Here is a 113014-nt window from a genome sequence, read left to right on the forward strand (position 1 = left end):
GCCACTGTGGTGACCGCCGCGGTTGGTTCCGGATGGCTCGCTCTGACCAGCCCTAACACCGTCGACGACATAACGGAAGTCTGGTCGTTACCGGGGAGTCGTGCCACGCTCGTTGCCATGCGTGACGCTGGCCTCGTGCTGCCCCGCAATGACCCGCGCCAGTACGACGACCTGGCGGACGAATGGTGGCGGCCGGATGGCGTGTTCGCCATGCTGCACTGGCTGGCCCGGGCGCGGGCCGCGCTGGTGCCTCCGGCGGCGCGACCCGGTGCGCTCCTGGTCGACCTGGGCTGCGGGGCCGGGCTGCTCGCCCCGCACCTGGCCGGTAAGGGTTACCGACACGTGGGGGTGGACCTCACCCGCTCGGCGCTGGCCCAGGCCGCGGCGCACGGCGTGACAGTTGTCAACGGCGACGCCACGGCGGTGCCGCTCGCGGCCGGCTGCGCCGATGTGGTCGCCGCCGGCGAGCTGCTGGAACACGTCCCGGACTGGCGTGCGGCGGTGGCCGAGGCGTGTCGCCTGCTGCGCCCCGGCGGCCTGCTGGTGCTGGACACCCTCAACGACACCGCGCTGGCCCGGCTGGTCGCTGTCCGGATCGCCGAACGACTGCCGACAGTGCCGCGCGGTATCCACGATCCTCGGTTGTTCGTGGACGATCGCGAGTTGGTCGCGGAGTGCGCCCGGCACGGCGTCGACCTGCGGGTGCGTGGTGTCCGGCCAGGCGTACCGGGGCTGCTGCGGTGGCTGCTGCGGCAGGCGAGGGGCGCCGCGACGCCTGCCGCTCAGGCGCCGCGCATCGTGCCGACCGGGTCGAGGGCGGTGCTCTACCAGGGCCACGGGGTACGCGACGGATAGCTGATCCAGGTGAGGGTATGGAAATGGCCGAAGAGGGGGTTCCATCCATGACCGAGCGCAGTGGAGCGCCGGCGGCGGCCCGGCGGCTGGCGCCCCGACTGGCGGCGCGGGCCGCCACGCACGACCGGGACGGCTCGTTTCCCGTCGACGACTTCTCCGACCTGCGCGAGGCGGGACTGTTCGGGCTGATGGTCCCGGCCGAGCTCGGTGGTGCCGGTGCCACCTTCGCGGGGTACGCGGCCGTCGCCACCGAGCTGGCCCGGGGCAACGGCGCCACCGCGTTGGTGTTCAACATGCACGCTTCGGTCACCGGGGCGCTCGGCGCGGTCACCGAGGAACTGGCCGAGGCGCTCGGCGTACCGGCGGAGGCGCTGGCCGCCCGCGACCGACTGTTGCGGGCGGCGGCCGAGGGGGCGTGGTACGCGGTCGCGATGAGCGAGCGGGGCGCGGGTGCCCGGCTGTCGCAGCTCGCGACGGTCTACGAGCCGGTCGACGGCGGCTGGCGGATCAAGGGCAGCAAGACCTTCTGCTCCGGTGCCGGTCACGCCGACGGCTACCTGGTGGCTGCGCGCAGCGCCGCCGACCCGTCGGTGGTCTCGCAGTTCCTGGTCCCGGCCGGCGAGGGTCTCACCGTCGAGCCGACCTGGGACGCCCTGGGCATGCGCGCCACCGCCTCGCACGACCTGCACCTCGACGTGACCGTCGGGACCGACCGGCTGCTCGGCGGGGTCGAAGGGCTGGCCCTGGTGGTGGCCCAGCTCATGCCGCACTGGCTGGTGGCGAGCTACGCGGCCGTCTACGTGGGGGTGGCCCGGGCGGCGATCGACGCCGCCGCGGAACACCTGAACGCCCGGAACCTCTCCGGGCTGCCGGCGGTACGCGCCCGGCTGGGTCGCGCCGACGCCGCGGTGGCGGCGGCGGAGCTGGTGGTCGCCGAGGCGGCCCGACGGGTGGACGAGGCACCGGGCGACGAGGAGACCAACAGGTGGGTGTGGCGGGCGAAGCTGCTGGCCGGCACCACGGCGGCGGACGTGGCCGCGTCCATGCTGGAGGCGGCCGGCACCTCCGCCACCCGACGGGGTCATCCGCTGGAGCGCCTGTACCGCGACGCGCGGTGCGGGTCGCTGCACCCGGCCACCTCAGATGTCTGTGCCGACTGGCTCGGCATCGCCACACTCGGCGGTGACCCGGACCGTGACGGATCGGCTCCTCGTTGGTGAGCGTGAGGGACGAGCAGGCGAGCCCGGGCGGCTGGTCAGCGTGAGATGTGAGCTTGCGAGAGGAAGGTGGGACCGTGTCCGTACCGGTGATCGCGGGCCTGGGCACGGCCCATCCGCCCTCGGCTGACCAGCAGGAGCTGTGGGAGAAGTTCTTCTCCCAGCATTTCTCCGGCTCCACCCGCGCGCTGGCCGAGCGGATCTTCGCGCACTCGGGGGTGACCCGGCGGCAGGCGGCGGTCAACCCGTTGCTTGAGGACGTCTCCGACTGGCCGACCGAGCGCCGGATGCTCCGCTACCAGGTCGAGGCGTTGCCGCTGGGTAAGGAGGCGGTCGGCCGGGCGTTGACCGCCGCCGGGCTGGACGCCCGCGACGTCGGCCTCTTCGTCGTCTGCTCCTGCACCGGGTACGCCACCCCGGGGCTGGACATCCTGCTCGCCCGGGACCTGGGCATGGCCGCGACGACCCAGCGGATGTTCGTCGGTCACATGGGTTGTTATGCGGCCCTGCCGGGGTTGGGTGCGGTGGGTGACTTCGTCACCGCGCGGGGCCGTCCCGCGCTGCTGCTCTGCGCCGAGCTGACCAGCCTGCACCTACAGCCCGCCTCGGCCCGGATGGACACCCAGCAGATCGTCTCCCACGCGCTCTTCTCCGACGCCGCGGTGGCCGCTGTGGTCGTGCCCGGCGGTCGGGGGTACGCCGTGCGTGAGGTCGCCTCGGTGACCGACACCTCCACCGCCGACCACATGACCTGGGAGGTGACCGACACCGGTTTCCGGATGGGGCTGTCACCGAAGGTGCCGCAGGTGCTGTCGAGGCACGTCCGGGGTCTGGTCGACGAGGTGCTGGCCCGGCACGGCACCCGCCGGTCGGAGGTGGACGGCTGGGCCGTGCACCCGGGCGGCCCACGCATCCTCAACGTGGTGGAACGTGAGCTGGAGCTGGCGCCCACGGCGTTGGCGGCCTCCCGGGAGACGCTCAACGAGCACGGGAACTGTTCCTCCCCGACGGTGCTGTTGATCCTCGACCGTCTGTTCCGGTCGGCACCGGCACCGCGCCGGGTGGTGATGTTGGCCTTCGGGCCTGGCCTGACTCTCTACGCCGCCCTGCTGGAACGCCACGACTGACCTCTCGGGCGGAGCTACTCTTCAGGTATGGACGTCGATGTCACCCATCGGCTGCGCGGAGCACTGCTGGCTGCCGTCGGTGTGGCGGCGCTGATCCTCGGTGGCTGGTGGTGGCGGGTACAGGCACCGGAGGTGCCCAGCGGAGGCGATGTCGCGCCGGGCGGGTCGTCGGCTGCCACGTACTGGCGCGAGAATCAGGTCACCGGCGAGATCGTGCGCGAGCATCCCGGCGCCACGGCCACCCTGCTTGTCGACGCGCACACCGGTGCGGTGGTGGGGGCCAGTGGCGGGCCCGTGGACCCTGTTGGCACCACCCGACCGGGCGGTACCCGCACCAGCGGGGCCGAGCTGGTGTGGACCGAGCAGGTGAGGCTGAGTTCCGGTGGGGCGGTCGTCCGGCAGACCCGGATGGGCTCCGGCGAGCGACACCTGTTGCGCCTCAGCTGTACCGGTCCCGGTGAGTTGCTGATCGCCGTCAGCGGGGCGCGGTCAGCGGCCCCGATGACAGTGGCCTGCGACGGTGGGCTGGTCATGATGGAGCTCACCGGCACCGGCGCTCCGGCGCGGTTGTCGTTCTCGCCCGCCGGGTCGCAGCCGGTCCAGGTCGAGGCCCGGTTGATCGCCCTGCGCTGAGCGACTGCCGGTCGTTTCCCACGGGGCGGTCAGTCGGCCAGCCGGGAGAGTTCGGCACGGTGGTCGGTGATCGAGGCGACCTCGGGCACCATCAGGGTGATCCGGCCGGTGCGGTCGGCGAGCAGGGCGGTCACGCCGTCCTGGCTGGCCGGTACGTGCAGGAAGGCACGCAGCCCGCCGGCCGGATCGGCCAGGGTCCGGACCTGGGCACCGGGCGGTGCCGCCCGTGGCCGGGTGCCCGCCACGGTGACCACTGTCACCCCCGGCGGCGCCGCGGTAGCCGCTTCGGCGACCTGTTCCGGGCAGGCGCAGCCGTCCACCAGCAGCACCACGACCGGCAGCAGTCCGCGTAGCGGTACCGGCGACTGCCCGGCGTCAACCAGGTCGAGCGCGGGCAGCGGGCGTCCGGTCAGCTGTGCTGGTGCCGGATCTGGCGTGCTGGTGCTCGGTCCGGTCCGACCGGCCCTGGACCAGGTGACGGCGGCCAGACCGGCGATGGTGGTCAGCACCGCGACGACCAGTACGATCACCGGTCCGGCGGGCGGGCGCCAGCGACGGTGGCCCGCCGTCCGCCGCAGCTCGCGACGGACCTGTTCGGCCTCGTCGGCCAGGGCCGCCAGGTCGTCCGGGATGACCACCCGGCCCCACTCCGGCGGCAGGTCGGGCAGCCCGGGACCATCGGCGTCAGCCTTGCCCATTACGACCCCCTGGAACCTCACGGGTGCGCGGACGCGGCACCCCTCCAGCGTCCCGCACCGGGCCGGGTACCGCTACCGCTGCCCGCGTCGCGCTGCGGCGGGATACCATGGAACGGGTGCGTAGCCCTTGATCTCCAGCGGGTGTGTTGCAGGGCCTCGGCGCTTGCTCTCCCGGATCTTCACGTCCACGGCGGTGATGTCCGGGGGGTCATCCCTAGGTTACTCAACGTGTTCGAATCATCGTCTGGATGGTCTGTCAAGCCGAAGAAATACCTCTCACAGGGCCCCTGAGCTGCGCCAACGGTCAGGACAGCGGTGAGACATCGGTGCCTGAGCGTGTTACCCTAGACACAGCGAAAGGGGTTTCGAACCTATGGTTTTCAGTGTCGGCGAGACCGTTGTTTACCCCCACCACGGGGCCGCACTCATCGAGGCAATCGAGACTCGGGTCATCAAGGGCGAGCCCAAGCAGTACCTCGTCCTGAGGGTCGCGCAGGGTGACCTGACGGTCCGGGTACCGGCCGAGAACGCCGAGATCGTGGGTGTGCGCGAGGTGGTGGGCGAAGAGGGCCTCGGTAAGGTCTTCGACGTTCTCCGGGCTCCGCACACCGAGGAGCCGACCAACTGGTCGCGGCGTTACAAGGCAAATCTGGAGAAGCTGGCTTCCGGCAACCCGCTGAAGGTGGCCGAGGTCGTCCGCGACCTGTGGCGTCGCGAGCGGGAGCGAGGGCTGTCCGCGGGCGAGAAGCGGATGCTCGCCAAGGCCCGTGACATTCTGGTCGGCGAGGTCGCGCTGGCCGAGAAGAGCACCAAGGACGAGGCGGAGACGCTGCTCGACAAGGTGCTGACCGAGGCCTAGTCCGCACAGCATCGTCGTACCCGATTCGTAGCGAACAAACCCGAGGACCGCGACGTGACCGCGCAGCTCAATCCGTGCGGTGACGTCGCGGTCCTCGTGCCTGCGGCCGGTGCCGGCGTACGCCTCGGGCCCGGTCGCCCGAAAGCGCTGCGGCTGCTGGCCGGTGAACCGCTGCTGGTGCACGCGGTACGCCGGTTGGCCGTGGCCGCCTCGGTGCACAGCATCGTGGTGGCCGCACCGTTCGCGGAGGTCGCGGCCGTGCGTGCCCTGCTCGCGCCGATCGCCCCGGTGACGGTGGTGCCCGGTGGTGCGCAACGGCAGGCCTCGGTGGCCGCCGCGCTGGCCGCGGTACCCGCCGGTCCCGAGATCGTGCTGGTGCACGACGCGGCCCGTGCGCTCACCCCGCCTGCACTTGTCGAGTCGGTGGCCGCCGCGGTCCGGGCGGGCCATGACGCGGTGATCCCGGTGCTGCCGGTCGTCGACACGATCAAGGAGGTCGACGCGGACGAGATGGTGCTCGGCACCGTCGACCGGGCCGCGTTGCGCGCCGTCCAGACGCCCCAGGGCTTCCGCCGGGCGGTGCTGACCGCCGCACACGCCGCTGCCGCCGACGCCCTCACCGACGACGCCGGCCTGGTGGAGAAGCAGGGCGTACCGGTGCACTGCGTGCCCGGTTCGGAGCACGCTCTGAAGATCACCAGGCCGTTCGACCTGGCGCTGGCCGAGCATCTGCTGGCGACCGGGCGCTAGCGCGTACCCTCGAATCATGATCGTTCCTCGGGTTGCCATCGGGACCGACGTGCACGCCTTCGAGGCGGGCCGGCCCTGCTGGGTGGCCGGGCTGCACTGGCCGGAGCAGGACGGGCTGGCCGGGCACTCGGACGCGGATGTGGCCGCCCACGCCGCCTGCAACGCGCTGCTCTCCGCCGCCGGCCTGGGCGATCTCGGGGCCAACTTCGGGGTGGGGCAGCCCGAATGGGCCGGGGCGAGCGGGGTGGCCCTGCTCACCGAGTCGGCCCGCCGGGTACGCTCCGCCGGTTTCGCCATCGGTAACGTGTCAGTGCAGGTGGTGGGGATCCGCCCGAAGATCGGCCCGCGTCGGGACGAGGCCCAGCGGGTGCTGTCGGAAGCCGTGGGCGCGCCGGTCACCGTCTCCGCCGCCACCACCGACGGCCTGGGCTTCACCGGGCGCGGGGAGGGGCTCGCCGGGATCGCGGTCGCCCTGGTGTACGAGCAGCCGAGCGCCTAGGCTCGCCGCGATGTCCCACGACGTCCCCACCGACCCGCCCGCCGCCGACGGCTACCTCGAACGCGCCACGCTCCTCGCCGAGCTGGGCCGTTACGACGAGGCAGTGGCCGAGCTGGGCTTCGCGTCGGCCCTCGACCCGGCCGACGCCACGGTGTCGACAATGCTGGCCCGGGTGCAGCTGGCCGCCGGCCGGCCGGTCGAGGCGCTCGCCGCCGCCGAGACGGCGGTGTCCGCCGCACCGGGGCAGGTGCCCCCGCTTGTCGCTCGTGGGCTGGCCCTCGGCGACCTCGAACGGTACGCCGAGGCCGCCCGTACCGCCGACGAGATCCTGGCCCTGGGGCCGGAGGACGCGTACGCCCAGCGCAGTGCGGCGGCGATCCTGGCCGGCTCCCGCAACGGCCAGCCGGCGTTGAACGCGGCCTGGCGCGGGGTGGAACTGGCCCCCGAAGAGCCGCAGGGCCACCTGGTGCTGGGTCTGGTCGCGGCCAACATGCGGATGTACGACCTGGCGGAGCGGGCCTACCGGGAGGCGCTGCGGCTGGACCCACGGCTCGCGGAGGCGGGCGACGACGTCGGGGTGCTGCGGCTGGAGCAGCGGCGGTGGAGCGCCGCGCTGGAGCGACTGGCCGAAGCGGCGGTGGCGAACCTGCCGCCGACCGACCCGCGCCGCACCGACGAGGTGCCCGATGAATCGAACCGGCTGGACGAGGTCAGCGACGATCCGAACCGCGCGGGAGCCGCTCCGGACCAGCCCGGCCGGCCGGGCGCGGGCAACCTCGACGCCGACCGTCGCGCCGCCGGGCCGGAGGAACGTCCGAGCTGGCCGGTTCAGGGCGGAGACATGCCCGCCGGCGGGCCGGCATCGGACCGTGCCGGAGACCCGGAGCAGGCCGGGCGGGGCGAAGCCTGGCCGGCCTGGCCGGAGCAGGTCGGTACCGGGCCGGTCGTCGCACGCCAGCCGGTGCCGGCGGCGCTGCGGCAGTTCGTGCTGTGGGGAGCCGGATGGTCGGTGGTCGCCGCCATCGTGGTCGCCTGTTCGACCGCGACCGGGTCCGGATTCTCCCGGCTGCTGGCGGTGGTGGCGGCTGTTGGCGGTGGCATCGTGCTCCGGCAGCACGCCTCCCGGCTGCCCGGGCTGACCAGGACCGTGCTGCCCGTGCTGCGGCGTACCGACCGTCCGCTCGCCCTGGCCGTGTACGCCGCTGCCGCCGCACCCGTGCTGATCCTGCTCTACGCCCTGCTCGGCAGCCCGTGGCCGCTGGTCCTGGCCATCGCGATCGCCACCGCCGCCCGGCTGGCGATCGTCGGTAGGCCGGTGGCCTGACCGACAACACCGTGGCTCGTCACGGTCGGCCGCCGGGCTGCGCCACCACGCGCCCTAGGGGCGGCGGGCCCAGGTCCAGGCGTACCCGTCGTCTTCGCACTCGGCAGCCGCGTCGCAGAGGTCGAGCGGGCGGAAGGTGTCGACCATGACCGCCAGTTCGTCGAAGAAGTCCACGCCGATGGAGCGTTCCGCCGCGCCTGGCTGCGGTCCGTGGGTGAAGCCGGACGGGTGCAGCGAGATGGAGCCCTGCTCGATGCCGGAGCCGCGCCGTGCCTCGTAGTTGCCCCCGGTGTAGAAGAGCATCTCGTCGGAGTCGACGTTGTGGTGGTGATAGGGCACCGGAATGGCGTCCGGGTGGTAGTCGACCTTGCGGGGGACGAACGAGCAGATCACGAAGTTCGGGCCGGCGAAGGTCTGGTGCGCAGGTGGCGGCTGGTGGATCCGGCCGGTGATCGGCTCGAAGTCGTGGATGGAGAAGGCCCAGGGGTAGAGGTGCCCGTCCCAGCCGACCACGTCGAACGGGTGGTTGGCGTAGACGTGCCGGGTCCAACCGCGCCGGTGGCGGACCAGCACCTCGACGTCGGTGCCGTCGACAAGCAGCGGGGCGTCCGGCCCCCGGACGTCGCGCTCGCAGTACGGCGAGTGTTCCAGGAACTGTCCGCGTACGGAGAGGTAGCGCTTGGGCGGCCCGATGTGCCCGGACGCCTCCACGGCGAGCAGTCGGGTCGGGGTGTCCCCGGTGGGTACCAGCCGGTGCACCGTCGAGGTCGGGATGATCACGTAGTCGCCGGGCACCGCGTCGAGTACGCCGAACGTCGATTCGACCCGCAGGGTGCCCGCCTCGACGTAGAGGCAGTGGTCACCGGTGGCGTCGCGGAACAGCGGGGAGGGGCGGTCGGCCAGCACGTAGGCGATCCGCACGTCGTCGTTGGCGAGCAGGTACCGGCGGCCGAGGACCGGGTCCGCGCCGGTCCCGTCGAGCTTGTGGGTGCGCAGATGCCGGGGCTTGAGCGGCAGGTTGGGCATCCGGGTCAGGGCCGGCGGGACGAACTCCTCGGCGGCGACGATCGCGGTCGGGGCGTACCGGTGGTAGAGCAGGGAGGAGTCCGACGAGAAGCCCTCCTGGCCCATCAGTTCCTCGGTGTAGAGGCTGCCGTCCGGCTGCCGGAACTGGGTGTGGCGCTTGCGTGGCAGCTCGCCGACGCTGCGGTAGTACGGCATCTCGCCTCCCGGTCCGCTCTGCGTCCGATAATCGGACGCTGTTGTCCGCTTCTTGAAGCGTCCCGTACATTCTTGTCTCGTGTCAACGCAGCTGCCCACTCTTGTCGCTGGCCTGGTCGACGACGCCGCAGTCTTTCCGCCGGGCAGCGCGTCGCTGCCCGACGCCGTCGGCGGCCACCGGCGGCACCGCACCGCGTGGTACGCGGACCTGGTCGGCCCGTTGCTGCTGCCCGCCTCGACGATCATGGCGGGTGGGCTGAGCGGCCTGGTCGACCCGGGAGAGAACCTCGCGATCGGGCTGATCGGTGACACCGGACTCGACCGGCTGCCCTTCGCGCTGTCGTTCCTGCCGCCGCTCGGGGTGACGGCACGGCAGATCGAGGCGTCGGTCGCCCGCCGGGGTGAGGATTCGCAACCTGGACTGGCCGAGCTGGTGAAGCTCGCCGAGCGGCTGGACGGCGTCCCCGTCTACGCGGAGATCCCGCTCACCTTCGGGCTGATGGGGGCACTGGACGCCCTCGCCGACGCACGCGCGGGCGGAGTCCCGGTCGCCGCCAAGTTCCGTACCGGCGGGCTGGCCGCCGAGCTCTTCCCCACACCTGCCGAGCTGGCCGCGGTGATCTGCGCCTGCCGGGACCGGGCACTGCCGTTCAAACTGACCGCCGGGCTGCACCACGCGGTGCGGCACGTGGACCCGGAGACCGGCTTCACCCACCACGGCTTCGGCAACGTGCTCGCCGCGACCCTGGCCGCCGCCGACGGGGCATCCGTCGGTGCCGTCGCCGAACTGCTCACCGTCCGCGACGAGCGGCCGCTGGTGCAGGCGGTCGACGGTCGGCACGACTCGGCGCGCCCGCTGTGGGTGGGGTTCGGGTCGTGCAGCATCGTGGAACCACTTACCGATCTGATCCGGCTCGGGCTGGTGAACGGAGGCTTCGAAGCATGAGCGAGCGTCAGCGCGGCGGCGCGGAGCGAAGCGGAGGGCCGGCATGAGCTGGGTTCCGGGTGTGGCGGGTTCCGGGTACGGCGTACACCATCTGCCGTACGGGGTGTTCCGGGTGGGCGACGGCGAGCCGCGCATCGGCGTACGCGTCGGAGACCTGGTGCTGGACCTGGCCGGGGCGGAGGCCGCCGAGCTGGTGCTGGCCGGCGGGGCGCTGCGCAGGCCGACGCTCAACGCGTTCCTGGCGCTGGGTCGGCCGCAGTGGACCGCGGTGCGGGATCGGATCACCGAGCTGCTCGCCGACCCGACGCATCGGGCGGCGGTGGAGCCGCTGCTGGTGCCGCTGGCGCAGGTGCGGATGGAACTGCCCTTCGAGGTCGCCGACTACGTCGACTTCTACTCCTCGGAACACCACGCGTCGAACGTCGGCCTGATCTTCCGTCCCGGCCAGCCGCCGCTGCTGCCGAACTGGAAACACCTGCCGATCGGCTACCACGGCCGGGCCGGCACGGTGGTGGTGTCCGGCACCCCGGTGGTCCGACCACAGGGGCAGCGGCCCAGCTCGGAGGGGCCGACCTTCGGCCCGTCGGCCCGCCTGGACATCGAGGCCGAGGTCGGGTTCGTGGTCGGCGTACCGAGCCCGCTCGGCCGCCGGGTGGCCGCCGCCGACTTCGCCGACCACGTCTTCGGCGTCGTGCTGGTGAACGACTGGTCGGCGCGGGACATCCAGGCCTGGGAGTACCAGCCGCTCGGGCCGTTCCTGGGCAAGTCGTTCGCCACCTCGGTCGCCGCCTGGGTCACCCCGCTGGACGCGTTGCGGCACGCGTTCGTGGCCGGCCCGGAGCAGGATCCGCCGGTGGCCGACTACCTGCGGGACGAGCCGCACCTGGGGCTGGACCTGCGGCTGACGGTGCTCTGGAACGGGGAGCCGGTAAGCGAGCCGCCCTTCGCCGGCATGTACTGGACACCGGCCCAGCAGTTGGCGCACCTCACCGTCAACGGCGCCTCGCTGCGCACCGGCGACCTCTACGCCTCCGGCACCGTCTCCGGCCCCCGACGCGACCAGGTCGGCTCGTTCCTGGAACTCAGCTGGGGCGGTACCGAGCCGGTCACCGTGGGCGGGACCGAACGCACCTTCCTCGCCGACGGTGACACGGTGACGATCACCGCCACCGCACCCGGTCCGGACGGCACCACCCTCACGTTTGGCGAGGTGACGGGCACCATCCTGCCGTCGTACTGACCTGAACCCGACACCTGTCCTTGATCGCACAGCGGGTGCGATCAAGGACCGTCACCGTCTTCGTTGATCGCCTCGGAATTCCGTCGCCACGCCGCGTCGGGCCGGCCGGTGCCCCCCTTTCCGGTCGGCCCGGCCTCGGCTGGCGGAACGTCGAAACTGAGGGAGATGACGACGATGCGCGATCTCGTGGACGCGGTCTGGCGCACCAGCAGCCGCTCCAACGACCAGGGTCTCTGCGTGGAGGTGGCCGACAATCTGGCCCGTGTCCACGGTGTGGTGGGCATCCGTGACTCGAAGGACCAGGCCGGACCGGTGCTTGTCGTGAGCCCGCCGGGCTGGACAGCATTCGTCGACGCGATCCGGGCCGGCCGGTTCGTCGGCTGATGCCCGCAGGGGTCTCCGGCGGGGGGATTCTCCGCTCGGGGACCCCGAGCCACGCTCACGCCGCGTACCGTCGGTGCCACGGGAGGTGGCATGTCGACTGTTGCGGTCACCGGATTGGTCGCGGCATCCGCGGCCGAGCTGTGGCGGGTGCTCACCGACCTGTCCCGGCCCAGGTCTGGCGGCCGGTCGCCGCAACTGCTGACTCCGGGAACGTTCGGTCCGGGTACGTCCTGGCGCGAGACCCGGACCCGACCGGACGGCGGCACGGTGGCCGAGGAGTTCGTCGTGCTGGCCGCCGAGCCGCCCCGGCGGCTGGTCCTCGGCTCGCCCGGCGCGGGTTTCGACTACCGGATCACCTGGACGCTACGCGACGTCCGTCGTCGCGGACGGCAACACGCCTCGGTGACGGTGACGGTGCGAGCCCAGCCGGCGGCACCCGCTGGTCGGGCTCTGGCGTTGGTGCTAGGTGGCCTGGCTGTGCGAGCGGCCGAGCAGGTGCTGCGGCAGGACCTCGCCGTGCTGGCTGCGGCAACCAGCGCCCGGCACGCCGAAGTCGTCTGAAGGGGGCGGGCCCACCTCACCCGGTGACGGGCGGGTGGCGGTTCCGGGGGCGGGGGCGGGCCCGGAGGCGGCTGGGTAGGGTGCCGTGCGGAGGTGCGGCATGGGGTGGGCAGGTCGGCGGCGGATCGTGGCTGCGGTGACGGCGGTGGCTGTCGCCGCGACGGTCGGGGTCATCGCGTACCGGGTCCTGGCGCCGGCCGAGGTGAGCACCCCCGCCCGGGACGACTACCCGGCGCGGAGCGTGCCGGCCGCCGGGGTGACAGGGCGCCTGCCGGTCGCTCCGCTGATCGTCGACGGGCGGCTGCGGGTGTACGCCGCGCCTCGGCAGGTGTACGCCGACCAGCCGGTAGACGGCCGCAGCCGGCGCACCCCGTACTGGTCCTTCCGGCGCTGGCCGGCGAGCCTGGACGCGGTGGTGGCCAGCGGGACGACAGTGGTGAGCCGCTGGTCGGACGGGCAGTTGGTGGCGCTCGACGCGCGTACCGGTCGGGTCACGTGGCGGGCGGACGGGCCGGAGCCGGCGTCCGAGCGTGCGGCGCGACGCACCGGCACGGCCGTGGTGTGGCGGCCGAGCGGGCTCTCGGTGAGCGGCACCGCCGACGGCCGTCCCGTGGTGGTCACCTCCGGCGACGGTGAGATCCGGGCGGTCGACCTTGCCGACGGTGGGCAACTGTGGCGGGCGGCCGTGGATTCCGACTGTCGTGAGCCGCTCGGCATCGGCCCCGGCGGGCGGCTGTTGACCGTGGACGGGTGCGACGGGCCGGCCGTTGTCGAGTTCCGGGACGTCGCGACAGGCGTGGTGACGACCAGGTGGCGACCGCCGGGTGCCGATGACGAGCTGACGGCCACGTTGATCGGCTGCGAGCCGGGCGGCGTCGGCTGCGCCGCGCTGCGGACCGCAGGGCCCGGGGACGGGTCCGCTCGGGGTTGGCTGCTCGGCCCGGACGAGCCGATCGAGACGCCGGCGCTGGACGGCCCGGGTACCGACCTTGTCGACGAGACGGCTGTGGGCATTGTCGGTGGAGTGCTCGTCGGCCGGGCCGTCCCCGACGGCGGGCAACGCTGGCGGGTCGAGGTCGGCCCGGGCCGGGTGATCGCCGTCCAACCCGGCCGGGTGCATGTGCTGACCGAGGCGAACGAACTGGTCACGCTGGACCCGGCCACCGGTGCGCGACTGTCCGGGTTCGTCCTCGACATCGGCTCCGACGGCACCGGATGGGCGCCGGGTGACGCGTACGCAGCCGACGGGTACGTGGTGGTGGAGCGGCTGCGCCGGCCTGTCGACCCCGACGGCGACGACCAGCGGTACTACCTCACCGCCGAATCATTGATCATTGCCGCGACTTGACGGCAGAGGCGCGTGGTCTACTCGACAAAACGGACATAAGTTACTTATAGTCCCACTGTGCGTCTCTTGGTAGCCCTGATGGGCGTGATCGTCGTCTTTGTCGCCGCCCCTCCGGCGGAGGCCGCCGGCCCGACCGGGCGGACCGTGCGGCTGGCCAAGACCGAGGGGGTCGACATCACCGTGCCGGCGACAGTCAACCTCGGCACCGCCTTCACCGGCGGCGTGCTTATCGGATCGCTGGGCCGGGTCGAGGTCACCGACGTTCGTGGCCCGGTCAACCCGAACCTCTGGGTGGCGACCGTCTCCGCCACCATCTTCACCACCGGCGCGGGTGGGCCGCAGCGGACCATCTCCAACGCCTCGGTCTTCTACTGGTCGGGGCCGGCCGTGCAGAGCACCGGCGGCGGCACGCTGGTGCCCGGCCAACCCACCCAGGCGCAGGCGGTGGCCCTGAACGTGACCCGGGAGGCGTTCCGGAAGACCTCCGGCAACGGCAACAACCGGGTCGCCTGGAACCCGAGCGTCCGAATCGTGGTGCCGAACGGGATCATCGGGGGCGTGTATCGCGGGACAATTACCCACTCTGTCGCCTAATGGAGTGTTTGTCCAAGAATATGCCACTGGTTCCGACTGTCCGCTTTAGCGTCGTCGGCATGAGGAAGCCACTTCTTACCCTGACCGCCGCCGCGGCCACCGTGGTGGCCCTGGCGGCCCCCGCCGCCGCCGCACCGTCCGGCGACACCATCGTGACCTTCACGGTCTCCACCGCCAACCTGGACATCACCGTCCCACCGTCGGTGAACCTCGGGGCCGTGTTCTCCGGCTCCACGATCACTGGCGAGATCGGCAACGTCACGGTCACCGACAGCCGGGCGGCGCTCAACGCCACCTGGACGACCACTGTGACAAGCACCGCCTTCACCACCGGCACTGGTACGCCGGAGGAGACGATCCTGCCGAACCTGGTCGAGTACTGGTCCGGCGGGGCGATCTCCACGACCGGTACCGGCACCTTCGTGCCCGGCCAGCCGACCCAGGCCGACGCGGTGACCCTGAACGTGCCGCGGGTCGCCTTCTCCAAGACCTCCGGTTCCGGCAACAACTCCGCGACCTGGGCCCCGGACATCCGGATCACCATTCCGGGCGGCGCGGTCGGCGGCACCTACACGGGGGTGATCACCCATTCGGTGGCATGACCGCGTCAGCGCCCTCGCCCTGGCCGTGACCGTCCTGGTCACCGCCGGGGCGCCGGCGTCGGCCGCACCTGGGGCGGTGCCGGTGCCCCAAGCGGTGGTACGCGCTGAACCGGCGCCGCCCGATGTCGTCGACCTACCGGCGGCGGACCGTAGGGACGGCCGATCCAGATCGCCGAAGCCGAGCGGCAGCGCGTCGCCGAGCCCCAGCGGCCCGGCCGTCTCGGTCGGGGTTCGCCTGCTCGACGCGCCGGTGAACCGCCGCGACGACACCCGGGCGCACAAGTACATCGTGGACCACGTCAAGCCCGGCACCACGATCAAGCGACGCATCGTGGTGGAGAACTCCTCGGAGGTCCAGCGCAAGCTCGCCCTCTACGCCGCGGCGGCAGCGGTGACGGAGAAGGGTTTCGTCATCGCGCCGGACCGGACCGAGAACGAGCTGAGCAGCTGGATCCGGGTGGAGCCCGGCGAGGAGGCGCTCGCCGCGGGTGAGGAGGCGGAGGCGCTTGTCACCATCCGGGTGCCGCGCGATGCCGAGGCCGGCGAGCGGTACGCCGTCGTATGGGCCGAGATCTCCGGCACGGACGGCCAGCAGATCCGCAACGTGGGTCGGGCGGGTATCCGGGTCTACCTGTCGGTGGGTCCGGGTGGTGAGCCGCCGTCCGGCTTCGAGATCGGGCCGCTGACCGGCCTCCGCGAGTCCGACGGCACGCCGGTGGTGACGACCGAGGTGCGCAACACCGGCCAACGGGCCCTCGACCTGGCCGGCGAACTCCGGCTCACCGACGGGCCGGGCGGTCTCTCCACCGATCCGGTCCGGGTCGAGGCGGCGACGCTGCCCCTGGGCGGCAGTACCACCGTCCGGGTCGTGCTGGATCGTCGCCTGCCGGACGGGCCCTGGTCGGCGAAGCTCGACCTGGCCAGCGGCTGGACCAAGCGCAGCGCCAGCGGCACGGTGAGCTTCGGCGGCGCGACAGTCCCGGCGTCAGCCAACGCCGACCGGTCGAGCGCGGTGTTGGCCGGCGGGCTGGTCGCCTCGGGGCTGGTGCTGGCGGTGCTGTTCGGCTTCGCGTACCGGCGGCGGGCACAGCAGCGGGAGCCGGTGCCGCAGGGGTAGGAGACTCCGGGCCGGTCCGCTGGGGGATGGTGGACCGGCCCGGTACGGCCCGGGCCTGGTTCAGCCCAGTGCTTCCTCGGCGGCCGCCAGGAACGCGTCGTTCTCGGCCGGCGTGCCGATGGTGATCCGTACCCCGTCGCCGGGGAACGGGCGGACGATCACGCCCCGCGACTCGCACGCCTTGCCGAACTCCACCGACCGGTCGCCCAGCGGCAGCCAGACGAAGTTCGACTGGCTGGCCGGGACGCCGGGAACGAGCTTGCTGACGGCCTCGCTGACACGTTCGCGTTCGGCCACCACGAGCGCACACCGCCGACGCACCTCGTCGGCCTGGGCGAGCGCGGCCAACGCGCCCGCCTGGGCGGCCATGCTCGTGGAGAACGGCGTGACGACCTTGCGTACCGCCGCTGCCACCTGCGGCTGCGCGACCAGGAAGCCGATCCGCAGGCCGGCCAGACCCCACGCCTTGGAAAGGGTGCGCAGCACCGCCACGTTCGGCCGGTCGGCGAAGCTCAACCCGTCCGGCACCTCCGGGTCGGTGACGAACTCGCGGTAGGCCTCGTCGATCACCACAAGCACGTCGTCCGGTACGGCGTCGAGGAAGCGCTCCAGCTCGGCGCGGCGTACCGCGGTGCCCGTCGGGTTGTTGGGGTTGCAGACCAGGATCATCCGGGTGCGGTCGGTCACCGCCGCGGCCATCGCCGTCAGGTCATGCCCGTGCCCGGCGTCGTTCGGCACCTTGATGCTTGTCGCGCCGCTGGTCGCCGCGATGATCGGGTACGCCTCGAACGAGCGCCATGAGTAGACGAGTTCGTCGCCGGGCAGGCAGGTGGCGCGCACCAGGTGCTCGGCCAGCGCCACCGAGCCGCAGCCGGTCGCCACCCGATCGGCGTCCACCCCGTACCGTTCGGCGAGCGCCTGGCGGAGCGCCACGACGCCCATGTCCGGGTAGCGGTGCACCCCGGCGACGGCCTCGGCGACCGCCTCCACCACACCGGGCAGCGGGCCGTACGGCACCTCGTTGCTGGCCAGCTTGATGGCCTCGGGCAGGCCCAGCTCACGGGCCAGGTCGGCCGGGCTGCGGCCGGGTACGTAGTTGGGCAGCGCGTCCAGGTCGGCGCGGGTCAGCCGTACCGCCGCCTGGTGTCGTCCGTCGTCGGTCATGGGGTCTCTCCCGGGGGGTTGGCGCGGTCGTCGGGGGTACGCGGAAGCTGAACCACCACGGTCTGCGCCCGCTTGTCGTGCAGCGCCTGCCGTAGCGGATGGTCGAAGAGCGGTGAGAGGGCGTCGATCAGCTGGAGCAGCAGGCCGAGCCCGCAGCAGTACCAGAGCAGCGTGGGCAGGCCGAGGGTGTTCCACCGGCGCAGTGCCCGACCGAAGCCCAGCGGCGTGTCCGCCTCGACCGGCACCGCCCTGACGCGCAGCAGCCGCTTGCCGAAGGTCTGCCCGCTGGCGGCCATCGACGGGACCTCGTACGCCAGCCAGAGCGAGGTGGCGATGAGCAGGATCGTCACGACCAACGCGCCGGCCTGGTCGCCGGCGGCGGGCAGCGGGTCGGTGGTGCGGTCCTGGTCCTGCACCCGACGCCAGAACTCGTCGAGTGGTGCGGAGAGTTCCTGGAGGTAGCGCCAGACGAACCAGCCGTTGACCAGGGCGTTGAGTGCGAAGACGACGCCGAAGTCGATGAGCCGGGCGCCCAGCCGGGCGCCGAACGAGGCCAGCGGCATCCCGTGCGGCCGGGGTGCCGGCGGGCGCCCGGGCCAGGTCGGGTACGGCCAACCGGGCGGCGGCCCCTGCTGCGGGTCACCTGCGGGCCAGGCCGGCGGTGCGCCCGGCGGCTGCTGACCGCCAGGCCAACCCGGTGGCGTTCCGCCGCCCGGCTGTCCGGTCGGCGGGCCTTGTGGCCAGGTGGCCGGCGGGGTGCCGCCGGAGGGCAGGTCGGCGGCGGGCGGTGCCCAGGCGGGCGCCGGTGAGGTGGGCTCCGGTGCCGGTTCGGGCTCGGGCTCGGGTGGGCCCTCGGGTGGGGTGACGTCAACCGGGATGGGCGCGCCGATCCAGCCCTCGCCATCCCAGTACCTGCGGGTTTCCGGGTCGGCGGGGTCGACGTACCAGCCGGGTGCCACGCTCACGTCACGGCCTCGCTGCGCTCGTTCACCTCGACACCTTAACGACGACGGTCCCGGCGAACTTGTCGTGGAGGCACTGCTGCCAGGGCTTGTCCCACAACTGCCAGAGGCCGTCGACGTAACTGCCACCGGGCACCAGAGACCCGCCGACGAACTGCACGAGGTACCGCTTACCGGCCATCCGGCGGTCCAGGGTGCGGGTCGGGTCGAGGGAGACCACGCGCAGATTCATAATTTTCTTGCCGAGGGTCTGCCCGGTCCGCTTCAGGTATTCGACGTGATAGAGCCAGTACAGCCCCAGCATCAGCACGATCAGCCCGGCCTGTAGCACGAGCATCGGCAACACCAGATCGCTGAACAGGGTGGCCAGGTCCGGCTCGGCGGGCGTGCCGTCCGGGTTGGTCCAGTTGAGCGTGGAGAGTATCCGCAACCAGAAGACCAGGAAGACCGGTAGGAAGAGCACCATCAGGACTCCGGTCGCGATCGCCGTGTCGATCAGGTACGCCAGCAGCCGGTCACCGAAGCTCGCCAGCGGCTGCCCGCCCGGCCCCAGCACCGGCGGTGGCGGCCCGGCAGCCCAACCGGGCGGAGGCGGTCCCACCGGCCAGGGCGGCTGGGACGCGTACCCCTGCGGACCCGGCTGTCCGGGCGGCGGCTGGACGGGTGGGGCCCACTGTGCCGGAACCTGGGGCGGGCCGGCGGGTGGCGCGGCACCGCCGGCCGGGGGCTCGCCGGCCGGCGGTGCCGGGTGCGCGGGTGGCTGGGTCACGCTCGACAGTGTTACAGGTTGCCGCGCTTTTCCTGCTCCCGCTCGATGGCCTCGAAGAGCGCCTTGAAGTTGCCCTTGCCGAAGCCGAGCGAGCCGTGCCGCTCGATCAGCTCGAAGAAGACGGTCGGGCGGTCCTGCACCGGCTTGGTGAAGATCTGCAGCAGGTAGCCGTCCTCGTCCCGGTCGACCAGGATCTTGCGGGACTTGAGTTCCTCGATCGGTACGCGTACCTCGCCGATCCGGGCGCGCAGCTCCGGGTCGTCGTAGTACGAGTCCGGGGTTTCGAGGAAGTCGACGCCGGCCGCCCGCATCGCGTCGACGCTGGCCAGGATGTCGTTCGTGGCCACGGCGATGTGCTGGGCACCCGGGCCCTGGTAGAACTCCAGGTACTCGTCGATCTGCGACTTCTTCTTGGCGATGGCCGGCTCGTTGAGCGGGAACTTCACCTTGCGGGTGCCGTTCGCGACGACCTTGCTCATCAGCGCCGAGTAGTCGGTGGCGATGTCGTCGCCGATGAACTCGGCCATGTTCGTGAAGCCCATGACCCGGCGGTAGAACTCGACCCACTCGTCCATCCGGCCCAGCTCGACATTGCCGACCACGTGGTCGACCGCCTGGAAGAAGCGCTTCGGCTGGATCCCGGCGTCGATCATCGGCTGCCGGTCCACGATCGGACCCCGGGCGGCGAAGCCGGGCAGGAACGGGCCCTGGTAGCGGGACCGGTCCACGAGCGTGTGCCGGGTGTCGCCGTAGGTGGCGATGGCGGCCAGCCGTACCGTGCCGTGCCCGTCGGTCACGTCGTGCGGCTCCACCAGGCCGGTCGCGCCCTGCGCGGTGGCGTGCGCGTACGCGGCGTCGACGTCGGGCACCTCCAGCGCGATGTCGCTGACGCCGTCGCTGTGCCGGGCGACGTGCTCGGCGCCGTCGGCGTCCGGGCGCACCGCGCCGGTGAGCACGAACCGCGCCGATCCGCTGGTCAGCACGTACTCGGCGTGGTCGCGGTAGCCCTGCTCCGGACCCCGGTACGCCACACACGTCATGCCGAAAGCGGTGGAGTAGTAGTGCGCGGCCTGCTTGGCGTTGCCCACCAGGAAACGCACGTGGTCGAGACCCTTGACCGGGAACGGGTCCTTGCTGGTGTCGTGGTCGACGGCGCCGACGAGGGCGTCGACGTCCACCTCCTCGGTCGACTGGGGTCGGTCGATCGCCTGGGTCATGGTGGCCTCCCTCGCGTACCGCCCGGCCTCGTGGGCCGACGGGATCGTGTGCTGCTGTGCCGAGCATCGCGGTGACCTGGCGCACTGGGCAACCCTCTCCGCCTACGCTGGTCAGGTTGCACAAACGGTATGGTGTTCACGCATGAACACTGGTCAGATTGCCCAGCTCGACGAGCTGGATGTGCGACTCATCGAGCTGCTCGCCGAGGAACCCCGGATCGGCGTGCTGGAGTGCTCGCGCCGGCTCCACGTCGCCCGGGGGACCGTCCAGGCGCGACTCGACAAGCTGGTGGGGCGGGGGGTCATCGCCGGATTCGGGCCGGATCTCGGCCCGGCAGCGCTCGGCTTCACGGTGACCAGCTTCGTCACCCTGGAGATCAGCCAGCGGCACGGGCACGACCCGGTCACCCGCCACCTGGCGGCGATCCCGGAGGTGCTGGAAGCGCACACCATCACCGGCTCGGGCGATCTGCTCTGCCGGATCGTGGCCCGCTCGAACACCGACCTCCAGCGGGTGATCGACCAGATCGTGGCGTACGAGGGGATCACCCGCGCCTCCACGATCATCGCGCTCGCCGAGCAGATCCCCTACCGGGTCCTGCCGCTGCTGCGCTCGGCGGTGCGGTGAGCCCGATCAGTTCTCCGCAAGCGCGTCGCCGAGCGGGGTACGGCGGTAGCGGACGGACCGGCCGGACCGGACCCGAGTGATCAGGCCCGCGTCGCGCAGCACGGACAGGTGGTCGCCGACGCCGCCCAGGCTCATCCCGAGCTGCACCACGAGTTGGCTGGTCGTGGCGGGCAGGGCGAGTGCCCGCAGCACCGCCGCACGGGACCGCCCGACCAGCCGGTCCAGCGCGTCCTCGGGCCGACCCGGGTCGGGCGGCCCGAGCAGTTCGGCCACTCCGGAGGCCCGGTAGACGATCGCGAACGGCCACGGCGGCTCGACGTAATTGATCATCATGCCGAAGACCGTGGGGATGAAGAGCAACCCTTGGCCGCCGAGCGAGTAGCTGCGGGGGTCGCGGTCGGCCACCTCGATCGCGCCGAGGCCGCCGCCGGAGACCCAGCGCAGCCTCGGGTCCAGGTCCGCCACGGCCGACCCCCAGCCGTACGCGAGCAGGCGGCCGGCGCGATGCACCAGGTCCCGTTCCAGCACCGCCCGCAGTCGCGGCCAGTCCGGCTGCACCAGGGTCACCCAGGACGCCTCGATCGCGTCGGCCAGCCGGTTGACGACGTCCGGCGAGTCGTAGATCCGGCGGGCGTACCCCGGCGGGGTGCGCAGTCCAACGAGGTTGCGGGCCAACTCGTCGCGGGCCTGCCCGAGCGGCGTGGCCCGGACCACGGCCAGCTCGTCGGCGAAGGTGCGGCCGATGCCGTCCGGCGGCGGCTGGATGAAGTCGGCGTTGTAGCCACCCCGGCGCAGCAGCGCCATCAGCGCACCCACCGCCGGCTGGTCCCGGCGCAGTCGCTCGAACACCGATCGGGTGCGGGTCACCCAGGGGGCCAGCCCCGGTACGGCGTGTTGGCCGGCGTGGACGCGGAGCGCCCAGACCGCCTCGCCCAGCGGCGAGATGGCGTACCGGCTGGCCGCCACGTCCGCCGGGGTGACCTCGATCCGCATCGCCCGACCTTTCGTTGACAAGCGAAAGGATAGAGCGGCCCGGGTCGGGCGACCAGGCTGGCCGGCGTGGACAACACCAGCATGAGCACGCCGAAGGTGGCCGACCGGCCGGCCACCTTCCGGGACGTCTTCGCCGTCGCCGAGTTCCGGGTGCTCTTCGCCAGCTACGGGATCTTCATGATCGGCGAGACGGTGAAGATGCTGGCCCTCTCCGTCCTCGTCTACGAGCGCACCGGCTCCGGCCTGCTTGCCGCACTCGCGTACGTGACCGGATTCCTGCCGCACGCGCTCGGTGGGCTGTTCCTGCTGGCCCTGGCCGACAGGTGGCCGGGCCGCGCCCTGATCGTCGGCTACGACCTGGTGCGCCTGGCCATGGTGGTGGTGCTCGCCACGGGCGCGTTGTCCCCGTCGGCGATGCTCGGCCTGGTCGCCGTGGTGGCCCTCTTCGGCCCGGTGAGCAGCGCCTCGCGGAGCGCCATGCTGCCCGAGATGCTGCGTGGCGACACGTACGTGCTGGGTCGTTCGCTGCTCACCGTGGCTGCCGGCGGCACGCAGGTGGCCGGGTTCGCCGTCGGTGGCCTGCTGCTCAGCCTGGTCGGGCCGTACGGCGCGCTCTGGCTGACCGCGGCGACCTGTGGCCTCTCCGCGTTGCTCGTGCGGTTCGGGCTCGCCCACCGCCCGGCTCGCGCTGGACGGGTGGTCGACGGCCCGAGGGCCGGCGCGTTCCGGGAGACCCTGCGGGTGAACCGGCAGCTGCTGGCCGATCGCCGGATCCGTGGGCTGTTGCTCGCCCAGTGGCTGCCCGGGTCGCTGCTTGTCGGCGCCGAGGGGGTGGCGGTGCCGTACGCGGCCGATCTGGGGCCGGGTGCCAGTGCCGGTGTCCTGCTGATGGCCGGTGCGGGCGGCATGCTGGTCGGCGACCTGTTGGTGGGGCGGTTCATGGCACCGGCCCGGCGGGAACGCTTGACGCCGTGGCTCGCGCTGCTGCTGGGCGTACCCATGCTGGCGTTCCTGGCCCGACCGGCGCTGCTGCCCGCAGCGGCCCTGTTCGCGGTGGCGGCCGGGGGTTTCGCCTACCAGCTCGGGCTGGCCCGACGGTTCCTCGACGCGGTCCCCGAGGCGCGTCGGGGACAGGCGTTCGGCCTGGTCAGCACCGGCATGATGGCGGCGCAGGGGCTGGCCGCAGCCGGGGCCGGCGCGCTGAGCGAGGTGCTCGCTCCGGGTGTGGTGATGGCAGGCGCCGGAGCCGCCTCGCTCATCGCGACGCTGGTCCTGTGGCCGGTCCTCGCCCCCGGTGGCCGGCGTTCCCCGGCTCTGCCGGCGGATCCCACCCCGGCCGCGCCGGGTCCGGCGGTGTCCGCTGACCGCTGAGTCAACCACCGGCCGCGCGGTGGCCGGTGAAGTCGCCCACGCGATCTTCCTGGCGCGACACGCGGGCCGGTGCGGGCGGTGGTCGGCGCGGATGGCTACCGTGTTCCGGTGGCGAAGGGGAGCGGCCTCGGCGTACGAAGCTGGCTGCTGCTCGGCCTGATCACGGTGGTGGTGCTGGCCGCTACCGGAGTCTGGAACCCGTTCCCCACCATGTGGGACTGGGTCAACCGGCCCCAGCCGATCTCCCAGCCGGACGTGGTCTGGCAGCAGCGCATCGGCGGCACCCCGCGCAGCGTCACCATCGCCGGGGAGAGCGTCGTGATCGAGCAGCGCACCCGGGTCGAGGCCCGCAGCCTGGCCACCGGCACGCAGCTCTGGGAACGCAAGGCCGACTGGAGCGCGGTGACGGGCGGCGGGCCGGAAGCCGTGGTCGTCGTGGGCAAGCTGCTGGTCAAGGGGTACGAGGTGCTCGACCCCACCACCGGGGTGACCCGACGCCGCGACGACGACGCGGTGGCCGTCTGGACGTACCGCAACCTGCTGCTGGACGCGCGCTGTGTGGAGGCCACCGACTGCACGCTGAGTGCCTGGGACCCGCGCGGCACCGCTCCGCTGTGGACCGCCTTCCTGCCCGGGGTCAGCACCGGCCTGCTCGCCGACAACCCGAATCTGCTCGACAGTCGGCGGCTCACCAGTACCCGGATCGACGGCGAGGTGGCCGGCCCGGAGGCGGTACCGCCGCTGCTCGGGTTCCCGGTCGACGGCCGGGTGCACGTGGTGGACACCGCTACCGGCCGGGTGCTCCAGAACGTCGAGCCCGGCCGGGAGGAGCGGCTCGCCGTGATCGGCGGGCGGCTGCTGCGTATCACCGCCCGTTCGCAGGACGGCAGCTGCTACTACGGCATCTCCGGTCGGGACTCGGTCACCGGTCAGGAGGCGTGGCAGCAGACGGGACTCAACCTCCGCACCGCCGACAGTGCCGGTTGTGTGCAGCGGGAGGACCCGTACGGTGCCCGGAACGTGTTGCTCGGCGTTTCGCCGGACGGCCGGGAGGCGGTCCTCGACGGGTACGACGGGCGGCTGCTGCTGGTCACCGCCGACGCGGAACGGGTGCTCGCGGTGGACGACAGGTACGCGCTGGTGCGCACCGCCGACGGCGCAGCCGTCTCGGCCCGCGAACTCGGTGCCGACCGCACCCGGTGGAACCGGCCGGCCGGGAAGAAGGCGGGTGCCGCCCTCACCCCGTACGCGGCGATCGTCACCGACGAGAAGCCCAACCGGCTGCTTGCCCTCGACAGGCGGACCGGGCGGGAACTGGCCGTGCTTCGTACCTCGGCGAACGCCCTCGCCGTCGGACCCGCCGGCATGGTGATCGGGGAGGGGCGGGAGATCGGGTACGTCCGCTTCGGCGCGACGGCCGGCGGAGCGCCGGGCGACGCCGACGGGGCCAACCCCGGGCCCGCCGGCAGCGGGGCGGTACCGCAGCCACAGGACAGTTGCGGTCCGAAGAACGAGCTCTGCGCCGCCCCTGACCCCGGTAAATGATCGCGCCCCCCGGCGGGTGGGACGGACCGAACCTTCTGCCCTAGGCTTTGCCGTCATGAGCGAGCGGCAGCGAGCGAATCATCGGCGCAGAGCGGTGGTGCCTCACGGCGGCACGGAGCGAAGCGGAGTGCCGTCGTGAGCAAGCGGCAGCGAGCGAATCATCAGCCCACTGCGGTGGTGCCTCATGGCGGCACGCGGCGGACCGGAGTGCCGTCATGAGCGGTGCCGACTTCGCGTACGCCCCGCTGCTGCCGACCGGTCCGGACCAGACGGAGTACCGCCTGGTCACCGACGAGGGCGTCGACGTGGTCAACGGTCCGGGCGGCCGCCGGTTCCTGACCGTCGAGCCGGCCGCGCTCACCGCGCTCACCGCCGAGGCGATGCACGACATCGCGCACTTCCTGCGTCCGGCGCACCTCGCCCAGCTACGGTCGATCATCGATGACCCGGCAGCCTCCCCGAACGACCGGTTCGTCGCGCTGGACCTGCTGCGCAACGCCAACATCGCCGCGGGCGGAGTGCTGCCGATGTGCCAGGACACCGGCACCGCGATCGTGATGGGCAAGCGGGGCCGGCACGTGCTCACCGACGGGTCCGACGCCGAAGCGATCTCGCGCGGCGTGTGGCAGGCGTACACCCGGTTGAACCTGCGCTACTCGCAACTCGCCCCGCTCACCATGTGGGAGGAACGCAACACCGGCAGCAACCTGCCCGCGCAGGTCGAGCTGTACGCCGAGGACCCGGACGGCCACCCGGACGCCTACAAGTTCCTCTTCATGGCCAAGGGCGGTGGCTCGGCCAACAAGTCGTACCTCTACCAGGAGACGAAGGCACTGCTGAACCCGACGCGGATGATGCAGTTCCTGGAGGAGAAGCTGCGGCTGATCGGCACCTCCGCCTGCCCGCCCTACCACCTGGCGGTGGTGATCGGCGGCACCAGCGCAGAGTACGCCCTCAAGACCGCCAAGTACGCCTCCGCCAAGTACCTCGACGCCCTGCCCACCTCCGGTTCGATGACCGCGCACGGCTTCCGGGACCTGGAGCTGGAGGCCGAGGTGCTGGAGCTGACCCGCAACTTCGGCATCGGCGCGCAGTTCGGCGGGCGCTACTTCTGCCACGACGTCCGGGTGGTGCGACTGCCCCGGCACGGCGCGTCCTGCCCGGTGGCGATCGCCGTCTCCTGCTCGGCCGACCGGCAGGCGGTTGCCAAGATCACCCCGTCGGGCGTATGGCTGGAGCGACTCGAAACCGACCCGGCCCGCTACCTGCCCGACATCACCGAGGCGCAGCTGGACGCCACCGAGGTGGTCCGCGTCGACCTCAACCGACCGATGGACGAGATCCGCGCCGAGTTGTCCAAGTACCCGGTCAAGACCCGGTTGTCGCTGAGCGGCCCGCTCGTGGTCGCCCGGGACATCGCCCACGCGAAGATCGCAGAGCGGCTGGACGCGGGCGAGCCGATGCCGCAGTACCTCCGCGACCACGCCGTCTACTACGCCGGCCCGGCGAAGACCCCGGAGGGCTACGCCTCGGGCTCGTTCGGCCCGACCACGGCCGGTCGGATGGACGCCTATGTGGAGAAGTTCCAGGCCGCCGGCGGGTCGATGGTGATGCTGGCCAAGGGCAACCGGTCGGCGCAGGTGACCCGCTCCTGCGAGCAGCACGGCGGCTTCTACCTCGGTTCGATCGGCGGTCCCGCCGCCCGCCTGGCCCAGGACTGCATCAAGCACGTCGAGGTTCTGGAGTACGCGGAGCTGGGCATGGAGGCGGTCTGGAAGATCGAGGTGGAGGACTTCCCGGCCTTCATCGTCGTCGACGACAAGGGCAACGACTTCTTCGCCGAGGTCACCAAGCCGGTCCTCACCATCGGCCGTTCCTGAGCGAACATCGGTGCGCCTGTCCGCATTCGTGGACAGGCGCACCGCCCCCGTCGGATGTCGAGACCGACAACCGACAGAAGTCTCCGCCCCGGCGCTGTCGAACCTCTCTCAGAGCGCTATCAAATTGATGGGCGTACTGTGACGGTCGGGCTACTCTGCTGGTCGTTGCGTCGTCCCGGTGGGAGAGCGAATGCGGTTTCGGATCCTGGGTCCGCTGCGGGTGGGAGACGGCGAAGCCACCGTCACCGCGGCTAGGGACCGGGCCGTACTCGCGGTTCTGCTACTCAGAGCCAATCGGGTTGTGCCGGCCGAGGAACTGATCGACGCGCTCTGGGAGGACGACCCGCCGGCCACCGCCCGCGCCCAGCTGCAGACCTGCGTCTCACGACTGCGGCAGCGATTCACTCAACTCGGCCTGTCACCGGAGCTCATCGTCACCGATCCCGTCGGGTACGCCGTGCGGACCGCTCCCGGTGAGCTGGACAGCGAGGTCTTCGCCCAAGGCATCGAGACCGCCCGGGGGATGCTCGCCCGTGGCCGGCTGGTCGACGCGCGTGGCCAGTTCCGCGCGGCGTTGCGGTTGTGGCGCGGCGCGGCCCTGAGCGGCATCCGGAACGCAAGCGTTCGGCGGCGTGCCGAGGCACTCGACGAGCAGCGTCTCACGGCGCTGGAGGAGTGTGTGGACGTCGAACTACGTCTCGGTCACGCGGCGGCGCTGCTCGACGAACTGGCCGAGAACCTGGATCGGCATCCGCTGCGGGAACGCCTCCGGGGGCAACTCATGCTGGCCCTGGCCGCGGTGGGTCGGCAGGCTGACGCCCTCAGGCTCTACCGGGAAGGGCGGGGCCTGTACGCGGAGGAACTCGGCATCGAGCCGGGCGCGGCACTACAGGAACTGCACCAGCGGGTGCTTGCCGGGGACCTCGCGATCGCCGGATCCGAGCGGCGGGCCACCGTCCCCGTCCGCGCCCTGCCCCGCGCGATCAGTGACTTCACCGGACGGGCGGAGACGATCGCCAGGTTGGTCAAGGAGATCGAGGAGGGCGAGACCCGGATCCAGCTGATCGACGGTATGGCGGGCAGCGGCAAGACCACCCTGGCGGTGCACGTGGCCAACCGGATCGCGGAACGGTACCCCGACGCGCATCTCTTCATCGACCTGCACGGGCACAGCGAGCGGACACCACTGAGTCCGTCGGCGGCACTGGCCACGTTGTTGCGGCAACTCGGGGTTCCGGCCGAGCGGATCCCGGTCCACGTGGATGACCGGTTGGCCATCTGGCGGACCGAACTGGCCGACCGGCGAGCCCTGGTCCTGCTGGACAACGCCGCCTCCGCCGCGCAGGTGGCGCCGCTGTTGCCCAGCGGTGCCGGCTGCATCACTCTGATCACCAGCCGACGTCGACTGGTCGGCCTCGACGAGGGACGACCCTCCTCGCTGCCGGTGCTCGATCCCGACGAGGCGATCGAGCTGCTCGGTCGGGTGGCTGGCGAGGAGCGGATCGCGGCGGAGCGTGCCGCGGCCGCCGAGGTGGTGCGCCGCTGCGGTTATCTGCCGCTGGCGATTCGCCTGGCCGGTGCGAGACTGGTGCACCGTCCGCGGTGGCGGGTCGTCGACCTGGCCGAACGGCTCGGCGGTGCCCGGGACACGCTGGCCGAGCTGGTCGCCGGGCAACGCTCGGTCGGTGACGCCTTCGCGTTGTCGTTCGCCCAGGTGTCGCCGCCGGCCCAGCGCGTCTTCCGACTGCTCGGGCTGCATCCGGGGATACGCCTGGACGCCACCACCGCCGCCGCCCTGGCCGACCTGCCACTGGCCGAGGCACAGGACGTGCTGGACGAGCTGGTCGACGCCCACCTGGTCGATGAGCCGGAGGCGGGCCGCTACCGACTGCACGACCTGGTCCGCGAGTACTCCCGCACGCTGCTGGCCGACCCCGCCCACGCGCCGGAGCGGCACGAGGCGCTCGGCCGGCTGCTGGAGCACCATCTGTACGTGGCGGCGGCGCTCGGCCGCGAGACCGAGTCACCCGGCACCCGGCGTACGCTCCGCCTGTCCGACCCGTCCCGCCCTGACCTGGTGAGGGTTGATGTGGCGCGTGGGCTGGCCTGGTTCGACGACAACCGGTCCGCGCTGGTCGCCATGCCCGCGCTGGCCGAGACGGAGTACCCGGAGCGCGCCTGGCAGCTCGCCCGGGCGAGTTGGCGGCTGCTCTACAACGGCGGGCACCTGGACGAGTTGATCGAGACACATCGGGTGGGCCTCCGGTCGGCGCAGGCGCTCGGTGACGAGTCCGCGCAGGCGCTGATGCTGAATTACCTGGCGTCGGCCCACTTCCGGCGTGCCCGCTTCGCGCACGCCATCGCCCTGCTGCAGCAGGCACTCGAGTTGTGCCGCAGCAGCGGTCCACCCGACCTGCTGAGAAGCGTGCTGTGGAACCTGGGGATCAACAACTACGCCGAGGGCGGCCCTCGCCGTGGCATCGGGTACTTCCAGGAGGCGGCGGTCCTAGGCAGTGGCAACCAGATGGCCGCACGCAGCGCTCTGCTCAACAACATGACCCACCTGATGTGCGCCTGGGGCCGCTACCACGAGGCGCTACGACTCGGCCGCCAGCACCTGCTGCTGGCCCGCGAGGTCGGTGACCGTCGGCAGTTGGCGAACGCTCTGGGGCACGTCGGCATCATCCGGCACCGGATGGGTGACATCGGGCCGGCCCGTCGACTGCTGCGAGCGGCGCTTCTCGCACACCGCGCGGGGAAGGACCGGTTCGACGAGGGCGAGATGCTCAACGAGCTGGGGGTGATGGAGCGCGAGGCCGGCCGTACGGAAGAGGCGGCGACGCTTCACCGACAGGCGTTCATTGCGATCAGCGAGGCCGGCGACCTGGTCGGCCAGTGCGGGTCCCGCAATTTGCTGGCCCTCGCCATCCTCGACCAGGGTGACGTACGCAGCGCTCAGGACCTCTTCGGTCGGGTGCTGCTCGACGCCGCCCGGATCAACCACCGCTACGAGCAGGCGCGAGCACTCGACGGCATCGCCCGCTGCCTGCGTTCCACCGATCCGGCAGCGGCCCGCTCGCACTGGGCTCGGGCACTGGCCCTGTTCCAGCAGCTCGACGTACCGGAACAGGAGACGGTGCGGCGGTTGCTCGCCGAGCTGGACGACTGACTCTCGCGATCATCTGCGAGTCGGTGCCGGGCGGGGCAGGATGGTACGCGTGACGACTCCAGAGGGTACGGGTTATCGGATCGAACGCGACTCGATGGGCGAGGTGGAGGTGCCCGCCGAGGCGCTGTGGCGGGCCCAGACGCAGCGGGCGGTGCAGAACTTCCCGATCTCCGGCCGGGGTATCGAGCCGGCCCAGATCCGGGCGCTGGCTCAGATCAAGGGTGCTGCGGCCGAGGTCAACGGCGACCTGGGAGTGATCGACGCGAACGTGGCGGCGGCGATCGCCGCCGCTGCCGCGCACGTGGCCGACGGCGGGTACGACGACCAGTTCCCGGTGGACGTGTTCCAGACCGGTTCCGGCACGTCGTCCAACATGAACACCAACGAGGTGATCGCCACCCTGGCCGGGCGGGAGCTGGGCAGCAGCGTTCATCCCAACGACGATGTCAACGCCTCGCAGTCGAGCAACGACGTCTTCCCCTCATCCATCCATCTGGCGGCCACCGAGGCCGTCGTACGGGATCTGCTGCCGGCGCTGGACCACCTGGCCGCCGCACTGGAGGGGAAGTCGTCGGAGTTCGAGACCGTGGTCAAGGCCGGGCGTACGCACCTGATGGACGCCACCCCGGTGACGCTCGGACAGGAGTTCGGCGGGTACGCCGCCCAGGTCCGCTACGGCATCGAACGGTTGGAAGCGGCGCTGCCCCGGTTGGCGGAGCTGCCGCTGGGCGGCACGGCGGTCGGCACCGGAATCAACACCCCGCTCGGTTTCGCCGCCCGGGTGATCGAGAAGCTGCGTGCCTCGACCGGGCTGCCGTTGACCGAGGCGCGCAACCATTTCGAGGCGCAGGGTGCCCGGGACGCCCTGGTCGAGACGTCGGGGCAGCTGCGTACCGTCGCGGTCGGGCTCTACAAGATCGCGAACGACATCCGCTGGATGGGTTCCGGCCCTCGCGCGGGCCTGCGTGAACTGCGCATCCCGGACCTCCAGCCGGGTTCGTCGATCATGCCCGGCAAGGTCAACCCGGTGGTCTGCGAGGCCGTCCGGCAGGTCTGCGCGCAGGTCGTCGGCAACGACGCGACGGTGGCCTTCGCCGGCTCACAGGGCGACTTCGAGCTGAACGTCATGCTGCCGGTGATGGGCCGCAACATCCTGGAGTCGATCCGGCTGATCGCCGCGTCGAGCCGCCTGCTCGCCGACCGGTGCGTGGTCGGCCTGGTCGCGGACGCCGAGGTCTGCCTGTCGTACGCCGAGGGCTCGCCGTCGATCGTCACCCCGTTGAACCGCCACCTCGGGTACGACGAGGCCGCCTCGATCGCCAAGGAGGCGTTGGCGAAGCAGATCTCCATCAAGGAGGTGGTGATCTCGCGGGGCCACATCGACTCCGGCAAACTCTCCGAGACCCAGTTGGAAGAGGCACTCGACCTGCTCCGCATGACCCACCCCTGACCCGGCCCGTGCCTGCCCGGTCCGGGTTCCCGGCTCCGGCTTGATCGACTCCGGTTGCGGCATCTTGTGGTCATCAGCAGCCCGGATAGGCCGAGATGCCGCAACGCGAGTCGATCAACCCGCCACGCTGATGCCGGGTGACCTGATCAGCCGGCGGCCGTTCGGGTGCCGGGTGCCGGGTGCCGGGTGCCGGGTGCCGGGTGCCGGGGGCGGCGGTGGTGGTGGGGGTGAAGGAGCGGGTCGGTCGGCTCGGCCCGCTGGGCTACTGGTCAGGAGCGGGCGGCGGCCTTGCGGGCGCGGTAGGCGCTGACCGCGGCCCGGTTGCCGCAGCCGGCCTCGCAGAACCGGCGGGAGCGGTTCTTGGACAGGTCGACAAGCACGTTGTCGCAGTCGGGGTGGTCGCAGGTGCGCAACCGGCGCAGCTCGCCACCGCGCACCACGTCGGCGATCGCCATCGCCGCCTCGACCGCCATCCGGGTCGCCAGCGGGGCGTCGCGGGGGACGGCGTGCAGGTGGTACGGCTCGGCGTCGTGCGTGATGAGCTGGGGCAGTGCACGGTGCTCGCGGAGCAGGGCGTTCACGATCGACACGATCTCGTCGACCTCGGCGTGCCAGATCCGGCGTAGCCGGGGGCGCAGCGCGCGTACCGCCCGTAGCTCCGCCTCGGTGTGCTCGTGCCGACCGCTGTAGGAGTGGACGGTGTAGAAGGCGTCCAGGGCGGCGACGTCCGGGAGCCCCTCCCCGTCGGAACCGGCGGTGTTCACCAGCGCGGCGGCGGCGATCAGCGAACACTCGGTGTCATGGGCGAAAAGCAACTTGACTCCTGTCATGGCCCCGTCTAGCGTCATCGGCGTAACCTATTTTGCCCATGGCGGGCCGTCGCGCCAAGGAGAGTTCATGCGTCAATCGCCCGCCGCGGGTGCCGGTCTCGCTCTGGCACTGCTCTCCGCGATCACCTTCGCCACCTCAGGCACCTTCGCTCGATCCCTGATCGACGAGGGCTGGTCGGCCGAGGCGGTGGTCATCGCCCGGGTCGGCATCGCCGCCCTCGTCCTGGCGGTGCCCGCCATGCTCGTCCTACGCGGACGGTGGCAGGTGCTGCGGCGGAACCTCGCGTCGATCGGCGTCTTCGGGCTGCTCGGCGTCGCGGTCGCTCAGGCGTGCTTCTTCAACGCGGTGCGCTACCTGCCGGTCGGCGTCGCGTTGCTGCTGGAGTACCTCGGCATCGTCCTCGTCGTCGGTTGGACCTGGCTGGTGCAGGGCCAGCGGCCCCGTCGGCTGACCGTCGCCGGCTCCGCGGCGGCCATGATCGGCCTGGTCTTCGTGCTCGACGTGACCGGGGCGGGCCGACTCGACCTGGTCGGCGTGCTCTGGGGGCTCGGTGCGGCGGTCGGGTTGGCCGGGTACTTCGTGCTCGCCGGCAGGGTCGACCCCGCTCTCCCGTCGATGGTCATGGCCAGCGGCGGGATGGCCGCCGGTGCCGGCGTGCTGCTGCTGCTCGGCCTGACCGGGGCACTGCCGTTGCGGGCCACCTTCGACACCGTGCAGTTCGCCGGCATGGAGACCAGTTGGCTGGTGCCGATCGCCGGCCTGACGTTGGTGGCCGCGGTGGTCGCCTACCTGGCCGGGATCGCCGCGGTACGGACGCTCGGTTCCCGGTTGGCCTCGTTCGTCGGCCTGACCGAGGTGATGTTCGCGGTGCTGATCGCCTGGCTGGTGCTGGGGGAGCTGCCGACGGTGGTGCAGCTGTTCGGCGGGTTGCTGATCGTCGCGGGTGTGGCGCTGGTCCGTCTCGATGAGCTGCGGACCCCCGTTCAGGTGGCCCAGACCCAGGCGACGGAGCCGGCCCTGCGGTGACAAGCTGGACGGCGTGCTGACCACTGTGGTGTTCGACGCCGACGAGACCCTGATCGATCTGCGTCCGGCCGTCACCGCCGGGCTGGAGGCCGTACTGGCGCGGATGCGGCGGCTGACCCCGGTCGCGGCCGGCGTCACCCTCGCGGACCTGGAGTCGGACTGGGGTGCGGTCTTCGGGGACCTGTCCGCCGCGCCGGTGGCCGAGATCCGGCGTGCCGCCCTGGCCCGGTCCCTGGACCGGGCCGGTCTCGGTGCCCACCTGGACGAGATCGCCGCGATTTTCTTCGCCCGCCGTTTCGCACTGACCCGGCCGTTCGCCGACACACTGCCGACGCTGGCCGCCCTGCGCCGACAGTGGACGCTTGGCTTCGCCACCAACGGCAACAGCTACGCCGAGCGCTGCGGCCTCGCCGGCGAGTTCGCCTTCGAGGTGTACGCGCACCGCGACGGGGTGCCGAAGAAACCGAACCCGGACTTCTACGCGGCGGTGTGTGCGGCCGCCGGAGTGAGCCCGGCTCAGTTGGTACACGTCGGCGACAACCTGGCTCATGACGTGATCGGCGCGCAGCGGGCCGGCCTACGGGCCGTCTGGCTCGACCGCCGGGGTGAGCGGCTGCCGGCAGGTGTGGTGCCGGACGCCGTGGTCTCGACGCTGTCCGAGTTGCCCACCGTGCTGGCCGATCTTTCCGACGAAGCGGATCTTCCGCCGCGAATCCGGCGCTGCTCTGGCGAAACCTCACGCGTTGATGTCTGATGACGCCAGCCCCTCAACGAGAGGATTCAATGTGGTGAGCAAGCGCTTCACCGTCGGCGTCGTCGCGACCGCGGCGGCACTGGCACTCACGGTGACAGGTCTGGGTGTGCCGGCCAGCGCCGGGCCGTCGGACCTGCGGACCTTCACCGTGGTCGCCGAAGACGGAGTCTCCGCCGACGCGGCTATCGCCGCGATCCGGGCGGCTGGCGGGACCGTGGTGTCCCGCAGCGACGAGGTCGGTGTGTACCAGGTGACGACCGACCGGGCTGACTTCGCGACGAAGGCGACTTCCGCCGCCGCCCTGATCGGTGCGGCCGAGGAGAAGGCGATTGGGCGCAAACCGCGCCTCGACCGGGTCGAGCAGGAGCACCTGCTGGCCGCGACGGCCGCCAAGGGCGCCGGTAAGCAGCGGGGCAAGAAGCTCGACCCGCTGGACGACAAGCTCTGGGGTCTGGAGATGATCCGGGCCGACAAGGCGCGCAAGGTGGAGCCCGGCGACCGCCGGGTCACCGTCGGCGTCCTTGACACCGGCGTCGACGCCAGCCACCCCGACATCGCACCGAACTTCAACTGGGCGCTGTCCCGCAACTTCGCGCCCGACATCCCGGAGATCGACGGTGAGTGCGAGGTGGCGAGCTGCCTCGACCCGGCCGGCACCGACGATGGCGGTCACGGCACTCACGTCGCCGGCACCATCGGCGCCGCCGCCAACGGGTTCGGCCTCTCCGGTGTCGCCCCCAAGGTGTCCCTGGTCAACCTCAAGGGCGGTCAGGACTCCGGCTACTTCTTCCTCAACCCGGTGGTCAACGCCCTGCTGCACGCGGGCCGGTCGGGTCTCGACGTGGTCAACATGTCGTTCTACGTCGACCCGTGGCTCTACAACTGCACCGCCAACCCGGCCGACTCGCCGGAGGCGCAGGCGGCGCAGCGGGCCACCATCAGGGCCATGAAGCGGGCGCTGACCTTCGCCCACAACCGGGGCGTCACCCTGGTCGGTGCGCTCGGCAACAACCACGAGGACCTGGGCGACCCGCGTACCGACGTCTCCAGCCCGAACTACGGTGACGTCGCGCCGTACCCCCGCGAGATCGACAACGACAGCTGCTGGGACCTGCCCACGGAGGGGCCGCACGTCATCAGCGTCTCCTCGGTCGGTCCGTCCGGCCAGAAGGCCGACTACTCGAACTACGGCACCGAGCAGACCGCTGTCGCCGCGCCGGGCGGCTGGTTCCGCGACGGCTTCGGCACCGACACGTTCCGTACCGACGCCAACATGATTCTCTCCACCTACCCGAAGAAGGTCCTCCAGGAGGAGGGCGCGGTCGACGAGGACGGCAACATCGTGGCCGGTGCCGAGACCTTCGTGTTCAAGGAGTGCAAGGCCAACGGGGAGTGCGGGTACTACACCTACCTCCAGGGCACCTCGATGGCGGCACCGCACGCCTCCGGGGTGGCCGCGCTCATCGTGAGCCGCTACGGCAAGCAGCAGGGCCGTGATGGTTACGGCATGGCGCCGGACCTGGTCGAGCAGCATCTCCGCCGGACGGCCGCCGAGCGGGCCTGCCCGGAGCCGCGGCTGGTGAGCTACGCCAACGAAGGCCGGCCGGCTGAGTTCGACGCCTACTGCGACGGCTCGCGCAGCTTCAACGGCTTCTACGGCCACGGCATCATCGACGCGTACGCGGCGGTTACCGCTCCGCTCAAGCCCGGCCGGTAACCGGGCCGGGACGCACGCGTCCTGATCAACAATGGGATGGCCGGGCTGGAACCTCTCAGCCCGGCCATCACGCATCCCGGTCGGCGGTGTGGTGGCCCGGGTCGGACCCTCCGTCATCGGCGCCATCCGCGCTCCAGCAGCGCACCGCGGGTCTCCCGGACGATTCCCGGGAAGTCCTGATGGAGACGGCGACTGGTCACATGCAGTACCAGCCATCCGGCACCGACGAGACGGTTGAGGCGCTGTCGGTCCCGGTGCAGTTGCTCGCGGTCCGAGTGCCGGTGCCCGTCGTACTCCACGGCCACCCGAAACGCCGGCCAGGCGAGGTCAGGGTGCAGGATCAGACCGCCGGAGACCCGCACCGGGTGCTGGACCACCGGTCGAGGCAGACCGGCCAACACCAACCGGATGCGCAGGTGTGACTCGGCCGGCGACTGAGCCGCCGGCTCAGCCAGATCGAACAGCCAACTCGCCCGGCGGAAACCGGGACGGCTGTCGTTAAGGGCCGCGATCTCGGCGAGCGCCGCTCGCGTGGTGAGTCCTCGGCCGAGCAAGGTGTCGACTATGCCGATCGCGCGGGCCGGCTCCAGCCAGACGGCGGTCTCCCACGCTGCCCGGGTCGGGTCGGTGCGGGGAAGCGTGCCCGGGCGGGTGCCCTGGTTCAACGGCTCGTGGGCCATCGTGTGCACCTGGAGGCCACGTTGGCTGCGCAGCCCTGACGGAGCCGGCACGAGCACGTGAACGTTGTCGGCGAAACTCGCGGCATGCTCCACCCCGTGCAGGTACGCCGCCGACGGTCCGGCGAACGACGCCTCGACCGGCAGTTGCAACGCCACGGCCCGGCAGGCCAAATCGTGATCGCGATCAAGTCGGGCGTCGGCGTAGATGTCCCGGCGCAACCGCACCCAGGCGGAACCACGGAGCTGGTGGGCGGTGAGCAAGCCTTGGCGTACGGCGTCGGAGCCACGGAAGACCTGCCACGCCAGGGCTCCCGGTCGGTATGCATGAGCTGGCATGAACGAGAGCCTGCGTGGCGCGGGGCGGCCTCGGCAGCCCCTGTGGACAACCGCAGGCAGGACACCGGCCGTCCCCTGTGGATAACCACTCTGACCCCCGCCGGATGTGCTATTGGCCATGCTCGGACCTCGGCGTACGAGCCTGGGCTGCGGTGCCGCTCGGCGAGCCCTGGCGTGGCGGGAGTCGCCTCGGTTTGCGGCAAGTTGGGCTTTCAGGCGGAAGTTTGGGCGCAACTTGCCGCAAGCCGCAGTGGGATGGGGCAGGCAGCGAAGGTTGTCCGGCCGCGATGGGCGGCACAGGCCGCAGCTGTCGGCTCAGCCGAGGTTGGGTGAGGCCCAGGGGCACGGCGTGGGTGGTGCCGGCGGGTCAGGTGAGGGCGGTGGCGATGGCGGTGGCGGCGGCCAGTACCTGGGCGCCGACAGCCTCGGAGTCCAGTGGGGCCAGAGCCACCACCCCGACGCTCGCCTCCAGGCCGGGCACCCCGAGCACCGGCGCGGCCACCCCGTACGCGCCGGATTGCAGCTCACCCGCGGTGCTCACCGGGCCGGCGTCGCCCGACCGGCCGGCCAGGATGGCCCGCCCGGCGGCACCGCGTTCCAGCGGGTGCCGGGCACCGGTTCGGTACGCGACGTGGAACGACGTCCAACTCGGCTCGACCACCGCCAGCGCGACCCCCTCACCACCCTCGACGACGGTGAGGTGGGCGGTGGCTCCGGCCTGTTCGGCGAGCCGCCGCAGCGCGGGCAGCGCACCCTCGGCGAGCAGCGGTTGGGCCCGCCGGGCCAGGTGCAGTACTCCGGCGCCGAGGCGCAACCGGCCGTCGGCGTCGCGGCGCAGCATTCCGTGCCTGGCCAGCGGGCCGACCAGGCGGTAGACGGCGGCTCGACCGATGCCCAACTCGTTCGCGGCCTCGGTGACGGTCAGACCTTCCGGGACGTCCGCCACCAGGTGTAGCAACCGTAGACCCCGGTCCAACGTCTGCGACGCCTCGCCGCCCGGCATCGGAGCGCTGGGCATCGAGGCGCCTGGCACCGGCGGATCCGGCGTCGAGGCGCCTGGTACCGACGGGTCCGGCTTCGAACCACCTGGCAGCGAGCCAGCTGGCGTCGTGCCGCCGGGCGCTGCCGGCGGTGGGGTGGCGCCGGGCGTCGCTGGAGTGCTCACGACCAGCAGCGTACGGCCAGCGGGGCGGCCACCGGCAGGAGCCGAGCGGCAGGGTGCTACCAGGCTCCGACCGACCAGGCAACAGCGGACGGCTACCCTTGTACGGTGACGCTACGCCTGTATGACACCGCCACCCGATCGGTGCGGGACTTCGTCCCGCGGGAAGCCGGCAAGGTGGGGGTCTACCTGTGTGGTCTCACCCTCCAGGCGCCGCCGCACATCGGTCATCTTCGCTCCGGCGTCAACTATGACGTGTTGCGTCGCTGGCTGTCGGCCGCCGGTTTCCAGGTCACCTTCATCCGCAATGTGACCGACATCGACGACAAGATCCTGGTCAAGGCGCAGGAGCAGCAGCGGCCCTTCTGGTCGATCGCGTACGCGAACGAGTTGAAGCTCGCCGAGGCGTACCGGGCGTTGAACGTGCTGCCGCCCACCTACGAACCGCGGGCCACCGGTCACATCCCCGAGATGCATGAACTGATCGCGCAGTTGATCGAGCGGGGGCACGCCTACCCGGCCACCGACGGCTCGGGCGACGTGTACTTCGACGTGGCTTCCTGGCCGGCGTACGGGGCGTTGTCCAACCAGTCGCCCGAGGACATGCAGTCCGCCTGTGAAGCTCCCGAGCGGGGTAAGCGCGACCTGCGCGACTTCGCCCTCTGGAAGGGGGCCAAGCCGGACGAGCCGGCGGACGCCTACTGGCCGTCGCCCTGGGGGCGGGGCCGGCCCGGCTGGCACATCGAGTGCTCGGCGATGTGCTGGCGCTATCTGGGCGCGGAGTTCGACATCCACGGCGGCGGGCTCGACCTGACCTTCCCGCACCACGAGAACGAGTTGGCCCAGTCCCAGGCCGCCGGCCTGCCCTTCGCCCGGTACTGGGTGCATCACGGGCTGCTCAGCATCGGCGGGGCGAAGATGGGCAAGTCGCTGGGCAACGCCCTCGACCTGACGTACGTCGCCTCCCTCGGCGTGCGCCCGGTCGAACTGCGCTACTACTACGTGGCCGCCCACTACCGTTCCCGGATCGACTACTCCGAGGAGGCGTTGCGCGAGGCGGCCGTCGCGTACCGGCGGATCGAGGGCTTCGTGACGCGGGCCGTGGAACGGGTCGGTGCGGGCGGCCTCGGTGAACTGCCCGCCGCGTTCGTCGCGGCGATGGACGACGACCTGAACACCTCGGCGGCGCTGGCGGCGTTGCACGAGGTGCTGCGGGACGGCAACAACGCGCTGGCCGGTGGGGACGATGTGACCGTCCGCACCACGCTCGCCAGTGTCCGCGCGATGCTGGATATCCTCGGAGTCGACCCTCTCGACCCGGCGTGGACCGGCGGAGCCCGGGCGAGCGACCTCCGTGGCGTGGTGGACTCCCTGATCGCCCTGGCACTGGAACAGCGCGCGCAGGCCCGGGTCCGCAAGGACTGGGCTGCCGCCGACGCGCTGCGGGATCAACTCAAGCGGGCCGGAGTGGTGGTCGAGGACACCCCACAGGGGCCGCGTTGGACTATTGGAGAGCAGGACTGATGGCCGGCAATTCTCAGCGCCGTGGCCGGCGGGTGACGTCGAAGGCTAGTGCCCAGAAGGGGTCCGGCGGAAAGAACCGGGACGCCCTCGCCGGGCGCGGCCGGACTTTGCCGGCCGACGAGCGACCCTGGCACAAGGCGTACTCGGGCACCGAGAAGCTGCCGCAGCGCACCGCCTGGAAGCAGGAGAAGGAGCGCCGGGCGGCCGCCGAGGAGGGGCGTGCCCCGAAGATCGGCCAGCCCGGCAGCAAGGACACCACCTGGGGCAAGGGTGGCGGCCGGGGCTCGGCCGTCGCGAAGCCGGTCCGGGGCAAGCAGCCTGCGGGGCGCAGCGGTCCCCGGGTCGCGCCGGGCCGCAAGTCCAACCCGGCGAAGGACACCCAGGAGCTGCTGGTCGGTCGCAACCCCGTGCTGGAGGCGCTGCGTACCCAGGTTCCGGCGACCGCGCTCTACACGGCGCAGGGCATGGACGTCGACGACCGGGTCAAGGAGATCATCCGTACCGCCGCTGACCGGGGCGTCGCGATCCTTGACGTCAGCCGCGCCGAGCTGGACCGGATGACCGGGGGCGTGCTGCACCAGGGCGTCGGTCTCCAGGTGCCGCCGTTCGCGTACGAGCCGTTCGAGGACCTGGTCGCCGCCGCGCTGGAACAGCCGGCGCCGCTGCTGGTGGCGTTGGACGGGGTCACCGATCCGCGTAACCTCGGCGCGGTGATCCGGTCCGCCGCCGCGTTCGGCGCGCAGGGAGTCTTCGTGCCCGAGCGGCGGGCGGCCGGGATCACCGCGACCGCCTGGCGGACCAGCGCGGGTGCGGCGGCCCGGGTGCCGGTGGCCCAGGTGACAAACCTGACCCGGTCGCTGAAGGCCTGCCGGGACGCCGGGTTCATGGTGGTCGGCCTGGACGCCGACGGGGAGACCGACCTGTACGACCTGGAGGCCGCCGTCGGTCCGCTGGTGGTGGTGGTCGGCTCGGAGGGACGGGGACTGTCCCGCCTGGTCGGGCAGACCTGCGACCTCACCGTGAGCATCCCGATGATCTCCGAGGTGGAGTCGCTGAACGCGAGCGTCGCCGCCGCCGTCACCCTGGCCGAGGTGGCCCGCCGCCGGGCCGTCGAGGGCTGAGAAACCGGAGAGCGCACGCGAAAAGGGGCGGCCCGCCATCGGCGGACCGCCCCTTCGCGGTTGCTACGTCAGATGCGCTGCCCGGTGGCGGCGTGGAAGACGTGGCTCTGGCCGGTACGCGGCTTCACGAAGATCGTGTCGCCCATGTTCGGCATGGTCCGACGGTCGGTACGGACCACGAACCGCTCGGAGGCGCCGTCGAGCGCCGCGTGACCGTAGACGTTGGCGTCGGAGCCCAGGTCCTCGACCAGCTCGACCACGACCGGCATGCCACCCTCGGTCGGGCTGACGATGTCGCAGTCCTCCGGGCGGAAGCCCACGGTCACCTTGCCGTTGCCGCCCTCGGAGTTGGCCGCCTCGGCCTGCTCGCGGGTCAGCGGCACGAGCATCTCGGCGAACGCCGCGCCCTGCTCGCTGAACGAGACGGTCTTGATGTTCATGGCGGGCGAGCCGATGAAGCCGGCGACGAAGACGTTGGCCGGGGTGTCGTAGAGCGTCCGCGGGGTGTCGACCTGCTGGAGCACACCGTCGAGCATGACCGCCACCCGGTGACCCATGGTCATGGCCTCGACCTGGTCGTGGGTGACGTAGACGGTGGTGATGCCGAGCTTGGCCTGAAGCGACGCGATCTGCGTACGGGTCTGCACCCGCAGCTTGGCGTCGAGGTTCGACAGCGGCTCGTCCATCAGGAAGACCTGCGGCTCCCGGACGATGGCCCGGCCCATCGCGACCCGCTGGCGCTGACCGCCGGAGAGTGCCTTGGGCTTACGGCTGAGGTACTCCTCCAGCTGGAGCAGCGCCGCCGCTTCCTTGACCCGCCTGTCGATCTCGGACTTGGAGGTCTTGCGCAGCTTGAGCGCGAACGCCATGTTCTCGTACACCGTCATGTGCGGGTAGAGGGCGTAGTTCTGGAAGACCATCGCGATGTCGCGGGCCTTCGGCGGCAGGTGGGTGACGTCCCGGTCGTCGATGTAGATCGCGCCGTCGTCGACATCCTCCAGGCCGGCGAGCATGCGCAGGCTGGTGGACTTACCACATCCGGAGGGGCCGACGAGGACGAGGAACTCGCCGTCGCCGATCTGGAGGTCGAGCTGGTTGACCGCGGGGCGTTCGGTGCCCGGATAGATCCGGGACGCCTTCGCGTAGGTGACCGTAGCCATGAGGGGGACGCTTCCTTTCACCGGCAGGAACGTGCCGGACGATCCGAGTGAAGGAGCGACCGGCACGGATGCCCGTACCGGCGCCACGGCCAGCGCGGGGCGAGCCCGTGTCGGCCGTGTCACTGCACGGTAAACGGCTTTCGCCGCATTGCCAAGGTCCACGGACGAGCGGTAGTTCCGAAGCATTCGCATTCCGGTCACTCGGGCACGGTCGGACACGAATCGACGCCCACACGTCGGGTTGTTGACGTTTCCCATGCTCGGGACCCCTGCCGAGCAGGAAAACCGGACGCCTGTCGCTATGCTGGCCTCGACACAACGCCCCTGTAGCTCAGCTGGCCAGAGCACCCGCCTTGTAAGCGGGATGTCGCCGGTTCGATCCCGGCCGGGGGCTCCATCTGTATCGCGCATGGCACACCGGGCGGACATCTCGGCGTGGCCGGGTGTTCAGACGGGCCCGTTAGGCTCCGCCTCCACCCGTCCCGCCGGGACCCGGCACCACGACCAGGGGCGTCCGCCACCGTGCATCACGCCAACCACTACTACGGGCACTCCCACGTGCTGGCCCGCTACTGCGGGCTCGACGACCAGGATCCGCCCCGCATCCACGGCTACCTCCAGCACGGCTGGAACATCGGCGACGGCATGGCCTACGACCACGAGTTCGTGCCGGGCGTACCGCTGTTCCTCTGGTCGGAGCGGACCCGGCGGCGGGCATGGTCCCTCGGCCGCCGACGGACGTACGTGGTCGGCTCCCCGTGGGCCTACCTGTTGGCGATGGAACCGGACGGCCCGCAACGGCGGGAGGGCACCATCTGGTACCCCTTCCACGGCTGGGAGGGGCAGCGGGTCGTCGGTGACCACGGTCGGTTGATCGACGAGATCCGGGCCGTCGAACCAGGGCCGGTGACCGTCTGCCTCTACTGGCAGGAGTACCGGTCGACCCGGGTACGCCAGCACTACGAGCGGGCCGGCTTCCGGGTCGTCTGCCACGGCTACCGGGGCGGCCGGTGGCGTGACCTGGACCCGGGTTTCCTTCACCGGCAACTGGCCGAGCTGCGCAGACACCGCCGGGTCGCCTCGAACCGGCTGTGCAGCGCGGTCTTCTACGGCATCCTGGCCGGCTGCGAACCGGCCGTCTACGGCGACCCGATGGAACTGGCCGGTGAGGCGCCGATCTGGGGCGGACAGCCACGGATCCGGCGGCAGTGGGCGGGCCTGCACGGCCCGCAGGTCGAGCCGGACAGCGCCCGGGCCCTGGCCGTCGCCGAGTTGGGTGCCGACCGGCTGCTGCCACCGGCCGAGCTGCGCCGACTGTTCCGCTGGCCCGAACCCGCCGACCGGCACCGGGTCACCACCGTCACGTCGAGCGCCAGGCACCAGGGCGGCGTGTCCGGCGACGGCCACCAAAGGGGCGTGCCCGGCCACGGCCACCAAGGGGGCGTGCCCGGCCACGGCCACCAAGGGGGCGTGCCCGGCCACGGCCACCGAAGAGGTGCGGCCGGCGACGGGCACCAAACCGGCGAGGAGGCGGCGCGGGCCGGTACGGCAGCTGAGCGGCACGGCGCGGAGGTTGACCGATGAGTGACACGGCGGCGGTGCACCTGCTCGGTGGCGAGATGCTCGCCTGGTCGGATCTTGACCGCGCACACGGCCCGGGTCCGGTACGCGGGCCAGGGCTGGCCGCCCTGCTGACAGTCGCGTCCGGCCGCACGCTTGTGGCCGGACCACACGATCCCCGACTGCTCGACGCGCTGCCCTCGGCCGACCTGACAGTGCTGGTGCGGGGACTGCCGGACGCCGAGGCCCTGGCCGCCCGCTACGCCGACCGTCCCGGGGTACGGGTGTGCTGCGGTGGCCCCGAGAAGCTCGCCGGTACTTCCCCGTACGACACAGTGGTCGCCCTGGACGGGCTGGATCGACTCGATTCGGTCGAGGGGACGCAGCTGTCCTGGGGGGCGGCGTTCGACCTGCTGGTGTCGGTGCTGCGGCCCGGTGGCCGGCTGCTGCTCGGGATCGAGAATCCGCTCGGGTTGCACCGGTTGCTGGCGTCGCCGCCCCAGCGCACCGACTCCGACTGGGCGGCACCCGGCGAGTACGACGACACCCGGCCGGCCGGTCCGGCCCGGCTGCGGGCCAGGTTGGCGGCGTCGGGCCTGCGGACCGGCGGCACCTGGGCGGCTTTCCCGTCCCCCCTCGCGCCCGCCGCCCTGGTCGGTACGGAGCTGCTGGCCGACCCGGACCTGACCGGCTTCCTCCAGGCCGTCCTCAGCGGCCGGGCCGTCCACAGCGACGGCGGGGGCGGGGTGCGCGCCTCGGCCATCGGACGCGACCCGGTGGCGGCCGCACCGCCGCTGGTCGACCCGGCTCGGCTGGCCGGATCCGCTGTCCGGAACGGGATCGCCGTCGAACTCGCGCCCGCCTGGGTGCTGCTCGGCGAACGCCTGCCGGATCCGCTGATCCCGGCGGATCAGCCTGCCCCGCGCGCCCGTTCTGAGGCCGACCAGGCCGGGGCCGCGCCGCCTGCGGCGCTACTGGTGCAGGACGGTCGGCTCCGGGAGGTGGGCCGGGATCCGGCGGGCGGCTGGCGGTTCGCCGACGGCGCCGCGGTTCCGTCGGGGCGTACCGTCGAGGATCTGGTGGTGGCCGCCACGTTGCGGCGCGACCTGCCGGCGGTGCGGGCGCTGCTCACCACCTGGCAGTCAGGTGCGCAGGCGGGCACGCCGGCGGACGGCGTCGTCGTCACACCGGCCGGCACCTGGCACGGTCTGGCCGAGGTCACCGAGCCTGCGCTGGCGCTGCGCCGGCTGGCGTCCCGATTGGTCCACGCCGGACTCGCCGACCTCTGGCCGGCCGGTGAGCTGGCGGCAACGCTGACCACGATGGCCGGTCGGGAGCCGGGGCCGTCGGTCGACATCGACGGCGCCGCTGCCGGCGGGTGGCGGGAACTGCTGGCGGACCGGGACCGGCTGGCCCGCGAGCTGTCCGAGGCGCGGGCGCTTCAGGGATGGTACGAACGGACCCTGACCGAGCGCGACGACGAGCTGAAACGGCTGCGGCGGATCGTCTCACTGCTGAACGGCACCCCCACCGCACGGGCCGGTCGGCTGCTGCTGGCCGGTGCCCGTACCGCCCGCCGTACCGCCCGTTCCGCCGTCCGCCGCCTCCGCCCCACCGACTGACCCGACCCGGTCAGGGAGCGGGGCGGAGGGAGTCGTAGCGGGATTCGAGGCGGCGGGTCTGGTGGTGCAGGTCGAAGTCGGTTTCGGCGCGGTGCCGGGCGGCCTTGCCGAGCTGGTCGCGCAGTCCACCGTCGGTGAGCAGGCGGCGGATGTTGGCTGCCAGGGCCGGCCGGTCGCCTTCCGCGCAGAGCAGACCGTTCGACTCGTGGGTGACCGCCTCCGGGATGCCACTGTGGTACGTCGAAACGACCGGCACGCCGAGACTGAACGCCTCCAGGATCGTGGTGGGCAGGCCTTCCGTGTCGCCGTCCGACGCGGTACGCGACGGTGCCGCGAGGATCCGGGCCTCGGCGATGTGCCGCATCACCTCGGGCGGCGTCAGCGCGCCGGGAAACGTGGCGTCCACGCCCAACTGTGCCGCGCGGAGGCGTACCTGGTCGTGCCGCGGCCCGGTGCCGACGAGCAGCACCCGGGGGCGCAGCTCCGGCAGCATGCCCAGCGCCTCGACGAGGTCGTCGACCCCCTTCTTCTCGACGAACCGACCCACGAACACGACGTCCCACCGCTTCGGCCCGGCCGCCGGCTCCGGCGGCACCGGCACTCCGGTGTGATGTACCTGGACCTTCGCCGGATCCGCGCCCAACTCCACCGCCCGGTCCCGGATCGCCCCGGAGACGGCCAGGATCAGTGCGGCCCGACCGAACACGGTCCGCAGGTTCCGCCGGTGCCGGGCGCCGCGTGGCCCGGGTGCCGCCGCCTGCCGGGTGACGTCGAGACCGTGCAGGGTGACGACAAGCGGGATGCCAAGTTGCGCGGCGGTACGGCTGACCAGCCAGCCGTCCCCGCCGAAGTGAGCGTGCACCACCCCGGGTCGCAGTCGGGCCAGCAGCCGACGCAGCCGGGGGGAGCCGCCGGTCAGTCGCAACCGCAGCCACTCGCGGCGGCCACGCGGCGTGTCCGGGCACAGCACCACGTCACTGTCCCGAGACAACGGTGAGGGCACCCGGACGGCACCCAGATAGACCGGGCGCCAGGTGGGCAGCGCGTCGCCCTGGTTGCGGATGAACGTCTCCGAGCCGGGTAACAGGCAGCTGCGCCAGATCACGACGACCTTATCGCCGGACATCGGCCCCGATCTCCGCCGTCCCGGCCCGCTCCTCGGCGTGGGTGCCGACCGGGAAGGTGACGTCGGCCCGGGACCCGTCGACGGCAACCGGGTCGTCCGAGGTGGCCTGGCCACCGCGCCGGCCACGGCCGAGGATCAGGTCGCGTACCCGGTGCCGCAGCTGCGGCGGGAGCAGCCAGATCTGGAGGAAGGTCAGGTAGTCGACGACACCTGGCCGGCCGTGCCGGCGGGCCTCGGCGAGCAGCAGCCGGAAGACGCGGAAACTGCGCGTGGGCGCGGCCATCGAGCTGATGATGCTCATCGTGATCGCCGCGTACGCCCGTGGGGTGATCAGTGGCCGGATCCCGCGCAGCCACTCCAACTGCGCCTCCCACGGCGAGCTGAGGCTGATCCGTGGCCGGTCCTCGTCCTGGTGCCAGAGCACCAGCGGTTCGGCGGCGATGAGCAGCTCGACGTCGGGCTGGCTGATCGCGCGTACGGTCCAGTCCAGTTCCTGCTGCCGGCGTAGCCCGACGGTGAACGGCACCCGGCGCAGCAGCTCGGTCGGTGCCATGATGGTCGAGGTCTGAATGAACCCGTCGCCGTGGAACAGCCCGCGCCGGAGCGTGAGGTACTCGCAGATCGGCTCGCCCGGCTCCGGCAGTCGCCGGGGCATCACGAACTGCGCCCGGGGCGTCTTGTTGATCAGCCGGCTGGCGATGATCGGGCTGCCCACCGTGGCACGGCGGGCCAGCTCCAGCTGGGCGGCGAGCTTTGTCGGCAGCCACTCGTCGTCGTCGTCGAGCAGGGCGGTCCAGGGGGCGAGCGCCGCGCGTACGCCGGTGTTGCGGGCGTTGGGCGCGCCACCCTTGCCGGGCAGCTCCACCACGCGCAGCCGGGGATCACCGATCTCGGCGAGCGCCTTGACGGTCTCCTCGTCCGGACCGTCGACCACGACGATCACCTCGATGTCGGTGACGGTCTGCGCGAGGGCGCTGCGGACCGCGCGGTTCACCAACGCCGGGCGGGCGAAGGTAGGGATGACCACGCTGACCTCGGGTGTGGATGGCATGACCACCTGCTCACTCGTGCCGGCTACGACGTGCGCGCACGGTGACGTTAGGGGGCGCGGGCGGCCCTGAGGTGAATGCCGGGCTGCGATCAGACGTACAGCGGCGGGCATCGCGTGGGGCTTGCCGGATCGGGCCCACCCGGCCGGCGCGGCGGGCGACGTCGTTAAGGTCGCCGCAGGTGACGTACGGCGTGGTGCGGCGGAGGGACGGTGGGCGATGGCGGACGCGGACCTGGTGGTCGAGGTCGCGGGTGCGGTGGCCACGGTGGTGATCCGCAACCCGGATCGGCGTAACGCGATGACCCCGGCCATGTGGCGGCAGCTACCGGTGCTGCTCGACGGTCTGGAGACCGACCCGGCGGTCCGCGTCGTGGTGCTGACCGGCGCCGACGGCACCTTCTGCGCCGGCGCCGATCTGGGTGATCTGGACGAGCTGCTGGCGGCCGGTGACGGCAGCATCGCCGTCGCGGCGGAGGAGCGGCTGGCCACCTTCGCCAAGCCGACGGTGGCCGCCGTCCGTGGTGCCTGCGTCGGTGGCGGCTGCCAGCTGGCGGTCGCCTGTGACCTGCGGATAGCCGCGACCGACGCGCGCTTCGGCGTACCGCCGGCCCGGCTGGGGTTGGTCTACCCGGCGCCCACCACGCACCGGTTGTCCCGGCTGATCGGACCGTCGGCGGCCAAGCACCTGCTCTTCACCGGCGAGTTGGTGGACGCCGACCGGGCACTGCGGATCGGCCTGGTCGACGAGGTGCTGCCCGGTGCCGATCTGGCCGCCCGGGTCGACGGGCTCACCGGTGTGATCGCCGAGCGTTCGCAGCTCAGTGTCGCCGCCGCCAAGGAGATCGTGGACGGTCGGGCGGACGAGGGCCGGATGGCCTGGTGGCACGGGCAGGTGCGGGCCAGCGGCGAGGCTCGGGAGGGCGTGGCGGCCTTCCACGAGCGTCGCGCACCACGCTTCGGTTGGACGCCACCCGCCGGACGCTGACCTGGGGGCCGGCGGGCGCGGCGCCGGGAGGTGTGTCCCCCGACGCCGCCCCCTGTGCCCGCCGGCCGGTCCGTCACCGCCCGGCCAGCGCCGCCCAGCTCGGTACGACCGGTACGCGCCGCAGCGGCATGCCCGCCTCCTCCGGCGTCCGATCCCCCTTGCGCTGGTTGCAGGCGTAGCAGGCGGCCGTCGTGTTCTTCCAGGTGTTCCGGCCGCCGCGCGAGCGGGGCAGGACATGGTCGATGGTGGCGGCCAGCCCGTCGCAGTACGCGCAGCACCTGCCGTCACGGCGTAACACCCCGGCCCGGGACCAGGCCGGGCCGGCGCGCATCCGCCAACGGGTCACCACGTAGCGCACCAGCCGGACCACCCGGGGCACCGGGAACACTCCGATGACCCGGTCCGGCACCGCCTCGTGGATCTCGGCGACCCGGCGGCAGAGCATCCGGATCGCGTGCTGGACGGTGACCCGGTGCAGCGGGCCGAGGTCGGCGTTGATGACGAGGACGGCGTCCACAGGTGTCTCCCTCCAGGACGGTGACGGACGTACGGACGGACGGCGACGAGCCGCCCGACCCCAGGTGCGGGTGGACGGCTCGGCGTGCGGCGGTACGCGTCAGCCGGGGCGGCCACCCTGGGGGCGTTCGGTGCGCCAACCGCCGAGCATCCGCGAACCCGGCCACCCCGCCGGCACGGCGGTGGTGACGTACGGCTTCGACATGACTGGCTCCCGGAACGGCGGTTGACCTTGCGCGATCACGGTAGGTGCGGCCGAGGTGAGGGGGCAACGCATTTCGATGGCCCGGTCGGTGGCGAGCACGGACCGGGTCGGGACCTGGATGTCAGCGCCGGGCGAGCAGACCACGCGGCCGGATCGAGTGGATCGGCTCGGCCGCACCGCCCTCGGCCCGCAGGATGTGGTTCGCCGCGAGGACACCTGTGGCCGCCGCGCGTTCCATCAGGGCGCTGGGGAAATCGGTGCTGATGCCGTCGCCGGCCAGATAGAGACCGACGGCGTCGGTGCGGACACCGGGCCGTCCGGCATGGCCGCCCGGCGTGAAGGCGGGCGCCTTCGCCTCGACCCGGGCGCGCAGCTCCCGTACCCGCAGCCGCGCCGTCTCCGGCCAGAGCACGGCCAGTTCGGCCCGCATCCGTTCGGCCAGCTCGGTGGCGGGCACGTCCGGCTCGCAGGCGTACGCGTGCAGCTCGATCACCGAGCCACCGGTCTGCTCGGCCCAGTGGCGGGACTCGCGTTCCAGCCGGTGGTACAGCGTCACCGAGTCCAGCGTGGCCTGTCGGGACACCCCACTGAAGATCGCCCGACCAGCGTCGACGTCGCCGTCGCACCAGTAGCGGGCGACCGCGTACGGGGGACCGGGCCGACCGTACGTGGGCATCGCCGCCGCCAGCGCCGGTGCCTGCTCGGCCAGCGACGGCGAGTCCGCGACCAGGGCGGCGAGTGCCGGCGGGTCGACGGCGAGCACCACGTGTCCGGCCCGGTACGTGCCCTCGGTGCTGCGCACCTGCCAGCCCTCGGCGTCGCGGTGCAGGCCGGTCGCCGGCTCGCCGGTGCGGATCCGGCCGCCGTGGCGCTCGACGTGCCGGGCCAGCGGCCCCCAGATCGCCGTGGCGTAGTCCTCGTCGGGGCAGTCGAAGGCCAGCCCTTCCGGATTGCCGAGCAGGTAGAAGTGGAACTGCGCGATCATCTCGGCGGCCGACATGTCCGCCTCGTGGTTGAAGAACGAGTGGGAGAAGACCTCGAAGAGCATCGCCCGGGCCCGGTCGGGCAGGCGCAACGAGTCGAGCAGCGCGTCGGCGGTGGTGTGGTCGAACTCGGCGTAGGTGCGTACCGGGTCGTACGTCAGCAGCGGCAGGGCCGCGTCCCGGTCCATTCCGCGCAGGTCCCGCAGGCGCAGGCTGGGGCTGCGGGCGAGCAGGGTGAGCAGGTTCGCCGGCGGCGCGGGTGGCAGTCGTCCGAACTCCTCGGTCGGCCACTGGGCGCTGAGCACCGGATAGCCGGGGACGGCCCGCAGGAAGCGCAGGGTCGGGTCGACCCGCCGCAGAATGTTCCGCCAGTTGTAGTACTGCCGGAAGAAGGCGTGGAAGCCGTGTTCGTTGACCTGGCAGGTGCCGTCGGCGAGGGTTTCCGGCCAGGCACCGAGCCGGCCGCCCAGGGTCGGTGCGGCCTCCAGCACTGTCACCTCGACACCGCGTTCGGCGAGCACCACCGCCGCCGACATGCCGGCGATGCCGCCGCCGACGACCACCGCGGTGACCGGATGCGGCACGCGGGACGCGCCACCCCCGCCGGGGTCGACCCGGTGCCGACGTACGCCGATGAACCGTCCGGCCAACTGCGACAGCGTCATGGGGAACCTCCCCGGTCAGTGTGCTCTCCCATTCATCGCAGGCAGCGGCGGGGGCGGTCGGAGGCCGGCCAGACGTAGTCCAGGTCGTCGGGGACCTCGTCGCCGAAGATGGGACGGTAGTGCGCCGGATCCTTGCGGAGCAGCGACGAACGGTGGCTCAGATGCACCTCGGTCCGGCCGAGCCATGGCGGCAGTTCCCCGGCGAGGGCGAGTTCCTGCTGGGTGCGGACCTGCTCGACGCCGCAGGCGGCGGCCAGGTCGACGGTCAACGTGGTGGCGCAGGTGTCGGCGCGGCCGGCCGCGCACCAGACCGCGCAGACGTCCAGCCCGTACCGGGTCAGGGCCTCCTCGTACCCGGCCCACATCTTCACCGCCGGGTGGTTGCGCCAGCCGTACGTGGGCCAGGTCAACCCGCGCAGCACCTGGATCGCCTCCACCCGCTGTTTGCCGAGCCGTCGCTGGTCCAGCGCCCGGGCGCTGGCCAGGAAGTCCGGGTACGGCAGGAAGGTCTGCATGCCGCTGCCCTACCCGTCGTCGGCCGGGACATGCCGGGTCGCGGCAGCCACGATCATGACGGGCTGCGCGGGCTGCGCGGGCTGCGACCGGCTGACTACCATGCGGGGCATGGCGGAGCCGCTGCTCGATCGGGCCCTGCGGGCCGGCCGCCGGTTGCGGGTCAACGGGGAGTCCCGGGCACACTACGTGATCTGCGGGCAGGATCCGCTCGCCTACTGGGTGGTGCGGACGATGCTCGCCGGCGAGACACAGGCCGGCCGGGTACGGATCACCCTGATCGTGCCGGACCGTCGGCGCTCTCCCGGGCCGGACGGCCGGGACCTGCCGGGCATCGAGGTGATCCGGGTCGACCGCCTGGACGAGGTCACCTTCCGGCGGGCGGGGCTCGTCGACGCCGCCGGGCTGGCCCTGCTGCACCAGGACGACGTGGGCAACATGCACGCCGCGCTCTGCGCACAGGAGGTGGAGCCTCGGCTGCGCCTGGTGGTGCGGATGTTCAACACCGGCCTGGCCAACGGCGTGCGGCAGATCTTCCCCGACTCGGCGGTGCTCTCGGACGCCTCAATGGCCGCGCCGGCCTTCGTGGCCGCCGCGCTCGGCGAGGTCGCGCCGACGCACTTCCGGCACGGCGGGCGCACCCTCTACGTGGCCCGCCGCGACGACGTACGCCCGAGCGAGATCGTCTGCGGGGTGGCCGACACCCACGACACCCAGCAGGATCTGGTGCTGCCGGCCGACGACCGGGACGCCGACGTGGTGCTCGCCGAGGCCGTCGGTCGTCCGGCCGGCACCGAGCTGGCGGCGCGGCGGCTACGCCGGGCCCGGCGGCGACGTCGGCCGGTGGCGATGGTGCTCCGCGCGGTCCGCAGCTTCGCCACCCGGAAGATCGGGATCGCGGTGCTCGTGCTGCTCGCCATGGTGGCCACCCTGGGCGGGCTGTACGCCAACGCGGCGCACGTCGGCTGGGGCGACGCGCTCTACCTGACCCTGGTCACCACCCTGACCGGGCAGGATCCGGACACCGCCAAGTCAGCCGCCGAGCAGGTCATGCAGGTGGTGCTCAACCTCGCCGGGCTGGCGCTGATTCCGCTGATCACGGCGGTGGTGGTCGACGGGGTGGTCAACGCCCGGCTGGCCCTGCACACCGGGCGGATCCTGCCCGAGCGTTCGGGGCACGTCGTGGTGGTCGGGCTCGGCAACATCGGTACCCGGGTGATGGCCCAGCTCAACGACTTCGGCGTCGAGGTGGTGGCGATCGACAAGAGTGCGGACGCGCGCGGTGCCGGGCTGGCCCGTCGGCTCGGCGTACCGCTCGTGGTGGGCGACGCGGCACAGGAGGAGACGCTGCGGGCCGCCTCGGTCGCGACCTGCCAGGCGCTCGTGGTGGTCTCCACCGACGACGGGGCCAACCTGCGGGCGGCGCTCAACGCCCGGGCCCTCGACGACCAGCTCCGGGTGGTGCTGCGACTCTTCGACGGCGACTTCGCCGAACGCGTGCAGCGGGCGTTCGGCATCGGCACCTCGCGCAGCGTCTCCTACCTGGCGGCACCGTCGTTCGCCGCCGCCCTGCTGGACCGGGCGGTGATCGCCACCATCCCGGTCGGCCGGCACGCGTTGCTCGTCACCGAGGTCCCGGTGGCCGCCGGCTCGGACCTGGACGGTCGGACGCTCGCCACTGTCGGGCGGGCCGGCAGCGTACGCCTGCTCGCGCACGCCCGCGCCGGCCAGCGCCTCGACTGGTCACCGGACCCGCGAATGGTGATCGTGGCGGGTGACCGGCTGACCGTGGTGGCCCGCCGCGCCGGCCTGAACGCGTTGCTCCGCGAGGTCGCACCGCCGGAGCCTTCCCCGCCGTCCGGCACGCCGGTACCGCGCGAAGCGACGGAGTGACCCGGTCAGGGGCGGGCTGACCGGAGGGCGTACCAGGCGGCGCCGAGGGCGAGCACGCCGAAGCCGGTGAGCACGCTGGTCAGCGGCAGGTTGACGGCGAGCAGTACGCAGCCGACAAGTCCCGCCACGGCGAGCGCCTGCACCGGCAGCTTCCGCTCCGGCTCCCGCCCCAGGGTCAGGGCCGCGGCGTTGGTGATGGCGTAGTAGACGAGCACGGTGCAGGCGGAGAAGCCGATCGCCCCCCGCACGTCGCCGAGCACGACGACCAGGATCACCACGGCGGCCACCGCCAGTTCCGCCCGGTGCGGAACCCGGTACCGGGGATGTACCGCGGCCAGCCCGGCGGGCAGATCCCGGTGTCGGGCCATCGCCAGCGTGGTGCGACCCACCCCGGCCAGCAGGGAGAGCAGCACCCCGGTCACCGCGATCGTCGCGCCGGCCCGGACCACCCATTCCAGGCCGGGCAGCCCGGCCGCGCCGACCACGTCGGCCAGGGGCGCGGCGGAGGCGGCCAGCCGGTCCGCGCCGAGCACCCCGACGGCCACCACCCCCAGGATCAGGTAGATCACCAGCACCAGACCGAGCGCCAACGGCACCGCCCGGGGGATGGTGCGCTGCGGGTCGCGTACCTCCTCGCCGAGGGTGGCGATCCGGGCGTACCCGGCGAAGGCGAAGAAGAGCAGCCCGGCAGCGGTCAGTACGCCCCGGGTCGGGCCGCCGGGCTGGTCGATCCGGTCGATCGAGACGCTTGTCGCGCCGGCCACCGCGACCAGGGCGAGCACGGCGAGTACCAGCAGCACCAGGATCCGGGTGGCGGCGGCGGTCTTGCCGATGCCGCGCAGGTTCACTGCGGTCACCGCGACCACCGCCAGCACCGCGACGAGCCGGGCCTGCCCCGGCCAGAGGTACGCGCCGATGGTCAGGGCCATCGCCGCGCAACTGGCCGTCTTGCCGATGACGAAGCCCCAGCCGGCGAGGAATCCGGCGAACGGGTTCAGCCGTTCCCGACCGTAGACGTAGGTGCCGCCGGACTCGGGATAGCGGGCGGCCAGCCGGGCGGAACTTGTCGCGTTGCAGAACGCGATGAACCCGGCCAGGGCCAGGGCGACGAGCAGTCCGGTGCCGCCGGCCGCGGCGGCAGCCGGGGCGAAGACCACGAAGATGCCCGCGCCGAGCATCGACCCGAGGCCGATGACTACGGCGTCCGGTACACCCAGCCGGCGTGCGAGTCGGTCCACGGCGGCAGCCTAGTGGTGCCGGATGAACGGCCCGTCCCACTGCCGAAGGCGACCGGGTAGCGGCAGGTCGTCCCAGGGCACCCGGTGCAGCAGCCGGTCCAGCAGCAGCCCCAGCAGCAGTGCGGCCAACCCGTCGGTGAGCCAGTGGAAGTTGAGGTAGGTGGTGGTGACCAGCAGGATCCCCGGCGGCGCGTAACGAACCAACCGGTACAGGTGGGTCGGCAGCCGCCCGACGGTCAGCGAGACCAGCAGCAGGGCGATCACGCCGTACCAGACGATCGCGTTGGCCACGTGCCCCGACGGGTACGACATCGAGTAGGCGCCGGCCGGCAGGTGGTTGAAGATCTGCACGGCCTCCTCAGGGGCCAGGAACGGTTCCTTTACCGAGGCGGTGGGTGCCGCCCGGTCGGTCCAGAGCTTGAGTGGACCGATTGTCACCATGGTGACCAGGAAGGCGGCCGCGACCAGCAGGAACGGCCGGATCGTCCGGCGACGCCAGGCCACCGCCACGGCCAGCGCACCGGAGAGCGGCAGCAGCAGCCCGCCGCCCTGGCCGAGCAGGTTGAACACCCGGGCGGTCCAGTACAGCGGAGCCGGGTCGTGGGTGAAGGCCCATTCGCTGACGGCGAGGTCGAGACCGAGCAGGTGACCCCGGGCGAGCACGGCGGTGAGCGCCACGAATCCCGCCAGCAGTACTGCATCGAACCACCAGCCGGCCGGACGTACCGGTGCCAGCCGGATGCTGCGGCGTACCGATGTCGTCTCCCGCACCCCGATCACGCTACCGGCCCGCGTGGTGCTCCCGGAGGGCGGTGACTGTGGGCCGAGCCACGTAGGGAGGCGTTCCGGCGGAGGAGACGTCAAACTTGACGCCGTGCGGATCACCTCGGCCCTCGTCGACCCGGCGCTGCTCGACCTTCCCTGGTCGACACCGCTGGAGCAGTGGCCGGCCGAACACCTGGTCGCGCTGCCTCAGGGCATCTCCCGGCACGTGGTGCGTTTCGTGCAGTTGGGCGGGCACGTCTACGCGGTCAAGGAGACCGGCGAGCGGGTGGCCGAGCGGGAGTACGACCTGCTGCGCGCCCTGGAACGGATCGACTTCCCGTCGGTGAAGGCGGTGGCGATCGTCGCCGACCGGGAATCCGACGCCGGTGAGCCACTGGACCCGGTCCTGATCACCCGCCACCTCCAGTTCTCGCTGCCGTACCGGGCGCTGTTCTCACACACGCTGCGGCCACCGACGATGGGGCGACTGCTCGACGCGCTCGCCGCGCTGCTGGTCCGGATGCATCTGACCGGTTTCTTCTGGGGTGACTGCTCGCTGTCGAACACGCTCTTCCGGCGGGACGCGGGTGCCTTCGCCGCGTACCTGGTCGACGCCGAGACCGGCGCGTTGCGCAGCGTGCTCTCCAACGGCCAGCGTGGCGAGGACCTGGAGATCGCCCGGGTCAACATCTTCGGTGAGGCGCTCGACCTGCAGGCCGCCGGCCTGCTGCACGACTCGATCGAACCCGAGGTCGTCTGCGAGGAGGTGGTGCAGCGCTACGAGCGGCTCTGGCACGAGATCACCTACGAGCAGCAGGTCGAGCGGGAGGCCCGACGCGACATCGAGGGGCGCATCCGTCGGCTCAACGAGATGGGCTTCGACGTGGCGGAGGTGGCCATGTCGACGATCGACAACGGCCGGTACCTGATCCGACCGAAGGTGGTCGACGCCGGGTACCACCACCGCCGACTGCTCCGCCTCACCGGGCTGGACGCCGAGGAGAACCAGGCCCGCAAGCTGCTCAACGACCTCGACGCGTACCGGGCGGAGAGCGACCTGACCGACGAGCAGCAGGCCGCGCACCGGTGGCTGACCGAGGTCTTCGAGCCGGTGGTCCGGGCGGTACCCGCGCACCTGCGGCGGAAGCTGGAGCCGCAGGAGCTGTTCGCCCAGATCATCGAGCACAAGTGGCTGCTCTCCGAGCAGGCTGGACGGGACGTCGGGATGCGTCACGCGGTGCAGTCGTTCCTGTCGGACGTGCTTGTGCACCGCCCCGACGAGCAGGCCGTCCTCGGCGTGGAGATCTCCGCGGGCTGACCTGCTGCCGGCTCACTCCACCCAGGTGCCGGCCCGCATCACCCGGACGATCTCCAGGTCGTCGTCGAGCACCACCAGGTCGGCGCGGAGCCCGACCTGGAGGGTGCCCACCTGGTCGCCGAGGCCGACGGCGAGGGCCGGCGTGGTGGACGCCATGCGTACCGCGTCGGGGACCGGGACCCCGGCGGCGACCGCACTGCGCAGCGCCGCGTCCATGGTCAGCGTGCTACCCGCGATCGCCCCGTCTCGGGCGAGCCGGGCCACGCCGTCGCTCACGGTCACCGCCTGGCCGCCCAGCTCGTACTCGCCGTCCGGCATCCCGGCGGCGGCCATCGCGTCGGTGACCAGCGCGCACCGTTCCGGCCCGGCGGTCGAGGTGGCGAAGGTGAGGGTCCCCTCGTGCAGGTGCACCCCGTCGGCGACCAGCTCGCAGATCACGTTCGGCGCGCCCAGCAGCGCCACCACGGGGCCGGGCTCGCGATGGTGCACCGGGCGCATCCCGTTGAACAGGTGGGTGCCGACGCTCGCGCCCGCCGCCACGGCGGCACGGGTCTGCTCGTACGTGCCGTCGGTGTGGCCGACGGCGGCGACCACGCCGTGCCGGGTGAGCAGTTCCACGGCCTCCAGCGCGCCGGCCCGCTCGGGGGCGAGGGTGACCATCCGGACCGTTCCGTCACCGATCTTGATCAGCTCGGTCAGCTCGTCGACGGAGGGGTCCCGCAGGAACTCCGGGTTCTGCGCGCCGCACCGGGCGGCGGAGAGGTACGGCCCCTCGAAGTGGATGCCGGCCAGCACGCCGTCGCGGACCAGCGGTGCGAAGGCGGCGGTGGCCGAGCGCATCAGCTCGAACGGTGAGCTGACCAGGCTGGCCACCAGGCTGGTGGTGCCGTGCCCCAGGTGGAACGCGGCGGCGGCACGCGCCTGGCCGGCGTCGCCGGTGGTGAAGGTGTGCCCGCCACCGCCGTGGCTGTGGATGTCCACGAAGCCCGGCACGATCCAGTGCCCGTCGCGCACCGACGGGTACTCGGCGACCGCACTGATCCGGTCGCCTCGTACCTCGACGCAACCCTGTGAAATCACCCCGCCGGGGGTCACCACCTTGCCGTTCACCCGTACGGTCATGGCGTCTCCAACTGGTCGAGGGCGAGCAGGGCGGCACCGAGGCAGCCCGCCTCGTCGCCGAGGACGGCCGGGACCAGTCGCGGCTCCCGGTGGAAGGTCAGCCGGTCCCGCAGCGCGACGCGCAGCGGGTCGAACAGCCCGGCGCCCGCCTGGGCGAGACCGCCGCCCAGGACGATCGTCTCCACGTCGAACAGGGCCTGACCGGTGGCGAGGCCGTCGGCCAGCGCCTCGACCGTCTCCCGCCAGACCCGGGTGGCCACCTGCTCGCCGGCCGCCGCCCGGGCGGCCACCTCGGCGGCGGTCACCATGGTCCGCCCCGGGCCGGCGTCGGCGGCGGACCCACCGTCCGATGTCGTGCCGGTGAGTTCGGCGTAGCGGCGGGCGACGGATGAGGCGGAGGCGACGGCCTCCAGGCAGCCCGGCCGTCCGCAACCGCAGCCCGGCCCGTCCGGGCGGACCAGGATGTGACCGAGTTCCCCGGCGGCGCCGTGCGCTCCCGTGGCGGCCGAGCCGGCCACCACGTGCGCGGCGGCGATGCCGGTGCCGATCGCCACGAAGAGCACGTGCCCGGCGTGGCGGCCGGCGCCCAACCGGGCCTCGGCGAGACCACCGGCGCGCACGTCGTGGCCGAGCGCCGTGGGCAGGCCGAGCCGCGCCGACGCCAGGTCGCGCAGGGGTACGTCCCGGAAGCCGACGTTCGCCGACCAGACCGCGACGCCGCGCGTCTCGTTCACGACGCCCGGCACCACGATGCCGAGCGCGGTCGGCGTGAGACCGTCCGCACGCGCCTTGCCGGCCAGTCCCTCGGCCACCGTCAGGATCGTCTCGACCACGGCGTCGGGACCGCGCCCGGCGTCGGTGGGGTGCCGTTCGGCGTGCCGCACGGCACCGTCGGTGCCGACCAGCGCGCACTTCATCCCGGTGCCACCCACGTCCAGCGCTACGGCAACCTCTCCGCCGTTCACCGCCACCGCGTCACCTGACGCCTCGACGCGACCGGAACAACCCCACCTGGACCTCGCCGCGACGCCGTGGACGTTCCTGGCCGCCGCACCTGTGGCGAGGAGATCACGTGAGCACCACGGAGCGGCTCAGGTGCCGGGGTGCGTCGGGGTCGAGGCCGCGGCTGGTGGCGAGGGCGACGGCGAAGCGCTGGGCCAGGATCAGGTCGGCCATCGGGTCGACCGGGGTACGCCCGGCGGCCCACCGGCCGAGCACCGTGCGGTAGCCGTGGGTGCGGCTGTGCGCGAAGGACGCGCCGGTGGCGGCGACGTCCTCGGGCAGCCCGTCGGGCAGCTCGCCGAAGGCCCAGACCAGCCGGCCCGGGGCGGCCACCGAGATGGGACCGTGCCGGTAGTCCATCGCGGGGTACGCCTCGGCCCAGAAGGTGGCCGCCTCGCGGCACTTCAGCGCCGCCTCCTGGGCCAGTCCGACGGTCCAGCCGCGACCGAGGAAGGTGACCTGTTCGATGAGGCTCGGGTCGATCGGCAGCGGGGCCCGGACGGCGACCTCCGCGTCGGCGACCAGGGCTGTCATGTTGTCGCCGAGGTGGGCGCGGAGCAGCGCCAGCGCGGTGGTGGCGAAGCGGGTCTGCACCACTGAGCGTTCGTCGGCGAACGGCATGGTCACGGCGGCGTCCGCGGTCTCCACCACGGGTGAACCGGGATCACCGACCAGCACCGTGGTCGGGGTCTGGCCGCGCAGCGCGGTGAGCAGGTCCAGCACCTCGGTGGTGGTTCCGGAGCGGGTGATCGCCAGCAGCCGGTCGTAGCGGCGGCCGGCGGGGAACTCGCTGGCCTGGAAGGCGTCGGTCTCGCCCTGGCCGGCGGCTTCGCGGCGGGCCGCGTACGCCATGGCCATGAACCACGACGTGCCGCAGCCGACGACGGCTACCCGCTCGCCGGGGCGGGGCAGGCGGTCGAGCATCGCCGGGGCCAGCTCGCTCGCCTGGCGCCAGCAGTCCGGCTGGCTCGCGATCTCCGCGTGGACGTACGCCATGAGAACTCCTCGCAGGCGGAGCCTTGCGCGTTACGGCTCGTTAATCCCGTCTTTCGCGCGCCATTCTGCGTGAAACCCACCGGAAATGGCAACCGTAGGCGCGATCGAGCAGACCTGGTTTTTGCCACATCGTAGTTTCGAGCACTAGTGTGCACGCAACCAAGCACCGATCGTGCAGACACGGGAGGCCCGGGGTGGACCGCTACGCGAGATGGAACGCCCTGCTCGAAATGCTCACCGACTCGGGCCGGGTCACCGTCGAGGAGGCCGCCGAACGGCTGGACGTCTCCCAGGCGACCATCCGCCGGGACTTCGACCAACTCGCGCAGCAGCAGATGATCACGCGTACCCGGGGTGGCGCGGTCGCCAACGGGGTCTCCTACGACCTGCCGCTGCGCTACAAGACGGCCAAGCACTCGGCGGAGAAGCAGCGCATCGGTGCGGCTGCGGCGGCGCTCGTCTCCCCGGGCACCGTGGTCGGCCTCAACGGCGGCACCACGAGTACCGAGGTGGCCCGGGCGCTGGCCGTGCGGCCGGATCTCAACACCAACGCCGAGGGTGCCCAGTTGACAGTGGTGACCAACGCGCTGAACATCGCCAACGAGCTGCTCGTCCGGTCCCGGATGAAGGTCGTGGTGGCCGGCGGCGTGGTCCGGCCGAAATCCTTCGAACTTGTCGGCCCGCTGGGTGGGGCGCTGCTGCGTGAGGTCACCCTGGACGTGGCGCTGCTCGGGGTGGACGCCATCGATCCGCTGCTCGGTGCCGCGGCGCATCACGAGGGTGAGGCGGCGATGAACAACCTCATGGTGGCGCGGGCCAAGCGGGTGGTGATCATCGCGGACTCGTCCAAGCTGGGCGGTCACGCCTTCGCCCGGATCTGCCCGGTCGACCGGGTCGAGACGCTTGTCACCGACTCCGGTGCCGCGCCCGAGGTGGTCGACGCCTTCCGGGCCGCCGGGGTGCACGTCATCTGCGCCTGAGGGCTGACGCGTCGTCGCGTCGTCGACGCTCACGGTATCGAAATCCCCCGTTCCGGCGTGGCGCTGCATACCGGGTATTGCCCACGGCTGCATACCGCGTATGGTGTCGTCGTCGCCCACACACCAACGGGGGAGGTGCAGCTTGCCAGCTGTCCTGGAGATCGAAGGTCTACGAAAGACGTACCGAAGCCGACGCCGTGGCACCCGCAACGCCCTGGACGGCTTCGACATGCGGGTCGAGGCGGGCCAGGTGCACGGCTTCCTCGGCCCCAACGGGTCGGGCAAGACCACCACGCTGCGTACGCTGCTCGGCCTGATCCGGCCGGACGGCGGCCGGATGGCGATCCTCGGGCACGAGGTGCCCGGGACGCTGGACCAGGTCGCCCCGCAGGTCGGCGCGATCGTGGAGAGCCCGCAGTTCTTCCCGCACTTCACCGCGCGGGACACGCTGTCGCTGCTGGCCGGTGCCGGTGACCTGCCCCAGCAGCGGGTCGACGAGGTGCTGGAACTTGTCGGTCTGCGCGACCGGGCCGGCGAGCGGGTCAAGACGTACTCGCTCGGCATGAAGCAGCGGCTAGCGGTCGCCTCGGCGCTGCTCAAGAATCCGCGGCTGCTGATCCTGGACGAGCCGGCGAACGGTCTCGACCCGGGCGGCATCCGGGAGATGCGGACGCTGATGCGCAACCTCTCCGAGGCCGGCATGACCGTGGTGCTGTCCAGCCACATCCTCGGCGAGATCCAGCTGATCTGCGACTCGGTCACCATCATCTCGCTGGGCCGGCGGGTCGCCTTCGGTCCCGTCGACGAGGTGCTGGCGCAGCATTCGTCCGGCGGGGTCCGGGTGCGGCTGGAGGCGGTCACCGACCTTCCGGTCGCGGCCACGGCACTGACCCGGGCCGGCGTACGCGTCACCACGAACGACGACCACCTGATGCTCGCCGGGGTGGACAAGCCGGCCACTGTCACCCGACTCCTGGCCGAGCAGGGCCTCTACGTCAGCGAACTCGCGCCGATCGCGGTCGACCTGGAGAGCGTCTTCCTCGAACTGACCGCCACCGCGCCGGTACCCGGCCAGCACCGGCAGGTCGACCAGTCCGTACGAGTCGACGGGGCGGCGCCGTCCGCGCCCGCCGGGGGAGGTTGGGGCGCGTGAGTCTCTTCCGTACCGAACTGCGCCGGCTGGCCAAGCGGCGCTTCGCCCGCTGGATGACCGCCGGTGGCCTGCTGGTGCTGGTCCTGGTGGCGGTGGGCATGTTCCTGACCAACCAGAAGATCGGCCCGGACCAGCTCGCCGAGGCGCGGCGGGCCGCCGACCAGCAGCATCAGGAGCAGGTCCGCTGGGCCGAACAGGAACGCGCGAACTGCGAGCGGGCCAAGGCGGCGGGTGAGACCGTCGACTACTACCCGGCCGACTGCGCCGAGATCACTCCGCCGCCTCGGGAGTCGATCGAGGAGCAGTGGTTCCTGCCCTCGACCTTCGAATTCCGGAAGAGCTTCGGCGAGATGCTGATCCCGCTCGCCGCGATCCTGGGCCTGGTCGGGTTCGTGGTCGGTGCCTCCTTCGTGGGTGCCGAGTGGAACACCGGCGGGATGATGAACCTGTTGCTCTGGCGGCCGAAGCGGCTGACCGTCCTGCTGACCAAGTTGGGCGCACTGCTCACCGGGCTGCTCGCGCTGGCGGTGCCCGCCACGGCGGCCTGGTTCGGCAGCATGTGGCTGATCGCCAACTGGCGCGGCACCACCGACGGGATGACCTCCGGCGCCTGGCAGTCGTTCCTCATCACCGGGCTGCGCGGCATCGTGCTGGCGCTGGTCGCGGCGACCGTGGGCTTCGCCCTGGCCTCGCTCGGCCGGCACACCGCGATGGCGCTCGGCGGGGCGATCGCGGTGATGGTGGTCGGCCAGATCGGGCTCGGCATCCTGCTGTCCATGGCACAGGTGCGCTTCGCCGAGGCGTGGCTGCTGCCCACCTACGCCATCGCCTGGATGACCAAGACGGTCACGCTTCAGGACTGGCAGGCCTGCAACGCCACCTACACCGGTGAGTGCGAGCCCGCCACGCTGGACATCACCTGGCAGCACTCGTCGGTGCTGTTCGCCGTCGGGATCGTGCTCTTCCTCGGCGCGGCGCTGTGGACGATGCGGCGGCGCGACATCACCTGAGTCGGCCGGTGGCGGACCGTCCTCGCCGGGGCGGTCCGCCACTGCCAGCTCTTCGGCTCTGCCCCGCGACGGTGCCCGCCGTCCGGCGGGATGCGGCAGGTGATGGCCCTCGTTAGGCTGATGGGCCAGGTTGGCGTTGCCGTGCCGGCCGCCCCCGGATGAGGAGCACGATGCAGCCCGCCGACGCCACCCCGGCAGCGCCTACCGGTCCGGACGCCGTGTCGGTGCCACCGCCGAGATCCGCCCCCGAGGTCGAGTCGACGTCGCAGGACACCCTCTCCGGCGCCGCGTCGCCACCGGGCACCCCCGCTACCGCGTCCCCGCAGGCCGCCGCTTCGACATCGCCTGACGCGGCGGAGGCCGGGGAGCCACCGACCGCATCGCCGGATGCCGGGCAATCACCTGTCGGGTCGGGTGCCGGTGCGGGCGGGGAAGCGTCCCCGGCTGGCGGGCTCGACGAGCGGGAGCGGGACATGCTCGCCTTCGAGCGGCAGTGGTGGCGGCACGCCGGTGCCAAGGAACAGGCCATCCGGGACCGGTTCGGGCTGTCGGCCACCCGCTACTACCAGCTGTTGAACGCGTTGCTGGACAATCCGGCGGCCCTCGCCGCCGACCCGGTGCTGGTGGGCCGCCTGGTGCGGCTGCGCGCCTCCCGCGCCCGCAACCGGCGCCGCTGACCGGCCAAGGAGTGTCTTTCGGCCCTAGGTGGGTAGCCGGGGCGCGGGGAGGTGGCGATGAGCGGCGGGGGCCCCAGACAGCCGGGACGAACGGCGCATCCGGAGACCGGCGTGCCCGAGGCGCCCCCGGCCGAGCGTCGGCGAGATGCGGTGGTCGGGCAACCGCCCACCATGCGGGTACGATCCGCCTCCGCCCCGCCACCCGGTCGGGCCGTCAACGAGGACCTGGTGTTCCGGTTCGGGTCGCTTGTCGGAGTGCTGGACGGCGCGACCGTGCCGGAGGGCTTCGACACCGGCTGTGTACACGGGCCGCAGTGGTACGTCCGGCACCTCGCCGCCCGACTCGGCCTGGCGGAGGCCGCGCGTCCGGCCGCGACGTTGGTCAGCAATCTGGCCGCGGCGATCCTCGCGGTCCGTTCCGACCACGGCGGGCATTGCGACCTCGACCACCCCGGCACCCCGTCGAGCACGGTGTGCCTGCTCCGCGACGGTGGCGACCAGGTCGACTATCTCGTGCTCTGTGACAGTCCGCTGGTGCTCGACACCGGCGGTCGCGTCGACGTGGTGATCGACGACCGGCTGGCCGTCTCAGCGGCCGACCTGCGCGGGACCGCCGAACTGCTGCCCGAGTCGACCGACTGGACCACCCGGTTCCGGCGCGCCGTCACCGTGCAGCGGGAGCGGATGAACCGTACCCACGGTTACTGGGTCGCCGCCGCCGACCCTGACGCGGCCTACCACGCAATTGTCGGGACGGTGCCGCGGCACGGACCGGAGGCGTTGCGTCGCGCCGTGCTGCTCTCCGACGGTGCCTCCGCCGCGGTCGAGGAGTTCGGCCTGTTCGACTGGTCCGGCCTGTTGGACGTGGTGGCCATGGAAGGTCCGGACGCACTTGTCGACCGGGTACGCGCCGCCGAACGGGACCACCCCGACCGGCGGCGCCGGCACAAGGTGGCCGACGACGCCTCCGCCGTCTACTGCGAGTTCGGCTGGCCGGACGATCGCGGAGCGTGACCCGGGAGGCGATTCGACCCGACCGGTCGGTCCGCTCCACCGGAGGGGCCGGTCGTCTCCAACCGGGTGGACGTGCGCCGCCGGGCGCGGAAGACTGCGGCACGTGACTGGTGCGGTCCGGTTGGAGCCGGTGGACGAGCGGAACCTCGAACCGTTGCTCTCCGTGGCGGTGGCCGAGGCGGAGCCGGCCGACGTGATGCCGCCGGTGGAGGCACCGGCCGGCTGGTCGCACGCGCGGCGGGAGGCGTTCCGGGAATTCCACCGGGCCAGCTTCGGTGGGCTCGGCGGGTCCGCCCGCAGCGCGATGTACGCGATCGTGGCCGGTGGCGAGGTGGTCGGGATGATCCGGATGAGCCGGCGGGACGAGCCCGGTGTTGCCGAGGTCGGTATGTGGCTCGGCCGGTCGGCCCGTGGGCAGGGGATCGGCGCGGCCGCGCTACGCGAACTGCTGCACCTGGCGGCGGCGGCCGGCTTACGGACCGTGGTCGCCGACACCGCGCCGGAGAATCGCGGCGCGCTGTCGGTTCTCGAAAGGTGCGGCGCGAAGCTGCGGGAGGCCGACGATCGGGTGTACGCCGAGATTTCGCTGGACGACGCAGCCCCCTGTTGACCGTGCGTGCTCAGCCGCGCTGCTCGGCGTACGCGGCGAGCCAGGCGACCTGGGCCGGGTCCAGGGACGGGCGCACCCGGGACCGGGCCGTCGCCACGTGCTCGGCGGTGACCGTGGAGGCGGTGAGCGATTCGCGCATCGCGGCCAGCGCGGCCTCGCGGATCAGCGCCGCGCAGTCGGCGGCCGAGAACCCGTCCAACTCCGCACCGAGGGCGGGAAGGTCGACGCCCTCGGCGAGTGGCACGTTGCGTGATGCGGCCCGCAGGATCTCCGTCCGGGCCTCGGCGTCCGGTGGCGGCACGTAGACCAGCCGTTCCAGCCGCCCCGGGCGCAGCAGTGCCGGATCGACCAGGTCGGGACGGTTCGTCGCGCCGACCACCACCACGTTGCGCAGCGCCTCCACCCCGTCCAGCTCGGTCAGCAGGGCGGCGACCACCCGGTCGGTGGTGCCGCCGTCGGTGGCCTGGCCGCGTACCGGGGCGAGAGCGTCCACCTCGTCGAGGAAGACAAGCGTCGGGGCGGCCTCCCGGGCCCGGCGGAACAGTTCCCGTACCGCGCGTTCGCTCTCGCCGACCCACTTGGACAGCAGCTCCGCGCCCTTGACCGACAGCACGTTCGCCCGGCCGGTCCCGGCCAGCGCGGTCACCAGGTAGGTCTTGCCGCAACCCGGCGGGCCGTAGAGCAGCACCCCACGAGGCGGTTGCACGCCGAGCCGGGCGAAGGTGTCCGGGTAGGTGAGCGGCCACAGCACCGACTCGGTGAGGGTCTGCTTGACCTCGACCAGGTCACCGACGTCGTCGAGGGTCACCTGGGCCAGTTCGAGGGTGCTGGTCGCCATGGTGGTCGGGCGCACCACCTCCAGGGCGGCGGTGAAGTCCGCCATCAGCACCGTGGGTGTCTGCGCCGACTTCTGCCGCAGGGCCGCGCGCACCCCGGCCTCGCGGACCAGCGCGGCCAGGTCGGCGGCGACGAAACCGGGGGTACGCGCGGCGACCTCGTCCAGCCGTACGTCGTCGGCGAGCGGCACCGGGCGGGTCAGCACGGTCAGCTGCTCCCGGCGCAGGGTGGCGTCGGGCAGCGGCACGTCGATCCGCAACGAGAGCAGGTCCGGGGCGCGCAGGGTCGGGTCGACAGCCTCCGGCCGGCTGCTGGTGCCGACCACCGCCGCTCCGGCCTGTACGAGCTGTGCCACGCACTGACGGAACACGGTCGCCACCGGTCCGGGAGCCTCCGCCGGGGCCAGCGCCTCCACGTCGGTGACCAGCAGCACGGCCGGCCCGTCGGCGAGCGTTTCGGCAGTCGCCGCCCGGAGTCGGGCCGCGGCCGAGTCGTTTGTCAGCGCCGCGATCTCCGGCGCCCAGAGCGGATGCACCTGGGCACCGACCTGGGCGGCCACCGCCCTGACCAACGCCGCCTTGCCCGAGCCGGCCGGCCCGCTCACCAGCACCCCCAGCGCCACCGTGGTGCCCAGCCGGCTGAGGACCTCCCGGTGGTGGAAGCCGAGGTCGAGCAGCTCGGTCAGCTCCTCGGCCTGGGCGCGCAGGCCCGGCAGCTCGTCCACCGACGGCACGTCCTGCCCGCTCGACTCGTCGGCCCGGGCCGCGTCGGTGTCCGGCCCCACACCGGCCTGCAAGGCGTCTCCGCCCGGCAGCCCCACCCGGGTACGGCTGCCACCGGCACCGGCGGCGTCCGCCGTCGGACCGGCGGTCCGCAAGCCGCCGGCGGTCTCCGCACCCGGCCAACCGCCGGAAGTGCCGGTGCCCGCCGGCCAACCGCCGGCAGTTCCACCACTGGCCGGCCAGCCGCTGGTCCCACCACCCGCGAGCCGGCCGCCGCCCAATCCGGGGCCACCCGCGCCGGTGCCGCCGTGGGTGGCTGGGCCGTGCTCCCAGGCCACCAGGGTGTCCATGGTGACAAGCGCACCCGGGTCCGGTTCGGCGGCCAGCACCCGCAGCAGGGTGCTGGTCCAGGCGTAGCCGACCCGGGTGGAGAGGCTGCGTCGGGCGGCCTCGACCAGGGTGCGGGTCGAAGCGTCCGGCAGCACGTCCTGAGGCAGCAGGGAGACGTCGTCCCCGGTGGTGACCACCTTGCCGAGCAGCGCCAGCCGCAGCATCTCCGGCGAGACCACCGCGACGATCTCGGCCGGCCCGGCGAGCAGCACCCGACGGGCCGGGGTGACCGGGGCGGGGCTCAGTCGCACCTGCCCGCCGTCACGTACGCCGAGGTTGCCCAGCATCAGGTCGTCGGCGTGCAGCAGGGTCGCGCCGGCCGTGGTTTCGGCCGGCGCGACGAGGCCGGCGGTCACCCGCCGCCCGGCCAGCCGGACCGGGTCACCCGGGCGCAGCGCGAGGGCGGTGAGCGCCTCCGGGTGCAGCCGGACGATGCCCCGCCGGGCGTCCAGTGCGGCCGGCCGCAGGCTCGCGATCAGGGTCAGCTCGGGTTCGCCCACCGCCCGACCCTAGCGCCTGGTCACACCTCGTCCGGTCAGCCGGCCGGCTCCTCACCGGTGAGCAGCGACGGATCCCGGCGGATCAGCTCGGCCAACCGGGCCGCCGGGTCCTCGCTCAGCCCGTCCTGGGCGGAGGACCAGCCGGGCACGGTCTTGACCGACAGCGGCCAGGAAGGCGGCGGCGCGGCGGGCTGCCCGCTGACCGTGACCTCCTGGCCGGCCCAGGTCACCCGGAGGTCGTACGCCTGCCCGTCATGCTCGACGCGGGCGGCGACGGACGCCCCCGGATGCGCCGCGACGGCGGCGCGCAGCGCCTCGGCAACGTCTTCCACCGGGTGCCGTGGCGGCGCCTCGTGGGCCGGTTCGCGGACACCAGCCCAGCCGGGACCCGCGTTGCGGCTGTCGCTCCGGCTCCACCCGGCATCGGACCCGTGGCCCGGGTCCGGCTCCGGACCCGGCTGGTCGTCGGCCGGCGCGGTCGGGTCCGTGGCCCGTCGGCGCAGCGCCTCCTCGCGCCGACGCATCCGGGCCAGAGTCTCGTCCAGTCCGCCTCTCATCCGCCTCACCCCTTCCCACGAGGGGCCTGCGAGCCGGTCGGCTCAGGCCCGTTTCTCCCGGGTGGCCCGGTCCAGCGCGCGGTCCAGGACGACCAGCAGGGCGTCCCGGACCGAGAGCCGGTCCCGCGCGTCGAACTGCACCAGAGGTACATGTTCGCCGATCGCCAGAGCCCACCGGATCGCACCGAGGTCGTGCGCCAACCGCCCGTCGAAAGCGTTCACCCCGACCACGAACGGCAGTCCCGCCCGTTCGAAGAAGTCGATCGCCGGGTAACAGTCGTCGAGCCGGGCGCTGTCGACCACCACCAGCGCGCCGAGCGCACCCCGGGCCAGGTCGTCCCACATGAAGCCGAAACGGGTCTGACCCGGTGTGCCGAACAGGTAGAGCTTCAGGCTGCGATCGATGGTGACACATCCGAAGTCCATCGCCACCGTGGTGGTGGTCTTCCCGGAGCGCTGACCAGGGTCGTCGACCCCGATCCCGGCGGTGGTCATCTCCGCCTCGGTGGTCAGCGGGGCGATCTCCGAGATCGACCCCACGGTGGTGGTCTTGCCGACCCCGAAGCCACCGGCCACCAGGATCTTCACCGGGATCGGCGGCGTCGCCCGGGGCGTACCCGTGGCGGCTGGCGTCGCGGCCGGCGGCCGGTACGGCGGCGGCGCCGTGGCGGAGTGGGTCGGCGGCGGTGGCGCGGTGGCCCGGCCGATGGACGGCGGGGTCGGCGCGGAACCGCCGTAGCGGGCCGCGGCGCTGTTGGCGGCGAGCGCGCCCGGTGGTGCTGCGGGCCAGTCAGGAGATTGCACGAAGTCCATCAATCACTCGCAGGATGACGTCGGGGTCGAGGGCGTCGTCGGCGTCGGTCACGTGAACGTCCAGGTGGCCGGCGGCGCGCAGGTCGCCCACCAGCACCCGGGTCACACCGAAGTGCAACCGGGTCTTTGCGGAGATCTCGGCGACCGAGATCGGCTCACCGCAGAGCGCCACGATCGCCTGGAGTTCCGGGCTCAACCGGGTGGCCGTGACGCTCCACGGCTCGGTTGCCGGCCGGGCGGTCACCTGGGTCTCCAGGCCGATCGTGGGGTCGGCGCCGGCCACCCGGCCGGCGGTCAGCACGAAGGGGCGGGGTCCGGTCGGTCCGGCCTCCTCGGGCTCCGATCCGACCGCCGCCGGTGCGCCCGCCGGGCCGGCGGAGCCGGCCGGGGAGGACTCGCGCAGGTAGGGCCGGATGCGGATCACCGGCTCCTGTTCCGCACCGGCGGCGTCGGGATTCATTGCTGTACGGAGTTCTTGAGTTCGGCGATCAGGCGCGGGGTGAGCGCGCCACCGGCCCGACCGGCGAACAGGGTCATCTCGTAGGCGACGGTACCCAGGTTGGCCGACCGGTCGGCGACCACGCCGAGCACCGAACCGCTGCTGATCGCGCTGATCAGGAGATAACCCTCGGCCATGTCCACCACGACCCGGTTCAGCCCGCCCAACGCGTACCAACTGGCGGCCCCGCCGGCCAGGCTGGTCATGCCGGAGACCACTGCGGCGAGACGCTCCGCGTTGGACCTGTCCTTGATCGCGGACATGGCCATCAGCAGGCCGTCCGACGACACGGCGATCGCCTCCAGCACCCCCGCGGTTCCGGAGGTGAAGGAATCCAGCAGCCAGTTGAAGGTACGGGCCTCGGGGCTGAGGTCACCGGCCGGATGGCTCTGGTGGTCGAGGTTCTCGTGCACGTGCGGGCTGGTCACCGTGGCGTTCCTTCGTTGTCGCTGCGGTCGTTACGGACGTCGCGTAGAGCCCGGGCGACGCCCGTCTCGAACGCGTTGATGCGATCGCGGACCTCGGCCGGATCGCCCGGGTCCTGGGTGAGCGGTTGCTGCGGTAACTGCGCGATCAGGTTGGCGCCGGGCACCCTGCGGGACAGCTGGGACAGCCCCGGGGGAGCCGGCGGCTCGACCGGCTGTGGCAGGGCATCGGCCTGACTCTGCTCGGCCCGGCGCACCCCCGACTCGAACGCCTCGACAGCGGCGCGGGCCGCGCTCGGGTCGACTCCCGTGGCGTCGACCGGACCCACCTTCGGCGCCGTCCTCGGCAGGCTGGCCCCCGGCACCCGCTGCCGGACCCCGGGCATCGGGGCCGGTGGGGCCGTCGACACCGGCGTGACCTGCGGCACCGTCACGGTCGCCGCGTCGATCCCGGTCGGCACGGCCGGTTCCGGGCCGGTCTTCCCGGCCCCCTCCGGGCCGGTGGCGAAGGCGTCCCAGGACTCGGACAACTCCATGCTCTCGGTGGCCCGCGTCAGCAGCGTCGGGTTGAACCCGGCCGGCACCGTCGCGGGTTCCGGCACCGGGCCGACCAGGTCGGCCGCCGCCGGGGTGTCACCGGCCGGTGGCACCGGCTCAAGCTGGTGCCGGGCCGGGAGGGCGGCCACCGGCGCGGCCCGGCCGACCGGCGGAACCGGGGGGCCGGCCGGCTCGGGCGTCCCGACCACAAGTGACGTACGGGGGATCTGGAGGGTGGCGGTGACACCGCCGCCGGGGGTGGCGGAGAGACCGACCGCCCAGCGGTGCCGGCGGGCCAACCGACCCACCACGAACAACCCCAGCACCTCGGTCGGGACGAGATCCAGCCGTTCCCGCCGGGTGAGGCGGGCGTTCTCGTCGGTCAACCGTGCCTCGGTCATGCCGATGCCGTGGTCCACCACGGTGAGCTGTACGCCGTGCTCGGTGAGTTCGCCGCTGACCAGCACCCTGGTCTGCGGCGGCGAGAAGACGGTGGCGTTCTCCATCAGTTCGGCGAGCGCCAGCACCAGGTCGCCGACGATCGCCGGTGCCGCTGCGGCCTCGGTGGGCACCTGGACGTCCACCCGGGTGTAGTCCTCGATCTCACCGAGGGCGAGGCGGACCACGTTGGCCAACGGCACCGGCGCGACGTGCGCGACGTCGCCCACCGCACCGGAGAGCACCACCAGGTTGCCGGCGTTGCGCCGCAGCCGGCTGGAGATGTGGTCGAGCCGGTACAGGTTCTCCAGCCGTCCCGGGTCGGTTTCCTGCTGCTCCAACCGGTCGATCAGGGCGATCTGCCGACCGACCAGGTTCTGGGTACGCCGGCCGACGTGGCCGAACATCTGGGCCACGTTGCGTCGGCTCGCCGCCTGCCGCTCCACCAGCCGCGCGGCCGTGTTCTGCACCCGTTCGAAGGCCCGGGCCAGGTCGCCGACCTCGTCCCGGGCGCGGACGTCGACCGGATCGAGGCGGACGGGTTGGGCGTTGTCCGTCTCGTCGTCGGCCACCCGGACCAGTTCGGACTCGGCGACCCGGGCGACCCGGTCGGCGGAGCGGGTGAGGCGGGTCAGCGGCCCGGTCACCGTGCGGCCGATGGCCAGGGCGAGCAGCACCACACCGATCAGGATCAGCGCGACCAGCCCGGTCACCCAGTACGCCCCGGAGAGCGCCGCCTGCCGTTGTGCGCGGACCTCCGCGGTCACGTCGGCGACCAGTTTCTTCTCGACGAACTGGCCCAGCGTGATCAGCGAGGAGACGGTCGGGAAGAGGGCCTGGATGGGGATGTCCGCGACCGCGGCCGCCGGGTCCTGGGCGCTCTGTTGGAGGAACTCCGGGCTGGTCCGGGCGTCCACCGCGGTCTGCTCGATGTTCACAAGCGCCTGCTGCTCCGGGGTGAGCAGGCCGAGCATCTTGCTGCTCTCCGACTGGAGGGTGGCCATGTTGGCCACGAAGGCGGTGGCGAACTGTGGGTTCGGCGAGGCGGCGACCAGCACGATCAGGGCACCGCCGCCGCTGAGTCCCTCGCTCTTGCGCAGGATGCTGTCCAGGGCCAGCGTCTGCCGTCCGGCGGGGGTCCGGGTGTCCACGTCGTACGGCAGCCGCAACGAGTCGATCAAGGCAATGTGGATCGGCCCGTACGCGCCGATGACCTGTGGCGGTGCGGCCTGCCCGGCCAGCACGGCCGTGCGTACCTCGGCCAGTTGCTGGATGCCGTCGAGTGCGGTGTCCACCTCGGCTGGAAGGTCGTCGTCGAAGTCGACCCGCAGGTCGACGATCCGGTCGTCCACCTCTGCGATCTCCTGCACCAGGGCGCTGCGCTCGACCTGGCCGAGCAGGAGACCGATGGCGAGCATGCGTTCCCGCTGCAGGTGCTGAAGCAGGGTGCCGACCCGGCTGGCGATCTGGACTGTCTGGTCGATGTCGCCGGCCCGCTGGGCGACACCTGTTCGTTCCCAGACCACTGGCAGCGTCAGCCCCAGCATGCAGACCAGGGGAATGGTCACCAGCAGGGTGAGCTTGCCCCGGATCCGGAGCCTACCGAGCAGCATCGAAGGGCCTCCACCGATCCGGCTCGTGGAGCTGTCCCACCGGCTGGAGCGTAGGTGGCTGCTCGACGGGGCGCGACCCGACGGGATCCCACCGGACACCCGGCGGCGGTGCCGGCGTCACACCGCCCGCCGTCGCGACCGAAGTGTCTCTCGGACGGGACATCCAGCTGCTCACCGCGAGACCGACAAGCAGCAGTGCGGCGAGGCCGCCAGCGCCGAGGATCAGCAGACGATCCCGGTCCAGGCCGTCGAGTCGCTTCTCCAGCAGCCGGTCGATCTCGTCGAGGAGGACCGGTTGGAGCTGCTTCGCGGCCTGCTGTGCCTCGTTGCGGGCCGCGAGGAGCCGGGTCGTGTCGACAGTGCCGGCCCGGTCGACCGGCTGGGAGTACAGGGCCATCGTCTCGACGGCCCGCTGGTAGGCGTCGAAGGGGGTGAGAACGTTCGCGCCGAGGTCGGCGCTCTCCGTGTTCTCCACCACCGACCGCAGGTTGTTGGCCAGGTCGTTGGCGGGTTGCAGGGCGGCACCCCGGAGGGTGGCCAGCTGGCTGAGCGACTGGAGCCGTTCGGCGGCGGGCCGGCGGTTCATCAGTACGGCCAGGTCGGTGAGCCGGCCGGCGGCCACCACCGCCTCCGGCATCTCCTCCCCGACGCCGTCCTGAAGGAAATACGCGTCGACACCGGGGTCCCGGATCAGGCCGGAGGTCTCCCGGGCCTTGCCGTGCAGGGCCAGCAGCAGGTCGGTGACCTCGCCGTACACGGTGAAGGCGGCCTCCGGGTCGGTGAGTGAGCGCTCGGGCAGGGCCTCCAGCTTCGCGCGGAGCCCGGCCCACCGCTCGCTGGTGCTCAACTCGCCACCGATGCGCGCGTCGACCGTGGCGGCCCGCTCGACCGCCTGGTCGAGGGTGTCCCGGCGCAGCGACCGTCCGGTGACGGCGGCGCTCTGCGCGTCGACGAGCGCGTCGGTCACCGGACCGAGGGCGCGGAGGTACTCGACGCCGAGTCGTTCCCGCGCGACGACGTCGCGGTCGGTGTCGACGAGCTGGTGTGCCTGTACGACGAGGAACGCCACCGGCAGCAGCAGCGCGGTGGCGAGTAGCAGCGGCAACAGCCGGCCCGGTGTCCGGGGCCGGCGACGGACCCGCGGAGCGGGAACGGTCATGGTTGTCTCCTCCGGCGTGGCGCAGGTTGTCCGACGGCGTCGACGAGCCGGTCCCGTGCGCCGGACCGGAAAACTAATCGAAGCCTGGTGGTCTGGGACGGTCTGCAACCGTCAGCTTTGCGTCACTTCGAGCGATGTGACTCACGGCGATCAATTCGCTCACGGTGGGTGCCGTTCATGTAGGAGATAGGCGTACTTGAGTATGGATTCCGATGAAAGGCAGGAATTCCCATGATGCGAAGTCGTCCCAAAGGTTCGCCGACTGGACGTTGTGCGGATGACCTTCGTCGGATGACGATCGGGCTACCAGAACGGACGTACGGCGGATCTCAGCTAATACTCAGGTTTCGGGCCGTACCGTGTGCCCAATGAGATCGCCGTTCTCGGCCGCACGGACCCGACGTGCCCTGCCCACCGGTCGCCGGGCCGTCGCCGCCACGGCGGCTGCTGTCCTGCTGGCGGCGGCCGTGGTGTGGGCGGTCTGGCCGGACCGGCCGGGCTTCCGTACCGAGTCCGCGATGCTCACCGTCCGGTCCGGACCCGACGGTGACGAGCCGGTCGACCTGGACACCACGTTGTATCTTCCGCGTGACGCCTCGGCCGGCCGCGAGGTGCCGGCGGTGCTGCTCGCTCACGGCTTCGGCGGCACCAAGGAGTCCGTCCGCATCGACGCCGAGGACCTGGCCGACCGGGGGTACGCCGTACTGACCTGGACCGCGCGCGGCTTCGGCCGCAGCGGCGGCGAGATCCACCTGGACAGTCCCGACCACGAGGTACGCGATGCCCAGCGGCTGCTGGACTGGCTCGCCGAGCGACCGGAGATCCGTACCGACGCCACCGGCGACCCCCGGGTGGGTGTGGTCGGCGGTTCCTACGGCGGTGCGCTGGCGCTGCTGCTCGCCGCCCAGGACCAGCGGGTCGACGCGATCGTTCCGATGATCACCTGGAACGACCTGTCCCGCGCCTTCCTGCCGGAGAGCACCGGCGACGAGCCGACCGAGGGTGTGTTCAAGTCGGGCTGGGCCGGGATCTTCTTCGGTGGCGGCGGAAACGTCGGCTCCGGCCCGGCCGGGATCTCCGGCACCGGCGCCGAGACGCCGGAGGGCGCGCCGGGCGCCGGGCCGCCCAGCCCCGCTCCGGGCCAAGGGCCTGGCACCGCACCCGGCGCACCAACCGTCGGCGGTCTGCCCGATCCCTCCTGTGGCCGGTTCGCCGCCGACGTCTGCGCCGCGTACCTGCGCATCGCCGCCACCGGCCGGGCCGACCAGGCCGCCGTCGACCTGCTGCGCCGGTCCAGCCCGGCCGGCGTGCTGGACCGGATCGAGGCGCCCACCCTGCTGGTCCAGGGCGCGGCGGACACGCTCTTCCCGCTCGGCGAGGCCGATGCCAACGCCCGGGGCATCGCCGCGAACGGCACCCCGGTGCGGGTCGCCTGGTTCACCGGCGGCCACGACGGCGGCTCCGGACCGCAGACCGACTCCGACCGGGTGAAGTTCCTGACCGCGCAGTGGCTCGACCACTACGTCGCGGGGACCGGGACGGCGCCGGGCGACACCTTCACCTTCAGCCGGATCGCCGGCTTCGACGCGATGGACCGGGGCCTGGTCGCCACCGGCTACCGCACCGACGACTACCCCGGTCTCGGCGGCGACTCCCGCGTCGAGGTGGCCGTGGCCGGCCCGGCCCAGCCGGTGGCCAACCCGCCCGGCGGCAACCCCGCCGCCATCTCCTCGGTACCGTTCGCCGGCTCGTTGAGCTCGCTGCTCAGCGGGGTGGCCGGTGACATACCCGGGCAGCACGCCCGGTTCGAGTCCGAGCCGTTGACCGAAGCTGTCGACATCGTCGGCGCGCCGACCGTCTCGCTGCGTGCCGCGTCGAGCAGCGGCGAGGCCGTCCTCTTCGCCAAGCTCTACGTGGTCGACCCGGAAGGGGCGGCCACCCTGCCCAGCGGGCTGATCGCGCCGATCCGGCTCACCGGCCTGCCTGCGAGCGTAGACGCCGCCGCGCCGGTCACCGTTACCCTGCCGGCGATCGTGCACCGGGTGGAGGCCGGGCACCGGCTCCGGCTGGTGGTGGCCACCTCGGATCAGGCGTACACGACTCCGATCGAGCCGGCCGTCTACGCGGTCGCGGTCGGTGACACTCCGGTCAGCCTGCCGACTGTCGACAGCGACCCGATCCCCACCGAGGCGGCGCTCTGGCGCTGGGTACTGGTCGGGCTGATCGCCGCGATCGTGATCGGGCTCGTCGTGCTCGTGGCCGTGCTGCGCCTGCGGCACCGCCGCCAGGACACCTCGATCCATCCGGACTACGCGGACACCCCGCTGGCCGTGCGCCACCTGCGCAAGGAGTACGCCGACGGCTTCGTGGCCGTCTCCGAGGTGGACTTCGAGGTGCACCCCGGTCAGGTGGTCGGCCTGCTCGGGCCTAACGGCGCCGGCAAGACCACCACCCTGCGGGTGCTGATGGGGCTGACCCAGCCGACGGCGGGGGAGATCTACGTCTTCGGACACCGGCTGGTGCCCGGCTCGCCGGTGTTGTCGCGGATCGGCGCACTTGTGGAGGGGCCGGGGTTCCTGCCGCACCTGTCCGGGCTGGAGAACCTCAAGGCGTACTGGCGGGCGACCGGTCGGCCGGAGGCCGACGCCCACTTCGAGCAGGCACTGGAGATCGCCGGGCTGGGATCCTCGGTGCACCGGCGGGTGCGCAAGTACAGCCACGGCATGCGGCAGCGGCTGGCCATCGCCCAGGCCATGCTCGGCCTGCCGGAACTGCTGGTGCTCGACGAACCGACCGACGGGCTGGACCCGCCGCAGATCGCCGAGATGCGTCGGGTGCTTCAGCGGTACGCCACCGACGGCCGGGCGGTGCTGGTCTCCAGCCATCTGCTCGCCGAGGTGGAGCAGACCTGCACCCACGCCGTGGTGGTGAACAAGGGCCGGATCGTGGCCTCCGGGCCGGTCGAGGAAATCGTCGGTGACTCGCCGAGCGTGCTGTTCGAGGTGAGTGACCCGACCGCGGCCCGCGACGTGCTCGACGGCCTCGGTGGCGTACGGGTCCTGGACGACGCGGACGGGCAGTTGGTGGTCGACACCAACGGCACCGCCCGCAGCGAGGTGGTCGCTGAGCTGGTCCGGGCCGGAATCGCAGTGGACCGGGTGGTGCCCCGGCGCCGCCTGGAGGACGCCTTCCTCGCCCTGGTGGGCGAGAATTCTCGGGGAAGCGGGGACCGGTGATGGCGGGATCGACTGTCGAGCCGACGCGGGACACGACAAGCGTTGCCGCCTCGGGTGCGGCGGCCGGCTACCGGCCCGCCCGGACGCTGCCGTTCGGCGCGGAGTTCCGCCGGCAGGCGTCGCGCCGGCGTACCCAGTTGGCGCTCGGCTTCATGGTACTGCTGCCGCTGATCATCCTGATCGCGTTCCAGTTCGACACCAACGACGACGACAATGGCGGGGCCGAGTTCGGCAGCCTGATCGATCTCGCCACCTCCGGTGGACTGAACTTCACCCTCTTCACCATCTTCGTGTCGGCCTCGTTCCTGCTGGTCGTCGTGGTGGCGCTGTTCTGCGGTGACACGGTGGCGAGCGAGGCGAGCTGGGGGAGCCTGCGTTACCTGCTGGCGATCCCGGTGCCCCGGGCCCGACTGCTCACGGTGAAGCTGCTTGTCGCGCTCGCCTACTCGGCGCTGGCGCTGCTGCTGCTCGCCGGCACGGCGCTGGCCATCGGCACCCTGCGCTACGGCTGGTCGCCGTTGCGCAGCACGGTCGCCGCGCAGTTGGAGCCGGGCGAGGGGCTGCTGCGGCTGCTCGCGGTGCTCGGCTACCTGGCGATCGTCCTGCTGGTGGTCGCGGGACTGGCGTTTCTGCTCTCGGTGACCACCGACGCGGCGCTCGGCGCGGTGGGTGGCGCGGTGCTGCTCTGGATCCTCTCCAGCATCCTGGACCAGATCACCGCGCTCGGCGCGATCCGGTCGTTCCTGCCGACCCACTACAGCACCGCGTGGTTGGGGCTGCTCTCCACGCCCGTGCAGACCGACGACATCGTGCGGGGCACCGTCTCGGCCATCTGCTACGCGACAGTGTTCTGGGGCCTGGCCTTCTGGCGTTTCACCCGTAAGGACATCACCAGCTGAGGGCAGTGCACGTGGTCAGAGCAGCGGGACCGGTGGGGTAGGCGTTCCGGGCGTCGCGGTGGGCGTGCTCGGCTCGCGCTTCTGCCAGGCGCTCACCCCGAGCCGGTCGGTGTTGCCCAGGTCGATCCGCCCCTGTATGACGACCTGTTGCGCCGGCTGGCCACGCAGCGGGGCGACCTCGAGGTGCTCGGCGTTTGTCGCCACCACCGTCGGGTTGTCGACCAGGTTCCGCCAGAGCAGCGCGGCGCCGGCCGCCTCGCCGGGAGCCAGCACCAACGGTCGGGGTGGCTTGTCGAAGCCGGACGTTATTCCTTCCGCACCCCGGATCACCCGGACCGGGATCACCTTCCCTTCCCCGTCCCGCAGCCTCGGCTCCGGATACCCGCGCAGCGGGTAGGGGCGTGCGCCGCAGTTGACGAGTTCGAGGCCCATCGCTCGCAGTCCCATGGCGGCGCTGACGCCGCGGTAGGTGATCCGGACGCCGGATTCGGGGCAGCCGGACGTCGGGCCGTCATCGCCGTCGGGCTCGCCATCGCGGGACGGCGTGTCGCCGGTCGCGCTGAACGTCGGCACCGGTTCGGGCGGGACGCCGGCCACCTCGCCGGCCGGAGCGCAGCCGGTGAGCAGCGTGAAGACTGCGGCGATCGAGACCGAACCGGTGGCGAGCCGACGGCCACCGGAGGTCGACTCGGGGACCGTTGTGCCTGGCATCGGAGCATCGTCGCACCGGCAGCCACGGCCCGTTGCCCCGCCACCGGTACCAGCGGACCGCACGGTTTCCGGTCGTGATGGGTCCGCTTCCGGAAGTTTCGGCCGCTAGGATGAGTGTGGGAGCGTTCCCACCAAGAGAGATTGCATCGACAACTATCTATGATTTCCGCATTCTGGTACCACCACCCCACTCGTAGGAGGTACCAATGCGTGCTGACCGGTTCGGCGGGCCGGCTTTGTCCCTGTTCCGCATTGTGATCGGGTTGTTGTTCCTCATTCACGGCATGTCGTCCGTGTTCGGCGTCTTCGGTGGCAACCGGGGCACCGGCGAGGCCGTGCCGCTCGGCCAGTGGCCGGGTTGGTACGCCGCGATGATCCAGCTGATCTGCGGCGGCCTCGTGCTCCTGGGGCTGTTCACCAGGCCCGCGGCGTTGCTGGCGTCGGGCTCCATGGCCTACGCGTACTTCGTGGTCCACCAGCCCGACGCGCTGCTGCCGCTGCGCAACCACGGCGAGTTGTCAGTGCTCTTCTGCTGGTCGTTCTTCCTGGTCGCGGTGCTCGGCCCAGGCACCTGGGCGGTCGACAACCTGTGGCGGCGCGGGGCGGCGACGGTCGCCCTGGATCAGGCTGAACCGCGCTCCGTCCCGGCCTGACGGCGGTCCTCAGCGGCGCCGGGGCACGCGACGGCGCCGCTGAGGATTCGCTCACAAGCTGGGATTGACCGGCGACGGTCGCGACCGGATTGCCTAGACTCGGCGACACAACTGCATACCTCATCCAGAGGGGCTGAGGGATACGGCCCGACGACGCCCCGGCAACCACCTCGCGCGCTCACCGTTGAGCGTTCGGCGGGGCAGGTGCCAATTCCGTCCCCGCCGCAGGGTGCGATGCGGGGAAAGATGAGAGGACTTCGACATGACGTCGACGCTCGCCCCGTCCGGCATCGACACCGCCGCCAGCCCCGCCCGTGCCCTGGTCTGCCGGGCCTGTTCGGCCCGCTACCCGCTCGCCGCCCAGCACGCCTGTTACGAGTGTTTCGGCCCGTTGGAGGTCGACTACGACCCGGCCGCCCTCGCCGCCGTGACCCGCGAGCAGATCGAAGCCGGCCCGCGCAATCTCTGGCGGTACGCCGCCCTGCTGCCCGCCGGCCAGGACCCGGCCGCCAGGGTCACCCTGGACCCGGGGTTCACTCCGCTGGTGGCCGCCGACCGGCTCGCCGCCGAGCTGGGCATCACCGCTCCGCTGTGGGTCAAGGACGACAGCGCCAATCCCACCCACTCGTTCAAGGACCGGGTGGTGTCGGTGGCGCTCACCGCCGCCCGCGCGCTCGGCTTCTCCCGGTTCGCCTGCGCCTCCACCGGCAACCTGGCCAACTCCGTCGCCGCGCACGCCGCCCGGGTCGGTGCGCCGTCCGTGGTCTTCATCCCCAGCGACCTGGAGCAGGGCAAGGTCGTCACCACCGCCGTCTACGGCGGCGACCTGGTCGCCATCGACGGGTCGTACGACGACGTGAACCGGCTCTGTGGCGAACTGGTCGAGACCGACGAGTTCGAGGACACCGCCTTCGTGAACGTCAACGTCCGGCCGTACTACGCGGAGGGGTCCAAGACGCTCGGCTACGAGGTGGCCGAGCAGCTCGGGTGGCGGATCCCCGCCCAGGTGGTCATTCCGATGGCCTCGGGTGAGCTGCTCACCAAGATTGACAAGGCGTTCAGCGAACTCGTCGAGATCGGCCTGGTCGACGCCCCGGCCGGTGGCTGGAAGGTGTTCGGCGCGCAGTCGGCCGGCTGCAACCCGATCGCCACCGCACTGCACGCCGGCACCGACGCCATCACCCCGGTCAAGCCCACCGGCATCGCCAAGTCGCTGAACATCGGCGACCCGGCGGCCGGGCTGTACGCCCTGGAGGCGGTCCGTCGCACCGGTGGCTGGATGGACCACGCCGACGACGACGAGATCCGCGCGGGTGTGCGCCTGCTGGCGCGTACCACCGGGGTCTTCGCGGAGACGGCCGGCGGGGTGACCGTGGCGGTGCTGCGCAAGCTTGTCGAGTCGGGCCGGCTGGACCCGACCGCCGAGACGGTGGTGTTCAACACCGGCGAAGGGCTGAAGACGCTCGACGCGGTCGCCGGTGAGGTGGGCCCCACCCACCGGATCAAGCCTTCGTTGCGGGCCGCCCGCGACGCGGGCCTGCTGAGCTGACCACGCCGTGCTGGTGAGTAAGCGGCATTTCGCAGGGAGTGAGCGAAACACGCCGCCAGGGACTTGACGACCGCAAACGGACGGCGCAAGATGCTCCGTGCGGGAGGGCGTTTCGCCGTAGACTTTCAGTCTTTACGACCCAGCGCCGGAGGCGTTGTGCGATCGTCCCTCCCGACCAACGTCCGAACGGGCCAGCGAAAATCGCTGGCCCGTTCGTCTGTCTGTCCCGCACGCTGCCGGCATGACCGTCACCGTCACCACCTTCGGTCCCGCCGACGAGCAGGCGATCGACCAGGCGTACCGGATCGGCGCGGCGCGCCTCGCCGCCGACCTGCCCGACTTCCCGCCCTTCTGCCGGCAACGGTTCACCGCGATGGTGCGCCATCCGATGCCGGGCACCGCGCCGGTCAACCTGCTGGCCCACCTCGACGGTGAGCCCGCCGGCCATCTCGCACTCGACCTGCCGCAACTGGACAACACCGAGAACGCCTCCGCCGACCTGTCCGTGCACCCGGCGTACCGGCGCCGGGGGGTGGGTCGCGCGCTGGTCCAGCACGGTCTCGCCGTGCTGCGCGAGCACGGGCGCAAGCGGGTGAGCGCGATGAGCATGGCCCACCTGCCCGGGGCACCCGACCGTCCCTCGGCGGGCGCCGCCTTCGCCACCGCCTTCGGCGCGGTCGACGCCCTGCCCGACGTGCGACGGCGGCTGGACACCGCCGATCTGGACCAGGCGAAGCTGGACACGCTGCTGGCCGACGCCCGGGGCCGGGCGACCGGCTACGAGGTTGTGTGCTGGCGCGGGCACACCCCCGACGACCTGGTCGCCGACGTGGCGTACCTGGACGGGCGGCTGCTGGCGGACGCGCCTATGGGTGACCTGGCCTGGGAGCCCGAGCAGGTCGACGCCGAACGCCTGCGCGGCACCGAGCTGGCGCTGGCGGCCCGTGGCCGGCGGCGTTACCACGTCGGTGTCCGCCACCAGGCGTCCGGTCGGCTGGTCGCGTGGACGCTGCTGGACGTCGGGGCGTCGGCGGACTGGCACTCGTTCCAGCAGATCACCATCGTCGACCCGGAGCACCGGGGCCATCGGCTCGGCCTGCTTGCCAAGATCGAAAATCTGCGGCACCTGCTCGCCCACGAGCCCGCCGTGCGGGTGATCGACACCTTCAACGCAGGCAGCAACGACCACATGATCGCCATCAACGAGCAGCTCGGTTTCCGGGTGATGGACCGGTGGAGCAACTGGCAGCTCACCATCTGAAGTTGTGACACGCCCCTACTGATCTGGGGGCTTCGTGTTGCATGATGGCGGGCATGACGGAGACCCCGCACCCCCTCTACGACAGGCACGCCGAGACCCTCAACCGTGCGCTGACCGCGATCACGGAGCGGGGGTACTGGTCCGCCTACCCGGAATCACCCAGCCCGCGGGTGTACGGCGAGACGGCAGCCGCCGACGGCAAGGCCGCCTTCGAGGCGTACCTGGGCGGGGACTTCCCGCTCGACCAGCCGGGCGGCGACGACCGGGTGGCCACCGAGACCAGCCCGTTCGGTGTCGCGTTGAACGTCCGCTACCCGCACGCCGACGCCGACCAGCTGGTCTCCGCCGCGTCCGCGGCGCTGCCCGCCTGGCGTGACGCCGGCCCGCAGACCCGGGTGGGGGTCTGCCTGGAGATCCTCGATCGGCTGCACAAGAACGTCTTCGAGCTGGCGAACGCGGTGCAGTTCACCAGCGGCCAGGCCTTCGTGATGGCCTTCCAGGCCGGTGGGGCGCACGCGTTGGACCGCGCGCTGGAGGCGCTGGCCTACTCGTACGCGGAGATGACCCGGCACCCGGGTACCGCCGGTTGGGAGAAGGCCGCCGGCAAGGGCGACCCGCTGCGGATGACCAAGACCTTCCACGTGGTACCCCGGGGAGTGGCCCTGGTGATCGGCTGCAACACCTTCCCGACCTGGAACTCCTACCCGGGTCTCTTCGCCTCGCTTGTCACCGGGAACCCCGTCGTGGTCAAGCCACACCCGCGCGCGGTGCTGCCGCTGGCCATCACCGTCCGGTACGCCCGCGAGGTGCTCGCCGAGGCCGGCTTCGACCCCAACCTGATCCTGCTGGCCCCCGAGGCCCCGGGCGAGAAGCTCGCCTCGACCCTCGCCCTGCACCCGGCGGTCCGGATCGTCGACTTCACCGGTTCCACCGAGTACGGCGACTGGCTGGAGGCCAACGCCCGGCAGGCGGCCGTGTACACCGAGAAGGCGGGGCTCAACACGGTGGTGGTCGACTCCACCGACGACTTCGCCGGGATGTGCCGGAACCTGGGCTTCACGCTGACGCTCTACAGCGGCCAGATGTGCACCACCTCGCAGAACATCCTCATCCCGCGGGACGGCATCGACACCGACCAGGGGCACAAGAGCTTCGACGAGGTGGCCGGCGGAATCGCCGCGGCCGTCGGCAAGCTCACCGGTGATCCGGCCCGGGGAGTGGAGCTGACCGGGGCGATCGTCAACGACGGTGTGCTGGAGCGGCTGGACGAGGTCGCCAAGGTCGGCGAGCCCGTGCTGGAGTCGCGTACCGTCGAGCACCCGTCGTTCCCCGACGCCGTCGTGCGTACGCCGACAATCGTCAAGCTGGACGCCGGCGACACCGCGACCTACTCGCGGGAGTGGTTCGGGCCGATCTCCTTCGCCGTCGCCACCGACTCCACCGCGCACAGCCTGGAGATCCTGCGCTCGACAGTGGGGGAGAAGGGTGCCCTCACGGCGGCCGTCTACTCCACCGACAACGCCGTGCTGGACGCCACCGAGGCGGCCGCGATCGACGTCGGGGTGCACCTGTCGGCAAACCTCACCGGCGGTGTCTTCGTGAACCAGTCGGCGGCCTTCTCCGACTTCCATGGCAGTGGGGCGAACGCGGCGGCCAACTCGGCGTTGACCGACGGGGCGTACGTGGCGAACCGGTTCCGCATCGTGCAGAGCCGCCGGCACGTCTGAGGTTCCGAGGTGGGCGGTTCTGGTGGCCGCCCACCACATCGGCCCAGGTCGGCGATCGTCTGTCGGGTTTCAGACGGCCCTGCGCATCTGGAGTTCGCGCAGGGCGGGGATGTTCGGGTGCGGCACGCGGACGCCGGTGTCGACGAAGCCCAGTCGCTGGTAGGCCCGGTAGGCACGGTCGTTGCCGACCACCACCTCAAGCATCAGCTCGTCCCTCCCACCGGCCCGGGACCAGCCCGCCACTGCGTCGACCAGATCCGCGAGCAGGCCGGTGCCCCGCCAGGCCGGGGTGATGTAGACGGCGTAGAGCACTGTCACGCCCGGCTCGGTCGGGTGGATGACCCCACCGGCGTGGCCGACCAGCCGGCCGCCCGGATCCGCCACGAACTGCGCCGTGTCCGAACCGGCGGAGACCTGGGCGACCCGGGCGGCGTACTCGGCGTGGGGTCGGGCCGCGGCCTCGGCGATCGTCTCCAGGAACGCCAGCGGTGCGTCCGCGAGCATCTCCAGGCGTAGCGCGCGCATCCGGGCCGCGTCGGCTGGCTCGACCCGGCGGATCACGGCCCGACGCACGCCGGTTCCGTCGGTGACGATGGTCATGCCCGCATGCTTATCACAATGACGTACGACGATGCGGGTGACTGTAATACGCCCGATTTGTGGTCGTGCGCGGTCGTCACTCCTCGTGTAGCGTGCGATTTCGGTCACCCGTTTCAGTGGTCGTCGCCGATTGCCGAAACCGGTGGTTTCCGGGTGCCGGTGCGCCGGCGACCCGAGGTAGTGGAACGCCGTGCAGAGTGAGGAAAACACCGTGGCACAAGGCACCGTGAAGTGGTTCAACGCCGAGAAGGGCTACGGCTTCATCGCCGTCGACGGCGGGCAGGACGTCTTCGTCCACTTCTCCGCGATCGAGATGGACGGCTACAAGGCGCTGGACGACGGTCAGCGGGTGGAGTTCGAGATCGCCCAGGGCCAGAAGGGCCCGCAGGCCGAGCGGGTACGCGTCATCTGAGTGCGGACCACCCACCCCACTGACTGATCGTCGACGGGGTGACGTGACCATGGCCGGAGGGGGCTGCGGTGCCGGTGCCCCACAAGGGAAGATCATGAACCGATCCAGCCGTTGCTGAGGAGGGTTCATGTCCGACCAGCCGCCCCCGACAGGCCCGCTCTCCTCGCCTCCGGGCGAGCCGGAACCGCCCACCGCCGGTTGGGTCGGTCAGCCGCCCCAGCCTGGTCCGCCTCCGTACGGTGTGCCGCCCGGCCAGCCGCCCTACGTCGGCATGACGCCATATCCCGGCCAGCCGCCCTACGGCTGGTACCCCCACCCGGCCGGCTATGGTCTCGACCCCTCCGATGCCCTGGTCACCCCACCCGGGGCCGGGCTCGGTGCCTGGTTCGCCCGCTGCGTGGGCGCCGCCCGCCGGGGTTGGCGACAGCTGCTGCCGATCCTCGTGCTCACCCAGGTGGTGCCGGCCGCGGTGCTGTCGGTGCTGGTGCTGGCCGTGGACCCCTCGGCCCGTTGGGATACCCAACTCGCGAGCGACTCCGCCGCGCTGCCGGCGAACTTCTGGACGGATCTCGCGACGCTGCTGTCGGTGCTGATCAGCGGAAGCCTGCTGCTCGGTCTGGTGCAGTGTGTCGGCTGGGCCGCCGGCACCTGGGTGATCGCCCGGCAGGCGGCCGGCCAGCCGGTCGGTCTCGGTGCCGCCCTGCGCTACGGGACGCGCCGGGCACTCGGACTCTGGGGCTGGACCCTGCTCATCACCCTGATCGTCACCTTCGGGTTCTGTCTGTGCTTCCTGCCCGGCGTGTACGCGGGGTTCGCGTTCGCCATGGCCGGCCCGGTCTATCTCTTCGAGCGGCACGACCCACTGAGCCGGTCGCATCGGATGCTGCGTGACCGGCTGGGGCTGCTGCTCGGCCGGGTGGCACTGGTGGGCGCCGCCGTGATCGGTGTCTCGCTGGTCGCGAGCCTGATCGAGTCGCTGGCGATCCTGCCGTTCGGTGCCACTCCGCTGGACTCGCCGGGTACGGCGGTGGGTGTGGTGCTGACCATCGCGGTGGTCGCGGTGCTGGCGCTGCCGGCGTACCTCGCGCAACTGGTCGGGCTCGTTGTCACCTACGCCGAGCAGCGGGCGCACGAGGGTCCGGTGAACGGCGCGCAACTGGCGGCCGAACTCGGCTGACCCGGGCCATCGTGCTTGCACTCGGCAGGGGAGAGTGCTAAACAAGTCATTGGCACTCGCATGGCGTGAGTGCCAGTTGGTCGGGACGGTGGGGCCGCGGTCGTGCCCGTGACATAACCACGGGTGGGGCACGTGGCCGGTCGTCGCGGGCTATCCGGCCCGGCCGAGGAGACGTCGCCGTCGCCAGGTGGCGACGTCCCAAGGTGCGTACACCAGACGGCCCATCCGGGGCACACACTCGGGTGGCCCGTGAGTGTCCAGGAGGACAACGCCGTATGGCCAAGATGATCGCGTTCGACGAAGAGGCGCGCCGCGGCCTCGAGCGGGGCATGAACCAGCTCGCCGACGCCGTGAAGGTGACCCTCGGCCCCAAGGGCCGCAACGTCGTGCTCGAGAAGAAGTGGGGTGCCCCCACCATCACCAACGATGGTGTGAGCATCGCCAAGGAGATCGAGCTCGAGGACCCGTACGAGAAGATCGGCGCCGAGCTGGTCAAGGAGGTCGCCAAGAAGACCGACGACGTCGCCGGTGACGGCACGACGACGGCGACCGTCCTGGCCCAGGCACTCGTTCGCGAGGGCCTGCGCAACGTGGCCGCCGGTGCCAACCCGATGGCCCTGAAGCGGGGCATCGAGGCTGCGGTCGCCAACGTCTCGGAGGAGCTGCTGAAGCTCGCCAAGGACGTCGAGACCAAGGAGCAGATCGCCTCCACCGCCTCCATCTCCGCTGGTGACACCAGCGTCGGTGAGATCATCGCCGAGGCGATGGACAAGGTCGGCAAGGAAGGCGTCATCACCGTCGAGGAGAGCAACACCTTCGGGCTGGAGCTGGAGCTCACCGAGGGCATGCGCTTCGACAAGGGCTACATCTCGGCCTACTTCATGACCGACCCGGAGCGTATGGAGGCCGTCTTCGACGACCCGTACATCCTGATCGCGAACAGCAAGATCTCGTCGGTCAAGGACCTGCTCCCGATCCTGGAGAAGGTCATGCAGGGCGGCAAGCCGCTGCTGATCATCGCCGAGGACCTGGAGGGCGAGGCCCTGGCCACGCTGGTGGTCAACAAGGTCCGCGGCACCTTCAAGTCGGTCGCCGTCAAGGCGCCGGGCTTCGGTGACCGCCGTAAGGCCATGCTCACCGACATCGCGATCCTCACCGGTGGCCAGGTCATCAGCGAGGAGGTCGGCCTCAAGCTGGACGCCGTCAGCCTCGACATGCTGGGCCGCGCCCGCAAGGTCGTGGTGACCAAGGACGAGACCACCATCGTCGACGGTGCCGGCGACGCCGAGCAGATCCAGGGCCGGGTCAACCAGATCCGGGCCGAGATCGACAAGAGCGACTCCGACTACGACCGGGAGAAGCTGCAGGAGCGGCTGGCCAAGCTGGCCGGTGGCGTTGCGGTGATCAAGGTCGGCGCGGCCACCGAGGTCGAGCTGAAGGAGCGCAAGCACCGCATCGAGGACGCGGTCCGTAACGCCAAGGCCGCCGTCGAGGAGGGCATCGTCCCGGGTGGTGGTGTCGCGCTGGTTCAGGCCGGCAAGACCGCCTTCGACAAGCTCGACCTGGCCGGCGACGAGGCGACCGGCGCGCAGATCGTCAAGATCGCGCTGGACGCCCCGCTGCGGCAGATCGCCGTGAACGCCGGCCTTGAGGGCGGCGTCGTGGTGGAGCGGGTCCGTAACCTCGACGCGGGTCACGGCCTCAACGCCGCGACCGGTGAGTACGTCGACCTGCTGGCCGCGGGCATCATCGACCCGGCCAAGGTGACCCGTTCGGCGCTGCAGAACGCCTCGTCGATCGCCGCGCTGTTCCTCACCACCGAGGCCGTCGTGGCGGACAAGCCGGAGAAGACCCCGGCCGCCCCGGCTGGCCCGGGTGGCGGGGACATGGACTTCTGAGTCCAGCTCCAACGCCGGAAGGGGGCGGGCCGCGTCAGCGGTCCGCCCCCTTCCGTCATGTCGGCACTTGTCGTCGGCCCTGTGTCGGCGGTTACCGCTGGCCCGCTATGTCGGCAGTGGTCGCTGATTCCGTCGCTTCCGTGCCCGGTCGTACGGTGGGCGATGTTGCACCGGCTCGTCCACCAGGATGAGTGGCTCCTCCGGTGGTTCGCTCGCACCGGTCATCTCGGCCAACTGCTCGGCGTCGCCATAGTCGAGCCGGTCGACCGGCAGTTGGCCGGGGAGTCCGTGGACCGTGGCCCAGGTGGCCGGTGGGGCGTCCCGGGTCTGATCGTCGTCCATGGTCATCGCTGCCTCCTCTACCGAAACGGTAGGGTGCGCCGAGCGCCGAGGCGGGCGAATGGCATTATCGGGATCTATCTGCTATTTGCCCTTTCAACTGCGGCCAAACGACCTGCCGTACGGGAGAGGACAGGTTCGACCCGGACGCCCGCGCTGCCCGAATGACACGCCCGTCCGGATTCCCTCGACGTCGTGCGCTCGGGTCAGGGCGGTCCGGTGACGCCGCCGCGGTGGCTGAACGGGTCGTCGGTGGCGGACCTGGTGACCACGTGCACCACCCCGCAGCACAGCGCCACGACGAGGGCCGGTACGCCCAGCAGGATCAGCAGGGCCATGCCCCGCCACCGAGCCGTCGACGATGGCGGGAGCGGAGCCGCCGCCCCGGGTGAATGACCGTGCATGAAGCCGCAAGATAGCAGTTCAGGCGCGGTCGGATAACCCCCGGGCGAGACCTGCTCACGTTGGGTGAGATCAGTTTCGGACGATCACCTGCGCGCCGCCGAGACGGCCGCGTACGCGTTGACCAGGCCGGCACCGGCGATGTTCGCCGCGCCGCCGCAGTCGTCGGTCCGATCCCCGGACGGGCCGTCGGTCTCGACCGGGTCGGCCGTCTCGGCCAGGATCCGCCGGGTGCGGTCCAGGTCGCCGACGAGTTCGGGGTTGGCCGACCACATCAACGCGACCACCCCGGCCACCTGCGGTGTGGCCATAGACGTGCCGTCGAGCACGGCGTACCCGCCGCCGGGCATCGCCGAGATGACCTCCGCCCCCGGCGCCATCAGGTCCGGTTTCGTCGCCCCGGTGGCCGTCGGGCCACGGGAGGAGAAGGCGGTGACCCGCCGCCGGTCGTCCACCGCGCCGACGGTCAGCACGTCCGCGTACGGCGCGGGCGGGTCCTGCACGGAGCCGCAGAACGGGCCGGTGTTGCCGGCCGCCGCGACGACGAGGATTCCGGCGGCCTCCAGCGCCGCCGTGGCCGGCCGCAGCGCGCGAGGATCGCAGCCTTCGATCGGCGGGCAGCCCCACGAGTTGGTCAGGATCTCCGGCGCCCGGGCGGGCCGCCCCTGCCGGAACGGGTCGCCGCCGGCCGGGAAGGGCGCCAGCATGAACTGGAGGCAGTCGAGGTAGGCGGCCGGGTTCCCCAGATTGCGGTCGAGGTTGACGCAGCCGACCCACTGCGCCCCGGGGGCCACGCCGATGCCGTCCCGCCCGACCGCGCTGCCCACCGTGTGGGTGCCGTGCCCGCTGCGGTCGGTCGGTGCACGGGTGCCGTTCCACGGGTCGAACCACGAGTCGTCGCCGCCCCGGAAACCCTGGGCCAGGGTCGGGTGCCGTCCGTCCACCCCCGAGTCGGAACTGCCCACGGTCACCCCGGCACCTGTGACACCGAGCTCGGACCAGACCCGATCCGCACCGAGCATCGTGATGTTCCACGGCGGGCCGGACGGGGGCGGGGCGCTGCCGGTGGCGCTGTCGGCGGGCGTCGGCAACGGACGCAGCCGTTGGCTGACCAGTACCCGGGCCACCTCCGGTCGGCTGGACAGCCAGGCCCGCACCGCCGGCCCACCATCCACCTCGATCGCGTTGACCAGGTAGTAGGGGGTGTGTGGCAGCCGGGCCCGGCGCAGGTCCCGCCGCAGGTCGGCCTGGGTCCGGTCGGCGGTGTCGACGAGCCGCCGGTAGACCTCCCCGGCGCGGGCGTCCCGGCCCGCCCGGCCTGGTCCGCCGCTCACGCCGCTGAGGTCCGCCTGCTCCCGAAGCAGTACGAAGAGCCGTTCACCGTGCAGTCCCGGCTGGCCGGCCGTGGCACCGACCAGGCCGACCGTGACCAGCAGCGTCAGCGCGCTCGCCGCGGCCAGCATCGGGCTGGGCGCGCGGGCCGAGCGGCGCGCCAGCAGCAGGCCGTACCCGACAGCCAGCACCAGTCCGACGGCGAGCCCGGCACCGGTCGCGGCGGCCACCCAGAACGGCACGTCGCGGGTGCCGACCAGCAGCAGGCTGACCTCCTCCGGATCGGTGAACGCCAACGGGCCGAACACGCCGAGCCCGACCAGCCAGGCGGTCGGTGCCCGGCCGCCGGCCCCGGCCGGATGACGGCCCACGACACGGCCGGTGATCGGGTGACCCGGCAGGCCGCGTCCCGTGCCCGGGTGGACGACGCCGCGCCCGGCGGCCGGACGGCGGGTCATGGCCCGCAGCGCGGCCAACGCGAAACCGGCCGGCGGCAGCGTCACCAGCAGCGGCAGCTGCGCACCGGAATGGCCGGCACCGGCACCCACCAGCAGCAGCACCACCCCGGCGACGAGCCCGCCCACAAGCACCAGGCGGGCCGGTCGGGGTCGCTCGCCGACCTCGAATTGACTCCAGAACCGGGCGTCGAGCAGCGTCGCGGCCAGCGCGCCGACCGCCGCCGCGCCCAGTCCGGCGAGAATTGTCTCCAACAGACCGCCGAGCGCGCCCAACCAGACCCAGGGCAGCAGCAGGGCGAGTCCGGCGGCCACGGCGAGCAGGGCCGCCACCGACGGGTGCGTGTCCAGGTGTGCCGGGCCCCCGGCCGGGTCGGCCGCGGCGGCGCCCGGATCACCCGTGGGCTCCGTGGTGACCGCGCCGGGACCGTCCGTGCGTCCGGTGCCTCCCGCGCCGGGACCCTCCGTGGGCTGGGAGACGACCGCGCCGGGATGGTCCGTGCGTTCCGGGGCGTGCTCGGGCCGCCAGGTTTCGGTGCGTCGACCGGGGCCGAGGACGTGGGACGGCAGCCGGGTCGTCACCACAGTCAGCAGCATGGCCGTGCTGGCCAGCGCGGCGAGGTACGCCTCGTGGTGCACCTGGGGGATCGTCCGCAGTAGCCCGAGCACGCCGAGCACGAGCGCGCCGGCGAACCAGAGCCGGCCGGTGACGCGGACCGCCGACGAGCGGGGAACGAGGGCCAACGGCAGCGCCGCGGCGGCGATCAGCAGCACGGTGAGCACGCAGACCACCGGCCAGAGCGGCACCAGCCGGTCCAGGCCGCCGATCAGCACCACCTGGTCGACGGCCCAGCCGCCGGTCTGCGCCAGGACCGTGACCGCGACCGTCCAGCAGCCGGCGAGAACCGCCGCGACGATCGCCCAGGGGCTACCGGTCGAGCCGGGTGTGGTGGGTTCCGCCCGCATCCGCACACAGTACGACGCGGCCACCGACGGGACGGGGACGGAGCTGCGGAGCGACTGATCGAGATGCCCGCGCCGGCACGTGTCGGCGGAGGGCCGGGACGGTTAACGTGGACGGGTGCGTGATCCGAACGTTCTGCGGTCCGTTGCCGGGCAGCTCTCGCCCGCCCGCCGCGCCGCCGACCTGCGTCGGTTGCGCGCCGAGCGGTTCGACGTGCTGGTGATCGGGGGCGGGGTGACCGGTGCCGGAGCGGCCGTCGACGCCGCGTCGCGGGGCCTCAAGGTGGCCCTGGTGGAGGCGCGCGACTTCGCCGCCGGCACCTCCAGCCGGTCCAGCAAGCTGATCCACGGTGGCCTGCGCTACCTGGAACAGTTGGAGTTGAGCCTGGTGCACGAGGCGCTTACCGAACGCGGCCTGCTGGCCACCCGGCTGGCGCCGCACCTGGTGCGACCGGTGCCGTTCCTGGTGCCGCTCCCCGCCGGTCGGGGCCTGCGCGACCTGCCCGCCCGACTGCTGCGGCGGGCCTACTACGGCGCCGGGGTGGCCGCGTACGACGCCTTCGCCGGCCTTGTCGGCGGCGGCCGGGGCATGCCGCTGCACCGGCACCTGAGCAAGGAGGGCGCCCGCCGCGTCTTCCCGAGCCTGCGCTCCGACGGCCTGGCCGGCGCGATCCGCTACCACGACGGACAGGTCGACGACGCCCGCCTGGTGGTCACCCTGGCCCGCACCGCCGCCAGCCTGGGCGTGACCGTGGTGAGCAGCGCCCGGGCGGTCGGGCTGATCCGACAGGCACGGGAGGTAACCGGCGTCCGGGTCCGCGACCTGGAGGCGCCCGCCGATTCACCCGAGGCGGAGTTCGAGGTACGCGCCCGAACGGTCATCGCCGCCACCGGTGTCTGGACCGACGACATGTCCCGGATGCTCAACGACGTCGGGCTGCGACCCGGTATCCGGGTCCGAGCGTCCAAGGGCGTGCACCTGGTGGTGCCCCGCTCGGCGATCACCGGCGAGACCGGACTGATCCTGCGTACGGCCACAAGTGTCCTGTTCGTCATCCCGTGGGGTGGGCACTGGATCATCGGCACCACGGACACCGACTGGCGGCTGGACCGCTCGCACCCGGCGGCTTCCGCAAGCGACATCGACTACCTGCTCCGGCAGGTCAACACCGTGCTGGACCGCCCGCTGACCACCGCCGACATCGAAGGTGTCTACGCCGGACTGCGTCCGCTGCTGTCCGGCGAGGCGGACTCCACCTCCAAGCTCTCCCGGGAGCACGCCGTCATCGAGCCGATGCTCGGGCTGCTGATGGTGGCCGGTGGCAAGTACACGACGTACCGGGTGATGGCCGCCGACGTGGTCGACCGGGCGGTGCGTCGGCTCGGCGGCCAGCGCGCGTCGCGTACGGCGGACCTGCCGCTGCTCGGCGCGGACGGGTACGCGGCGATGTGGCGGGACCGGGCGGATCTGGCCCGCCGTCACGGGTTGCCGGTGGGGGTGGTGGAGCACCTGCTGGAGCGCTACGGCAGCCTCACCCTCGACCTGCTCGCCCTGATCGACGCCGACCCGCTGCTCGCCTCGCCGCTGGCCGGCGCGCCGGAGTACCTCGCCGCCGAGGTGACCTACGCGGCCCGCGCCGAAGGGGCGTTGCACCTGGAGGACGTGCTGACCCGGCGTACCCGGATCTCGTTCGAGACGGCACACCGGGGCCTGGAGTCGGCCGAGCACGCGGCCGAACTGATGGGTGCGGTGCTGGGCTGGGACGCGGCCCGGCGGGCTCGGGAGGTGACCCACTACCGGGCCCGGGTGGAGGCCGAGCGACAGTCCCAGCTGATGCCGGACGACGCGACCGCCGACGCCGCGCGACTCGGTGCCCCGGATGTGCGGGGCTATGCCGCAGATCGGGGCGCCGACGACGGCGCGGCGGGCCTGGCCCGCTGACCGCTCCACTCTGGAGATCGCTGGGCATGGATATCCATCCGGCGGGTTACGCTCCCTACCTACGGTGGGGTAAGTTCCGCGAGTGATGGCGCTTTCCCGATCACGACTGGCCTTCCTGCCCGGCATCGCTCTGCTGGCGATCGCCCTCAGTGGCTGTGCGCCCTTCGGTGATCGCTCCGAACCCTCCGTGGAGGCGAGCGCGCCGGCCGCCGGGCAACCCGGCGGCGCGGGGGCTGCCACCACCGGAAAGGGCCGGGTCAGCCTGCTGCAGAACAACGGGCCCGACGGTCCGCTACGCACCCTGAACGTGGAGCCGGACGGGCGTTGGGAGTGCATCGACTGTGCCGGCGACGGGGTCACCTCGACCGGCGCGTTGAGTGAGGAGCAGCGTGAGCGTCTACAGCAGCTCCTGGCCGAGCCGGACCTGGCCCGGGAGACCGACGAGGCCCGCGGCTACCGGGTCAGCTGCGTGGGCGCTCTCACCTCCAGCCTGCTGACCGCGGCCGGCCTGATCACCTCGCAGGACTGCCCGGGGGAGGAACGGCCACCGGTGGCCGAGGAGATCCTGCTGCTGCTCACTCAGAACACGCCCGCCGAGATGGTCGGCTGACCCGGGTCAGAGCACCTTTCCGGGGTTGAGCAGGCCGGCCGGGTCGAGCGCCGTCTTGATCGCCTGGTGCACCCGTACGCCCACCGGACCGATCTCCCGGGCCAGCCATTCCCGCTTGAGCAGACCGACGCCGTGTTCACCGGTGCACGTGCCGCCCAGCTCCAGCCCCAACCGCATGATCTCGTCGAAGGCCCGCCGGCCGCGCTCCAGGCTCGCCGGATCGGCTCGATCGACCACGATGTTGGGGTGCATGTTGCCGTCACCGGCATGACCGACCACACCGATCGGCACCTGGCACTCGACCGCGATCCGGGCCACTCCGTCGAGCAGCGCGGCGAGTGCTCCCCGGGGCACCGCCAGGTCGTCGATGATCAGGCCACCGTTGCCACCCGGGTACGCGTCCGCGGCGTACTTCTCCATTGCCGGGTGGGCCGACCGGCGGGCCTGCAACAGCGCGGCGGCCTCCACGGCGTCACTTGCCGCGTACACCTCCTCGGCGCCGGCGGCCTCGCAGACCGAGGCCAGCTCGGCCAGGTCCACCGCCGCCCGGGGGCCGGTGTCGGCCGCGGCCAGCAGCAGCGCCTCGGCGTCGGTGCGCAACCCCATCGGCCGGTACGCCTCGATCGCCGCCAGATGGGTCCGGTCGAGCAGCTCCAGCAGACTGGGGGAGAGCCCCTGGGCGGCGATCCGGGCCACCGCCTCACCGGCCTCCGTGGTCGAGCCGAAGACGGCCACCAGGGTCAGCGACTCCGCGGGTGCCGGCCGCAACGCCACGGTCACCTCGGTGATCACTCCGAGGGTGCCCTCCGAGCCGACGAAGAGCCGGGTCAGGTCGTAGCCGGCCACGCCCTTGGCGGTACGCCGCCCGGTGCGCAGCACCTCGCCGGAGGCGAGCACCACCTCCAGGCCGAGCACGTACTCGGTGGTCACGCCGTACTTGACGCAGCACATCCCGCCCGCGTTGGTGGCGACGTTGCCGCCGATGGTGGACGACTCCCAGGAACCCGGGTCCGGCGGGTACCAGAGACCGCGCTCGCCCACGGCGGCGGTAAGCGCGGCGTTTACCACTCCCGGCTGGACGACAGCGATCCGGCTCACCGGGTCGATCTCCAGGATCGCGTCCATCGCGGTGGTGCTGATCACCACCGCGCCGTCGACCGCGTTCGCCGCGCCCGCCAGCCCGGTGCGCGCACCCTGCGGCACCACCGGTACGCCGTGCCGTCCGGCCGCCCGGACCACCGCGACGACCTCCTCGGTGCTGCGCGGCCGGGTCACCACGAACGGTGTCGCCGACGCACACAGGTCGGCCTCGTCCCGCTCGTGCCCGCGCAGCAGGTCCGGATCGGTGAGTACCGCGTCCGGCCCGAGCGCGGCACGCAGGTCGTCGAGGAGCGGGGAGGTGGCCATGTGGCCGAGGCTACGACCGGCCGCTGGTGATCATCAACCTGGGCCGGCGCCCGGTACGGTGGCTACCGTGATCTACGTGGACCGGCCGTCCTGGCCGGGGCGCGGCCGCCTCTGGTCGCACCTGATCAGTGACGTCTCCCTCGCCGAACTGCACGCCTTCGCCGAGATGCTGGGTGCCCCCAGGCGGGGTTTCGACCGGGACCACTACGACATCCCCTCGGAGCGTTTCCCGATGGCCGTCTGGCTCGGCGCACAGGTGGCCCCCAGCCGCGAGCTGGTACGCCTCCTCCACGCCGCAGACCTCCGCCGCCCCAAACACCTCTCCCGCCCCCGCCCGGACCACCGCGATCTTGCACTCTCGGTCCCCCATCCGCGGCTTTGACGCCGTTATGTCCCGACGAAAGTGCAAGATCGACGTGGGGTTACGGGGTCAGGTGGGTTAGTTCGCGGGTGAGGTTTTCGTGGGCGGGGTGGGTCCAGTGGGCGGCCAGGGTAGGGATGCGGTAGAGGGTGGGTAGGGCCAGCAGGGCGGTGAGGACCCGGGTTCGGCCGGTCCGGTAGTCCGGCTCGGGGACGTGGGCGTACTCCTGACGGATCGCGGCGGCGTACCTGTCGTACTCCGGTGGTGGTGCCGCCAGCACCGCCAGGTCGGCGTCGCAGAGCAGCGCGCCGTCGCCGTCCGCCGGATCCACCACATGGCCGGCGGTGAGCAGGACCAGCCGATTCACCTCGGCCACCTCGACGGCGGGCAGCCCTGACCGGGTGAGCAGGGCGTCGGCGAGCGCCGCGCTGTCGCGCTCGTTCCGGTCGCCGGACGCGCGGGGGTCGTACACCGCGTCGTGACACCACGCGGCGAGTCGGACCAGATCGGGTCGTGGCGCGGTCGAGGCGTACCTGTCGATCACGTCGAGCACGGCGACCAGGTGCGCGACCGTGTGGTAGTGCCGGTGCGGCTCCCGCCACCGTTCGAGCAGCTCAGCCCCCGCGGCGTCGACCGACGCCGGATCGGCGGCTCCGGCCGCCAGCGCGGCGGTGCGCCATCGTTCGATCAACCCGGTCACCGGGCCGAGTCTGCCCCATCCGGTGAGGTGCCGCGATCTGCCGTCGCCCACCCGGAGGGATGTACCGCTTCGGCGGGGAATGTCCGGGCGTCAGGCGGGTAGTCCCGGCCATGGCGGTGGCCCGGAACGGACTGTCTCGGCTGCTGCGCCGCGACGGCACACGCGACGGCCGGTCCGACGTGGACACGGCCCGGATCGCCGACACCGTGGCGCAGCTGCACCACCGTGGCAAGGCCACCCTGCGCGACCGCCTGCACCGGGTACGCCTGTCACTCGGCCTGGCCGCCCAGGCAGGTCTGGCGGCCGGGCTGTCCTGGCTGGCCGCGCACGAGCTGCTGGGCAACCCGCAGCCGGTCTTCGCCCCGATCTCCGCCGTCGGCACCCTGGCCGTCTCGGTGGGACAGCGGTTCCGCCGGACCGTGGAGCTGATCCTCGGGGTGGGCGTCGGGGTGTTCGTCGGCGACCTGCTGATCTATTTCCTCGGCACCGGACCGTGGCAACTCGGGCTGGTGGTCACCTCAGCCATCGTGCTGACGGTCTTCGCCGGAGGCAGCGTCGCCATCGTCATCCAGGCCGCCGCGACCGCGGTGCTGATCGTGACGCTCAGTCCGTCGGTCGAGGACCTGGAGATACCCCGGTTCATCGACGCCCTTGTCGGCGGCAGCATCGCGCTGCTGGTCACCGCGATCCTGCTGCCGCTCAACCCGCTGCGGGTGCTCAACCGGGCGGCCCGGCCGGCGCTGGACCTGCTCGCCGACCAGCTCGATCTCGCCGCTCACGGGCTGAGGGATCGGGATCGGGACAAGATCCAAAGTGCGCTGGACCGGCTGCGCGACAACAAGGACGAGCTGGCCACCTTCTCCGAGGCGATCGAGGGTGCCAAGGAGACCGCGCTGCTCTCCCCGGCGCGATGGCACCGGCGCAGCGAACTCACCCACTACGCGGAGGCGGCCGACCCGATCGACCGGGCGATGCGCAACAGCGGCACGCTGATCCGTCGCGCGGTGACCCTGGTGGAGGACGACGAGCCGGTCCCGGAGCCGATGCCGGACGCGGTCGGTCACCTGGCCGAGGCGGTACGCCTGCTCCAGAAGGAGTTCGCTCAGGGCGAGGAGCCCGAACAGGCCCGGGAACGGTCGCTGCGCGCCGTCAGCGAGGCCGGCCGGGCGTACGGCGACGGGGTCGGGTTCTCCGGCAGCGTGGTGGTGGCCCAGGTGCGTACCACCGCCAGTGATCTGCTGGTGGCCTCCGGCATCAGCCAGGAGGAGGCGAACCGGCTGGTGCGGCGCTCCTTCGGTGAGCTGGACCGACCAGGGGCGCCGGCCGGGCCGGAACCGGCCGTGCAACGACCCACCGCGCCCCCGGTCGGCTGAGTCCACCGGGGCGGCCATGCGCCCGGCCGGGCGGGCCGGGGATGACTACGCTGACCGCATGGCCGTCACCCCGTCCGGCGGATCTCTGCCGCCGTCGCCGTCCGTGCCCGCCGATCCAGGCGCGGGTGGCGGCGTACCCGGAATGCCACGACGCCGGCTCAGCTGGCGACGGGCGCTGGTGCTGATCGGGGTGATCATCCTGATCGCGGCCTGCGCGATCTTCATGCTCTTCACGCTCGGCACCAGCCTCGGCCCGGAGGCGCTGCTGGTCGGTACCGCCGCGGCGGTACTACCGGTCCCGGTGCTGGTGGCCTGTTTCCTCTGGCTCGACCGCTACGAACCCGAGCCGTTGAAGTACCTGGTCTTCTGCTTCGCCTGGGGGGCCTTCGTCTCCACCGCGGCGTCGCTGACTGTCAACGAGACGGCGGCCGGCTGGTTCGAGAACCAGGGCCTGCCCGTCGCGCTCACCGCCGTCCTGGTCGCGCCCTTCATCGAGGAGCTGACAAAGACTCTCGGCCCGATCCTGCTGCTGATCTTCCGCCGGCGGGAATGGTCGGGCATCACCGACGGCCTCGTCTACTGCGGGCTCTCCGCGATCGGCTTCGCGATGGTGGAGAACATCCTCTACCTGGGTGGGTACGGATACGCCTCGGGTGTCGAGCAGTACGGCCCGGCGACCGGGGCGCAGCAGGTCATCGCCATCTTCATCGTCCGGATCCTGCTCTTCGGGTTCGCCCACCCGTTGTTCACCTCGATGGCCGGTATCGGACTCGGTATCGCCGCGCGGTCGGCGGACCGCCGGGTGCGGTTCTTCGCCCCGGTCGCCGGCCTGCTGCTGGCGATGATGCTGCACGGCACGTGGAACCTGCTGCCGACGCTGACCCAGGCCACCGGCGAGGTGCTGATCTCACTCTTCGGTTTCGTCGGCGTGATGGTTCCGATCTTCTTCGGCATGGTCGGGCTGGCGGTGTGGCTGCGGGCCTGGGAGGGGCGGCTCACCGAGCGGGTGTTGCCGGACTACGTCCGCGCCGGTTGGCTCACCCCACCGGAGGTGGCCGCGTTGAGCAGCCTCGGCCGACGACACGCGGCCCGGGTGTGGGCCCGCCGGGTGGCCGGCGACGCCGGTCTACGGGCGATGCGCGGTTACCAGTTCGCGGCGACCCGGTTGGCGCTGCTCCGGGATGGTGCCACGCGGGGTCTGGATCGCCGCCCCGCCGACCGGGACCGGACGGCCAGGGAGGAACAGGAGCTGCTGAACTCGATCGCCGCGTACCGGTCGTACTTCGTGGGCCGGGACCCGCAGTCGCCGGTCGGCGTCTGGGACGGGCACCGCTACCACCTGCGTTTCCCGGACGGGTCGCAGCGGGCGGTGGAGGCACCCGAGGAGCCGGTGGTCCCGATCCCGGTGGTGCTCACCCCACCGCCTCCGCCGCCCGCCTTCCCCGCCGGTCACGGCCAGCCGGGCTGGTACGGTCCACGTCCCGCCGCCCCCTGGCCGCCCGGCCACCGCTGACCGGCCGGGCAGCGCTCAGGTCATCAGGCTGGTGAGGAAGTCTCCGAGCCCCTGGGCCATCATCATCAGGGCCGCACCGATGGCCTTGAACATCTGCGCGGCGCCCTCCGGCCGGAACGCCATGAAGTAGATCAGAAACGCGAGGCTTCCCCAGGCCAGCACCTTCTTCACGAATACCGGCATCGTCCCTCCCCAGGCCGGTGGTGCGGCTGGCTTCCCGTCGGGGAGCGCGGCAAACGACGCGCGGGCCGGTGGAGGGGGCGGAACTGTCAGAGGTAGAGACCTGTCGCGTTCTCCTCGATCCGCTCGGCGGCCACCGCGTGGACGTCGCGTTCCCGCAGCAGCACGTAGCCACGGCCGTGCAGCTCGACCTCGGAGCGGTCGTCGGGGTCGAAGAGCACCCGGTCGCCGGAGACGATGGATCGTACGTTGGGGCCGACGCCGACAGCTGTGGCCCACGCCAGGCGTTTGCCCACCGCTGCGGTAGCGGGAATCACGATGCCGGCGCTGGAACGCCGCTCGCCGTCGCTGCCCTCCATCCGCACCAGCACGCGGTCGTGCAGCAGCCGGATGGGCAGGCCGGTGTCGAGGTTCGGGTCGGCGGTCACGCCGCAGACGCTACCGTGTCGGTCCCCGCCGGCCGTCGGTGGTCAGCGGGTTAGCGCACCGGGCGGGCGGGGCACTGTGGGTGGCGAATCCGTCCTACCGTTGCCTGGTCGGGCGTATCCTGTCCGACCTGACGCAGTGCGCAGGCCAAGATCTGCCGGGAGGTGCGCTTGAGCCGCTTCGAGCGGATACGCGGACGGCTGCGTCGCGCGTACCAGTCGGGCCGGGAATCGGTCCGAGCGGGTCGCGAGACGCCGCCCGACGTCCCGGAGCCGGCCAGCGTGGCCTCGCCGTCGAGCCCCGGGCCGGCGGCACCACCGGCGGCAACCGTGGTCGGTGCCGAAACGCCCACCCCGGTGCACAACTCCACCTCCAGTCGGGACGACGCCGACGTGCCACACGCGCTGCGGATCGCCGCCGCCTGGTGCTGGCGACTGATCGTCATCGGCATCGTCTTCTGGGCCCTGCTGAAGCTCGTCGGCACGATCAGCATCGTGATCATTCCGTTGGCCGTGGCGCTGCTGCTGTCGGCGCTGCTGGCACCCGCGGTCGGCTGGCTGCTCCGGGGCCGGCTGCCGAGATCACTGGCGACCGCTGTGGTGCTGGTCGCCGGGCTGGCCGCGGTGATCGGCACGCTCACCCTGGTGGTCAACGAGTTCATCAAGGGTGTTCCGGAACTGACCGCCAAGTCGACCCAGGGTCTGCAGCAGATCCAGGACTGGCTCAAGACCGGGCCGCTGCACCTGTCGGACAACGACCTCGACCGGTACATCGAGGAGACCCAGCAGTGGGTCAACAACAACACCGAGCGGTTCACCAGCGGTGCACTCTCCACCGCAGCCACCCTGGCCGAGGTGCTCACCGGCACCGTGCTGGTCCTCTTCGCCACCTTCTTCTTCCTGCGCGACGGCAACATGATCTGGCGTTTCCTGGTCCGGCTGCTGCCGGTCGCCGCGCGCTGGAAGGTCGACGACGCCGGCCGGGCGGCCTGGGCGACGCTTGTCGCCTACGTCCGGGCGACGGTGCTCGTCGCCTTCATCGACGCCGTCGGCATCGGCATCTTCCTGGTGATCTTCGACATCCCGTTCGCCTTCCCACTTGCCGCCCTGGTCTTCCTCGGCGCGTTCATCCCGATCGTCGGTGCGACCCTCTCCGGGGGTGTGGCGGTACTTGTGGCGCTCGTCGACAGCGGCCCGGTGACCGCGTTGATCATCCTCGGTGTGGTGATCGGCGTGCAGCAGGTGGAGGGGCACATCCTCCAGCCGTTGATCATGGGTAGGGCGGTCGCCATCCACCCGCTCGCAGTGATCATCGGTCTGGCGGCCGGCGTGGTGCTCGCCGGGATCACCGGCGCGTTGGTCGCGGTGCCCATCATCGCGGTGCTCAACACGGCGGTACGCCGCCTCGCCGCCCGGAGTGTCCCGGACACCCCGCCCGACGCCGTCGTCGTCGCCTCCCGTGCGCCCTGACCTCCGGGTCGTACGCCTCGGGCGGTGGCGGCTCGGCGTGGCGGACCGGCCAGCCGACGGTGGCCGAGCTGGGCGCGGCGTAGAGCCGCGCCACCGCTGACCGGCCGGCCACGGTGGGCTGGGCCCGCTCAGCTCGCCGCGAGGCGGGTCAGCGCGCCCCGGGCCACCTCCGGGCGGGTCGTGTACCAGAACGGCGGCAGCGAGCGGCGCAGGAACGAACCGTAGCTGCGAGCGGTCTCCAGCCGGGAGTCCAGCACCGCCACCACGCCGCGGTCACCGTTGGCGCGGATCAACCGGCCCACACCCTGCGCCAGCCGAACCGCCGCGATCGGGACGCTCACCGCCGCGAAGCCGGAGCCGCCCTGCGCGTCGACCGCCGCCGCCCGGGCAGCGGCGAGCGGTTCGTCGGGGCGCGGGAAGGGCAGCCTGTCGATCACCACCAGCTGGCACGAGTCACCCGGAACGTCGACGCCCTGCCACAGGGACATCACCCCGAACAGGCAGCTCGATCGTTCCTCCCGGAAACGCCGGACCAGCAGCGGCAGCGCCTCCTCACCCTGGAGCAGCACCGGCAGGTCGGTCCGGGCGCGCAGCAGCTCCGCCGCCTGCTGCGCGGCCCGTCGGGAGGAGAAGAGCCCGAGCGTACGCCCGCCGAGCGCGGTGACCAGCGCGAGCAGTTCCTCCCCGGCGGCCTCGGGTAGCCCGGAGGCTCCTGGCCGGGGCAGGTGGGCGGCCACGTAGAGGATGCCCTGCCGGGGATAGTCGAACGGCGAGCCGACGTCAAGCGAACGCCACCCGAGCCCGGAGTCGGTCAACCCGCCGGCCTGGTCCGCCCGGGTCGGTGGGGTACCACCGGTGGCGTCGTCCGACCCGGCCGGTCGCCGGGTGGTCTCGGCCAGGGCGGCGGCGGCCGGCGACGGCGGGCTGGGCGGGGGCGAGTCGAGGCCCAGGGCCCGGGCGACCGTGTCGAACCGGCCGCCCAGCGCGAGCGTGGCCGAGGTGGCCACCACGGTCCGCTCGTCGTAGAGGTGGGTGGCCAGGGTGCCGGCGACCGAGAGCGGTGCCACCACCAGCGCCCGCCGCCCGGTGACGTCGTTGCGCTCCACCCAGGCCACGTCGTGCTCGGCCTCCTCCAGCAACCGCTGGGCGGTGGTGGACAGCTCGTCGAGGACGGCCTTGGCCTGCTGTTTGCGTACCGGGTCGGGGTCGTCGGCCTTGATGTCGCCGATGCTGTCCAGGGCGGTACGGGTGGCGGCGTCCAGCAGCGTGCAGGCCTCCCGCAGCGGGCCGGGCAGACCGCTGGTGATCCGCCCGACCGGTGCCTCGGCCAACCCGACCGCGAGGGCGTCACCGGACGCGGTCAACGCCTCGGCCGTCTCCGGGCGCAGCAGCGGGCGGGCCCGCCGGGCGGACCTGTCGATCAGCTCCGGGGTCAGCTCCGCCTGGGCCGCCGAGGAGACCCGGTCGGCCAGTTCGTGGGCCTCGTCGACGATCAACAGCCGGTGCGGCGGGACGATGTGCCGGCCGGCGAGCATGTCGACCGCGAGCAGGCTGTGATTCGTCACCACGATGTCCGCCTCCCGGGCCCGGGCCCGGGACGCCTCGGCGAAGCACTCCGCACCGTACGGGCAGCGGGAGGCGCCGACGCACTCGCGGGCGGGCATGGAAACCAGCCGCCACGTCTGGTCGTCGACGCCCGGGTCCAACTCGTCGCGGTCACCGGTGTCGGTCTCCAGGGCCCAGTCCCGCAGCCGCTGGACCTGCTTGCCCAGCCGGCCGGCCTCACCGAGCCAGCGCGTGCCGCCGGGACGCTCGGCCGGGGCGTCGAAGAGGGTGTCCTCCGGCTCGTCCGCCGTGGAGTTCTCCAGCCGGGCCAGGCAGAGGTAGTGGTGCCGACCCTTGAGCACGGCGAACGTCGGGCGTCGCCGGAGCAACGGCTCGACGGCGTCGGCCAACCGGGGCAGGTCGTGCTCCACCAGCTGGGACTGCAACGCCAGGGTGGCGGTGGAGACCACCACCGGACCGTCCACTGTCAACGCCGGTGCGAGGTAGGCCAGGGACTTGCCGGTGCCCGTGCCGGCCTGCACCAGCAGGTGGTCACCGGTGCCGACGCACTCCTCGATCGCGGTGGCCATCCGCTGCTGGCCCGGACGGGCCGTACCGCCGGGCACCGCCCCGACCGCGGCGGCCAACAGCTCGGCTCCACCCGGCCGGTCACCCCGCCGGCGTGCCTTGTCGCGGGTGGTTCCGGTGCCGGTGGCGGTGCGGGGCGGAGTCACCGTGGCACGGTACCCGCCGGGGCGGACGCGGTCGGCACCGAACAGCCGTGTCGCGGTCGCACCGGACGAAATACCGCCACGTCGTCCGGTAACTTCCCGACGGCGACGCGTGGGCGGAATCGGCTAGGGTGCGACTCATGCCGAGCGACGTGATCCGGGTGATCTACCGCAAGTTCGACGGCAGCGCCCACCGCGACTACCCGGCCCGTCGGCTCGCTGAGGACGACCTCGGCATCTGGCTCGGCGTGTCCGCCGGCACCAGCTCGGTTTACCACGGCCGCCCGTCGGTCGAGCAGATTCCCTTCGTGCTGCTGGTGCCCCACCACGCCTGGTGGACGGGCATGTTCAACCCGCCGCCCCGCACCAGCGAGGTCTACTGCGACATCGCCAGCCCGGCCCGCTGGGAGGGCGAGGACACCGTTCATCTGATCGACCTCGACCTGGACGTGGTCCGGCGTCGCGAGACGGGCCTGGTCGAGCTGCGCGACGAGGACGAGTTCGCCGAGCACCGGGCCCGCTTCGGGTACCCCGACGACCTGGTGGTGGAGGCCGAGGCGGCGGCGCGCTGGCTGCTCGACGCGCTCGGCGACGGGACGGAGCCCTTCGCCACCTCGTACCGTAAGTGGTTGGCCCTGGTGGTCTGACCGCCGCGCGCACCCGCCGGCGCGGCCCGGCACGCTGCGGCTCCGTCGCGCGGACCGGCGGCGGGCGGGTGATGATGCTCCGATGGTGGACGACTGTGGCTTTGACGTGGTGGCGCCGACCGGCGGCGCGGTACGCGACCTGCTCCGGGTGCGGCCCGGTGGACCTGTCGACCTCGGGGCGATCGACAGCCGCTCGACTCCGGGGCTGCCCGGCCCAGAGGTGACCTGGCCGGACCGCAAGTCCTGGGCCCGGCAGCAGGTCACCCGGCTGGGTGCGGAGCTGGCCAGCCAGCAGGAGATGCTGTTCGCCGGTGCGAAGGCCGACCCGGTTGCCGGACGGCGGGTGCTGCTGGTGCTCCAGGCGATGGACTGCGGTGGCAAGGACGGTACGGTCAAGCGGGTGGTCGGGGCGATGAATCCGCTCGGCGTGCACATTCGGGCGTTCGGCCCGCCGACCGCCGAGGAACTGCGGCACCACTTCCTGTGGCGGATCCGCCGGGCCCTGCCGCCCCCGGGCCACCTGGGGGTCTTCAACCGCTCGCACTACGAGGACGTGCTGGTGCCCCGGGTTCAGGAACGGGCTCCGGAGGACCTCTGGCGGCCCCGGTACGCAGAGATCGACGAATTCGAGCGGGAGTTGACCGACGCCGGGGTGGTCGTGGTCAAGGTCTTCCTGCACATCTCCAAGCCCGAGCAGGCGCGGCGGCTGCTGGCCCGCCTCGACGATCCGACCAAGCACTGGAAGTACCACCCGTCCGACGTCGACGCCCGGGCCCGTTGGGACGACTACCAGGCCGCGTACGCCGAGGTGCTCGCCAGGTGCGGTACGGACCTCGCGCCGTGGTACGTCGTGCCGGCGGACCGCAAGTGGTACCGGGACTGGGCGGTGGCGCACCTGCTGCGTGAGACGTTCGACACTCTGGATCTGGGGTATCCGCCAGCCGACTTCGACATCGAGCGGGAACGGGAGCGGCTGCTGGGAACCACGGGGCCGGTGAAGGTGAACGGAAGTTGAACGAGCGGTGAATGCGATCTGGCCAGGGGTGGGCCGGCGAATCGCCGATCTGACGGTTCCCTAGCATTCCCTCAGCAGGGCGCCGAGCGGCGGCTGCCACCCCTTCCACCCGACACGACGAGGTCCGTGCTGTGAGGTTTTCCTTCCGCCCCAACGAGGGCGCTTTCTACGAGCTCTTCACCAGGGCCGCGCAGAACCTGGTCCGGGGTACCGAGCTGCTCAACGAGCTGGCCCTGCCCGATGTCGAGGTGCAGTCGGTGAGCGAACGGCTCACCGAGGTGGAGCACGACAGCGACCAGATCACCCACGAGCTGTACAAGAAGATCAACTCCACCTTCGTCACCCCCTTCGACCGGGAGGACATCTACCGGCTCGGCTCTCTGCTCGACGACGTGATGGACCACCTGGAGGCGGTGGGCAACCTGCTCTACCTCTACGGGCTGACCAAGCTGCCGTCGTTGCCACGGGAGATGCACGAGCTGGTGCACGTGCTGGACCAGCAGGCGAAGCTGACCGCCGACGCGATGCCGCGGCTGAAGTCGATGAAGGATCTCGAGGACTACTGGATCGAGATCAACCGGCTGGAGAACGACGGCGACCAGGCCTACCGGATGCTGCTGGTGCGCCTCTTCTCCGGCGAGTACGACGCGTTGACCGTGCTGAAGATGAAGGAGGTCGCCGACGAGCTGGAGGCCGCGTGCGACGCCTTCGAGCACGTGGCCAACACGGTCGAGACCATCGCGGTCAAGGAGTCCTGAGCCTGTGAGTCCCGAGCTCATCGCCGTGCTGGCGGTGATCGGGGTGGCCCTGGTGTTCGACTACACCAACGGCTTCCACGATGCCGCCAACGCGATCGCGACCAGCATCTCCACCCGGGCGCTGACACCACGGGTCGCCCTGGCCATGGCGGCGGTCGGCAACTTCATCGGCGCCCACTTCGGTGCCGAGGTCGCCAAGACCGTCGGCAGCGGGCTGGTCGAGCTGCCCACCGGCGTCTCCAGCCTCGGCATCGTCTTCGCCGGGGTCATCGGCGCGATCACCTGGAACATCATCACCTGGTACTTCGGCCTGCCCTCGTCGTCCTCGCACGCCCTGATCGGTGGCCTGGTCGGCTCGACCGTCGCCGCCTCCGGCACCGTGCTCTGGACCGGTATCGGCGAAAGCGTGATCATCCCGATGATCCTGTCGCCGATGGTCGGCTTCATCCTCGGTTACATCGTGATGATCGCGGTGCAGTGGATCTTCCGGAACGGGCATCCCGGCAAGCTCAACCGCGGCTTCCGCTGGGCCCAGACCGCCTCGGCGGCGGCCATGTCGGTCGGCCACGGCATGCAGGACGCCGCCAAGACCATCGGCATCGTGGTGCTGGCCCTCTTCGTCGGTGGCTTCCAGGAGGACGCCACCTACATCCCGGAGTGGGCGTTCTGGACCTCGGCGGCGGTGCTGGCGGCCGGTACCTACGCCGGTGGCTGGCGGATCATCCGGACCCTGGGCCGGAAGATCATCGACCTGCGTCCGCCGGAGGGTTTCGCGGCCGAGACCGTGGCCAGCGGCGTGCTCTACTTCAACGCCCTGGTGCTCGGTGCCCCGATCTCGACCACGCACACGATCACCTCGGCGATCATGGGTGTCGGCGCCACCAAGCGGCTCTCCGCCGTGCGGTGGGGCGTGGCCGGCAACATCATCGGAGCCTGGATCCTGACCTTCCCCGCCGCCGGCTCGATCGGCGCGCTGATGTACTTCCTGGTCCGCCCGCTGTTCAGCTGAGCCGTGCCGGTCGAAGGCCCCCTGGAGCACCAGGGGCCCTTCGACCGGCCGTCAGAGGTAGGAGACGCCGATCTGGGCGCGGATGTCGTCCAGCAGGCCCATGATCTCCAGGGTGGCCGAGTGCGGCACCAGTGGGCTCTCGGTCAGCCCTTCGGCCAGGCACCGCTGCACCTCGATCGCCTCGTGCTGGTAGCCCGAACCGACAAGTTCCTCGGTGATCGTCTCCGGCTCCGCACCGGCGCGGTACAGGGTGAACCCCTCGGGCCGGAAGAACGGCTCGGGCAGGTCGATCCGCCCGGTGCTGCCGGTGATCGAGGCGGTGAGCCCGGTGGCACCGACCATGCCGCAGCTCAACGTGGCCACGGCCCCCGAGTCGTAACCGAAGACCAGGCCGGTGTTCTCGTCCGTGCCCTCCGGGCCCAGCTTCGCCCAGGACCGCACGTGCTGCGGCACGCCCAGCAGCAGGTGAGCCAGGCTGATCGGGTAGACGCCGAGATCCAGCAGGGCGCCGCCGCCCAGTGCCCGGGCGCGCATCCGGTGTTCGGGCGGGAACGGCCCGGCGACGCCGAAGTCGGCCCGGAGCCCGGTCAGCGTGCCGATCGCACCGTCGGCGATCAACTCGCCGACCCGCCGGATGAGCGGGTTGCACCGCATCCACATCGCCTCCATCAGGAAGACCCCGGCGGCGCGGGCGGTGTCGATCAGTTCGGTGCTGGTGGCCAGGTCCAGGGTGAACGGCTTCTCCAGCAGCACCGGTCGACCGGCGGTGAGGCAGGTCAGGGCCGCCTCATGGTGGGCGGCGTGCGGGGTGGCGACGTAGATCACGTCGACGTCGGCGTCCGTGGCCAGTTCCGACCAGGAGCCGTACGCCCGCGGTGCGCCGTGCCGTTCCGCGAAGCGCTCCGCGGTCTCAGCGGTGCGTGAGCCGACCGCGACAAGTTCGGCCCCCGGCACCAGCCGTAGGTCCTCGGCGAAGCGGGCGGCGATGTGGCCGGTGGCCAGGATGCCCCAACGAGTCATGGCGCGACGCTACCGAAGATCAGCAGAGGGCTGTACTGGGCATCCACGGGTCGGGACTAGTCTCGGCGCATGACGTTCGACAGCGGCTTCCCGGCGCCGCCGGCGCTTGTGGAGCACGCCCGCCGGTTCCGGGCCTCCGGCGCGGTGCCGGCGGTGCCCAGGGTGGCCGCCACCGTGCTGCTGCTCCGCCCGGCCGACGAGGGCTTCGAGGTCTACCTGATCCGCCGGGTCGCGGCGATGGCGTTCGGCGGCATGTACGCCTTCCCGGGCGGCGGTGTGGACCCCTCGGACTCCACCACCCACCTGGACTGGGCCGGTCCGACCCCGACGGACTGGGGCGCACGCCTCGGACTGGACCCGGCCGCGGCGCAGGCGGTGGTCTGCGCGGCGGCCCGCGAGGTCTTCGAGGAGGCCGGCGTGCTGCTCGCCGGGCCGGACCCGACCCGGGTCGTCGGCGACGTCAGCGACGACGGCTGGGAGGCCGCCCGGGCCGACCTGGAACAGCGGCGGACCGGGTTCGCCGATCTGCTCGCCGGGCGAGGGCTCACCCTCCGGTCGGACCTGCTGCTGCCGTGGAGCCGGTGGGTGACCCCGGAGTTCGAACCACGCCGGTTCGACACGTACTTCTTCGTGGCGCTGCTGCCCGAGGGGCAGCGGACCCGCGACGTCTCCGGTGAGGCCGACCACACGCTGTGGATCCGGCCCGCCGACGCGGCGGAGCGGGCCGCGACCGGTCAGCTGACCATGCTCCCGCCGACGCTCGTCACCCTCGCCGAGATGTCCGCCTGCACCGACCTGGCCGCGGTGGCAGGGGCGGCGGCCACCCGCGACGCGGTCACCCCGATCACGCCCCGCCTGGACCTGTCCGACGTGGACCGGCCCCGGTTCCACCTGCCCTGAGCCGGTGACGGGTCAGCCGAGCTGATAGTTGACGTGGGCGGCCCAGCGGGCGAAGCCGAGCCGCTCGTAGAGCGCCACCGCGCCGGTGTTCGACTCGTCGACGTAGAGCATCACCCGGTCCAGCCCGCGCTTGTCGCGCAGGTACGCCAACCCGGCCATGGTCAGGGCCCGGCCGAGCCCACCGCCGTGCGCGGCGGGCTCCACCCCGAGCACGTACACCTCACCGATGCGGGCGGAACCGGGCCGCTCGTGCACCTTGGTCCAGTGGAAGCCGAGCAGCTGGCCGCTCGCCGACTCGACGGCGAGCAGGAAGCCGGCCGGGTCGAACCACGGTTCGGCGAGACGTACCCGCAGGTCCTCGGGGGTCCACCGGCCCTGCTCCGGATGGTCGGCGAAGGCTCGCGCGTTGAGCGTCAACCAGGCCTCGTCGTCGCTTCCGGGGCGGAACGCGCGCAGCGTCACCCCGTCGGGCAGGCGCGGTTCGGACAGCGGGGCGGCGAGCGGTCGACGCAGTTGCCAGAGGACCCGCGCGCGCTCGAATCCGAGGTCGACCGCGAGGGCGGCGGCCGAGGGGTGGTCGCCGTGCGCCCACGCCCGCAGCGGCCCGGTGGCGGTCGCCAGCACCCCTCGGGCCAGCGCCCGTCCGGTGCCCCGCCGCCGGTACGCCGGGTGCACCATCAGCTCCACGCCGACGCCGCTGTCCGGGTCGGTCGTGTCGAGGTGGGCGTACCCGGTGAGCGTGCCGTCGGCGGAGCGGGCCACGAGGTGGCTCGCCGCAGCGTGCTCGTCGCGCAGTCGGAGCAACACGTGTTCGTCCATCGGGTCCGCCCCGTCGGCGTCCCCGGTGGTCCGGGCGAGCGCCAGCACTTCGGTGATCTCCGTCGGGCCGAGCCGGTCGACGCGGCTGACCTGGTCGCTGCCCGACTGGGTGCTGCTCATCGCATCACCGTAACCGGGCCGCAGCTGTGCCGCTGTGCCGGCCCGACGGACGGGTGGTACGCCCGTCACAGTCCGCGCGGTGGCAACGCCTGGACATCGAACCTGCCGGCCAGTTCCGGCAGGATCCGGTACAACGCGTTCACGGTGCCCTGGCGGTCGCCGCCCGCGTCGTGCAGCAGGACGATCGAGCCGGGTCGCGCCCCGTTGATCACGGAGGTGGCGATCCGGTTCGCCCCGGGTGCCCGCCAGTCGGACGGGTCCAGCGTCCAGTGCAGCGGTGTCATGCCGAGGTCCCGGGAGACGGAGATGACCGAGTAGGTCCAGGCCCCGCCGGGCTGCCGGTACCAGGCGATCGGCGCGTCCGGCACCGCCGCGCGGATGGCCTCGCTGGTCCGCATCAGATCGGCGCGGATCCACTCGGTTGACCGGGCGCCCAGGGCGACGTCGTGGTCCCAGCTGTGGTTGCAGAGCGTGTGACCCTCGGCGACGATCTGCTCGACGAGCCACGGGTACGCCTGAACGTTCTTGCCGACCACGCAGAAGGTGGCCGTGACGTGGTATTCCCGCAGGATCGCGAGGACCTGCGGGGTGTAGTCGGGGTGCGGTCCGTCGTCGAAGGTGAGCGCGACACCGGCGGTGCCGGTGCTCACCCGGGTACCCATCGGGCCGATGTTCGGGTCCTGCTCCTGCTCGTCGGAGCGGGGTGAAGCGGTCGGCCCGGCGTCCGGCGAACGGGTGGCGCCGGGCTCGGCGTCGGTGGGTGCGGACTGGTCCGCGTACTCGGGGTGGTCCGCGCCGGTCGCGGTGACTGCGGTGTCGGTGCGCGACGGGTCGGGTATCAGGCTTCGTCCGAGCAGGTACGCCGAGCCGAGCACCGCCGTCACCACGAGCGTGATGATTCCGACGGCCCGCGCCGCCCCCACCTGGTTACCGCCCACCAATGCCCCCCGCTGGTCAACTGGCAGTCACCATAAGATGCGCGAGTCGACCAAAAGGGGCATATGGGAATTTTAGCCTTCGACGGTGAGGGCTCGCACCGCCAGTGGTGCGTGCTCGGCAGCCTCCGACAGGGTCCGCGACGGTGGCACCACGAACTTGTAGCCCACCTGCCGGACGGTGCCGATCATCGACTCGTACTCGGAGCCGAGCTTCGCTCGCAGGCGACGCACGTGCACGTCGACCGTCCGGGTGCCGCCGAAGTAGTCGTAGCCCCACACCTCGCGCAGCAACTGGTCGCGGGTGAACACCCGCCCCGGGTGCTGGGCGAGGAACTTCAGCAGCTCGAACTCCTTGTAGGTGAGGTCGAGCGGGCGACCCTTGAGCTTCGCGGCGTAGGTGTCCGGGTCGATCATCAGCTCACCGGCCCGGATGGAGCCGCCGGCGCCGGCGGTCGCGTTGCTCAACCTGCCGACCGCGAGTCGCAGCCGGGCCTCCACCTCGGCCGGACCGGCGGAGGCGAGGATGACGTCGTCGACGCCCCAGTCGGCGTTCAGTGCGATCAGCCCGGCCTCGGTGACCACCGCGACCAGCGGTACGCCGAGCCCGGTGGCGTGCAGCATCCGGCAGGTCGCCCGGGCCTCGCTCAGCTCGGAGCGGGCGTCGACGAGCACGGCGTCCGGACTCGGACCGGCGACCAGGGTGCGGACATCGCGGGGGGCGGTGCGAACCGAGTGCGGCAGCAGGTCCAGTGCCGGTAGCACTGCGGATGGTTCGCCTGCCCGGGCGGTCACCAACAGCAGGATCTCCACGATTACCTCCGTCCCGGCGGCCCGTTGCGGCCGCGCGCGACCAGCGGCACTCCTGCGGGGCGTGGCGCTGGGAACTTCCGTGGGTCCCGGCGTCGCTGACGGGCGGGTTTCGCCGTTGAGCGTAACCGATAGCTCGCGTACGACCTTGGCGTGGTTTCCTCTTTGCCCCATCTGCCCCTGATCGCGGCTCAGGTTTTAACGTCGCGGAAACGGTGGCACCCGCGATGTGAGGTTGGTCTGGCACGATCGGTGGGTGTTTCCCTCCAACTCGCCCGAGACCGGCCGTGACCCGTGGCCCGAGGATCAGTCCGCCCCGGGAGGCTCGGCACCGCGTACCGGTCCGGCCGTGGAGACCGACGAGAGACGCTCCCGCGGCCCACGCCGGCTGCGCCGCGGTGGTTCGGCCCGCCGACCCGACGACGAGGCGGACGTCGACGACGAGGTGGAGGAGGAACCACCTGTCGAGGTACGCCGGCAGCTCTCCCTCGCCATCGGCGGCTTCGCCGCGCTGCTCGGTCTCGGCCTGGTCGTCGCCGCGCAGACCTCCGGTCCCGGGTACCGGCTGCCCTTCACCCTCGTGGTGCTCACCGTGCAGGTGCTGTTCGTGCTCGCCTGGACCATGGTCACCCGGCCCCCGGCGCTCGCGGTCGTCCTCGGGGTCGGCGCGGTGACCGCCGTGGTCGCCGACGTCGTGGCCGTACGGTCGGCCGAGGCCCGGTTGGCCCCGCTTCTCTACCTCGCGGTCGGTGGGGTGCTCGCCGCGGTGCTCGGTCAACTGGTCCGGCGGGTGGACCGGGTCCGGGTGACCGACTCGCTGCGGACCACCGCGACCATCATGTTCGGAGTGGTCGCCTTCGCCACGCTCATCGTGCTCAGCCGGATCCCGGCCGGCACCCAGGCGATCGCCGTCTGCCTCACCGCGGCCGGGGTGGCGCTCACCGTCGCACGGGTGACCGACGCCGTCGCGGCCTGGCCGCGACTGGCGCCCCAGGTGCCCCGGGGAGCGGCGGGTGTGGTCGGCGGTGCCATGGCCGGCACCCTGGTCAGCGCGTTGCTCGGTGGCTACCTGGTCACCCCGTTCACCCCTACCCGGGCCGCGATCATCGGCCTGGTGGCGGCCGTTGTCGCCGTGCTTGCCGATCTCGCCGTCAGCTACGCCGAGGCGGGCCGGCTGATGGCCGGCGAGGTGCCGACGGTCTGGGCCGCACGGCACGTGCAGGGGCCGCTCGGCGGCTTCGCGATGGCGGCGCCCGCCGCATACCTGATGTGCCGGCTGGTGCTCTGACAGCCGGCGCGTGGCGGTGCGATCCGGCCACGCGAGATTGAGAAATCCGGACCACGGGTACCACCGGTTCGCCGCTGGCGGCATCGGGGTACGACGAGACAGGAGGCGGCGTGGAGCAGGAGCAGACGTACGGACAGCGGCCACGGCGACGCGGGCGCAAGGTGCTGATCGGGTTCGTCGTCCTGCTGCTCGTGCTCGCCGGACTGGTCGCCATCGCCGACCGGGTGGCCGCGAGCTTCGCCGAGCGGACCATCGCCGACGAGGTGCGCCAGCAGGTCGCCGAGCAGGGCGCGCAGTCCTCGCCGCCCGAGGTCGAGGTGGGCGGATTCCCCTTCCTCACCCAGGTGCTCGACGGCCGGTACGAACGCATCTCGATCAAGCTGCGGGACGTGCAGGCCTCGGTGCAGGGCGACGCGGTCGCGCTCCCCAGCCTGGACGTCGACGCCCGCAACGTCCGGGCCTCGCTCGACACCCTGCGTACCGGCCAGGGTGAGGTGGTGGCCGAGACGGTGAACGGCACCGGCACCATCAGCTACCAGAGCCTGGCGGCCCTGCTCGACCGGGAAGGGCTGACCCTCGGTGAGCGGGACGGGCAGCTCGCCGTCACCGCCCCGGTGGACATCCTCGGCCAGCGGTTGACCGTCACCGGCACCGCCGACATCGTCGTCGGTGAGCAGGGACAGGTGGCACTGAAGTTCGACGACCTGAACGCCGAAGGGCTGCCGGACGTGCCGCTGGCCCGCACCCTGGTGAACAACTTCGCCCGCAGCATCTCGGTCGACGTGCCCCTGCCGGAGCTGCCGTTCCAGCTCACCGTCCGCGAGGTCCAGCCGCAGCCGCAGGGGCTGACGGTGACCGCCGACGCACGGGACGTACCGATCAACTCGGCCGGCT

At 72.2% G+C, this 113014-nt stretch carries 100 protein-coding genes, 1 tRNA gene, 2 pseudogenes and 1 riboswitch (1 of these 104 cut by a window edge); of the genes and pseudogenes, 61 read left to right on the top strand and 42 right to left on the bottom strand.

All coding sequences use genetic code 11. The features are described 5' to 3' along the window. Nucleotides 1-117: 117 nt before the first annotated feature. The 4 genes from AB0I71_RS12550 to AB0I71_RS12565 all read left to right on the top strand — a co-directional run bounded on the left by AB0I71_RS12550 (nucleotide 118) and on the right by AB0I71_RS12565 (nucleotide 3832). A complete protein-coding gene (locus AB0I71_RS12550) occupies nucleotides 118-855 on the top strand; it encodes a methyltransferase domain-containing protein (RefSeq protein ID WP_357583862.1) in 738 nt (245 codons plus the stop codon). A 47-nt stretch (nucleotides 856-902) separates the two neighbouring features. Beyond that, on the top strand, nucleotides 903-2075 hold the full coding sequence (locus AB0I71_RS12555) for an acyl-CoA dehydrogenase family protein (protein ID WP_357583864.1): 1173 nt from the start codon (nucleotides 903-905) through the stop codon (nucleotides 2073-2075). 74 nt (nucleotides 2076-2149) lie between these two features. Continuing rightward, nucleotides 2150-3199 (top strand): type III polyketide synthase, encoded by a 1050-nt coding sequence (locus AB0I71_RS12560; RefSeq protein WP_357583866.1) that lies wholly within the window; start codon nucleotides 2150-2152, stop codon nucleotides 3197-3199. Nucleotides 3200-3226: 27 nt separating this feature from the next. Then, nucleotides 3227-3832, top strand: a complete 606-nt coding sequence (locus AB0I71_RS12565; RefSeq protein WP_357583868.1) for a hypothetical protein — start codon at nucleotides 3227-3229, stop codon at nucleotides 3830-3832. 29 nt (nucleotides 3833-3861) lie between these two features. On the opposite strand, the gene AB0I71_RS12570 is transcribed toward AB0I71_RS12565, so the two are convergent. After that, nucleotides 3862-4530 carry a hypothetical protein gene (locus AB0I71_RS12570; protein ID WP_357583870.1) on the bottom strand — a complete coding sequence of 223 codons (669 nt, stop codon included), beginning with the start codon at nucleotides 4528-4530 and terminating at the stop codon, nucleotides 3862-3864. 373 nt (nucleotides 4531-4903) lie between these two features. Here AB0I71_RS12570 and AB0I71_RS12575 point away from each other — a divergent pair, with 373 nt between their 5' ends. The 4 genes and pseudogenes from AB0I71_RS12575 to AB0I71_RS12590 all read left to right on the top strand — a co-directional run. Next, nucleotides 4904-5389: a CarD family transcriptional regulator gene (locus AB0I71_RS12575; RefSeq protein ID WP_007073334.1), complete on the top strand. Its 486-nt coding sequence runs from the start codon at nucleotides 4904-4906 to the stop codon at nucleotides 5387-5389. A 54-nt stretch (nucleotides 5390-5443) separates the two neighbouring features. Next, entirely contained in the window at nucleotides 5444-6139 is a 696-nt protein-coding gene (gene ispD, locus AB0I71_RS12580) for a 2-C-methyl-D-erythritol 4-phosphate cytidylyltransferase (RefSeq protein ID WP_357583872.1), read from the top strand. Nucleotides 6140-6152: 13 nt separating this feature from the next. Continuing rightward, a complete protein-coding gene (gene ispF / locus AB0I71_RS12585) occupies nucleotides 6153-6638 on the top strand; it encodes a 2-C-methyl-D-erythritol 2,4-cyclodiphosphate synthase (protein ID WP_357584262.1) in 486 nt (161 codons plus the stop codon). Nucleotides 6639-6648: 10 nt separating this feature from the next. Then, nucleotides 6649-7290 (top strand): annotated as a pseudogene (locus AB0I71_RS12590) (tetratricopeptide repeat protein); the annotation flags it as partial. A 726-nt stretch (nucleotides 7291-8016) separates the two neighbouring features. On the opposite strand, the gene AB0I71_RS12595 reads toward AB0I71_RS12590, so the two are convergent. Continuing rightward, nucleotides 8017-9183 (bottom strand): homogentisate 1,2-dioxygenase domain-containing protein, encoded by a 1167-nt coding sequence (locus tag AB0I71_RS12595; protein ID WP_357583874.1) that lies wholly within the window; start codon nucleotides 9181-9183, stop codon nucleotides 8017-8019. Nucleotides 9184-9262: 79 nt separating this feature from the next. Here AB0I71_RS12595 and AB0I71_RS12600 point away from each other — a divergent pair, with 79 nt between their 5' ends. The 8 genes from AB0I71_RS12600 to AB0I71_RS12635 all read left to right on the top strand — a co-directional run bounded on the left by AB0I71_RS12600 (nucleotide 9263) and on the right by AB0I71_RS12635 (nucleotide 15975). Then, nucleotides 9263-10129 (top strand): hypothetical protein, encoded by an 867-nt coding sequence (locus tag AB0I71_RS12600; protein ID WP_357583876.1) that lies wholly within the window; start codon nucleotides 9263-9265, stop codon nucleotides 10127-10129. Between the two features lie 43 nt (nucleotides 10130-10172). Beyond that, entirely contained in the window at nucleotides 10173-11369 is a 1197-nt protein-coding gene (gene fahA / locus AB0I71_RS12605; RefSeq protein WP_357583878.1) for a fumarylacetoacetase, read from the top strand. Between the two features lie 174 nt (nucleotides 11370-11543). Then, nucleotides 11544-11753 (top strand): DUF397 domain-containing protein, encoded by a 210-nt coding sequence (locus AB0I71_RS12610; protein WP_357584264.1) that lies wholly within the window; start codon nucleotides 11544-11546, stop codon nucleotides 11751-11753. A 90-nt stretch (nucleotides 11754-11843) separates the two neighbouring features. Next, nucleotides 11844-12314 carry an SRPBCC family protein gene (locus AB0I71_RS12615; protein WP_357583880.1) on the top strand — a complete coding sequence of 157 codons (471 nt, stop codon included), beginning with the start codon at nucleotides 11844-11846 and terminating at the stop codon, nucleotides 12312-12314. Nucleotides 12315-12414: 100 nt separating this feature from the next. Then, entirely contained in the window at nucleotides 12415-13662 is a 1248-nt protein-coding gene (locus AB0I71_RS12620; protein ID WP_357583882.1) for a PQQ-binding-like beta-propeller repeat protein, read from the top strand. 57 nt (nucleotides 13663-13719) lie between these two features. After that, a complete protein-coding gene (locus tag AB0I71_RS12625; protein ID WP_357583884.1) occupies nucleotides 13720-14256 on the top strand; it encodes a hypothetical protein in 537 nt (178 codons plus the stop codon). A gap of 59 nt (nucleotides 14257-14315) precedes the next feature. Further along, complete coding sequence (locus tag AB0I71_RS12630) at nucleotides 14316-14858, top strand: hypothetical protein (protein ID WP_357583886.1); 543 nt, start codon at nucleotides 14316-14318, stop codon at nucleotides 14856-14858. A 250-nt stretch (nucleotides 14859-15108) separates the two neighbouring features. Next, on the top strand, nucleotides 15109-15975 hold the full coding sequence (locus tag AB0I71_RS12635) for a hypothetical protein (RefSeq protein WP_357583888.1): 867 nt from the start codon (nucleotides 15109-15111) through the stop codon (nucleotides 15973-15975). A 60-nt stretch (nucleotides 15976-16035) separates the two neighbouring features. Here AB0I71_RS12635 and hisC read toward each other — a convergent pair whose 3' ends face one another. The 4 genes from hisC to hppD are packed head-to-tail and all read right to left on the bottom strand — an operon-like array spanning nucleotide 16036 to nucleotide 20087. Next, nucleotides 16036-17139: a histidinol-phosphate transaminase gene (gene hisC, locus AB0I71_RS12640; protein WP_357583891.1), complete on the bottom strand. Its 1104-nt coding sequence runs from the start codon at nucleotides 17137-17139 to the stop codon at nucleotides 16036-16038. Then, complete coding sequence (locus AB0I71_RS12645) at nucleotides 17136-18104, bottom strand: RDD family protein (protein ID WP_357583893.1); 969 nt, start codon at nucleotides 18102-18104, stop codon at nucleotides 17136-17138. Before AB0I71_RS12645 ends, hisC begins: the two co-directional genes overlap by 4 nt. A gap of 22 nt (nucleotides 18105-18126) precedes the next feature. After that, nucleotides 18127-18870: an RDD family protein gene (locus AB0I71_RS12650; protein ID WP_357583895.1), complete on the bottom strand. Its 744-nt coding sequence runs from the start codon at nucleotides 18868-18870 to the stop codon at nucleotides 18127-18129. 11 nt (nucleotides 18871-18881) lie between these two features. Then, the gene (gene hppD, locus AB0I71_RS12655; RefSeq protein WP_357583897.1) at nucleotides 18882-20087 is read right to left on the bottom strand and encodes a 4-hydroxyphenylpyruvate dioxygenase; all 1206 of its coding nucleotides are present in this window, start codon (nucleotides 20085-20087) and stop codon (nucleotides 18882-18884) included. 142 nt (nucleotides 20088-20229) lie between these two features. Here hppD and AB0I71_RS12660 point away from each other — a divergent pair, with 142 nt between their 5' ends. After that, the gene (locus AB0I71_RS12660) at nucleotides 20230-20715 is read left to right on the top strand and encodes an Lrp/AsnC family transcriptional regulator (RefSeq protein WP_357583899.1); all 486 of its coding nucleotides are present in this window, start codon (nucleotides 20230-20232) and stop codon (nucleotides 20713-20715) included. Between the two features lie 6 nt (nucleotides 20716-20721). Here AB0I71_RS12660 and AB0I71_RS12665 read toward each other — a convergent pair whose 3' ends face one another. Beyond that, nucleotides 20722-21708 (bottom strand): helix-turn-helix domain-containing protein, encoded by a 987-nt coding sequence (locus tag AB0I71_RS12665; protein ID WP_357583901.1) that lies wholly within the window; start codon nucleotides 21706-21708, stop codon nucleotides 20722-20724. A gap of 81 nt (nucleotides 21709-21789) precedes the next feature. Between AB0I71_RS12665 and AB0I71_RS12670 the strand changes: the two genes are divergently transcribed. The 5 genes from AB0I71_RS12670 to AB0I71_RS12690 all read left to right on the top strand — a co-directional run bounded on the left by AB0I71_RS12670 (nucleotide 21790) and on the right by AB0I71_RS12690 (nucleotide 31123). Then, nucleotides 21790-23079, top strand: a complete 1290-nt coding sequence (locus AB0I71_RS12670; protein WP_357584266.1) for an MFS transporter — start codon at nucleotides 21790-21792, stop codon at nucleotides 23077-23079. Nucleotides 23080-23187: 108 nt separating this feature from the next. Beyond that, on the top strand, nucleotides 23188-24624 hold the full coding sequence (locus AB0I71_RS12675; protein ID WP_357583904.1) for a PQQ-binding-like beta-propeller repeat protein: 1437 nt from the start codon (nucleotides 23188-23190) through the stop codon (nucleotides 24622-24624). 215 nt (nucleotides 24625-24839) lie between these two features. Next, entirely contained in the window at nucleotides 24840-26504 is a 1665-nt protein-coding gene (locus AB0I71_RS12680) for a fumarate hydratase (protein WP_357583906.1), read from the top strand. 190 nt (nucleotides 26505-26694) lie between these two features. Next, entirely contained in the window at nucleotides 26695-29673 is a 2979-nt protein-coding gene (locus tag AB0I71_RS12685; protein ID WP_357583908.1) for a BTAD domain-containing putative transcriptional regulator, read from the top strand. A gap of 40 nt (nucleotides 29674-29713) precedes the next feature. Next, nucleotides 29714-31123: a class II fumarate hydratase gene (locus AB0I71_RS12690; protein ID WP_357583910.1), complete on the top strand. Its 1410-nt coding sequence runs from the start codon at nucleotides 29714-29716 to the stop codon at nucleotides 31121-31123. 269 nt (nucleotides 31124-31392) lie between these two features. Here AB0I71_RS12690 and AB0I71_RS12695 read toward each other — a convergent pair whose 3' ends face one another. Continuing rightward, on the bottom strand, nucleotides 31393-31953 hold the full coding sequence (locus tag AB0I71_RS12695; protein WP_357584268.1) for a CGNR zinc finger domain-containing protein: 561 nt from the start codon (nucleotides 31951-31953) through the stop codon (nucleotides 31393-31395). Between the two features lie 67 nt (nucleotides 31954-32020). Between AB0I71_RS12695 and AB0I71_RS12700 the strand changes: the two genes are divergently transcribed. The 3 genes from AB0I71_RS12700 to AB0I71_RS12710 are packed head-to-tail and all read left to right on the top strand — an operon-like array spanning nucleotide 32021 to nucleotide 35451. Then, a complete protein-coding gene (locus AB0I71_RS12700) occupies nucleotides 32021-32980 on the top strand; it encodes an EamA family transporter (protein ID WP_357583912.1) in 960 nt (319 codons plus the stop codon). 13 nt (nucleotides 32981-32993) lie between these two features. Beyond that, on the top strand, nucleotides 32994-33734 hold the full coding sequence (locus tag AB0I71_RS12705) for an HAD family hydrolase (protein ID WP_357583914.1): 741 nt from the start codon (nucleotides 32994-32996) through the stop codon (nucleotides 33732-33734). A gap of 34 nt (nucleotides 33735-33768) precedes the next feature. Then, entirely contained in the window at nucleotides 33769-35451 is a 1683-nt protein-coding gene (locus AB0I71_RS12710) for a S8 family serine peptidase (RefSeq protein ID WP_357583916.1), read from the top strand. Nucleotides 35452-35564: 113 nt separating this feature from the next. Here AB0I71_RS12710 and AB0I71_RS12715 read toward each other — a convergent pair whose 3' ends face one another. Together AB0I71_RS12715 and AB0I71_RS12720 are read right to left on the bottom strand one after the other, a co-directional pair. Further along, complete coding sequence (locus AB0I71_RS12715; protein ID WP_357583918.1) at nucleotides 35565-36467, bottom strand: hypothetical protein; 903 nt, start codon at nucleotides 36465-36467, stop codon at nucleotides 35565-35567. Nucleotides 36468-36834: 367 nt separating this feature from the next. Beyond that, complete coding sequence (locus AB0I71_RS12720) at nucleotides 36835-37470, bottom strand: helix-turn-helix domain-containing protein (protein WP_357584270.1); 636 nt, start codon at nucleotides 37468-37470, stop codon at nucleotides 36835-36837. Between the two features lie 267 nt (nucleotides 37471-37737). Between AB0I71_RS12720 and cysS the strand changes: the two genes are divergently transcribed. Then, entirely contained in the window at nucleotides 37738-39153 is a 1416-nt protein-coding gene (gene cysS, locus AB0I71_RS12725; RefSeq protein WP_357583920.1) for a cysteine--tRNA ligase, read from the top strand. Beyond that, entirely contained in the window at nucleotides 39153-40274 is a 1122-nt protein-coding gene (rlmB, locus tag AB0I71_RS12730) for a 23S rRNA (guanosine(2251)-2'-O)-methyltransferase RlmB (protein WP_357583922.1), read from the top strand. Before cysS ends, rlmB begins: the two co-directional genes overlap by 1 nt. 68 nt (nucleotides 40275-40342) lie before the next feature. Here the strand turns inward: rlmB and ugpC are convergent, their stop codons facing one another. Next, nucleotides 40343-41434, bottom strand: coding sequence for a sn-glycerol-3-phosphate ABC transporter ATP-binding protein UgpC (gene ugpC, locus AB0I71_RS12735; RefSeq protein WP_357583924.1), 1092 nt, complete (start codon nucleotides 41432-41434; stop codon nucleotides 40343-40345). Nucleotides 41435-41754: 320 nt separating this feature from the next. On the opposite strand from ugpC, the gene AB0I71_RS12740 reads away from it, so the two are divergent. The 3 genes and pseudogenes from AB0I71_RS12740 (at nucleotide 41755) to AB0I71_RS12750 (ending at nucleotide 44616) form a co-directional block, all read left to right on the top strand. Further along, a tRNA-Thr gene (locus AB0I71_RS12740) sits at nucleotides 41755-41831 on the top strand. Nucleotides 41832-41956: 125 nt separating this feature from the next. Continuing rightward, nucleotides 41957-42751: pseudogene (locus AB0I71_RS12745) on the top strand (hypothetical protein); the annotation flags it as partial. Nucleotides 42752-43014: 263 nt separating this feature from the next. Further along, nucleotides 43015-44616 carry a hypothetical protein gene (locus AB0I71_RS12750; RefSeq protein WP_357583926.1) on the top strand — a complete coding sequence of 534 codons (1602 nt, stop codon included), beginning with the start codon at nucleotides 43015-43017 and terminating at the stop codon, nucleotides 44614-44616. Between the two features lie 10 nt (nucleotides 44617-44626). Here the strand turns inward: AB0I71_RS12750 and AB0I71_RS12755 are convergent, their stop codons facing one another. Both AB0I71_RS12755 and AB0I71_RS12760 read right to left on the bottom strand, forming a co-directional pair. Then, nucleotides 44627-45742, bottom strand: coding sequence for a glycosyltransferase (locus AB0I71_RS12755; protein ID WP_357583928.1), 1116 nt, complete (start codon nucleotides 45740-45742; stop codon nucleotides 44627-44629). After that, a complete protein-coding gene (locus AB0I71_RS12760; protein WP_357583930.1) occupies nucleotides 45729-46793 on the bottom strand; it encodes a glycosyltransferase family 2 protein in 1065 nt (354 codons plus the stop codon). The genes AB0I71_RS12755 and AB0I71_RS12760 overlap by 14 nt, the downstream gene beginning before the upstream one ends. A gap of 217 nt (nucleotides 46794-47010) precedes the next feature. Here AB0I71_RS12760 and AB0I71_RS12765 point away from each other — a divergent pair, with 217 nt between their 5' ends. Beyond that, entirely contained in the window at nucleotides 47011-47778 is a 768-nt protein-coding gene (locus AB0I71_RS12765; RefSeq protein ID WP_357583933.1) for an enoyl-CoA hydratase/isomerase family protein, read from the top strand. Nucleotides 47779-47851: 73 nt separating this feature from the next. On the opposite strand, the gene AB0I71_RS12770 is transcribed toward AB0I71_RS12765, so the two are convergent. From AB0I71_RS12770 to AB0I71_RS12780, 3 genes are all read right to left on the bottom strand, one after another. Beyond that, nucleotides 47852-48295, bottom strand: coding sequence for an HNH endonuclease (locus AB0I71_RS12770; RefSeq protein ID WP_357583935.1), 444 nt, complete (start codon nucleotides 48293-48295; stop codon nucleotides 47852-47854). A gap of 325 nt (nucleotides 48296-48620) precedes the next feature. Continuing rightward, the gene (locus tag AB0I71_RS12775; protein ID WP_357583937.1) at nucleotides 48621-50147 is read right to left on the bottom strand and encodes an FAD-dependent oxidoreductase; all 1527 of its coding nucleotides are present in this window, start codon (nucleotides 50145-50147) and stop codon (nucleotides 48621-48623) included. A gap of 32 nt (nucleotides 50148-50179) precedes the next feature. Beyond that, nucleotides 50180-50662: an MSMEG_6728 family protein gene (locus AB0I71_RS12780; RefSeq protein WP_357583939.1), complete on the bottom strand. Its 483-nt coding sequence runs from the start codon at nucleotides 50660-50662 to the stop codon at nucleotides 50180-50182. 100 nt (nucleotides 50663-50762) lie between these two features. On the opposite strand from AB0I71_RS12780, the gene AB0I71_RS12785 reads away from it, so the two are divergent. Then, complete coding sequence (locus AB0I71_RS12785; RefSeq protein ID WP_357583941.1) at nucleotides 50763-52553, top strand: TrkA family potassium uptake protein; 1791 nt, start codon at nucleotides 50763-50765, stop codon at nucleotides 52551-52553. Nucleotides 52554-52558: 5 nt separating this feature from the next. On the opposite strand, the gene AB0I71_RS12790 is transcribed toward AB0I71_RS12785, so the two are convergent. Together AB0I71_RS12790 and AB0I71_RS12795 are read right to left on the bottom strand one after the other, a co-directional pair. Beyond that, nucleotides 52559-53791, bottom strand: coding sequence for an APC family permease (locus AB0I71_RS12790; protein ID WP_357583943.1), 1233 nt, complete (start codon nucleotides 53789-53791; stop codon nucleotides 52559-52561). A 9-nt stretch (nucleotides 53792-53800) separates the two neighbouring features. Beyond that, nucleotides 53801-54562: a phosphatase PAP2 family protein gene (locus tag AB0I71_RS12795; RefSeq protein ID WP_357583945.1), complete on the bottom strand. Its 762-nt coding sequence runs from the start codon at nucleotides 54560-54562 to the stop codon at nucleotides 53801-53803. A 103-nt stretch (nucleotides 54563-54665) separates the two neighbouring features. Between AB0I71_RS12795 and AB0I71_RS12800 the strand changes: the two genes are divergently transcribed. Further along, nucleotides 54666-55874 (top strand): DUF4032 domain-containing protein, encoded by a 1209-nt coding sequence (locus tag AB0I71_RS12800; protein WP_357583947.1) that lies wholly within the window; start codon nucleotides 54666-54668, stop codon nucleotides 55872-55874. Between the two features lie 12 nt (nucleotides 55875-55886). Here the strand turns inward: AB0I71_RS12800 and nagA are convergent, their stop codons facing one another. The 3 genes from nagA to AB0I71_RS12815 form a co-directional block, all read right to left on the bottom strand. Beyond that, nucleotides 55887-56996, bottom strand: a complete 1110-nt coding sequence (nagA, locus tag AB0I71_RS12805; protein ID WP_357583949.1) for an N-acetylglucosamine-6-phosphate deacetylase — start codon at nucleotides 56994-56996, stop codon at nucleotides 55887-55889. After that, nucleotides 56993-57967 (bottom strand): ROK family protein, encoded by a 975-nt coding sequence (locus AB0I71_RS12810; protein WP_357583951.1) that lies wholly within the window; start codon nucleotides 57965-57967, stop codon nucleotides 56993-56995. The genes nagA and AB0I71_RS12810 overlap by 4 nt, the downstream gene beginning before the upstream one ends. Nucleotides 57968-58064: 97 nt before the next feature. Next, nucleotides 58065-58994: a sugar isomerase gene (locus tag AB0I71_RS12815; protein WP_357583953.1), complete on the bottom strand. Its 930-nt coding sequence runs from the start codon at nucleotides 58992-58994 to the stop codon at nucleotides 58065-58067. Nucleotides 58995-59188: 194 nt separating this feature from the next. Here AB0I71_RS12815 and AB0I71_RS12820 point away from each other — a divergent pair, with 194 nt between their 5' ends. The 6 genes from AB0I71_RS12820 (at nucleotide 59189) to AB0I71_RS12845 (ending at nucleotide 64438) form a co-directional block, all read left to right on the top strand. After that, on the top strand, nucleotides 59189-59974 hold the full coding sequence (locus AB0I71_RS12820) for a DeoR/GlpR family DNA-binding transcription regulator (RefSeq protein WP_093403331.1): 786 nt from the start codon (nucleotides 59189-59191) through the stop codon (nucleotides 59972-59974). Between the two features lie 142 nt (nucleotides 59975-60116). Then, nucleotides 60117-61127, top strand: coding sequence for an ATP-binding cassette domain-containing protein (locus AB0I71_RS12825; RefSeq protein WP_357583956.1), 1011 nt, complete (start codon nucleotides 60117-60119; stop codon nucleotides 61125-61127). Next, on the top strand, nucleotides 61124-62137 hold the full coding sequence (locus AB0I71_RS12830) for an ABC transporter permease subunit (RefSeq protein WP_357583958.1): 1014 nt from the start codon (nucleotides 61124-61126) through the stop codon (nucleotides 62135-62137). Before AB0I71_RS12825 ends, AB0I71_RS12830 begins: the two co-directional genes overlap by 4 nt. A 170-nt stretch (nucleotides 62138-62307) precedes the next feature. Further along, the gene (locus AB0I71_RS12835; protein ID WP_357583960.1) at nucleotides 62308-62814 is read left to right on the top strand and encodes a DUF3263 domain-containing protein; all 507 of its coding nucleotides are present in this window, start codon (nucleotides 62308-62310) and stop codon (nucleotides 62812-62814) included. Nucleotides 62815-62925: 111 nt separating this feature from the next. Beyond that, entirely contained in the window at nucleotides 62926-63828 is a 903-nt protein-coding gene (locus tag AB0I71_RS12840; protein ID WP_357583962.1) for a hypothetical protein, read from the top strand. Between the two features lie 103 nt (nucleotides 63829-63931). After that, nucleotides 63932-64438: a GNAT family N-acetyltransferase gene (locus AB0I71_RS12845; protein ID WP_357583964.1), complete on the top strand. Its 507-nt coding sequence runs from the start codon at nucleotides 63932-63934 to the stop codon at nucleotides 64436-64438. 10 nt (nucleotides 64439-64448) lie between these two features. Here the strand turns inward: AB0I71_RS12845 and AB0I71_RS12850 are convergent, their stop codons facing one another. Genes AB0I71_RS12850 through AB0I71_RS12880 form a run of 7 tightly spaced genes read right to left on the bottom strand, consistent with a single transcriptional unit; the run spans nucleotide 64449 to nucleotide 72928 of the window. Further along, nucleotides 64449-66887, bottom strand: a complete 2439-nt coding sequence (locus AB0I71_RS12850; protein WP_357583966.1) for an AAA family ATPase — start codon at nucleotides 66885-66887, stop codon at nucleotides 64449-64451. 35 nt (nucleotides 66888-66922) lie between these two features. Next, a complete protein-coding gene (locus AB0I71_RS12855; RefSeq protein WP_357583968.1) occupies nucleotides 66923-67444 on the bottom strand; it encodes a hypothetical protein in 522 nt (173 codons plus the stop codon). A 42-nt stretch (nucleotides 67445-67486) separates the two neighbouring features. Beyond that, on the bottom strand, nucleotides 67487-68257 hold the full coding sequence (locus AB0I71_RS12860; protein WP_357583970.1) for an ATP/GTP-binding protein: 771 nt from the start codon (nucleotides 68255-68257) through the stop codon (nucleotides 67487-67489). Continuing rightward, nucleotides 68235-68717, bottom strand: coding sequence for a DUF742 domain-containing protein (locus AB0I71_RS12865; RefSeq protein ID WP_357583972.1), 483 nt, complete (start codon nucleotides 68715-68717; stop codon nucleotides 68235-68237). Before AB0I71_RS12865 ends, AB0I71_RS12860 begins: the two co-directional genes overlap by 23 nt. Then, nucleotides 68714-69184, bottom strand: coding sequence for a roadblock/LC7 domain-containing protein (locus tag AB0I71_RS12870; protein WP_093403345.1), 471 nt, complete (start codon nucleotides 69182-69184; stop codon nucleotides 68714-68716). The genes AB0I71_RS12865 and AB0I71_RS12870 overlap by 4 nt, the downstream gene beginning before the upstream one ends. Then, entirely contained in the window at nucleotides 69181-71769 is a 2589-nt protein-coding gene (locus tag AB0I71_RS12875) for a nitrate- and nitrite sensing domain-containing protein (protein ID WP_357583975.1), read from the bottom strand. Before AB0I71_RS12875 ends, AB0I71_RS12870 begins: the two co-directional genes overlap by 4 nt. Next, nucleotides 71756-72928: a hypothetical protein gene (locus AB0I71_RS12880; RefSeq protein WP_357583977.1), complete on the bottom strand. Its 1173-nt coding sequence runs from the start codon at nucleotides 72926-72928 to the stop codon at nucleotides 71756-71758. The genes AB0I71_RS12875 and AB0I71_RS12880 overlap by 14 nt, the downstream gene beginning before the upstream one ends. Before the next feature lie 368 nt (nucleotides 72929-73296). Between AB0I71_RS12880 and AB0I71_RS12885 the strand changes: the two genes are divergently transcribed. Both AB0I71_RS12885 and AB0I71_RS12890 read left to right on the top strand, forming a co-directional pair. Then, nucleotides 73297-76164: an alpha/beta fold hydrolase gene (locus tag AB0I71_RS12885; RefSeq protein ID WP_357583979.1), complete on the top strand. Its 2868-nt coding sequence runs from the start codon at nucleotides 73297-73299 to the stop codon at nucleotides 76162-76164. Then, complete coding sequence (locus tag AB0I71_RS12890; protein ID WP_357583981.1) at nucleotides 76164-77063, top strand: ABC transporter permease subunit; 900 nt, start codon at nucleotides 76164-76166, stop codon at nucleotides 77061-77063. The genes AB0I71_RS12885 and AB0I71_RS12890 overlap by 1 nt, the downstream gene beginning before the upstream one ends. A 15-nt stretch (nucleotides 77064-77078) precedes the next feature. On the opposite strand, the gene AB0I71_RS12895 is transcribed toward AB0I71_RS12890, so the two are convergent. After that, complete coding sequence (locus AB0I71_RS12895) at nucleotides 77079-77774, bottom strand: DUF4232 domain-containing protein (RefSeq protein ID WP_357583983.1); 696 nt, start codon at nucleotides 77772-77774, stop codon at nucleotides 77079-77081. Between the two features lie 206 nt (nucleotides 77775-77980). Between AB0I71_RS12895 and AB0I71_RS12900 the strand changes: the two genes are divergently transcribed. From AB0I71_RS12900 to paaN, 4 genes are all read left to right on the top strand, one after another. Next, the gene (locus AB0I71_RS12900) at nucleotides 77981-78427 is read left to right on the top strand and encodes a DoxX family protein (protein WP_357583985.1); all 447 of its coding nucleotides are present in this window, start codon (nucleotides 77981-77983) and stop codon (nucleotides 78425-78427) included. 117 nt (nucleotides 78428-78544) lie between these two features. Then, nucleotides 78545-78680: riboswitch (SAM riboswitch) on the top strand. A gap of 9 nt (nucleotides 78681-78689) precedes the next feature. Further along, entirely contained in the window at nucleotides 78690-79976 is a 1287-nt protein-coding gene (gene thrC / locus AB0I71_RS12905; RefSeq protein WP_357583987.1) for a threonine synthase, read from the top strand. Between the two features lie 241 nt (nucleotides 79977-80217). Next, nucleotides 80218-81237 (top strand): GNAT family N-acetyltransferase, encoded by a 1020-nt coding sequence (locus tag AB0I71_RS12910; RefSeq protein WP_357583989.1) that lies wholly within the window; start codon nucleotides 80218-80220, stop codon nucleotides 81235-81237. A gap of 53 nt (nucleotides 81238-81290) precedes the next feature. After that, complete coding sequence (paaN, locus tag AB0I71_RS12915; RefSeq protein ID WP_357583991.1) at nucleotides 81291-82964, top strand: phenylacetic acid degradation protein PaaN; 1674 nt, start codon at nucleotides 81291-81293, stop codon at nucleotides 82962-82964. A gap of 69 nt (nucleotides 82965-83033) precedes the next feature. On the opposite strand, the gene AB0I71_RS12920 is transcribed toward paaN, so the two are convergent. Further along, nucleotides 83034-83564 (bottom strand): GNAT family N-acetyltransferase, encoded by a 531-nt coding sequence (locus tag AB0I71_RS12920; protein WP_357583993.1) that lies wholly within the window; start codon nucleotides 83562-83564, stop codon nucleotides 83034-83036. A 211-nt stretch (nucleotides 83565-83775) separates the two neighbouring features. Here AB0I71_RS12920 and AB0I71_RS12925 point away from each other — a divergent pair, with 211 nt between their 5' ends. The 3 genes from AB0I71_RS12925 (at nucleotide 83776) to groL (ending at nucleotide 87051) form a co-directional block, all read left to right on the top strand. Continuing rightward, nucleotides 83776-83976, top strand: coding sequence for a cold-shock protein (locus tag AB0I71_RS12925; protein ID WP_099852798.1), 201 nt, complete (start codon nucleotides 83776-83778; stop codon nucleotides 83974-83976). Between the two features lie 127 nt (nucleotides 83977-84103). Beyond that, a complete protein-coding gene (locus tag AB0I71_RS12930; protein WP_357583996.1) occupies nucleotides 84104-85153 on the top strand; it encodes a hypothetical protein in 1050 nt (349 codons plus the stop codon). Between the two features lie 275 nt (nucleotides 85154-85428). Next, nucleotides 85429-87051 (top strand): chaperonin GroEL, encoded by a 1623-nt coding sequence (gene groL / locus AB0I71_RS12935; RefSeq protein ID WP_357583998.1) that lies wholly within the window; start codon nucleotides 85429-85431, stop codon nucleotides 87049-87051. 105 nt (nucleotides 87052-87156) lie between these two features. Here the strand turns inward: groL and AB0I71_RS12940 are convergent, their stop codons facing one another. From AB0I71_RS12940 to AB0I71_RS12950, 3 genes are all read right to left on the bottom strand, one after another. Then, nucleotides 87157-87393: a hypothetical protein gene (locus AB0I71_RS12940; RefSeq protein ID WP_357584272.1), complete on the bottom strand. Its 237-nt coding sequence runs from the start codon at nucleotides 87391-87393 to the stop codon at nucleotides 87157-87159. A 203-nt stretch (nucleotides 87394-87596) separates the two neighbouring features. Next, nucleotides 87597-87728, bottom strand: a complete 132-nt coding sequence (locus tag AB0I71_RS12945) for a hypothetical protein (RefSeq protein WP_357584000.1) — start codon at nucleotides 87726-87728, stop codon at nucleotides 87597-87599. Between the two features lie 150 nt (nucleotides 87729-87878). Beyond that, entirely contained in the window at nucleotides 87879-90545 is a 2667-nt protein-coding gene (locus AB0I71_RS12950; RefSeq protein WP_357584002.1) for a S8 family serine peptidase, read from the bottom strand. Between the two features lie 115 nt (nucleotides 90546-90660). Between AB0I71_RS12950 and AB0I71_RS12955 the strand changes: the two genes are divergently transcribed. Both AB0I71_RS12955 and AB0I71_RS12960 read left to right on the top strand, forming a co-directional pair. Further along, nucleotides 90661-92484: a glycerol-3-phosphate dehydrogenase/oxidase gene (locus AB0I71_RS12955; RefSeq protein ID WP_357584004.1), complete on the top strand. Its 1824-nt coding sequence runs from the start codon at nucleotides 90661-90663 to the stop codon at nucleotides 92482-92484. Between the two features lie 85 nt (nucleotides 92485-92569). Beyond that, entirely contained in the window at nucleotides 92570-93094 is a 525-nt protein-coding gene (locus AB0I71_RS12960; protein WP_357584006.1) for a hypothetical protein, read from the top strand. 6 nt (nucleotides 93095-93100) lie between these two features. Here the strand turns inward: AB0I71_RS12960 and AB0I71_RS12965 are convergent, their stop codons facing one another. Next, nucleotides 93101-94501 carry an FAD-linked oxidase C-terminal domain-containing protein gene (locus AB0I71_RS12965; RefSeq protein WP_357584008.1) on the bottom strand — a complete coding sequence of 467 codons (1401 nt, stop codon included), beginning with the start codon at nucleotides 94499-94501 and terminating at the stop codon, nucleotides 93101-93103. Nucleotides 94502-94568: 67 nt separating this feature from the next. On the opposite strand from AB0I71_RS12965, the gene AB0I71_RS12970 reads away from it, so the two are divergent. After that, nucleotides 94569-94883 (top strand): DUF4031 domain-containing protein, encoded by a 315-nt coding sequence (locus AB0I71_RS12970; RefSeq protein WP_357584010.1) that lies wholly within the window; start codon nucleotides 94569-94571, stop codon nucleotides 94881-94883. A gap of 40 nt (nucleotides 94884-94923) precedes the next feature. Here AB0I71_RS12970 and AB0I71_RS12975 read toward each other — a convergent pair whose 3' ends face one another. Beyond that, complete coding sequence (locus tag AB0I71_RS12975) at nucleotides 94924-95562, bottom strand: metal-dependent phosphohydrolase (RefSeq protein WP_357584012.1); 639 nt, start codon at nucleotides 95560-95562, stop codon at nucleotides 94924-94926. Nucleotides 95563-95678: 116 nt separating this feature from the next. On the opposite strand from AB0I71_RS12975, the gene AB0I71_RS12980 reads away from it, so the two are divergent. Then, a complete protein-coding gene (locus AB0I71_RS12980) occupies nucleotides 95679-96935 on the top strand; it encodes an FUSC family protein (RefSeq protein WP_357584274.1) in 1257 nt (418 codons plus the stop codon). A gap of 16 nt (nucleotides 96936-96951) precedes the next feature. After that, nucleotides 96952-98448 (top strand): PrsW family intramembrane metalloprotease, encoded by a 1497-nt coding sequence (locus AB0I71_RS12985; protein ID WP_357584014.1) that lies wholly within the window; start codon nucleotides 96952-96954, stop codon nucleotides 98446-98448. A gap of 15 nt (nucleotides 98449-98463) precedes the next feature. On the opposite strand, the gene AB0I71_RS12990 is transcribed toward AB0I71_RS12985, so the two are convergent. Together AB0I71_RS12990 and AB0I71_RS12995 are read right to left on the bottom strand one after the other, a co-directional pair. Continuing rightward, nucleotides 98464-98631, bottom strand: coding sequence for a hypothetical protein (locus AB0I71_RS12990; protein WP_166458800.1), 168 nt, complete (start codon nucleotides 98629-98631; stop codon nucleotides 98464-98466). Nucleotides 98632-98717: 86 nt separating this feature from the next. Beyond that, on the bottom strand, nucleotides 98718-99056 hold the full coding sequence (locus AB0I71_RS12995; protein ID WP_203999716.1) for a co-chaperone GroES: 339 nt from the start codon (nucleotides 99054-99056) through the stop codon (nucleotides 98718-98720). A 168-nt stretch (nucleotides 99057-99224) separates the two neighbouring features. Here AB0I71_RS12995 and AB0I71_RS13000 point away from each other — a divergent pair, with 168 nt between their 5' ends. Beyond that, the gene (locus AB0I71_RS13000; RefSeq protein ID WP_357584017.1) at nucleotides 99225-100523 is read left to right on the top strand and encodes an AI-2E family transporter; all 1299 of its coding nucleotides are present in this window, start codon (nucleotides 99225-99227) and stop codon (nucleotides 100521-100523) included. 128 nt (nucleotides 100524-100651) lie between these two features. On the opposite strand, the gene AB0I71_RS13005 is transcribed toward AB0I71_RS13000, so the two are convergent. Next, nucleotides 100652-102802, bottom strand: a complete 2151-nt coding sequence (locus AB0I71_RS13005; RefSeq protein WP_357584019.1) for an ATP-dependent DNA helicase — start codon at nucleotides 102800-102802, stop codon at nucleotides 100652-100654. A 137-nt stretch (nucleotides 102803-102939) separates the two neighbouring features. On the opposite strand from AB0I71_RS13005, the gene AB0I71_RS13010 reads away from it, so the two are divergent. From AB0I71_RS13010 to AB0I71_RS13025, 4 genes are all read left to right on the top strand, one after another. Continuing rightward, nucleotides 102940-103446 (top strand): DUF402 domain-containing protein, encoded by a 507-nt coding sequence (locus tag AB0I71_RS13010; protein ID WP_357584021.1) that lies wholly within the window; start codon nucleotides 102940-102942, stop codon nucleotides 103444-103446. A gap of 82 nt (nucleotides 103447-103528) precedes the next feature. Next, entirely contained in the window at nucleotides 103529-104461 is a 933-nt protein-coding gene (locus AB0I71_RS13015; RefSeq protein WP_357584023.1) for a PPK2 family polyphosphate kinase, read from the top strand. 131 nt (nucleotides 104462-104592) lie between these two features. Continuing rightward, nucleotides 104593-105219 (top strand): DUF47 family protein, encoded by a 627-nt coding sequence (locus AB0I71_RS13020; RefSeq protein WP_099849257.1) that lies wholly within the window; start codon nucleotides 104593-104595, stop codon nucleotides 105217-105219. Between the two features lie 4 nt (nucleotides 105220-105223). Beyond that, nucleotides 105224-106228 (top strand): inorganic phosphate transporter, encoded by a 1005-nt coding sequence (locus AB0I71_RS13025; protein ID WP_357584026.1) that lies wholly within the window; start codon nucleotides 105224-105226, stop codon nucleotides 106226-106228. 51 nt (nucleotides 106229-106279) lie between these two features. Here the strand turns inward: AB0I71_RS13025 and AB0I71_RS13030 are convergent, their stop codons facing one another. Next, nucleotides 106280-107248 carry a Gfo/Idh/MocA family oxidoreductase gene (locus AB0I71_RS13030; protein ID WP_357584028.1) on the bottom strand — a complete coding sequence of 323 codons (969 nt, stop codon included), beginning with the start codon at nucleotides 107246-107248 and terminating at the stop codon, nucleotides 106280-106282. A gap of 69 nt (nucleotides 107249-107317) precedes the next feature. Between AB0I71_RS13030 and AB0I71_RS13035 the strand changes: the two genes are divergently transcribed. Further along, nucleotides 107318-108148: an NUDIX hydrolase gene (locus tag AB0I71_RS13035; RefSeq protein ID WP_357584030.1), complete on the top strand. Its 831-nt coding sequence runs from the start codon at nucleotides 107318-107320 to the stop codon at nucleotides 108146-108148. Nucleotides 108149-108160: 12 nt separating this feature from the next. On the opposite strand, the gene mshD is transcribed toward AB0I71_RS13035, so the two are convergent. The 3 genes from mshD to AB0I71_RS13050 form a co-directional block, all read right to left on the bottom strand. Continuing rightward, complete coding sequence (mshD, locus tag AB0I71_RS13040) at nucleotides 108161-109087, bottom strand: mycothiol synthase (RefSeq protein ID WP_357584032.1); 927 nt, start codon at nucleotides 109085-109087, stop codon at nucleotides 108161-108163. A 65-nt stretch (nucleotides 109088-109152) separates the two neighbouring features. Beyond that, complete coding sequence (locus AB0I71_RS13045; RefSeq protein ID WP_357584034.1) at nucleotides 109153-110025, bottom strand: polysaccharide deacetylase family protein; 873 nt, start codon at nucleotides 110023-110025, stop codon at nucleotides 109153-109155. Between the two features lie 72 nt (nucleotides 110026-110097). Continuing rightward, nucleotides 110098-110835 (bottom strand): response regulator transcription factor, encoded by a 738-nt coding sequence (locus AB0I71_RS13050; RefSeq protein ID WP_357584036.1) that lies wholly within the window; start codon nucleotides 110833-110835, stop codon nucleotides 110098-110100. Nucleotides 110836-111088: 253 nt separating this feature from the next. Between AB0I71_RS13050 and AB0I71_RS13055 the strand changes: the two genes are divergently transcribed. Both AB0I71_RS13055 and AB0I71_RS13060 read left to right on the top strand, forming a co-directional pair. Next, on the top strand, nucleotides 111089-112120 hold the full coding sequence (locus AB0I71_RS13055) for a hypothetical protein (protein WP_357584038.1): 1032 nt from the start codon (nucleotides 111089-111091) through the stop codon (nucleotides 112118-112120). A 110-nt stretch (nucleotides 112121-112230) separates the two neighbouring features. Beyond that, nucleotides 112231-113014, top strand: partial view of a DUF2993 domain-containing protein gene (locus AB0I71_RS13060; RefSeq protein ID WP_357584040.1) — the 5' portion only. 2 nt of this gene lie beyond the right edge of the window; 784 of the gene's 786 nt are visible here — the first part of the coding sequence; the start codon lies at nucleotides 112231-112233; its stop codon straddles the right edge of the window (only 1 of its three bases is visible, at nucleotide 113014).

Origin of the sequence: Micromonospora sp. NPDC049891 (genome assembly GCF_040660295.1) — a bacterium.
Lineage (GTDB): Bacteria > Actinomycetota > Actinomycetes > Mycobacteriales > Micromonosporaceae > Micromonospora.

Excerpts from the sequence above, each read along its gene's own strand:
- AB0I71_RS12685 (WP_357583908.1), top strand. The coding sequence starts at position 26,695 with ATGCGGTTTCGGATCCTGGGTCCGCTGCGGGTGGGAGACGGCGAAGCC.
- AB0I71_RS12615 (WP_357583880.1), top strand. The coding sequence starts at position 11,844 with ATGTCGACTGTTGCGGTCACCGGATTGGTCGCGGCATCCGCGGCCGAG.
- AB0I71_RS12950 (WP_357584002.1), bottom strand. The coding sequence starts at position 90,545 with ATGCGGGCGGAACCCACCACACCCGGCTCGACCGGTAGCCCCTGGGCG.
- ugpC (WP_357583924.1), bottom strand. The coding sequence starts at position 41,434 with ATGGCTACGGTCACCTACGCGAAGGCGTCCCGGATCTATCCGGGCACC.
- AB0I71_RS12565 (WP_357583868.1), top strand. The coding sequence starts at position 3,227 with ATGGACGTCGATGTCACCCATCGGCTGCGCGGAGCACTGCTGGCTGCC.
- AB0I71_RS13030 (WP_357584028.1), bottom strand. The coding sequence starts at position 107,248 with ATGACTCGTTGGGGCATCCTGGCCACCGGCCACATCGCCGCCCGCTTC.
- hisC (WP_357583891.1), bottom strand. The coding sequence starts at position 17,139 with ATGACCGACGACGGACGACACCAGGCGGCGGTACGGCTGACCCGCGCC.
- AB0I71_RS12895 (WP_357583983.1), bottom strand. The coding sequence starts at position 77,774 with ATGCCAGGCACAACGGTCCCCGAGTCGACCTCCGGTGGCCGTCGGCTC.
- AB0I71_RS12750 (WP_357583926.1), top strand. The coding sequence starts at position 43,015 with ATGAGTGACACGGCGGCGGTGCACCTGCTCGGTGGCGAGATGCTCGCC.
- AB0I71_RS12670 (WP_357584266.1), top strand. The coding sequence starts at position 21,790 with ATGAGCACGCCGAAGGTGGCCGACCGGCCGGCCACCTTCCGGGACGTC.
- AB0I71_RS12595 (WP_357583874.1), bottom strand. The coding sequence starts at position 9,183 with ATGCCGTACTACCGCAGCGTCGGCGAGCTGCCACGCAAGCGCCACACC.
- AB0I71_RS12660 (WP_357583899.1), top strand. The coding sequence starts at position 20,230 with ATGAACACTGGTCAGATTGCCCAGCTCGACGAGCTGGATGTGCGACTC.
- AB0I71_RS12695 (WP_357584268.1), bottom strand. The coding sequence starts at position 31,953 with ATGACAGGAGTCAAGTTGCTTTTCGCCCATGACACCGAGTGTTCGCTG.
- AB0I71_RS12940 (WP_357584272.1), bottom strand. The coding sequence starts at position 87,393 with ATGGACGACGATCAGACCCGGGACGCCCCACCGGCCACCTGGGCCACG.
- AB0I71_RS12690 (WP_357583910.1), top strand. The coding sequence starts at position 29,714 with ATGGTACGCGTGACGACTCCAGAGGGTACGGGTTATCGGATCGAACGC.
- AB0I71_RS13010 (WP_357584021.1), top strand. The coding sequence starts at position 102,940 with ATGCCGAGCGACGTGATCCGGGTGATCTACCGCAAGTTCGACGGCAGC.
- AB0I71_RS12610 (WP_357584264.1), top strand. The coding sequence starts at position 11,544 with ATGCGCGATCTCGTGGACGCGGTCTGGCGCACCAGCAGCCGCTCCAAC.
- AB0I71_RS12930 (WP_357583996.1), top strand. The coding sequence starts at position 84,104 with ATGTCCGACCAGCCGCCCCCGACAGGCCCGCTCTCCTCGCCTCCGGGC.
- AB0I71_RS12715 (WP_357583918.1), bottom strand. The coding sequence starts at position 36,467 with ATGCCAGCTCATGCATACCGACCGGGAGCCCTGGCGTGGCAGGTCTTC.
- AB0I71_RS12990 (WP_166458800.1), bottom strand. The coding sequence starts at position 98,631 with ATGCCGGTATTCGTGAAGAAGGTGCTGGCCTGGGGAAGCCTCGCGTTT.
- AB0I71_RS12865 (WP_357583972.1), bottom strand. The coding sequence starts at position 68,717 with ATGAATCCCGACGCCGCCGGTGCGGAACAGGAGCCGGTGATCCGCATC.
- AB0I71_RS13015 (WP_357584023.1), top strand. The coding sequence starts at position 103,529 with ATGGTGGACGACTGTGGCTTTGACGTGGTGGCGCCGACCGGCGGCGCG.
- AB0I71_RS12765 (WP_357583933.1), top strand. The coding sequence starts at position 47,011 with ATGGCGGACGCGGACCTGGTGGTCGAGGTCGCGGGTGCGGTGGCCACG.
- paaN (WP_357583991.1), top strand. The coding sequence starts at position 81,291 with ATGACGGAGACCCCGCACCCCCTCTACGACAGGCACGCCGAGACCCTC.
- AB0I71_RS12785 (WP_357583941.1), top strand. The coding sequence starts at position 50,763 with ATGCGGGGCATGGCGGAGCCGCTGCTCGATCGGGCCCTGCGGGCCGGC.
- AB0I71_RS12885 (WP_357583979.1), top strand. The coding sequence starts at position 73,297 with ATGAGATCGCCGTTCTCGGCCGCACGGACCCGACGTGCCCTGCCCACC.
- AB0I71_RS12700 (WP_357583912.1), top strand. The coding sequence starts at position 32,021 with ATGCGTCAATCGCCCGCCGCGGGTGCCGGTCTCGCTCTGGCACTGCTC.
- AB0I71_RS12855 (WP_357583968.1), bottom strand. The coding sequence starts at position 67,444 with ATGAGAGGCGGACTGGACGAGACTCTGGCCCGGATGCGTCGGCGCGAG.
- AB0I71_RS12880 (WP_357583977.1), bottom strand. The coding sequence starts at position 72,928 with ATGACCGTTCCCGCTCCGCGGGTCCGTCGCCGGCCCCGGACACCGGGC.
- AB0I71_RS12570 (WP_357583870.1), bottom strand. The coding sequence starts at position 4,530 with ATGGGCAAGGCTGACGCCGATGGTCCCGGGCTGCCCGACCTGCCGCCG.
- thrC (WP_357583987.1), top strand. The coding sequence starts at position 78,690 with ATGACGTCGACGCTCGCCCCGTCCGGCATCGACACCGCCGCCAGCCCC.
- AB0I71_RS12920 (WP_357583993.1), bottom strand. The coding sequence starts at position 83,564 with ATGACCATCGTCACCGACGGAACCGGCGTGCGTCGGGCCGTGATCCGC.
- AB0I71_RS12910 (WP_357583989.1), top strand. The coding sequence starts at position 80,218 with ATGACCGTCACCGTCACCACCTTCGGTCCCGCCGACGAGCAGGCGATC.
- AB0I71_RS12985 (WP_357584014.1), top strand. The coding sequence starts at position 96,952 with ATGCGCCCGGCCGGGCGGGCCGGGGATGACTACGCTGACCGCATGGCC.
- AB0I71_RS12965 (WP_357584008.1), bottom strand. The coding sequence starts at position 94,501 with ATGGCCACCTCCCCGCTCCTCGACGACCTGCGTGCCGCGCTCGGGCCG.
- AB0I71_RS12755 (WP_357583928.1), bottom strand. The coding sequence starts at position 45,742 with ATGTCCGGCGATAAGGTCGTCGTGATCTGGCGCAGCTGCCTGTTACCC.
- AB0I71_RS12575 (WP_007073334.1), top strand. The coding sequence starts at position 4,904 with ATGGTTTTCAGTGTCGGCGAGACCGTTGTTTACCCCCACCACGGGGCC.
- AB0I71_RS12680 (WP_357583906.1), top strand. The coding sequence starts at position 24,840 with ATGAGCGGTGCCGACTTCGCGTACGCCCCGCTGCTGCCGACCGGTCCG.
- AB0I71_RS12555 (WP_357583864.1), top strand. The coding sequence starts at position 903 with ATGACCGAGCGCAGTGGAGCGCCGGCGGCGGCCCGGCGGCTGGCGCCC.
- AB0I71_RS12960 (WP_357584006.1), top strand. The coding sequence starts at position 92,570 with ATGGCGCTTTCCCGATCACGACTGGCCTTCCTGCCCGGCATCGCTCTG.
- AB0I71_RS12665 (WP_357583901.1), bottom strand. The coding sequence starts at position 21,708 with ATGCGGATCGAGGTCACCCCGGCGGACGTGGCGGCCAGCCGGTACGCC.
- rlmB (WP_357583922.1), top strand. The coding sequence starts at position 39,153 with ATGGCCGGCAATTCTCAGCGCCGTGGCCGGCGGGTGACGTCGAAGGCT.
- AB0I71_RS12860 (WP_357583970.1), bottom strand. The coding sequence starts at position 68,257 with ATGGACTTCGTGCAATCTCCTGACTGGCCCGCAGCACCACCGGGCGCG.
- AB0I71_RS12900 (WP_357583985.1), top strand. The coding sequence starts at position 77,981 with ATGCGTGCTGACCGGTTCGGCGGGCCGGCTTTGTCCCTGTTCCGCATT.
- AB0I71_RS12550 (WP_357583862.1), top strand. The coding sequence starts at position 118 with ATGCGTGACGCTGGCCTCGTGCTGCCCCGCAATGACCCGCGCCAGTAC.
- AB0I71_RS12890 (WP_357583981.1), top strand. The coding sequence starts at position 76,164 with ATGGCGGGATCGACTGTCGAGCCGACGCGGGACACGACAAGCGTTGCC.
- AB0I71_RS12945 (WP_357584000.1), bottom strand. The coding sequence starts at position 87,728 with ATGGCCCTGCTGATCCTGCTGGGCGTACCGGCCCTCGTCGTGGCGCTG.
- AB0I71_RS12875 (WP_357583975.1), bottom strand. The coding sequence starts at position 71,769 with ATGCTGCTCGGTAGGCTCCGGATCCGGGGCAAGCTCACCCTGCTGGTG.
- fahA (WP_357583878.1), top strand. The coding sequence starts at position 10,173 with ATGAGCTGGGTTCCGGGTGTGGCGGGTTCCGGGTACGGCGTACACCAT.
- mshD (WP_357584032.1), bottom strand. The coding sequence starts at position 109,087 with ATGAGCAGCACCCAGTCGGGCAGCGACCAGGTCAGCCGCGTCGACCGG.
- AB0I71_RS12775 (WP_357583937.1), bottom strand. The coding sequence starts at position 50,147 with ATGACGCTGTCGCAGTTGGCCGGACGGTTCATCGGCGTACGTCGGCAC.
- AB0I71_RS12720 (WP_357584270.1), bottom strand. The coding sequence starts at position 37,470 with ATGCCGGGCGGCGAGGCGTCGCAGACGTTGGACCGGGGTCTACGGTTG.
- nagA (WP_357583949.1), bottom strand. The coding sequence starts at position 56,996 with ATGACCGTACGGGTGAACGGCAAGGTGGTGACCCCCGGCGGGGTGATT.
- AB0I71_RS12815 (WP_357583953.1), bottom strand. The coding sequence starts at position 58,994 with ATGGCGTACGTCCACGCGGAGATCGCGAGCCAGCCGGACTGCTGGCGC.
- hppD (WP_357583897.1), bottom strand. The coding sequence starts at position 20,087 with ATGACCCAGGCGATCGACCGACCCCAGTCGACCGAGGAGGTGGACGTC.
- AB0I71_RS12780 (WP_357583939.1), bottom strand. The coding sequence starts at position 50,662 with ATGCAGACCTTCCTGCCGTACCCGGACTTCCTGGCCAGCGCCCGGGCG.
- AB0I71_RS12630 (WP_357583886.1), top strand. The coding sequence starts at position 14,316 with ATGAGGAAGCCACTTCTTACCCTGACCGCCGCCGCGGCCACCGTGGTG.
- AB0I71_RS12620 (WP_357583882.1), top strand. The coding sequence starts at position 12,415 with ATGGGGTGGGCAGGTCGGCGGCGGATCGTGGCTGCGGTGACGGCGGTG.
- groL (WP_357583998.1), top strand. The coding sequence starts at position 85,429 with ATGGCCAAGATGATCGCGTTCGACGAAGAGGCGCGCCGCGGCCTCGAG.
- AB0I71_RS12835 (WP_357583960.1), top strand. The coding sequence starts at position 62,308 with ATGCAGCCCGCCGACGCCACCCCGGCAGCGCCTACCGGTCCGGACGCC.
- AB0I71_RS12760 (WP_357583930.1), bottom strand. The coding sequence starts at position 46,793 with ATGCCATCCACACCCGAGGTCAGCGTGGTCATCCCTACCTTCGCCCGC.
- AB0I71_RS13035 (WP_357584030.1), top strand. The coding sequence starts at position 107,318 with ATGACGTTCGACAGCGGCTTCCCGGCGCCGCCGGCGCTTGTGGAGCAC.